The organism is Pseudomonas sp. LBUM1674, assembly GCF_059695635.1.
On the sequence record NZ_CP166779.1, the window covers coordinates 1 to 111780 of the forward strand.

Below are 111780 nucleotides of genomic sequence, written 5' to 3' on the forward strand. Positions count from 1 at the left end.
GTGTCAGTGGAACTATGGCAGCAGTGCGTGGAGCTTTTGCGCGATGAGCTGCCTGCCCAACAATTCAACACTTGGATCCGTCCACTACAGGTCGAAGCCGAAGGCGACGAGTTGCGTGTCTACGCACCGAATCGTTTTGTTCTCGACTGGGTTAACGAAAAGTACCTGGGCCGCGTCCTCGAACTGCTGGATGAGCATGGCAATGGCATGGCGCCTGCGCTTTCCTTATTAATAGGCAGCAAACGCAGTTCGGCTCCACGTGCCGCTCCTAATGCGCCGCTGGCTGCTGCCGCATCCCAGGCACAGGCGGCTCAAGCGCCTGTCAGCCCTCCGGCTCCCGCCCCGGCAACCATGCCGACCAAGCGATCGACGCAGAAAGTTACCGAAGTCAGTGAAGAGCCATCCCGCGACAGTTTCGACCCGATGGCGGGTGCGAGTTCTCAACAGGCCCCGGTGCGCTCCGAACAGCGCACGGTGCAGGTTGAAGGCGCGCTCAAGCACACCAGCTACCTGAACCGCACCTTTACTTTCGAGAACTTCGTCGAAGGTAAGTCCAACCAACTGGCCCGGGCAGCGGCCTGGCAGGTAGCGGACAACCCCAAGCACGGTTACAACCCGCTCTTTCTTTATGGTGGCGTTGGCCTGGGTAAAACCCACTTGATGCACGCTGTGGGTAACCACCTATTAAAGAAGAATCCGAATGCCAAGGTCGTGTACCTGCATTCCGAGCGTTTCGTTGCGGACATGGTCAAGGCGCTGCAATTGAACGCGATCAACGAATTCAAGCGCTTCTACCGTTCGGTGGACGCGCTGTTGATCGATGACATTCAGTTCTTCGCCCGCAAGGAACGTTCCCAGGAAGAGTTTTTTCACACCTTCAATGCCCTGCTTGAAGGTGGGCAGCAGGTCATTCTGACCAGTGACCGCTATCCTAAAGAAATCGAAGGCCTCGAAGAGCGCCTCAAGTCTCGCTTCGGTTGGGGGCTGACGGTTGCCGTCGAGCCGCCGGAGTTGGAAACCCGCGTGGCGATCCTGATGAAAAAGGCCGACCAGGCCAAAGTCGATCTGCCACACGACGCGGCGTTCTTCATTGCCCAGCGCATTCGCTCCAACGTTCGTGAACTGGAAGGCGCGCTTAAACGCGTGATCGCCCACTCGCACTTCATGGGCCGCGACATCACTATCGAGCTGATTCGCGAATCCCTGAAAGACCTGTTGGCGCTGCAAGACAAACTGGTCTCTGTGGATAACATTCAGCGCACCGTCGCCGAGTACTACAAGATCAAGATCTCCGACCTGCTGTCCAAGCGTCGTTCACGCTCGGTCGCTCGTCCGCGTCAGGTTGCCATGGCGTTGTCCAAAGAGTTGACTAACCACAGCCTGCCGGAAATCGGCGACGTGTTTGGTGGCCGCGACCACACGACTGTTTTGCACGCCTGCCGCAAGATCAACGAACTCAAGGAATCCGACGCGGACATCCGCGAGGACTACAAGAACCTGCTGCGTACACTGACCACTTGATGAACACCAGCGCAGCTTATTAAGGCAAGGGACTAGACCATGCATTTCACCATTCAACGCGAAGCCCTGTTGAAACCCCTGCAACTGGTCGCAGGCGTCGTCGAGCGCCGACAGACCTTGCCGGTGCTCTCCAACGTGCTGCTGGTTGTCGAAGGCCAGCAACTGTCGCTGACCGGTACCGACCTGGAAGTCGAGCTGGTCGGTCGGGTACAACTCGAAGAACCTGCAGATCCGGGTTCCATCACGGTGCCTGCGCGCAAGCTGATGGACATCTGCAAAAGCTTGCCGAACGACGCGCTGATCGACATCAAGGTCGACGAGCAGAAGCTCGTGGTGAAGGCCGGCCGTAGCCGCTTTACCCTGTCGACCCTGCCGGCCAACGATTTCCCGACGGTTGAAGAAGGCCCTGGCTCGCTGACCTGCAGCCTGGAGCAAAGCAAACTGCGTCGTTTGATCGAACGCACCAGCTTCGCCATGGCCCAGCAGGACGTGCGTTATTACCTGAACGGCATGCTGCTGGAAGTCTCTGCCGGCATCATCCGCGCCGTGGCAACAGACGGTCACCGCCTGGCCATGTGCTCGATGCAGGCCGATATCGGTCAGCCGGATCGCCACCAGGTCATCGTGCCGCGCAAGGGTATCCTTGAGCTGGCGCGCTTGCTGACCGAGCCGGACGGCATCGTCAGCATCGTCCTGGGTCAACACCATATCCGCGCCACCACCGGCGAGTTCACCTTCACCTCGAAACTGGTCGACGGTAAATTCCCCGATTACGAGCGTGTTCTGCCAAAAGGCGGCGACAAGCTGGTGCTGGGTGATCGTCAGGCCTTGCGTGAAGCCTTCAGCCGTACCGCGATTCTGTCCAACGAGAAATACCGTGGCATTCGCCTGCAACTGGCTAATGGCCAGCTAAAGATCCAGGCCAACAACCCGGAGCAGGAAGAAGCGGAAGAAGAAGTGGGTGTTGAGTACAACGGCGGCCCACTGGAAATCGGCTTCAACGTGAGCTATCTGCTCGACGTGCTGGGCGTTATGACCACTGAGCAAGTTCGACTGATCCTGTCCGACTCCAACAGCAGCGCGCTGGTGCAAGAGTCCGACAACGACGACTCGGCCTACGTTGTCATGCCGATGCGTCTGTAATCATGCTCAGCAGAAGCTAGATGTCCTTAAGTCGCGTCTCGGTCACCGCGGTGCGCAATCTGCACCCGGTGACCTTCTCCCCCTCTCCCCGAATCAATATTCTTTACGGCGCCAACGGCAGCGGCAAAACCAGTGTTCTGGAAGCCATACATCTGCTGGGGCTTGCCCGTTCGTTTCGTAGCACCCGGCTATTGCCCGTGATTCAATACGAGCAGTTGGCGTGCACGGTGTTTGGTCAGGTGGAATTGGCCGAGGGCGGCCACAGTGCATTGGGGATATCTCGCGACCGCCAGGGTGAGTTCCAGATCCGCATCGACGGACAGAACGCCCGCAGCGCGGCGCAACTGGCGGAGATCCTGCCTTTGCAGCTGATCAACCCCGACAGCTTCCGGCTGTTGGAGGGTGCGCCGAAGATTCGGAGACAGTTTCTCGACTGGGGTGTGTTCCACGTGGAACCGCGCTTCATGTCCACCTGGCAGCGCTTGCAGAAGGCCCTGCGCCAGAGAAACTCTTGGCTGCGGCATGGTACACTTGACGCCGTTTCGCAAGCGGTTTGGGACAGGGAATTGTGCCAGGCCAGCGCTGAAATTGATGAATACCGCCGCGCTTACATCAAAGCCTTGAAACCAGTCTTTGAACAGACCTTGAGCGATCTGGTTGAGCTCGAGGGCTTAACGCTCAGCTATTACCGAGGTTGGGATAAAGACCGCGAGCTGAGTGCAGTACTCGCCGGTTCCCTACAGCGGGATCAGCAAATGGGTCATACCCAGGCCGGACCACAACGCGCTGATTTGCGCCTTCGTTTGGGCGCCCATAACGCCGCAGACATCTTGTCCCGCGGTCAGCAGAAGTTGGTGGTATGTGCATTGCGGATTGCCCAAGGGCACTTGGTCAGCCAGGCCCGACGCGGTCAGTGTATTTATCTGGTGGATGACCTGCCGTCCGAATTGGACGAGCACCACCGTCGCGCGCTTTGCCGCTTGCTGGAAGACTTACGCTGCCAGGTCTTTATCACCTGTGTAGATCACGAATTATTGAGGGAAGGCTGGCAGACGGAAACGCCAGTCGCTTTGTTCCACGTGGAACAGGGCCGTATCACCCAGACCCACGACCATCGGGAGTGAAGGCATTGAGCGAAGAAAATACGTACGACTCAACGAGCATTAAGGTGCTGAAAGGCCTGGATGCCGTACGCAAACGTCCCGGTATGTACATTGGTGACACCGACGATGGCAGCGGTCTGCACCACATGGTTTTCGAAGTGGTCGACAACTCGATCGACGAAGCCCTCGCCGGCCACTGCGACGACATCAGCATCATTATTCACCCGGACGAATCCATCACTGTTCGCGATAACGGTCGTGGCATCCCGGTAGATGTGCACAAAGAAGAAGGCGTTTCGGCAGCGGAGGTCATCATGACCGTGCTGCACGCCGGCGGTAAGTTCGACGACAACTCCTATAAAGTATCCGGCGGCCTGCACGGCGTAGGGGTGTCGGTTGTGAACGCCCTGTCCGAAGAGCTGGTGTTGACTGTTCGCCGCAGTGGCAAGATCTGGGAACAGACCTACATCCACGGTGTTCCGAAAGAACCGATGAAAATCGTTGGCGAAAGCGAAACCACCGGTACCCAGATCCACTTCAAACCCTCCGACCTCACCTTCAAGAACATCCACTTCAGCTGGGACATCCTGGCCAAGCGGATTCGTGAGCTGTCCTTCCTCAACTCCGGTGTCGGCATCGTCCTCAAGGACGAGCGCAGCGGCAAGGAAGAGCTGTTCAAATACGAAGGCGGCCTGCGTGCGTTCGTTGAATACCTGAACACCAACAAGACCCCGGTCAACCAGGTATTCCACTTCAACATCCAGCGTGAAGACGGCATCGGCGTGGAAATCGCCCTGCAGTGGAACGACAGCTTCAACGAGAACCTGTTGTGCTTCACCAACAACATTCCGCAGCGCGACGGCGGTACTCACCTGGTGGGTTTCCGTTCGGCCCTGACGCGTAACCTGAACACCTACATCGAAGCGGAAGGTCTGGCGAAGAAGCACAAAGTCGCGACCACCGGCGACGATGCACGTGAAGGTCTGACCGCGATCATTTCGGTAAAAGTGCCGGATCCGAAGTTCAGCTCCCAGACCAAAGACAAGCTGGTTTCTTCCGAAGTGAAGACCGCGGTCGAACAGGAAATGGGCAAGTACTTCTCTGACTTCCTGCTGGAAAACCCGAACGAAGCCAAACTGGTCGTCGGCAAGATGATCGACGCGGCACGGGCTCGTGAAGCGGCGCGTAAAGCCCGTGAGATGACCCGTCGCAAAGGCGCGCTGGATATTGCCGGCCTGCCGGGCAAACTGGCTGACTGCCAGGAAAAAGACCCTGCCCTTTCCGAACTGTACCTCGTGGAAGGTGACTCTGCTGGCGGCTCCGCCAAGCAGGGACGCAACCGTCGGACCCAGGCCATCCTGCCGTTGAAAGGCAAGATCCTGAACGTCGAGAAGGCGCGCTTCGACAAGATGATCTCTTCCCAGGAAGTGGGCACCTTGATCACCGCGCTGGGCTGCGGCATTGGCCGTGACGAGTACAACATCGACAAGCTGCGCTACCACAACATCATCATCATGACCGATGCTGACGTCGACGGTTCGCACATCCGTACACTGTTGCTGACCTTCTTCTTCCGTCAGTTGCCGGAGCTGATCGAACGCGGCTACATCTACATCGCTCAGCCGCCGCTGTACAAGGTCAAGAAAGGCAAGCAAGAGCAATACATCAAAGACGACGACGCCATGGAAGAGTACATGACGCAGTCGGCCCTGGAAGATGCGAGCCTGCACCTGAACGAGGAAGCACCGGGTATTTCCGGTGAAGCGCTCGAGCGTCTGGTGAATGACTTCCGCCTGGTGATGAAGACCCTCAAGCGTTTGTCGCGCCTGTACCCACAGGAACTGACCGAGCACTTTATCTACTTGCCAGCAGTGAGCATGGAGCAACTGTCCGATCACGCCGCCATGCAGGATTGGTTGGCCCAGTACGAAGTTCGCCTGCGCACCGTCGAGAAGTCCGGCCTGGTTTACAAAGCCAGCCTGCGTGAAGACCGTGAACGTAACGTCTGGCTGCCTGAGGTCGAACTGATCTCCCACGGCCTGTCGAACTACGTCACGTTCAACCGCGATTTCTTCGGCAGTAACGATTACAAGACGGTTGTTTCTCTGGGCGCTCAACTGAGCACCTTGTTGGACGACGGCGCGTATATCCAGCGTGGCGAGCGCAAGAAGCCGGTCACCGAGTTCAAGGAAGCGCTTGAATGGCTGATGGCTGAAAGCACCAAGCGTCATACCATTCAGCGATACAAAGGTCTGGGTGAAATGAACCCGGATCAACTGTGGGAAACCACCATGGACCCAAGCCAGCGCCGGATGCTTAAAGTCACCATCGAAGACGCCATTGGCGCGGATCAGATCTTCAACACCCTGATGGGTGATGCGGTCGAGCCACGTCGTGACTTTATCGAAAGCAACGCCCTGGCGGTATCCAACCTGGATTTCTGATCCAGCGTACTTGCCAAAAAAAAGGCCACCGTTAACGCGTTGGCCTTTTTATTTGCCCGTCGAAATGTTTGTCCGATTAAAGATCGTCCGAACGCGGCCCGAGCCTTCGGACGATCTTTTGATCTTTACTCGCTTGCCGCCCCCACACTTTCCAGTCGATACCCGTACCCATAAATCGTCAGCAGTTGCCAACCGCGATCAGCCGTCAGCCCAAGCTTGTTGCGCAGGCGATAAATGTGGGTATCCAGCGGTCGGGAAGACACCATCTCTTCATGGGTCCAGAACCGCTCATAGAGATACTCCCGGGACAGCGGTCGTCCCAGGTTACTGAACAGGCAACGCGCCAGTCGATATTCTCGCTCAGTCATTCCGATAGGTTTGCCGGCGCGGTTTACGGTCAACTCGGCATCATCGAACACCAGGTCATTGAAACTCAGCACTTCGGTCGCTGCCGCACGTTGCTGGCTATGTCGGCGCAACACTGCAGTCACTCTGGCTTTCAGTTCATTGGGTCGAAACGGCTTGCTGACGTAATCGTCGGCGCCCGCATTCAACGCCTGGACGATATCGCTTTCGCCATCGCGGCTGGTCAGCATGATCGCGGCGGGTGGTGCGTCCATGTGCTCGCGGGTCCAGCGCAACAGCGACAGGCCGCTGAAGCCTGGCAACTGCCAGTCGAGGATAAGCAGGTCGAATGTTTCCCGTCGCAGTTGGCGTAACAGGTCTTCTCCCTGCTCGAAGCTGTGCAATGACCACGCAGGCTCACCTGGTTCGGTCATCTGCCGCAAAGTCTGTTCCACCCTGCGCAGTTCTGCCGGTTCGTCATCCAGTATCGCGACACGCATGTACGTTATTCCTTTGGCGGCCAGCATGTTATCTGACAATACACGTTCGGTTGGAGAGTGAAAGTAAGCAGGTCCGCTATGATTCTTCAAGCACCCTCCTCTGGGAACTGTGACCCATGAACGAAATTCCCTACAACCATTACGTCAGTATTGCCTATGAATAATGAGCGACGCCGGGAAAGTCGCGAGCCGACTCAAGTCCAAAGGTTGTTCCTGCAATTGGTCCGCGAATGGCTGTGGATAAGCTTGCTGTTGTTACCCCTGACGGGCCTTCTTTCTTTCAATGCCGAGACCAGCCATCGAAATGGGTCGGGTGCGTGGGGCGCGTTGTTGTCTGTTTGCCTGGTCGCCTGTGTCTTGGGTTTGTTATTGCTACGTCCGAGGCTGGCGCTCTGGTTGACCATAGCAGGCATGAGTTGTGCACTGCTGGTGAGCGCAGGGTTAGCGAGACTGGGCTGGTGGTGGTCCCCTACAGCGAGTTTGTTGGGCATGCTGTTCGGTTACCTGATCTGGAACTGGCGGCGCTTGAGTGTGGTGCTGACCTATTTTGGCTGGGAGCTGGCGCGGCTGGACAGCGAACCAAAGGTCTTTCCGGAACGCCGTCGTGCGCAATTTCCGACTGGCGACCATTTACAGGGTCAGATCATGGCGCTGGAACAAGCGATGGGTCGAACCCGTGACACCCGTCGCTTTATCGCCGATGGCCTGGAGTATTTGCCTGTCGCCACATTGATCAGTGATCCGCATGGCCGGATTTTGCTGGGTAACCGTAATGCCAGGGATCTGTTCGGCGCCGATCTGGTGGGCGATGACGTTCTGGAGCAATTGGCGAAACTTGGCTATCCGGAACTGGTCGAAGGCCCGCGGCCGCTCTTATCGACTTTGCCGCTGGTGGAGTTCAGGGACGTCAAAGAACGCAGTCTGCGTCTGGAGCGCGCTGCCTTGCTGCCGGTGGACGGAGAAACGCCTATCGGCTGGTTATTGAGCCTGACCGACCTCAGCGTTGAGCGTGATGCCGAGGAGCAACGCGGCGTACTGTTGCGTTTCTTGTCCCATGATCTGCGGGCGCCTCACTCGGCGATTCTGGCCCTGCTCGACGTACACCGGCATCAATCCGTCGGGGACACGCAGCTGTTCGATCAGATCGAGTGCCAGGTGCGTCGAGCCCTGGAATTGACTGACGGTTTCGTACAACTGGCCAAGGCCGAGTCAGAGGCCTATCAGTTTCAGCCGAGCCTGTTTGCGATGATGGTGCTGGATGTCTTCGATCAGACATTGCCCATTGCGCAGTTGAAACAGATCGAAATGGTCCATCACCTGGATGATGTAGCGCAGGAAAGCTTGATCATGGCCGATCAGGCGCTGCTGACCCGAGCCTTGTTCAATCTGCTGGAGAACGCCATCAAGTACAGCGGCCCCGGTACTCGAATCATTGTGCAAGTCAACTGCGCCGAAGGCTGGCTGACGTGCGAGATCATTGATCAAGGCAAAGGCATTGCTGCAGAGGAATTGCCCGAACTGTTCAGCCAGTATCGGCGACTTTCTTCAGCCCAGGGCATCGATGGCGTGGGTTTGGGGCTGTCGATGGTGAAGGCGGTGATGGATCGACATGGCGCAAGGATTGAGTGCCAAAGTGTGGTGGGTCAAGGCACACGCTTCCGACTGCATTTTCCCTTGTTCAAGGATTGAAACACTGCTATTTCGGCCATTAAAAAACCGGCTATAACAGCCGGTTTTTTTGCGCCCGAAAAAAACTTATGCACCTTTTCCGGCGTTTTATGTGTTTATGAAATATGTATATAAATCAAAAAGCTACAAACCAAATATGGCACTTGTAAGAAAAACGATACACAGGTTATCCACAGAATCTCAGACAGCCATTTGATCACTGGCAGCCGGGGCTTGCGGGGCAGGTGGGAGCGAGCCCATTTCCCGTTGCATCTGTTCGTTCCAGGCCTGGACCCGATCGTTAAGCTCAGCAATGGCGCGCGGCCCGCTGCCATCGGCGTACATGGGTTCACCGATGATCACGGTGATGACGCCCTGCTTCTTCGCCCAACCGGCTTTCGGCCAGAATTTGCCTGCATTGTGCGCAATCGGGAGCACCGGGAGCGAAGCATTAACCGCCAAAGCGGTGCCACCCCGAGAGAATTTTCCGATGGTGCCGTAAGGAACCCGCGTTCCTTCCGGGAAGATCAGCACCCACACGCCATCTTTGAGCAATTCATCGCCCTTCTTCGCCACGTGTTTGAGCGCAGCTTTAGGATTGTCGCGGTCGATGGCAATCGGTCGCAGCATGGCCATCGCCCAACCGAAGAACGGAACGTAGAGCAGTTCACGCTTGAGCACTTGGCTCAGTGGCTCGAAGTAGGCCGAGAGAAAGAAGGTCTCCCAGGTGCTCTGGTGATTGGATTGAATCACGCAGGGCTGGTCCGGCACGTTCTCTGCGCCTTTGATTTCATAGCTGATGCCCAGAAAGACTTTGCTCAGCCACAAGGCGCAGTGGCACCAGTACACATTGATAAAGCGATAGCGCGCCTTGAACGACAGAAAAGGTGCGATAAAAAAGCTCAGGCTGCACCAGAGCAAAGAGCTGGTGCCCAGCAGCAGGTAAAAGAGGAAGGTTCTGATGGCCTGCAGTATCGACATGGCGACGTTTACCGTGCGGGCATTGCCCGTCTATATAAGCGCACTCCCGATCAATCCTTGGCCAGGAATATCAGAAGCGCTCAATTGTGGATAAGTTCTGCGGCAATCGCCGCCAGATCGTCAAAAATCAAGGTGCCCACCGGCAGGGTCTTGCCCAGAGTCTTTTCGCCTTTGCCGGTCTTTACCAAAACTGGCTGAGAATCGACGGCTCTGGCAGCTTCCAGGTCACCAAGGGTATCGCCAACGAACCAAAGATCAGTCAGCGCTACGTTGTAATGCGCGGCGATGGTTTTCAACATCCCCGGTTTTGGTTTGCGGCAATCGCAACCGTCGTCCGGCCCGTGCGGGCAGTAGACGATCAGCCCGACTTCACCACCCTGCTCCGCCACCAGCAAGCGCAAGCGCTCGTGCATGGCGTCCAGGGTGGCGATGTCGTAATAGCCGCGAGCGATGCCCGACTGGTTGGTAGCCACGGCTACCGTCCAGCCGGCTTTGCTCAACTGCGCGATGGCTTCGATTGAACCGGGGAGTGGAATCCACTCCTCCACCGACTTGATGTAAGCGTCGGAGTCGTAATTGATCACCCCGTCCCGATCGAGAATCAGCAGTTTCAACAGCAATCCCTCAGCCCAGCAGCGAAATGTCGGCGACACCGAGGAACAGTCCACGCAGACGCGCCAGCAATGCATAGCGGTTGGCGCGCACTTTGGCATCTTCGGCATTGACCATCACGGCTTCGAAGAACGCATCCACCGGCTCGCGCAAGGCCGCCAGGCGTGCCAGCGATTCGCTGTACTGACGTGCAGCAGCCATTGGCTGTACAGCCTGGTCCGCCTGCTGGATCGCCGAATACAGAGAGAACTCGTTGGCGTTGTCGAAGTACTTGGCTTCCACGACCGCAGGAACCGAGCCTTCGACCTTGCTCAGCAAGTTCGAAACGCGCTTGTTCACCGCAGCCAGGGCAGCGGCTTCCGGCAATTTGCGGAACGCCTCTACTGCTTGGACGCGCTGATCGAAGTCCAGCGCCGAACCCGGCTTCAGGGCACGCACCGACAGGTAAGTCCCGACATCGACACCTTCGTCTTCGTAACGGGCACGCAGACGGTCGAAGATGAATTCCAGCACCGAGTCATTGAGACCGACAGTCTTGACCTTGGTACCGAATGCATTCACAGCGAAGGCCACGGCGTCGTTCAGGTCGAGCTCGAGCTTCTTGTCGATCAGGATACGCAACACACCCAGGGCGGCACGACGCAAGGCGTACGGGTCTTTGCTGCCGGTTGGCAGCATGCCGATGCCGAAAATGCCCACCAGGGTGTCGAGCTTGTCAGCGATGGCCACGGCCGCACCGGTCAGGGTCGTCGGCAGTTCAGCACCGGCACCGCGCGGCATGTACTGCTCGTTCAGCGCCAAGGCGACTTCTTCCGGCTCGCCGTCGTTGAGGGCGTAGTAGTAACCGGCGACACCTTGCATCTCCGGGAACTCACCGACCATTTCGGTCGACAGGTCGCACTTGGACAGCAGGCCGGCACGGGAAGCCCACGCGGCGTTGCCACCAATGCGCTGAGCGATGAACGCGGCGAGTCTGGAAACGCGCTCTGCCTTGTCATAGACGCTGCCGAGTTTTTCCTGGAACACCACGTTTTGCAGACGCAGGTTGAAGTCTTCGAGTTTCTGCTTCTTGTCTTGCTTGAAGAAGAACTCGGCGTCGGTCAGGCGTGGGCGAACCACTTTCTCGTTACCGGCGATGATTTGTTGCGGGTCTTTGCTTTCGATGTTGGCCACAGTAATGAAGCGTGGCAGCAACTTGCCGTCGGCATCCAGCAGGCAGAAGTACTTCTGGTTATCCTGCATGGTGGTGATCAGCGCTTCTTGCGGTACGTCGAGGAAACGTTCCTCGAACGAGCACACCAGCGGCACCGGCCATTCCACCAGCGCGGTCACTTCGTCGAGCAAGGCTGGCGGAACGATGGCAGTACCTTCCTGCATTGTCGCCAGTTCTTCGGTGCGCTTGCTGATCAGCTCGCGACGCTCGTTGGAGTCGGCCAGTACGTAAGCGGCTCGCAGGTCGCTCAAATAGTTGGCTGGCGAGGTGATGCGCACACTTTCCGGGTGATGGAAGCGATGACCCCGGGAGTCGCGGCCGGCTTTCTGGGCGAGGATCGTGCAATCGATGACCTGGTCACCGAGCAACATCACCAGCCACTGAGTCGGACGAACGAATTCTTCCTTGCGAGCACCCCAGCGCATGCGCTTCGGGATCGGCAGGTCGTTCAGGGAATCTTCGACGATGGTCGGCAGCAGGCTCGCGGTCGGCTTGCCGGCGATGCTTTGGCTGTAACGCAGTTTCGGACCGCTCTGATCGATTTCGCTCAGGTCGACGCCGCACTTCTTGGCGAAACCCAGTGCCGCTTGAGTCGGGTTGCCTTCAGCATCGAACGCAGCCTGACGTGGCGGGCCGTCGAGGTTGATGCTGCGATCAGGTTGCTGAGTAGCCAGCGAAGTGATCAGCACCGCCAGACGACGTGGCGCGGCGTAGACGGTTTTGGTCTCGTAGTTCAGGCCAGCGGCTTGCAGGCCCTTGTCGATACCGGCCAGGAACGCGTCGGCCAGGGTGTTCAGGGCTTTGGGTGGCAGTTCTTCGGTGCCCAGTTCAACCAGAAAATCTTGAGCACTCATTGTGCAGCCTCCAGCTTGGCCAGTACTTCATCACGCAGGTCCGGGGTCGCCATCGGGAAGCCCAGCTTGGCGCGAGCCAGCAGGTAGGCTTGCGCAACGGAACGCGCCAGGGTGCGCACACGCAGAATGTATTGCTGACGTGCGGTTACCGAAATCGCCCGGCGCGCATCCAGCAGGTTGAAGGTGTGGGACGCCTTCAACACCATTTCGTAGCTCGGCAACGGCAGCGGCTGCTCGAGTTCGATCAGGCGCTTGGCTTCGCTTTCGTAGAAATCGAACAGTTCGAACAGCTTCTCGACGTTGGCGTGTTCGAAGTTGTAGGTCGACTGCTCCACTTCGTTCTGGTGGAACACGTCGCCGTAGGTCACTTTACCCATCGGACCGTCAGCCCAGACCAGGTCGTAGACCGAGTCCACGCCTTGCAGGTACATGGCCAGACGCTCGAGACCGTAAGTGATCTCGCCGGTCACCGGGTAGCACTCGATGCCGCCCGCTTGCTGGAAGTACGTGAACTGAGTCACTTCCATGCCGTTGAGCCAGACCTCCCAGCCCAGACCCCAGGCGCCCAGGGTCGGCGATTCCCAGTTGTCTTCGACGAAGCGGATGTCGTGGACCAACGGGTCCAGGCCGACATGCTTGAGGGAGCCCAGGTACAGTTCCTGGAAGTTGTCCGGATTCGGCTTCAACACCACCTGGAACTGGTAGTAGTGCTGCAGACGGTTCGGGTTTTCGCCGTAGCGGCCGTCAGTCGGGCGACGACTGGGCTGCACATAAGCGGCGTTCCAGGTTTCCGGGCCGATGGCGCGCAGGAACGTGGCAGTGTGGAAAGTGCCGGCGCCTACTTCCATATCGTAGGGCTGAAGTACCACACAACCTTGCTCGGCCCAGTATTGCTGGAGGGCGAGGATCAAGTCTTGGAAGGTACGCACGGCTGGCGTAGGCTGGCTCACGAAATTCACCTGTTTCTTGGGCTGCGATTTAAAGAGCGGGAGTATACCCGATTCGGTCCTGCGCACGCCCCCTGGAGCCTTATGCCACGCTGCTTTTGGTGTTCCGAAGATCCGCTGTACATGGCTTATCACGATCAGGAGTGGGGTACGCCGCTACGCGATGCGCAGGGATTATTCGAGTTGCTTTTGCTCGAAGGGTTCCAGGCAGGCCTGTCCTGGATCACCGTACTGCGTAAACGCGAGCGTTATCGCGAGGTATTGTTCGGCTTCGACGTCCAGCGCGTGGCGCAGATGAGCGACGCCGAGATCGATGAATTGATGCTCGATCCGGGGATCATCCGCAATCGCCTCAAACTCAACGCAGCCCGGCGCAATGCCCAGGCCTGGCTGGCGCTGGAGGACCCGGTGGCGTTCCTATGGTCGTTCGTCGGTGGCAAGCCTGTGATCAATCATTTCAAGGATCGAACCGAAGTACCGGCCGTGACGCCGACCGCCATGGAAATGAGCAAAGGCCTGAAAAAGGCCGGCTTCACCTTCGTCGGCCCGACCATTTGCTACGCATTGATGCAGGCCTCGGGCATGGTCATGGACCACACCCGGGATTGCGATCGCTACGCGACTCTGGTGAACGGCGGTTAGAATGGCCGCCTCGCGCACAGCACAAGATCAGGAGTGACCTGTGGAAAAGTTTAAAGGCGCCATGCTGGTAGGCGCTCTGCGGTTGTTTGCCCTGCTCCCGTGGCGGGCAGTGCAAGCCGTCGGCTCGGCCATTGGCTGGGTCATGTGGAAAACCCCCAACCGTTCCCGCGACGTGGTGCGGATCAATCTGTCCAAGTGCTTCCCCGACATGGATCCGGCTGAACGGGAGCGCCTGGTCGGCCAGAGCCTGAGAGATATCGGCAAGTCCCTGACCGAAAGCGCCTGCGCCTGGATCTGGCCGGCGCAGCGCTCGATCGATCTGGTGCGTGAAGTCGAGGGTCTCGACGTATTGAAGGACGCCCTCGCCTCCGGCAAAGGCGTCGTCGGTATCACCAGCCACCTGGGCAACTGGGAAGTGTTGAACCACTTTTATTGCAGCCAATGCAAACCGATCATTTTCTATCGACCGCCCAAGTTGAAGGCGGTGGATGATTTGCTGCGCAAGCAGCGGGTGCAACTGGGCAATCGGGTTGCCGCATCCACCAAGGAAGGCATCCTCAGTGTCATCAAGGAAGTGCGCAAAGGGGGAGCAGTCGGGATTCCCGCTGACCCGGAACCCGCCGAATCCGCCGGGATCTTCGTGCCGTTCTTCGCCACGCAGGCACTGACCAGCAAATTCGTGCCGAACATGCTCGCGGGTGGCAAAGCGGTTGGCGTGTTCCTGCATGCCCTGCGGCTGCCGGACGGTTCGGGTTACAAGGTGATCCTGGAAGCTGCGCCAGAAGCCATGTACAGCACCGACACCGAGACATCCTGTGCGGCCATGAGCCAGGTGGTGGAGCGGTATGTCCGGGCTTATCCAAGCCAGTACATGTGGAGCATGAAGCGCTTCAAGAAGCGTCCACCGGGTGAAGAGCGTTGGTATTGACCTCTGATCAGTGGGCCTGACGTTCGAGTTTCTTCAGAAACACCGTCATTTCCTTTTCCGCCTGCTTGTCGCCATGGACGCGGGCGGCTTCCAGACCTTGTTCCCAGGCTTGGCGCGCAGCCGGATAATCCGCCAGCGCCAGATGGGCCTTGCCCAACAGTTTCCAGGCTGCCGAATACTTCGGATCGAACTCGACACAACGCTGGAAATGCTCGGCGGCCTTGGCGTTCTCCCCGAGATCCAGGTAACCCTTGCCGAGGCCGAAGCGCAGCAATGAGTTATCCACACCCTTGGCGAGCATTTTTTCCAGGGATTCGAGCATCGGTGGATTCCTTGGTGAGGTGAGTCAGAGGTTGATTTGTTTTAGTGAGATCGTCATCGCGAGCAAGCTCGCTCCCACAGTAGATCTTTAGTGAACACAAAATGTGTGTACGGCCGAGAACCACTGTGGGAGCGAGCTTGCTCGCGATGACGCCAGATCGACCACCGCTGTTTCTGGATCAGAAGAAGCTGAGCCCCACATGAAACAGCTTTTCCACATCCCGAATATGCTTTTTATCCACAAGGAACAGAATCACATGATCGCCCGCCGCGATCACGGTGTCGTCGTGGGCAATGATCACCTCTTCATCGCGAATGATCGCACCAATGGTGGTGCCAGGCGGCAGGCCGATGTTCTCGATGGATTTACCGATGACCTTGCTCGACTTCGCATCGCCATGGGCAATGGCCTCGATGGCCTCTGCCGCGCCGCGACGCAATGAATGCACGCTAACGATATCGCCGCGCCGCACATGGGCCAGCAACGTGCCGATGGTCGCCAGTTGCGGGCTGATGGCGATGTCGATGTCGCCGCCCTGGATCAGATCGACATACGCCGGGTTGTTGATGATGGTCATCACCTTCTTCGCGCCCAGGCGCTTGGCCAGCAAGGACGACATGATGTTGGCCTCGTCGTCATTGGTCAGGGCGAGGAAAAGGTCGGCGTCGGCGATGTTCTCTTCCAGCAGCAGATCCCGATCCGAAGCGCTGCCCTGCAGCACCACGGTGCTATCGAGGGTGTCCGAAAGATGACGGCAGCGGGTCGGGTTCATCTCGATGATCTTCACCTGGTAACGGCTTTCAATGGCCTCGGCCAGGCGTTCGCCGATCTGCCCGCCGCCAGCGATGACAATGCGCTTGTAGCTCTCATCGAGGCGGCGCATTTCACTCATCACCGCGCGAATATTCGCCTTGGCCGCGATGAAAAAGACTTCGTCGTCCGCCTCGATCACCGTATCGCCCTGGGGCAGGATCGGTCGGTCCCGGCGGAAAATTGCCGCGACCCGGGTTTCGACATTCGGCATGTGCTCGCGCAATTGCCGCAGTTGCTGGCCCACCAGCGGACCCCCGTAATAGGCCTTGACGGCCACTAGCTGGGCTTTGCCCTCGGCGAAATCGATCACCTGCAACGCACCCGGATGCTGGATCAGGCGCTTGATGTAGTTGGTGACCACTTGCTCCGGGCTGATCAGCACGTCCACCGGAATCGCTTCGTTGTCGAACAAATCGTTGCGCGTCAGGTAGGCCGCTTCGCGGACCCGGGCGATTTTGGTCGGCGTGTGGAACAGGGTGTGGGCGACCTGACAGGCCACCATGTTGGTTTCGTCACTGCTGGTCACGGCCACCAACATGTCAGCGTCGTCCGCGCCAGCCTGGCGCAGCACCGTCGGGAGCGAGCCGCGGCCCTGCACCGTACGGATGTCCAGCCGGTCGCCGAGATCGCGCAGACGATCGCCATCGGTGTCGACTACCGTGATGTCATTGGCCTCGCTGGCCAAGTGTTCCGCCAGCGAACCGCCGACCTGCCCTGCGCCGAGGATGATGATTTTCATCCAGTCACTCCCTTAAATCCGGTTAACCGCGCGCGGCGGCGATCTTGATCAGCTTGGCGTAGTAGAACCCGTCGTGGCCGCCTTCCTGGGCCAGCAACTGGCGACCATGGGGCTGCTTGATGCCGGCCTGACTGGCGATATCCAGTTCACGAGCGCTCGTTGTACGAGCGAGGAAGGCCTCGATGACTTCAGTGTTCTCGGTTGGCAGCGTGGAGCAGGTGGCGTAAAGCAGAATGCCGCCCACTTCCAGCGTTATCCACATGGCGTCCAGCAACTCACCCTGAAGCACCGCCAATGCGGCGATATCATCGGGCTGGCGGGTCAGCTTGATGTCCGGGTGACGACGGATCACACCGGTGGCCGAGCACGGTGCATCCAACAGAATGCGTTGAAACGGTTTGCCGTCCCACCAGGTCGCGGTGTCGCGGCCGTCGGCAGCGATCAGTTCAGCGCTCAGGCCCAGGCGTGCAAGGTTCTCGCGCACCCGCACCAGGCGCTTGGCTTCCAGATCCACGCCCACTACGCCGGCCAGTTCGGGTTCGGCTTCAAGAATGTGGCAGGTCTTGCCGCCCGGTGCGCAGCAGGCGTCCAGTACGCGCTGACCCGGTGCCAGATCGAGCAGATCGGCGGCCAGTTGCGCCGCCTCGTCCTGCACGCTGATCCAGCCTTCGGCGAAGCCCGGCAGGCTGCGCACGTCGGCCGCTGCGTCGAGGATGATGCCATCCTGACTGTAGACGCACGGCGTGGCGGCGATGCCGGCTTCGCTCAGCAACCCAAGGTAGGCGTCGCGCGCGTGATGGCGACGGTTGACCCGCAGAATCATCGGCGGATGCGCATTGTTTGCCGCACAAATGGCTTCCCACTGTTCGGGCCAGAAGGCCTTCAGGGATTTTTGCAACCAGCGCGGGTGAGCGGTGCGCACCACCGGGTCGTGTTCCAGTTCGGCAAGCAACGCTTCGCTTTCCCGCTGCGCGCGGCGTAAAACAGCATTCAGCAGCGCCTTGGCCCAGGGCTTTTTCAGCTTGTCGGCGCAACCGACGGTTTCGCCGATGGCGGCATGAGCCGGGACGCGGGTGTAGAGCAACTGATAGAGGCCGACCAGCAACAGCGCCTCGACATCGGCATCTGCTGCCTTGAATGGTTTCTGCAACAACTTCGCCGCCAGCGCTGACAAACGCGGCTGCCAGCGAGCGGTTCCGAACGCCAGGTCCTGGGTGAAGCCGCGATCACGGTCTTCGACCTTGTCCATTTGTGTCGGCAGAGAACTGTTGAGTGAGGCTTTTCCGTTAAGAACAGCAGCCAGTGCCTTGGCGGCGGCCAGACGTGGGTTCATTGAGCGTCCGCCGTTTGACCGAGGACGGTGCCGACGGCGAACTTCTCACGGCGGCTGTTGAATAAGTCGCTGAAGTTCAGCGCTTTGCCGCCGGGCAATTGCAGACGGGTCAGACATAGCGCCTGTTCGCCGCAGGCGACAATCAGGCCGTCCTTGCTGGCGCCGAGGATTTCACCGGGAGCCCCCTGCCCTTCAGTCAGGCTCGCAGCCAGGACTTTCAGTGCCTCACCAATGAGCGTGCTGTGGCAGATCGGCCACGGATTGAAGGCGCGGACCAGGCGTTCCAGTTCAACCGCCGGACGGCTCCAGTCGATGCGCGCTTCATCTTTGTTCAATTTGTGCGCGTAGGTGGCGAGGCTGTCGTCCTGCACTTCACCTTCCAGCGTGCTGGCAGCGAGCGCCGCAATCGCCTGGATAACGGCGGGTGGACCCATCTCGGCCAGACGGTCGTGCAAGCTGCCGCCAGTGTCTTCACCGGTGATCGGCGTAGTGACTTTAAGCAACATCGGCCCGGTATCGAGGCCGGCTTCCATGCGCATCACGGTCACGCCGCTTTCACTGTCGCCGGCTTCGACGGCGCGCTGGATCGGTGCCGCACCACGCCAGCGTGGCAGCAGGGAGGCGTGGCTGTTGATGCAACCCAGGCGCGGAATATCCAGCACCACTTGCGGCAGGATCAGACCGTAAGCGACCACCACCAGCAAGTCCGGCTTCAACGCGGCCAGTTCGGCCTGGGCGTCTTCGTTGCGCAGGCTTGGCGGTTGTAGCACCGGGATAGTGTTTTCCAGAGCCAGCTGCTTGACCGGGCTTGGCATCAATTTTTGCCCACGGCCCGCCGGACGGTCCGGCTGGGTGTAGACCGCGACAATCTCGTAAGGGCTGTCGAGCAGGGCCTTGAGGTGTTCGGCGGCGAATTCCGGGGTGCCGGCAAAGACAATGCGCAGTGGCTCAGTCATGGGAGCGATCTCTGAAAAGAAAAAGGCTTGCCGCAGCAAGCCTTTGAAAGAAGGGCATCAAGCGTTCTGGCGATGGAGCTTTTCCAGTTTCTTCTTGATTCGGTCGCGTTTGAGACTGGACAGGTAGTCGACGAACAATTTGCCGTTGAGGTGGTCGCATTCATGCTGGATGCACACGGCGAGCAGGCCTTCGGCGATCAGTTCGTAAGGCTGGCCGTCGCGGTCCAGGGCCTTGACCTTGATCTTCTGCGGGCGATCGACGTTTTCGTAGAAGCCCGGCACCGAGAGGCAACCTTCCTGATACTGTTCCATCTCGTCGGTCAGGGTTTCGAACACGGGGTTGATGAGCACCCGCGGTTCGCTGCGGTCTTCGGAGAGGTCCATGACGACGATACGTTTATGCACGTTGACCTGGGTCGCGGCGAGGCCGATGCCTGGCGCTTCATACATTGTTTCAAACATATCGTCGACCAACTGACGCACTTCGTCGTCCACTACGGCCACTGGTTTGGCGATAGTGCGCAGGCGCGAATCGGGGAATTCGAGGATGTCTAAAATGGCCATAAGCTTAATTGCTGCACGTGTGAGGTAAAGTCGGGTCGATGGCCTGGCGGGTCCGAAGATGCCGGCTACCGTTGTGAAACGTAGCTCCCTTTCACAAGCAAGCCGGGAGCGAGCCACGAGGGCTCTGGCGTTTCACGCGAACGCACATAATAAAGGGATTCACCGCATGAGGAAATCACTACTCGCCTTGCTCCTTCTGGCCTCGGCCGGTTTTGCGCACGGGCAAGTGCAACTCAGGGAAGGTTTTCCACAGCAATACACGGTTGTCACGGGGGACACACTTTGGGACATATCGGGAAAATACCTGCGTGAGCCGTGGAAATGGCCCGAGCTCTGGCAGGCCAATCCGCAGATCGAGAACCCCAATCTCATCTATCCCGGCGATACGCTGTCGCTGGTCTACATCAACGGTCAGCCGCGGCTGACCCTCAATCGCGGCGCTTCCAGGGGCACCATCAAGCTCTCGCCACGGATACGCAGCAGTCCGGTGGCCGACGCCATCCCGAGCATTCCACTGCAAGCGATCAACAGTTTTCTGCTGAGCAACCGCATCGTCGACAAGGTCGAGGACTTCGACAAGGCGCCGTATATCGTCGCAGGCGATGCCGAGCGAGTGCTCAGTGGCACCGGTGATCATATCTTCGCCCGCGGGCACTTCGACCCGGATCAGCCGGTCTACGGCATCTTCCGTCAGGGCAAGGTCTATACCGACCCCGAGAGCAAGGAGTTCCTCGGGATCAATGCCGACGATATCGGCGGTGGCGAGATTGTGGCCACCGAAGGCGACGTCGCCACCCTGGCGCTGCAACGCACTACGCAGGAAGTGCGTCTCGGGGATCGCTTGTTCAGCAGCGAGGAACGATCCATCAACTCAACCTTCATGCCCGGTTCGCCAAAAACCGAAATCAACGGCTTGATCATCGACGTGCCGCGCGGGGTTACCCAGATCGGCGCACTGGATGTGGTCACGCTGAACAAGGGCCAACGCGATGGCCTCACCGAAGGCAACGTGCTGGTGGTGATGAAAACCGGCGAAACGGTACGGGACCGGATCACCGGTCAACCGCTGAAGATTCCAGATGAACGTGCGGGTCTGCTGATGGTGTTCCGCACTTATGACAAGCTCAGCTACGGGCTGGTGCTCAACGCTTCGCGCTCGCTGGCGGTGATGGACAAGGTACGAAATCCGTAAGCAGGCTCCACAAGTTACCAACAGAGTTATCCACAGCTTGTTCCCGTTTGAACGGGCCCATAACGATCAAGGATGATCCATGTCGCTACCTGGTGTTTCACCGGTTTCCCCTGCGGAACTGGAAGCTCGATTACGTCTGCACCGTTTGCCTGAACTCGGTCCTGCTCGCTTCAAGAAACTGCTTGAGGCTTTCGGTTCGGCGTCCAAAGCCATCAGCGCGCCAGCGAGTGCCTGGCGTGCGCTTGGCCTGCCCCTCGCGTGCTCGGAGGCCAGGCGCGCCAGTGAAATTCGCGACGGCGCCAGTCACGCATTGGCCTGGCTAGAGCATCCGGGCCAGCATTTGCTGATGTGGGACCAGCCTGACTACCCGGCGTTACTCGCTGAGATCAGCGATGCGCCGCCGCTGATATTCGTCGCGGGCGATCCGGGTATTCTGGAAAAACCGCAGCTGGCGATGGTCGGCAGCCGTCGTGCTTCCCGGCCGGGCATGGACACCGCCGCCGCGTTTTCCCGTAGCCTGGCGAGTGCCGGTTTTGTCATCACCAGCGGCCTGGCGCTCGGAATTGATGCCGTTGCGCATCAGGCGGCAATGGAGGTTGGCGGGCGAACGGTCGGGGTACTTGGCACGGGACTTGAAAAGTTTTATCCACAGCGCAATCGAGGGCTCGCCGAGGCCATGATTGGCTCGGGCAGCGCGGTACTTTCGGAGTTTCCGCTGGACGCCGGCCCTACCGCCAGCAACTTCCCGCGGCGCAATCGGATCATCAGCGGTTTGTCACTCGGGGTACTGGTGGTCGAGGCGAGTGTCGCCAGCGGTTCGTTGATCACCGCGAGGCTGGCGGCAGAGCAAGGTCGAGAGGTTTATGCGATTCCCGGATCGATTCATCATCCCGGTGCCCGCGGTTGTCATCAATTGATCCGCGACGGAGCGGTGCTGGTCGAAACCATCGAACATATCCTCGAAGCCTTGCGTGGCTGGCAACGGCTGCCGTTATCCACCGAGACGCCGTCGACTGCTGCAATCCATCCACTGCTTACCCTGCTCCACGCGGCGCCCCATACCAGTGAGGCGCTGGCAGAGGCCAGCGGCTGGGCCTTGCCGAAAGTACTGGTCGCGCTGACGGAACTGGAAATGGATGGCCGTGCGGTGTGCGAAAGCGGGCGCTGGTTTGCGCGGGTGAGCTAGGTTTTATAAGGAAGAAAGGTAAACTGCGCAGAGCCTTATTCCGGAGAGTTTTTCATGGTCAACAGTTGGCGTGTGCAACAAGCCGCACGAGCCATTCGCGCAGGCGCGGTGATTGCCTATCCAACCGAAGCGGTCTGGGGCCTGGGTTGCGACCCTTGGGACGAAGAAGCGGTGGATCGTCTGCTGCTGATCAAGGGCCGGTCGGTGGAAAAGGGCCTGATTCTGGTCGCCGATAATATCCGTCAGTTCGATTTCCTGTTCGAAGACTTCCCGGAACTGTGGATGGACCGCATGGCCAGCACCTGGCCGGGGCCGAATACCTGGCTGGTGCCGCACCAGAATCTGTTGCCGCAGTGGATCACTGGCGTGCACGAGACTGTGGCGCTGCGGGTCAGCGATCACCCGCAGGTGCGGGATTTGTGCGCGTTGGTGGGGCCGCTGGTGTCGACTTCGGCCAACCCTCAGGGCCGGCCGGCGGCGCGGACGCGGATTCGTGTCGAGCAGTATTTCCGGGGGCAGGTTGATCTGGTGCTGGGTGGGAACCTCGGGGGGCGCAAGAATCCGAGCGTTATCCGAGACCTGGCGACCGGCAACGTTTTGCGCCCGGATTGAGACCGCAGCGCGGCCATTCGCGAGCAGGCTCGCTCCCACATGAGATCTTCAGCGAACACCGATTGTGTGTTCGACACCGATCCACTGTGGGAGCGAGCCTGCTCGCGAAGTGGCCCTGACAAACACCCAATATCTTATGGCAGAAGCACTGTCGAACCGGTCGTGCGTCGCGCCGACAACTCCGCCTGCGCCTTAGCCGCCTCAGCCAATGGATACTTCTGGCTGATATCCACCTTCAGCTTCCCGCTGATGATCATCTCAAACAGTTCATCCGCCATCCGCTGCAGATTTTCCGCATTGTTGGCGTAGGTCGCCAGGGTTGGCCGCGTCACATACAGCGAACCCTTCGCCGACAAGATCCCCAGGTTCACCCCGTCCACCGCGCCTGACGCATTACCGAAACTCACCACCAGGCCACGTGGAGAAACGCTGTCGAGCGAAGTCAGCCAGGTGTCCTTGCCGACGCCGTCGTACACCACCGGGACTTTTTTGCCGTCAGTCAATTCCAGTACGCGTTGTGCGACGTTTTCATGGCTGTAATCGATGGTCGCCCAAGCGCCGTTGGCCTTGGCCAGTGCGGCTTTCTCCGGTGAGCTGACCGTGCCGATCAACTTCACGCCCAAGGCCTTGGCCCATTGGCACGCCAGGGAGCCGACACCGCCGGCCGCCGCGTGGAACAAAATGGTTTCGCCGCCCTTGAGTTCGTAGGTCTGGCGCAGCAGGTACTGCACGGTCAGGCCCTTGAGCATCACGCCTGCGGCCTGTTCAAAGCTGATCGCGTCTGGCAGATGCACCAGATTGGCCTCCGGCAACACATGAACGTCGCTGTAGGCGCCCAACGGACCGCTGCCATACGCCACGCGATCACCGACCTTGAACCGGGTGACTTCACTGCCCACCGCCTCGACCACACCCGCGCCTTCGGAGCCCAGGCCCGATGGCAGGGACGGCGGCGGATAAAGACCGCTGCGATAATAGGTGTCGATGAAATTCAGGCCGATGGCCTTGTTGTTCACGCGGACCTGCTGCGGGCCGGGCTCGGCGGGTGAATACTCGACATACTCGAGGACGTCGGGGCCGCCATGGGCCCGGAACTGGATTCGCTTTGCCATCAGAACTCTCCTTAGGTCTTAGCTTCTAGAATTGTTGCGCCAAGCGCCCTATCGAACTCCCAAGCTTGATCTTCGTCAACTGCGAAGGGTGCACCTGCGATGTTATGCTACGCGCCCATTTGCGCCGGCCCCCGCTCCGATGGAGCGCCGCGTAGCTTTGCCCGATTCAAGGTGATGACATGACGACCCGCACCGAGGCCGTAAAAGCCTACCTGCTCGACCTGCAAGACCGCATTTGCGCTGCTCTGGAAGCTGAAGACGGCGGTGCGCATTTCGTCGAAGATGCCTGGGCCCGGCCTGCAGGCGGCGGCGGTCGCACCCGGGTCATCGAAAACGGCACGGTCATCGAAAAAGGCGGTGTCAACTTTTCCCACGTCTTCGGTAGCGGTCTCCCACCGTCCGCCAGCGCCCATCGACCAGAACTGGCAGGCCGTGGCTTCGAAGCCCTGGGCGTGTCGCTGGTGATTCACCCGCACAACCCGCATGTGCCGACTTCCCACGCCAACGTGCGCTTTTTCATTGCTGAAAAAGAAGGTGAAGAACCGGTCTGGTGGTTCGGTGGCGGCTTCGACCTGACGCCTTATTACGGCAATGAAGACGACTGTGTGCACTGGCACCGCGTCGCCGAGCAGGCTTGCGCGCCGTTCGGTCCAGACGTCTATTCGCGCTACAAGGCCTGGTGTGACAGCTACTTCCATATCAAGCATCGCCACGAGCCACGGGGCATCGGTGGTCTGTTCTTCGATGACTTGAACGAGTGGGACTTCGACACCAGCTTCGCCTTCATGCGCGCCATTGGTAATGCATTCATCGACGCGTACCTGCCGATCGTGCAGCGCCGAAAAAATGAAGCGTTCAGCGCGAAACAGCGCGAATTCCAGGAGTTCCGGCGTGGCCGCTACGTCGAATTCAACCTGGTCTACGACCGCGGTACGCTCTTCGGCCTGCAGTCGGGCGGGCGTACCGAGTCGATCCTGATGTCCCTGCCGCCGCAGGTTCGCTGGGCGTATGACTGGAAAGCCGAGCCGGGCAGCGAAGAAGCGCGCCTGACCGAATACTTTCTGCAAGACCGCGATTGGTTGGCCAAGGCCTGAACGAGGAACCCAGATGGATCGTTACGTCGTATTTGGTAACCCGATCGGCCACAGCAAGTCGCCGCTGATCCACCGCCTGTTTGCCGGGCAAACCGCGCAAATACTCGACTACAGCACCTTGCTGGCGCCGCTCGACGACTTTTCCGGCTGCGCCCGGGCGTTTTTCCGCGAAGGTCGCGGGGCTAATGTGACGGTGCCGTTCAAGGAAGACGCCTATCGCCTGGCGGACAGTCTGACGGAGCGGGCGCAACGGGCCGGTGCGGTGAACACCTTGAGCAAACTTGCCGATGGCAGTCTGTTGGGTGACAACACCGATGGCGCCGGACTGGTGCGGGACCTGACGATCAATGCCGGGTTCAGCCTCAAGGGCAAACGCATCCTGCTGCTGGGTGCGGGTGGCGCGGTACGCGGTGCACTGGAGCCGTTGCTGGCCGAACAGCCCGCGTCGGTGATCATCGCCAACCGCACGGTGGAAAAAGCCGAGTTGCTGGCGAAATTGTTCGCTGACCTCGGACCGGTGTCGGCCAGTGGTTTCGATTGGTTGCAGGAGCCGGTGGACCTGATTATCAATGCGACGTCCGCGAGCCTGTCAGGCGATGTGCCACCGATTGCCAGCAGTTTGATCGAGCCGGGCAAGACGGTTTGCTATGACATGATGTACGGCAAGGATCCGACTTCGTTTTGCCTCTGGGCCAGTGAGCATGGCGCCGCAGCGGCGATGGATGGCTTGGGGATGCTTGCCGAACAGGCGGCGGAAGCCTTCTTCCTGTGGCGCGGTGTGCGTCCGGATACGGCTCCAGTGCTGGCCGAACTTCGCCGCCAACTAGCGCTTTAAAAGCATCGCGGGCAAGTCGGGTCGCCGATGGCGAACGGCACCGACATCGGATCAATCCTCAAACCGGATCGGGCATTTCTCCGCGCCTTCCAGTTTTATCAACTCCTCCACCACCGGTGGTCTCGCCCCGCGCAGGGTCAGGCTGCGATCCTGTTGCAACAGCCGTCGCGCTTCCTGGTGCAGCATTTCCACGCCTGAATAGTCGATGAAGTTGATCTGCTGCGCCTCGATCACCACGCGTGCGCCGTGCATCCGTTGCAGGCGCACTTGCAGGTAATGACTGGCGCCGAAAAAGATCGACCCGCCGACTCGCAGAATGTCTTCCTCCCCGTCGCGCCAATGCTGCACCCGCGGTTGCGAAGTGCGTTTGAGGTAAAAAAACAGCGAAGCCAACACTCCGGCGTAGATCGCCGTCTGCAGTTCCAGCAGCAGCGTGGCGATACAGGTCAGCGCCATGACCAGAAACTCGGCGCGGCTGACCCGCAACAATGCGCGGATCCCGCGATGGTCCACCAGTCCCCAGGCGATCAACAGAATACTGCCAGCCATGGCCGGTATGGGGATGTGCGCAATCAGGCTCGCGCCGAAGATGGCAAACAGCGCCACCCATATCGCCGAAAAAACCCCGGCCATTGGCGAGCAGGCGCCGGCTTCGTAGCTCAGGCCGGAGCGGGTGAAAGAACCGGCTGACAGCGAGCCGGAAAAGAACGCACCCACCATGTTCGATAAACCCTGGGCGCGGACTTCCTGATTGGCATCGAGCAGTTGCTGCGAACGGGCCGACAAGGAACGGGCAATCGACAGGCTCGTCACCAGCCCGAGCATCCCGACCGCTACGGCGCTGGGCAGCAGGCGCAAGATCAGGTCCAGGTCCAGTGGCAACGGACTGAAGGGGGGCAGTCGCCCGACGAATGCGCTGACCAGCTTCACGTGAACGAACATCGAGGGCCAAAGCCCTACCAGCAATCCACTCAGGACCAGGGTGATCAAGAGCGTGGGCCAGCGCGGCAACAGTAATTTCAGGATTACCCCCACGACGACTGTGGCCAAGCCCAGTACGAGAGAAGGCCGATCTACTTCGCCGAGGTGTTTGAACACCATTAAAAAGCTGTCCAGCGCCGTCGCCTGGTTGGGCAAGTCCAGCCCCAGCAGGTTCGGCAGTTGACCGATGGCAATCACCACCGCTGCGCCGAGGGTAAAACCCAGCACCACCGAGTGCGAGACGAAATTCACCAGGGCGCCAAAACGTAGCAATCCCAGCAGCCACTGGAAAATGCCGGCGAGCAGGGTCAGTAACAGGATCAGGGTAACGTAGTCCTCTGACGCGGGAGCGGCCAGAGGGCTGACGCTGGCGTACAGGACGATGGAGATGGCCGCCGTAGGGCCGCAGATCAGATGCCAGGACGAGCCCCACAGACAGGCGATCAGCACCGGGATGATCGCGGCGTACAAGCCATACTCCGGTGGGAGGCCGGCAATCAGGGCGTAGGCGATGGATTGCGGCAAGGCGAGAATGGCACCGCTGAGGCCGACGATCAGGTCACGGCCGACGCTGGCGCGGGTCTGCCGCGGCAGCCAGGAAAGGAAGGGGAAGAGTGAATGGCGGCTGGGGAAGGCCATGGGTCCTCTCGGATGGGGTTTTTGCGTAAGGGTATCAGGGCCAGAAGTGATCGTTCCCACGCTCTGCGTGGGAATGCCGCCATGGACGCTCCGCGTCCGCTTCGGAAAGTGACGCGGAGCGTCACGGGATGCATTCCCACGCGGAGCGTGGGAATGATCAGCACTCAGAGTTTGGCTTTCACGGCCGGCAACGCATCCTTCCCATCCACGGTCTTCACCCCATCCAGCCACTTATCCAGCACCGCCGGATTGGCCTTGATCCAGGCCTTGGCCGCATTGGCATTGCTGATTTTCTTGTTCACCACCTCAGCCATGATGCTGTTCTCCATCTCCTGGGTGAAACTCAGGTTGGTGAGCAATTTGCCAACGTTCGGGCAGGCCTGTGCATAACCTTTGCGGGTCAGGGTATGGACGCTGCCGGTATCGCCGAAATACTTCTCGCCTCCCTTCAGGTAATGCATTTTCAGCTGCACGTTCATCGGGTGCGGGGTCCAGCCAAGGAAGGTCACGAACTTCTGTTTTTTCACCGCCCGGGACACTTCGGCCAGCATCGCCTGCTCGCTGGACTCGACCAGTTTCCATTGACCCATGTCGAAGTCGTTCTTCTTGATCATTTCCTGCAAGGAGATGTTGGCCGGAGCGCCCGAGCCGATGCCATAAATCTTCTTGTCGAACTTGTCGGCGTACTTGTTCAGGTCGGCAAAGTCACGCACACCCGCGTCCCAGACGTAATCCGGAACGGCGAGCGTGAATTCGGTGCCTTCGAGGTTTTTCGCCAGTTGAGTGACATCGCCCGTGGCCACGAACTTGTCGTAAAAGCCTTGTTGCGCTGGCATCCAGTTACCCAAAAACACGTCCACCTGGCCATCCTTGAGCCCGCCAAAGGTGATCGGCACCGCCAGGGTGTCGACCTTGGCCTTGTAGCCCATGCCGTCCAGCAGAAAACCGGTGATGGCGTTGGTCGCGGCAATGTCGCTCCAGCCGGGGTCGGCCATCTTCACGGTGTCGCAGCCTTGCTCGGCGAACGCCGATGCACTGCCCAGCGCCAGTAGCCCTGCCGTCAGTACTGTGGATAACCTTTGCATGGACTTCCCCTTAACATTATTGGTTTTGGCAGGGTTGTGGATAACGGGCTTTGCGCTCCAGATCATCAAGGTCGATGTGGTTGCGCATGTATTGCTGACTGGCGTCCACCAGTGGCTGGTGATCCCAGCTCTTCAGCTTGCCGATGGTCAGCGCTTCGGCGACAAAACGCCGACGTCGCTGGCTCGCGAGCACCTGTTGGTGGATCGCCGGGATGTTCCATTTGGCCCGCGATTCGGCGAGAAAATCCTCGAACAGCTTCAGATATTGGGGCGACCCGCTGAGCTCCTCCTGTTCGCGCGGGTCGTTGTGTACGTCGAAGAGTAGGCAAGGGTCATCTTCGCTGTAGATAAATTTATAAGCACCGCGACGAATCATCATCAGCGGGCTGATGGTGCCCTCAGCCATGTACTCGCCAAAGACTTCGTCGTGACCGCCCTGCCCTTGCAGGTGCGATACCAGCGAGCGACCGTCCAGTGGCAAACCTGGTTCCAGTGAACCGCCAGCCAATTCCACGAAGGTCGGCAGCAGATCGGCAGTGGATACCGCTGCGCTGACCCGGCCAGCGCCGAATTGCCCAGGGGCACTGATCAGTAGCGGTACCCGCGCAGCCATCTCGAACCAGTGCATTTTGTACCAGAGCCCACGCTCGCCGAGCATGTCACCATGGTCGCCGGAGAACACGATGATGGTGTCATCGATAAGGCCTGTATCCTCGAGAGTTTGCAGAAGTTTGCCGACATTGCTGTCGATATAGCTGCACGCACCGAAGTAGGCACGGCGCGCATCGCGGATTTTATCCACAGGCAGCGGCTTGTCCCACAGGTCGTAGACCTTCAGTAAGCGCTGGGAGTGCGGATCCAGTTCGGTTTGAGCCGGGGTTTCAGGCAACGGGATGTCGGCGTCGTCGTACATATCCCAGAACGCCTTGGGAATGGTGTACGGATCATGTGGGTGAGTCATCGAAACGGTGAGGCAGAATGGCTGATGGCCATCCTCACGTATGTGGTCGAACAGGTATTGCTGGGCCTTGAACACAACCTCTTCGTCAAAATCCAGCTGATTGGTGCGTACGCACGGCCCGGCTTGCAGCACCGAAGACATGTTGTGGAACCAGGTCGGACGCACGTCAGGTTCATCCCAGTTCACCGACCAGCCATAGTCGGCTGGGTAAATATCGCTGGTCAGGCGTTCTTCATAACCGTGCAACTGATCGGGGCCGCAGAAGTGCATCTTGCCGGACAATGCAGTGCGGTAACCGAGGCGACGCAAGTAGTGGGCATAAGTCGGTACGTCGGCGGGAAAATCGGCCGCGTTGTCGTAGGCGCCGATCTTGCTCGGTAACTGACCGCTGACCAGAGTAAACCGCGATGGCGCGCACAGCGGGCTGTTGCAATAAGCGGCGTCGAATACCACGCCTTCGGCGGCGAGGCGACTCAGGTTGGGCAATTTGATGGGCGAAGGGCCGTAGAACGGCAACATTGGCGCGGCCATCTGATCGGCCATGATGAAAAGAATATTCTTGCGCTTCATGTGATCGCGGCATTCCATAGTGAATATTTATGCGAGAGTGCTGCGATCGAGCATGGAGTCCATGCACTCTGTGGTAAAGCCCATGCGCGGCAATGACTAGGATAAGCACAGCTTATGTATGACGCCCTTGGTGATTTGTCACTGGATCTGCTACGCGCCTTCGAAGCAGCAGCCCGTCAGCGTAGCTTCACCGCCGCGGCGGTGGAGCTCGGCACCACGCAGCCAGCCATCAGCCAACAGATCAAACGGCTGGAACAACAGCTCGGCACGCGGCTGTTCGATCGAATCTATCGCGGCATTGAATTGACCGAGGCCGGGACGATACTTTTCGAGCAAGTTCAGCTTGGTTTGCAGAATATCGATGCAGGATTGAGTGCGATCAGTGCACAACATCAGCATGAGGTTTTACAAGTAGCCACCGACTTTGCCTTCGCCGCGTATTGGCTGATGCCACGCCTGCATCGATTTCACGCCGCCAACCCTAAGGTCGATGTCAGTCTTGTCACTAGCGAACGCAGCCTTAACATGCTGCGCACCGATATCGATGTTGCGGTGTTGTTCGGTGATGGTCGATTCAAACAGGGCGAGAGTCATTGGCTGTTCAGCGAAGAAGTGTTTCCGGTGTGCAGTCCGCTGCTATTGAAGGACCGTCCCCTGCCCTTGCCAGCCCAGGCTTTGCTTGAGCTCCCCTTGCTGCACCTGCGCGGCGAAAACAGCAGCAACTGGTTCGACTGGAGCGGCGTTTTTCGCGAACTGGGTATCTCGTCGGCACCCGCGCCGGGGCAATTGCGCTTCGACAACTACACCTTGTTGATCCAGGCGGCGATTGGCGGACAGGGCGTGGCGATCGGGTGGCGGCACCTTGTGGATAACTTGCTGGCGCAAGGCTTGTTGTGCCGGCCGATTGCTGAAACGGTGATTTCCAGGCTGGGTTATTACGTGGTCCTGCCACAGCGCAAACGGCGTGGGCCGTTGATTCAACAATTCGTGGACTGGTTGATGGCCGAGCAGGCCAGCAGTGCGCAATCGCTGAATGGGCTGCCTTTACCTTCGATTGCCGTGTGAAAGCGAAAAGATTGCAGCCTGCTGGATTGTGGAAAACACCAATCCCTGTAGGAGCCGGCTTGCTGGCGAAGGCATTTTCATGGGCGTTGCAAGGCTCGAGGCCGCCTTCGCTGCGGTGCGGCGATCCGACAAGCCAGCTCCTACAGGGGGAACGTATTTCAAGGTAGGAGCTGCCGCAGGCTGCGATCTGTTACGGTTCTGATGTCGCAATGAAATTCACATGCTCACCAATATGCAGGTTCAAGTGCAATTCATCGGCGATCCCCACCGCTACACGGTTCAACCGGGCCAACGGTTCGGCCAAACCCGGTTCCAGACTGCTGCTGACGTGGCTGAAATGTTCAATCGTCAACCCCGGCACCCCGCGCGGCGCATTCACCAGCGTCCAGTGCAAGGCACTGCTTTGCAGGGCCTCACGGATTTCTTCGGCGGCGTGGTGTTCCAGTTGATCCTCTATCTCCGGATCATCCAGCACTTCGAAATCGCCGACCAGAAACAGCCGGGCAATGCCCGCAGCCTGCATACCGTCGATCAGTGCATCCACTGCCAGCACCTGTTCGACGGGGCCCGGCACGATGGTTTTTTCCACGTGCTCGCTGTTGAACGGCAGACCCGGTGCATCCAACAGGCAAATGACCGCAGAGCTCCCGGCCACGCTTTGCTTCACGCGCACGGCGTCGAACAAATCACCGGTCTTGGTCCGCAAACCTGGACGCGGTGCGAGCGCCGTCAGGTCATCGAGAATCGCGATCACCTCATGTTGACGCCGTAGCATTTCAGCCATCAGCGCACTGCCCAGGCTACTCATGGCACCATAGAGCACCACTTTCACGACGGGGGTTTCGGCATTTTTCATGGCTGAGATTCCTTGTTTGCGACTTATATGGCGTGTGACCTGTGGAAAACGGTGAGGGTTCGACCGGTTTTAGAGGGATTGCAGATGCAACAGATCAAGGGTTACCACGCCCATGTGTATTTCGATGCCAGCAGCATCGATCAGGCCCGAGCCTTGTGTGAGCAAGCGGCCCGGTTATTTGCGCTAAAGATGGGGCGGGTACACGAACGACCGGTGGGTCCGCACCCGGACTGGAGCTGCCAATTGGCTTTCGAGCCGCAGTACCTGGGCGACGTGTTGCCGTGGTTGGCGCTCAATCGCAAGGGTTTGGTGGTGTTTCTGCACCCGGACACCGGTAACGACCTGCTCGACCATACCGAGCATGCGATCTGGATGGGTGCGATCCGTCCGCTGGACCTGTCTGTTTTTTGATCAGAGTGTTTCTTCTGGCTCAGACGGCAAGTGCTCGTCCAGATGCAGCCACGGTAGACGGCTGTCAGTCCAGATGTGGCGTTCGGCCGGCGCCTGTTCGGGATGATCGAGCGTGGCGATGGTCACGTCGATACTGTCCGCACTGAGCTGTGTCACCAGCGCCAGCTGCGCCCCACAGTTGCGGCAGAAGTATCGGGCGCAGGTAGACGAAGAGTCGTATCGCGCTGGCTCCCCGGTCAGCCATTGAAAGGCCGACGCGGGCACGGTGATCCAGGTGGTTGCAATCCCGCCGCTGACCCGTCGACAGATCGAACAATGACAGTGGGCGATGTCGTGCAACGCTCCGCTGAATTGATAGCGCAGTTGTCCGCAGTGGCAGCCGCCGGTATGAATTTCGGCCATGTTGTTTCCTCCTCATGTATCTGTATCGACTCCTTCGCGAGCAGGCTCGCTCCCACAGTGGATCATCAGTGGCCACAGAGCTGTGGAAGCGAGCCTGCTCACAAAGGCCCTCACTCGGTCTCCCTCCCTGCCCCGGTCCGACGACCGGTTGCACATCCGGTCAATGCTTTCATCCGCGAAAGCTGGGTGAAAGCTTGCGCGATTAGGATCGCCCCACTACCGGCAACAGACCGGTTGGCCAATGCCAGTGTTTTATCGCTCGCACAGCCCATTTAACAACAACAATGGTGATCCTGATGTCTTCTACTACTCGCCGCTTCGCCGCCACTCCACCCGTACGTCTCGTGCTTCCCGTTCTGCGCTGACCCCAACCGGTTCGCCCATTCCCTAGCCGCGCTATGCCTGGAGTATTCCCATGCTGACTTTCCTTGGCTTTGCCATGGTCATCACGTTCATGTTCCTGATCATGACCAAGCGCCTGTCCGCGCTGATCGCGTTGATCATCATCCCGATCCTGTTCGCCCTGTTCGGTGGGTTCGCGCCGAAGATCGGCCCGATGATGCTCGAAGGCATCACCAAGCTGGCGCCGACCGGCGTGATGCTGATGTTCGCCATTCTCTACTTTGCCCTGATGATCGACTCCGGCCTGTTCGACCCGGCCGTGCGCAAGATCCTCAAACTGGTCAAGGGCGACCCGCTGAAAGTGTCGGTCGGCACCGCCGTACTGGCGCTCGTGGTTTCCCTCGATGGTGACGGCGCGACCACTTATATGATCTGCGTGGCCGCCATGCTGCCGCTCTACAGCCGCATCGGCATGAGCCCGCGGATCATGGCCGGTCTGATCATCCTCGCCGGGGGCGTGATGAACATGACCCCATGGGGTGGCCCGACCGCTCGTGCGGCCAGTGCGCTGCACGTCGATCCGTCCGACATCTTTGTGCCGATGGTGCCCGCGATGTTGGCCGGCGTCGTAGCGATCCTGGCGATTGCCTACTTCTACGGTAAACGTGAACGTGCCCGTCTGGGTGAATTGCACCTGGTGGGCGATGAAATCGACCACAGCGAAATCAGCGTTTCCCAGTTTCCGGATGCCCGGCGTCCGAAGCTGATCTGGTTCAACGGCGCCCTGACGCTGGGCCTGATGTGCACCCTGGTCGCCGGCCTGTTGCCGCTGCCCGTGTTGTTCATGGTGGCCTTCAGTATCGCAATGATCGTCAACTACCCGTGCCTGCAACAGCAGAAGGACCGCATCTCGGCCCACGCCGGTAGCGTGTTGGCGGTGGTCGGGTTGATCTTTGCCGCAGGCATTTTCACCGGTATCCTCTCGGGCACCGGCATGGTCGACGCGATGTCGAAAAGCCTGTTGGCGGTTATCCCGGACTTTCTCGGCCCGTACCTGGCCGTCATCACCGCGTTGGTGAGCATGCCGTTCACGTTCTTCATGTCCAACGACGCATTTTATTATGGCGTGTTACCAGTGCTTGCCGAAGCCGCCAGTCACTACGGTATAACCGCGGTGGAAATGGCACGTGCCTCGATCGTCGGTCAGCCCGTCCACTTGCTGAGCCCGCTGGTACCATCGACTTACCTGTTGGTGGCGCTGGCCGGTATCGATTTCGGTGATCATCAGCGGTTCACCTTGAAGTGGGCAGTGCTGGTTTGCCTGTGCATACTGGTCGCCGCATTGCTGATGGGGATTTTTCCGCTGTTCAGCACTCTATAAGCCAAAGACTCACCATGACGGGTCCGGCTTCGTTTTTTGAAGTCCGGGCCCGGCCTGGTTTAACACTCGCTCAAAGGAAAACACATGGAATGGCTGACCAACCCTGAAATCTGGGTTGCCTTCTTTACCCTGACCGCCCTGGAAATCGTCCTGGGTATCGATAACATCATCATGATTTCGATCCTGGTCAGCCGCATGCCCAAGCACATGCAGCAGCGCACCCGGATTTTCGGCCTGGCTCTGGCCATGGTCACGCGGATTCTGTTGCTGCTGTCGATCACCTGGGTCATGCGCCTCACCGCCGACCTGTTCGAAATGTTCGGCCAGGGTATTTCCGGGCGTGACCTGATCCTGTTCTTCGGTGGTCTGTTCCTGCTGTGGAAGAGCTCCCAGGAGATGTACCACGCACTGGAAGGCGAGGACGAAAGCGGCGACGACCCCTCGGGCAAGGGCGGCAACTTCCTCTACACCATCATCCAGATTGCGATCATCGACATCGTGTTCTCGCTGGACTCCGTGATCACCGCGGTGGGCATGGTTTCCCACGTACCGGTCATGGTTGCAGCGATCATCGTTGCGGTACTGGTGATGATGGTTGCCTCGCGCACCATCAGCGAGTTCATCGACAAGCACCCTTCACTGAAAATGCTGGCGCTGTCGTTCCTGTTGCTGGTCGGTACCGTGTTGATTGCCGAGTCTCTGGATGTGCATCTGCCAAAAGGCTATGTCTACTTCGCCATGGCGTTCTCGCTGGCGGTGGAGGCAATCAACATCAAGATGCGCACCGCGATGACGAAAAAGCGTAAACAGCAGGATCCAGTGAAACTGCGCAAGGATGTTCCGGGTCAGTAACCCGAATGCCATGTGATGACAAAGGGGCCTTTCGGGCCCCTTTTTCTTGTCTGCATCAATCTGTTTTTATGACAGTTTTGTTTCAATCACTTCTTTAGCTATGCGATGCTGGCGCCCAGACCGTTAGCCAACTACAGCTTAAGCACAGAACGTAGAAAAACGCGCGGCACCGTCAACTTGCCCCATTGGGGCGCTACCACCACAGGGGGCCTGCATGCTCACCCTGCTCAATTTGTTATCAGCCGTTGCCTTGTTGATCTGGGGCACGCACATCGTCCGAACCGGCATCTTGCGGGTCTACGGTTCCAACTTGCGCCACGTCATCGGTCAGAATATGTCCAAGCGCTTGCTGGCATTCATCTCGGGAATAGTGGTGACGGCCATGGTCCAGAGCAGCAACGCCACCGCCATGCTCGTCACCTCCTTTGTCGGTCAGGGCTTGATGGCGCTGACCCCGGCGCTGGCGACCATGCTCGGGGCCGACGTGGGTACCGCGCTGATGGCGCGAGTGCTGACCCTGGACCTGTCGTGGCTGTCGCCGCTGCTGATCTTCCTCGGAGTGATTTTCTTCCTGTCCCGCAAACAGACCCGATTGGGGCAAATGGGCCGCGTCAGTATCGGCCTGGGGCTGATCATTCTGGCGCTGCAACTGATCGTCGAGTCTGCCGCGCCGATCACCCAGGCCCAGGGTGTGAAAGTGATCTTTGCCTCGCTGACCGGCGACATTCTGCTCGATGCCCTGGTCGGCGCGCTGTTCGCAATGATTTCCTATTCCAGCCTGGCCGCCGTCCTGCTGACGGCGACCCTGGCCGGTGCCGGCGTGATCAGCCTTCCAGTGGCCATCGGCCTGGTGATAGGCGCCAACATTGGCAGCGGCATCCTCGCCTTCCTCAGCACCAGCATGCAGAACGCGGCTGGCCGCCAAGTGGCGCTGGGTAGCCTGCTGTACAAGTTGATCGGCCTGCTGCTGATCATTCCGGTACTCGACCCCTTGGTGCACTGGATCGATAGCCTGGACTTCAGCCCCCAGGAAATGGTCATCGGCTTCCACCTGCTCTACAACACTGCCCGCTGCCTGATCCTGCTGCCCAGTGTCGGGCCGATGGCCAGGTTCTGTGCGTGGGTGCTGCCGGAGCGTCCGCAAGTCAACGGCACCGCCAAACCGCGACATCTTGACCCGACGGCGTTGGTCACTCCCAGCCTGGCGCTGGCCAACGCCGCCCGCGAAACCCTGCGCATCGGCGATCTGATCGACAACATGCTTGAAGCCATGCTCGACGTGCTGCGCGGCAAGCAAACCGCCGTCACCCAGGAAATGCGACGCCTGACCGATGATGTGGAATCGCTCTACGGCGCCATCAAGCTCTATCTGGCGCAAATGCCCCGGGAAGACCTCAGCGACCAGGACAGTCGGCGCTGGGCGGAAATCATCGAGCTGGCGATCAATCTCAAACTCGCCAGCGACCTGATTGAGCGCATGTTGCGCAAGGTCCAGCAGCAGAAAACCTCGCAGCGCCGGTCTTTTTCCGAGGTCGGGCTGGAGGAATTGGCGGGTCTGCACAGCCAGTTGATAGCCAACTTGCGCCTCGGGTTGTCGGTGTTCCTCAGTGCCGATAAGGAAAGTGCCCGCCAGTTGCTGCGTGAGAAACGTCGCTTTCGCGCACAGGAGCGCCGTTTGGCCCATGCTCACGTCAGTCGATTGCAACGTAAGATCGTGCAGAGTATCGAGACCAGTTCGCTGCACCTGGAGCTGATCGCGGACATGAAGCGTCTGAACTCGCTGTTCTGCAGCAGCGCTTATGTGGTGCTGGAGACCTCGGACACCGGCGCGCTGGCCGTCGATGATTTGGCAGACATCACGCATTCGCCTTGAACGTCTGGCAGAGTGGTCAGTCAGTAACATTGATTCAGCCTCAAGACCGTCTTCGCGATAGCGGCCTGAAGGACGAAACGGATCTCCGATTGATTGCCTGGAAGCTAGCTATGCGTTGTCTGCTGTTCGCCTGTCTGTTGCTTGGTTCATTCCCTTCGTTTGCCCTGGATCGCTTCCAGGTTGAAGGCTATACCCTGCCCAACGGCCTGCAATTGCTGCTCAAGCCCGGCACCGAGCGCGGGCATGTGGCGATTCGTCTGGTGGTCGGCGTCGGTATCGATGATTTCAGCTGTGCCGACAAGGAGTTGCCGCACCTGCTCGAGCACTTGCTGTTCAGCGGCATCGATGCCACTGGCGAAGGCGGTCTGGAGGAACGCATGCAGGCCCTGGGCGGCGAGTGGAACGCTTTTACCAGCAATGCCGACACCACATTCGTCATCGAGGCCCCGGCGAAAAACCAGCGTAAGGTCCTTGACCTGCTGTTGGCGCTGCTGACCCAGACCCGAATCGACGACAACGCGATCAACGCCGCCAAACAAGTGGTCGAACGCGAAGACGGGGGCCATTACACGCACTTGCAACGCTGGCTGGATCGCCAGGACCTGGGCCATACGGCGAGTAATCAGCTGGCCGTGGAACTGGGCCTCAAATGCCCCGAGCGGCCCGAGGTCGATTACCTGACCCGTGAACAACTGGAGACGGTGCGCAAGGCCTGGTACGCGCCCAACAACATGAGCCTGATCGTGGTGGGCGACCTCGACCGGTTGCTACCGGCCTATCTGGAACGATCTTGGGGCGCGCTTGAAGCGGTCGAGCCTACCGATCACCCTCCTCTGCCAGAAATCAAGGCCAGTGCTGCCCACGAGCGCACGCTGAGCCACGGTCTCGTCGGCGGTGGTGCCAAGTTGCACTGGCTGGTGCCGGAACCGGTGCAGGAAAATCAGCACGACCAGACCTTCGACCTGCTCAAGGACTATCTGGACTGGGCACTTTATCGTCAATTGCGCCTGGTCCACGGTTTGTCCTACGGCCCCTCGGCCGAGCGCGAGGTGTTTGGCGGAGTGGGCTTCATGAGCCTGAACGCTGATCTTGAGCGTGATGACGTGTCTGAGGCGGAACAGGTGCTGGATGATCTGAGGGTGGGGTTGCTCAAGGATGGTCTCAATGCCGACACGTTCAACCGCCTCAAACAGGCCGCCATCGCCCGCCAGGCCTGGGCCGTGCAAGGCAACAGCGCGCTGGCCGACTACTACTGGAGCGCCCTTGGGGACTACGACGACGGCCGCTTCGCCAACCCGGCCAAAGAGCTGCAGGGGGTAACGCTGGCAGAGGCGAACAAGGCCATGCGCGAATTGCTCATGCAACCGGGCTATCTGCGGATCGAAAAGCCGCTGATGAGTGATGAGCAGCTGATGTGGGCGATTGCCGGAGTGTTTGGCTTGTTGGTATTGGGTCTATTGGCTTTGCGCTTTCATCGCAGAAAGTAACTATTCCGGGTGACGAGCGGGTAACCTGTCGAGGATTTTCCAACGACTATTGCGAACCGCCGAATGCCTACCCTGACCCTTTTCGTACAGCGCATCCTGGAATTGATCAAGCGCTACCCAGGGGTGATTGCGCTCGGCGGTTTCATTTCCGGGGTCGGCAGCTTCATGCTGGTGGATCGTCAGCAGGGTCTGGCGACGTGGATCACCATCATCATGCTGATCAGCTGGATCTGGCTGATGCTGGAAAACAGCCTGACCAAGCTGTTCGCCAGGATCTTCAACCGCGAAATCCCCCGGCCGTTGCTGCGTTACGCCACACAGATGATTCACCAGGAAAGCCTGTTCTTCGTCCTGCCATTCTTTTTTATCACCACCACCTGGAACAGCGGCCAGTTATTCTTTACCGGGATGCTGTGCATTGGCGCACTGATTTCCATCATCGACCCGCTCTACTACAAATGGCTGGCACCGCGACGCTGGGCGTTCCTGGCGCTGCATACGCTGACATTGTTCGCGGCACTGCTGACCGCCCTGCCCGTCATCCTGCACCTGACCACCTCCCAGAGTTTCAAACTGGCCCTGGGCACCGCCGTCGTGCTGTCTTTCCCGAGCCTGGCGTCGATCTTCCCGATCAGAACCGTGCGCAACGCGTTGGCCATTCTGAGTATCACCGTGGGCATCGGCGGCGTTGGCTGGGTGCTGCGGTCGTGGGTGCCGCCGGCAACGCTGTGGATGACCGATGTGGCGATCAGTACGCAAATGCAGGACCGCACCCCCGGCGCCAGCCTCGATGAAGTCAGCGCCGAGCAGATTCGCGGCGGCGGTCTGTACGCCTACACCGCGATCAATGCCCCGCGAGGTCTGGACGAGCGGATTTACCACGTCTGGCAGTTCAACGGCAAAGAGGTCGACCGCATCGCCCTGGATATTCGCGGCGGGCGCAAGGAAGGCTACCGGGCCTGGACCCACAAGCAAAACTTCCCCGGCAATCCCGCGGGCAAGTGGCAGGTTCGGGTGTTGACCGAGGACGGCCAACTGATCGGGGTGCTGCGCTTCAAGATCACGGACAGCACACCGGTCAAAGAAAAGTAATGCGGTTCGCCGCACCGCGGCCCCCACAAGGGGTTAGTGGTTAACCGAAGAACCAGTAACAAACCCCGATGGCGCCAAGCACCCCGGCCAGTTCCGCCAGCAACGCACACCCCACTGCATGCCGCGCCCGTTGAATGCCCACTGCACCGAAGTACACCGCCAGCACATAGAAAGTCGTTTCCGTACTGCCCTGAATCGTCGCCGCCACCAGCGCCGGGAAGCTGTCTACCCCTGAGGTCTTCATGGTTTCGATCAGCATCGCCCGTGCCGCACTGCCCGAAAACGGCTTGACCATGGCAGTCGGCAAGGCATCGACGAAGCGCGTGTCCCAACCGGCCCACTCCACCAGATGCCGAATCCCGTCCAGACCAAAATCCAGCGCCCCGGATGCCCGCAGTACGCCGACGGCGCAGAGCATCGCCACCAGATATGGCAGCAGATTCTTCGCCACATCGAAACCTTCTTTGGCGCCTTCGATGAACGCCTCGTAGACCTTCACCTTGCGCAACGCGCCGATCACCAGAAACAGCATGATCAGCCCGAACAGCGTCAGGTTGCCGAGGATCGATGACAGGCCGGCCAGAGCGGTCGCCGAGAGCGTCGCCAGCAGCGCCATGAAGCCACCCAGTATCAGGGCGCCGGGAATCATGTACGCGAGCACCACCGGGTCCCACAGGCGCAGACGTTGCATGACCGCCACTGACAACAGACCTACCAGCGTCGAGCAACTGGTCGCCAGCAGGATCGGCAGGAACACCAGCGTCGGATCAGGCGCACCTTGCTGGGCGCGGTACATGAAGATCGTCACCGGCAACAGGGTCAGGGAAGAGGCGTTAAGCACCAGGAACAGGATCTGGGCATTGCTGGCGATGGTGGCGCTGGGGTTGAGCTCTTGCAACGCCTTCATGGCCTTGAGGCCGATTGGCGTGGCGGCGTTGTCCAGGCCCAGGCCATTGGCGGCAAAGTTGAGCGTGATCAGGCCGATGGCGGGGTGACCGGCCGGCACTTCCGGCATCAGGCGCAGGAACAATGGACCCAGCGCCTTGGCCAGCCACTCGACGATCCCGGCTTTCTCGGCGATCCGCAGAAAGCCCAGCCAGAGGGTGAGGGTGCCGAACAGCAAGACCATGACCTCGACCGACAGTTTGGCCATGGCGAAAATGCTTTCCACCATCGCCGCGAAGATCCCGGCGTTGCCACCGATCAACCACTGCGCCAGCGCCGATACGGCTGCCACGATGAAGAAGCCGAGCCACAGGCCATTGAGCATCAGTTAAATCCCCCAAAGAATGCGGCGAATGATAGCGGGGTAGCCAGAAACGACAAACCCCGGATTTCTCCGGGGTTTGTTTTGTGGCTGGCGACTCGGATCACTGTGGGAGCGAGCTTGCTCGCGATGACTGACTCACAGGCAACATTGATGTCGACTGATCTACCGCTATCGCGAGCAAGCTCGCTCCCACAGAAAAGCCAATCTCCACAGGTTTGTGCATTAGTTGTTGGAAACTTCGCCAGCTGGCAATTTTTCCTTGCTGCGCCAGTGCGGCAGGGAGTTCCAGTAGCGCTGGCCCTTGGCGTCGTCGTACATGCCTTCCCAACGGGAGATGACCAATACGGCCAAAGCGTTGCCGATCACGTTCAGTGCGGTACGGGCCATGTCCATGATGCGGTCGACACCGGCGATGAACGCCAGGCCTTCCAATGGAATACCCACGCTGCCCAGCGTTGCCAGCAGCACCACGAAGGACACGCCCGGTACGCCGGCGATGCCTTTGGAGGTGACCATCAACGTCAGCACCAGCAGCAATTGCTGGCTGATGGACAGGTCGATGCCATATAGCTGGGCAATGAAAATCGCCGCAATGCTCTGATACAGCGTCGAGCCGTCGAGGTTGAACGAGTAACCGGTCGGTACCACGAAGCTGCAGATGGCTTTCGGTGCGCCGTAGGCTTCCATCTTCTCGATGACACGTGGCAGCACGGTTTCGGAGCTGGCGGTGGAGTAGGCCAGCACCAGCTCATCCTTGAAGATGCGCATCAGCTTGATCACCGAGAAACCGAACAGGCGAGCAATCAAGCCCAGCACCATGAAGGCGAAGAAGGCGATGGCGAAGTAAACCAGGAGCACCAGTTTGGCCAGCGGCAGCAGGGAGGCGAAGCCGAAGTTGGCCACGGTCACCGCGATCAGTGCGAAAACGCCGATCGGGGCGTAGTTCATGATCATGTGGGTGACCTTGAACATGCTTTCCGACACGCCCTGGAACAACTTCACCAGCGGGTCGCGCAAGTCGGGTTTCAGGCTCGACAAGCCCAGACCAAACAACACTGAAAAGAAGATGATCGGCAGCATCTCGCCACGGGCGACAGCCGCGAAGATGTTCGACGGGATCAGGTTGAGGATGGTTTCGATGAACGCGTGTTCATGCTGCACCTCGGCGGCCGTGGCCTGGTACTTGGAAATATCGACGGTACCCAGCGTACTCATGTCGATGCCAGTACCCGGGTGGAACAGGTTGGCCAGGACAAGCCCGACGATGATGGCAATCGTGGTAACGATTTCGAAGTAGATGATGGTCTTCAGGCCGATGCTGCCGAGCTTCTTCGCATCGCCGACACCCGCGATACCGACGATCAACGAGGAGATCACGATCGGGATCACAATCATCTTGATCAGACGGATAAAGATATCGCCTGCCGGTTGCAGAACGTTACTGATCCACCAGGCCTTTTCGGCACTGAAATGGTTGAGCAGCGCACCGATTGCAATCCCCAATACCAGACCGATGAGGATCTGCCAGGCGAGGCTAAGCTTTGCCTTCTTCATATCTTTACCCTTACTTGCGTTTGACTCAGGCCGATGCAGGAACTGGAACGCTTGTGGCGAAAAAGTCTTGTGCATCTGCCCCCGTATAAGGTGCCCCGGAGCGCTTGTTAGTGGCTCTCTGGCAGGCGAAAAAAGGCGCAACTATTCCGATGCAAGGAAGCGACGTCTAATGCCGTAAACGCCTACCCTATGCCGAATCGGCATGAGCTTTTTATAGTGAAACTCGCGTCCCAACCGGTTCGAATACGACATTTCGGCAGGCAAAAGTGCCGTGAACCGGCCATCTCAGGGAAGATAGACTGTTTTTTGATCAGTCAGGCGAGGGGGTTTTTTCAAGAAAATCCGACAATGCACAGACAAAATTAACCGCAAAAGGGCGGTAAAATTTCTCGATGTACGGTCGTGCGTGGACCACCGGAAAAGAATTTCCAGGCCGCGCGGCAACATTTTCAAGGTGAAGCGACGAAATGGGGAGGATCGCTCTAATTCAACGCTTTGCACGTAGAAGCTCTTCGCAAGTCCGTCGAGCATCAGTGATCGGCGAACTTGCGTCGCAGCTTTTTGCCTGACCCGGCCCTTGCGCAGGCACCCCATGTACCCGTAGGTCACTCCGCCCCTGAAACAGGCAGAACATCCCGACCCCTTGGTCATGCGTCTACCTTTATCGGGTAGCGCATTTGGAAAGAAGCCGTGTGGCTTCTTTCATATTTGAAAATCAGTACCAGTTTGGATCTTTCTTCAGCTGTTCCATCAGCAAATCCTGCATACCCTGGTCTGGTTTTCCCAGAAAGCGATAGTTGGCATGGCGCGTCGGCGACTTGTCAGCCGGCAATCCCGCAGGCACTTCAACCAGCATAGCGTAGGCTTGCTTTTTGTCGAAGCTGACGGCGACAATCAATCGATTATTCAGGCATGTGGCCTGCGATTCGCAAAGCGGCCCCACCAGATACTGGTCACCGTCTTCTTCAACCGCATTCATTTGCTCGGCAGCACCGGACAGGTTCAGCACCCATTCCGGCAGGCGTTCTTCTTTCTTCACAACGCCTTGCCAGGTTTCACGGTATTGCGGGTCTGCGCTCAGCAGCTCGTTGACCCGCGTCTGGCCATCATTGGCGGCCATGGCCATGGCACTACCGCCCAGGAGCAGGGCGGCTGCCAGTGTCTTGAACAGTGTCTTGAAGGAAACGCTCATCTTCAGCCTCGACCACGACGGCCAAAGAAGAACGAAGCAATGAACATCACCAGGAACACGACAAAGAGAATCTTGGCGATACCCGTGGCGGTGCCCGCGATACCACCGAAGCCCAATACTGCAGCGATGATGGCAATGATCAAGAATGTGATTGCCCAGCTCAACATGGTGATTCTCCTTACGCTTGTATTTTAGAGGTGATGCTTGTGGTGCTTTCCCCAGCGCAGAGCGCGCCAAGTTCATGTAGTTAGAACACCCAACGTTCCTGACGGGGCATCTCATCCACAGGCTGGGCCTGGTCGACGTCCATCATTCGCATCGGGGCGAGGTCAGCCTGGTTGCTGCTGGCGGCGCTGAAATGAGTCTGGACCGGATGCTGAACCGACACGCGGGACGCTTCCTGCTGCGAGTTCTGCTCCCAACGCTGAAACTGCTGGCCGCCGATCAACGTGATCAACAGCGCCAGAACAGCAAACAGACCTTGCTGGATATGCAGTGGCGAGATACGCAATTGGGCGGCACCTTGGCGACTCATCCTGAAGCTCCTCCCACACTGTGGTGATCTTGTGAGGACAATTATTCGAATGCCCTGATTAACCAAGTCATTGCAGCCTGCATGCCAGCTTTTTGTGAGAAAAAAAATCAATTAAATCAGATAGTTAGCGATGGTGTGAAAATCGGACCGGACGCATCCTGCACGATGGTCCGTCAGCGGTCGTGCGTAATGCACGATCGATACGCAAGTGCTTTCAAGTTTTTTGAATTGCGAGGAGGGCGCGGATGTCACAAAGGGGACCGCTAATCCGTGTGCAGACCGGCTATCTGATAAAAAAACAACAAAATCAGGCGATTAGCCGTAGGGTAAGCAGAGAGCTACCCTGTTGTAGGCGGAATCGACCAGAATCAACCATGCAACTTGCCCGATTTTTCCGGGACTAACTAAGATCATTCATTAAGGAGCGTAGGAAAATGGAATCAGCCACTGAGCACCAAGGCCGCATTCTGCTGGTGGACGATGAATCCGCCATCCTGCGTACTTTTCGTTACTGCCTGGAAGATGAAGGCTACAGCGTCGCTACTGCCAACAGCGCCGCACAGGCCGAAGCGTTGTTGCAACGACAGGTCTTCGACTTGTGTTTCCTCGATTTGCGCCTGGGCGAAGACAATGGTCTCGATGTGTTGGCGCAAATGCGCATTCAAGCGCCGTGGATGCGTGTGGTCATCGTCACCGCGCACTCGGCGGTGGACACAGCAGTGGACGCGATCCAGGCGGGTGCCGCCGATTACCTGGTCAAACCTTGCAGCCCCGACCAACTGCGCCTGGCCACCGCCAAGCAACTGGAAGTGCGACAGCTGTCGGCCCGTCTGGAAGCCCTGGAAGGTGAAGTGCGCAAACCCAAGGATGGCCTGGACTCCCACAGCCCGGCGATGAAAGTGGTACTCGAAACAGCCCGCCAGGTGGCCAGCACCGATGCCAACATTTTGATTCTTGGCGAGTCCGGTACCGGTAAAGGTGAGCTGTCCCAGGCCATACACGGCTGGAGCAAGCGCGCAAAGAAATCCTGTGTCACGATCAACTGCCCATCCCTGACTGCCGAACTCATGGAAAGCGAGCTTTTCGGTCACAGCCGTGGTGCTTTCACCGGGGCCAGCGAAAGTACCTTGGGACGTGTCAATCAGGCCGATGGCGGAACGCTGTTTCTTGACGAGATCGGCGACTTTCCCCTGACATTGCAGCCAAAGTTGCTGCGTTTTATCCAGGATAAGGAATACGAGCGCATCGGCGATCCGGTCACCCGCCGAGCCGATGTGCGAATTCTCGCGGCCACCAACCTTAATCTGGAGGACATGGTGCGCGACGGCCGTTTCCGTGAAGACCTTCTTTATCGCCTGAACGTGATCACCTTGCACCTGCCGCCTTTACGGGAGCGCAGAGAAGACATCCTGAACCTGGCCGATCGTTTTCTGGCTCGTTTCGTCAAGGAATATGCGCGTCCGGCGCGAGGTTTCAGCGACGCGGCTCGAGAAGCACTGCTCAGCTACCGCTGGCCGGGCAACATCCGCGAGCTGCGCAACGTCGTGGAGCGGGCGAGCATTATCTGTCCACAAGAGCGGGTAGAGATCAGCCACCTGGGCATGGCCGAAACCCCGGTCAACAACGCGCCCCGCATCGGTGCCGCGTTGAGTCTGGATGAGTTGGAGAAGGCTCATATCGGCGCCGTTCTTGCCACCGCCGACACGCTGGACCAGGCCGCCAAGACGTTGGGCATCGACGCCTCGACGCTGTACCGAAAACGCAAGCAGTACAACCTGTGAGCCCCGCCCGATGAAACTGGCGATGAAGTTGCGGACGCGGCTGTTTCTGAGCATTTCCGCACTGATCACCGTAGCGCTGCTCGGGCTCTTGCTCGGGCTGGTCAGCGTGATGCAGATGGCGGCAACTCAGGAAGCGCTGATCCGAAACAACTTCGTCACCCTCGACCTGGGGCTGAAATTGCGCCAGGCCCTTGGCGACCAGTTGATCATCATGCTCAGCGAGCAGCCAGATTCTGCTGCACTCGAGCAGTCCAGGCAGCAGTACTATCGGTTGCTTGATGAAGGCATTGCCCTTGCCGATTCCGGCAAGGACGTTCAGTACGGTTTTGCACAGGCCAAGGCTGACTATCAGAGCTTTATGCAGGCGTATGACCAGTCACCTGACACGACGCACGTGTTGAGTGGTAACGGTGAACTCACCGAAAAATTCAATGCGCTACGCAATGGCCTGTTCGCCGAGCACAAGCGTGCGCTGGATAACATCAATGTCATCGAGCGCCAGGCTCGGGAGCGGGCGCTGCTGGTGGCCGGTCTGCTCGGGTTGGTGGGGTTGGCGGTGTTGATCATTGGCTTCGTGACTGCACACGCCATCGCTCGGCGTTTCGGCGCACCGATAGAGGCCTTGGTCCAGGCAGCGGATAACATCGGGCAAGGCAATTTCGAAGTGACCCTGCCTATTTCTTCGGCAGTGGAAATGAACCAGCTGACCAAACGCTTCGGGATCATGGCCGAGGCACTGCGCAAGCATCAAGCGACCAATATCAACGAGCTGCTCGCCGGTCAGCAGCGTTTGCAGGCGGTACTCGACAGCATCGACGACGGGTTGCTGATGATCGACCGCAAAGGGCACCTCGAACACCTCAACCCCGTGGCACAGCGTCAATTGGGTTGGGACACCGATCGACTCGGCCAGGGGCTGGGCACCGCTCTGGAGCGCCCCGAGCTTGATGGACAACTGCAACTGGTGCTGCGCGGCGGGACCCTGGAGCGGGCGCCGGAAGACTTGAGCGTCGAGGTCGATGGTGAGTCGCGATTGTTGACCTATAGCCTGACCCCGGTCAGCCATACTCAGGGTCATATTCTCGGCGCCGTGATGGTATTGCATGACGTCACCGAGCAGCGTGCATTTGAACGGGTGCGCAGCGAGTTCGTGTTGCGCGCCTCTCATGAGTTGCGCACACCGGTCACCGGCATGCATATGGCGTTCGGCCTGTTCCGCGAGCGCGCGCATTTCGCCCAAGACTCCCGTGAAGCCGATCTGCTGGACACCGTGAATGAAGAGATGCAGCGCTTGATGCAGTTGATCAACGACCTGCTGAACTTTTCCCGCTATCAGAACGGATTGCAGAAACTCACGCTGGCACCGTGTTCCATCGACGATTTGCTGGAGCAGGCGCGGGAACGTTATGCCGGCGTGGCGGTGGAGAAGGGCATCAGCCTGTTAGTGGAAGTGCAGGGCCCATTGCCCTGGCTACAGGCCGATCAGCCTCAGCTGGACCGGGTGCTGGATAACCTGATCGACAACGCCTTGCGCCATACCGGCACCGACGGGCAGATACGCTTGCAGGCCCGGCGTCATGGGGAGCGGGTGATCATCAGCGTTGAAGACAATGGCGAAGGCATTGCCTACGGCCAACAGGGGCGGATCTTCGAACCCTTTGTCCAGGTCGGCCGTAAAAAGGGCGGTGCCGGGCTCGGCCTGGCGCTGTGCAAGGAGATCGTGCAATTGCATGGCGGACGGATGGGCGTCTATTCGCGGCCGGGGCAGGGGACTCAGTTCTATATGGCGCTGGCGGTTTAAACGGCTTTCATGCTTCGTCATCCAGACGTCTGCCCGCTAGCCGGCGGCCACGGGTAATCAGTTCAGTGAACTGCACTGCACTCAATGCATGGGCGAACAGCCAGCCCTGACCATATTTCACGCCTTCGCTGCTCAGAAACGCCGCTTGCGCTTCATGTTCGATGCCCTCGGCAATCACTTTCAATTGTAGGGCCTGGGCCATGTGGATGATGTGCGGTGCCACGCCACTGCTGGCGGCGTCATGGCCCAGTGCATCAATGAAGGCCTTGTCGATTTTCAGGCAATCCACCGGCAGGGTTTGCAGGTAGGCGAGGCTGCAATAGCCGGTGCCGAAGTCGTCGATCAGCACCTGATGCCCAACATCGCGCAAGGCCTGCAGGTTTTCCCGGGCCACCACCACATCGATCAATCCCCGCTCGGTGACCTCGAAGGCGATCTGCTTGGCCGCGACCCGATGCAACGTCAGCAAGCGCGCCATCACTTGGCCGATACGCGGCACCATGACGTCGCAGGCTGCGAGGTTGACCGAGATGTACAGCTGCGGATTGGCCCGCAACAAATGACCAAGCTGCTCAAGCAGGCGTTGCAGGACGAAATCGGTCATCTGGCGGATCTGGCCGGTGTTTTCTGCCATCGGGATGAACAGGTCGGGGCTGGTCAGGGTGCCATCCGGTCTGCGCCAGCGGAGCAAGGCTTCTGCCCCGACACAGTTGCGGCTGTCGAGGTCGAAAATCGGTTGATACAAGACCTGCAACTCGCCTCGCCGAATGGCGCCCGTCAGTTCGGCATCCATTGACTGTCGCTGCTTGACCAGCAAAAACACCAGAAAACCCACGCAGATGCCCAGCGCCAGGCTGGCTGGCAACAGCCACCACCAGACCGCAGGCACGTGCATACCGGTACGCGGCGTAATCAGTACCAGCTGGTATTCCGGATTGTTGGTGGGCATACGGTAAATCAACCGTGTGTGCGTGACTTGCAGCGCATCGGGGCTTTTCGGGGGCCAGGGTTCGGTCGGGGGCCAGGCCTGCGACACACCCAGTACCGGAATCGCCCGCGTGCCGTGGTCGAGTACCACCAGCAGGCTGCTTCCGGGTGACAGGTCGACCATATCGGTCAAATGCCCGCGGGAGGTCGCGACGCGGAAATTACCGCGCCCGAGCATCAGCGCGGCACGGTTTTCATCGGGTTCGGTGGTCGTGTTCAGCCAATAGCTATAGGTGGGGCCTTTGATATCCGGCGGCCGTATTAGCGACAGCCCTTCCTGGCGGGGTCGGTTGGAGCAGATCCGCGAATCGTCCCTATAAGCAGCTTCGTAAACGAAACGGTAATTGAAACTGACTTGCTGCAAAGTCGCGATCATTTCGTCATCGCAGCCCCGTAGCGGTTGCGCTTCGAGGTCGTCGAGGCTTTCACGCAATTGGCCAAAAAGCTGCTCCAGGCGGGCCAGGAAGCGTTCGCCCTGGGCGTTCATCTCTTCGCTTTCGCTCTGCTCGACCTGATGCATGGCCACAAACAGACTGCCCGTCATCAACAGGGTTGCGCTCAAGGCAGCAGCAAGCATCGCCAAAAACCAGGGGCGATAGAACCAACTACGTAAAGTCTCTCGAGCAGCAGGCATTGGGTACATCCGAAGGATTACCAATGAGTTATAGCTGCTGATTGAGAAAAAGCCCTTACCGTCGGGCGGGCGTCATTATTTTGTCTGATTCAAAACTTGTAAAAGTGCCGCGGTTTGCGCATCCGGGGTGCCGTCGAAGCGGGTCGGTCGGAAATGCATCTGGAAGGCCGCAATCACATGGCGCGTCGCGACATCCAGTTCGCCTGTTTGCGGCGTGGGGTAACCCAGGCGAGCCAGCTGCGCCTGATACCAACCGATGCTCGGCAACTGGACGTCGAACTGCACTTGCTGGCGCGCCACGGCCTGCTCGTTCGGCCAGACGCCCAAACCTTCGGCTGCCAGGCGTTTCCAGGGGAACAGCGGTCCCGGATCAAGCTTGCGCAACGGTGCGATGTCGCTATGACCGATGATATTGCGCGGGCTGATGGTGTAGCGCTTGCTGATGTCCTTGAGCAACACAATCAGGGACTGGACCTGGGCTTCGCTGTAGGGATACCAGAGACGCTCCCCGTGCGGGGTGTCCTTGAAGCCGGGGTTGACGATTTCGATGCCGAGGGAACTGGAGTTCAACCAGGTTCGGCCTTGCCACTCGCTCTCGCCGGCATGCCATGCCCGCATGTTTTCATCCATCAGCTTATAGATGGTGGCTTTTTTGTCGTCGCCGATCAGGTAATGGCTGCTGACTTCGCCATGGGTCAGCAACTGCAGCGAACGCTCCTGCGATGCGGAGGTGTAATGCAGCACGACGAATTGAATGCGGCTGTCGTGGTTGACTGAAACATGACTGGTGTCGAACCGGGGGCCACTGGCACAACCGGCCAACAGAGCCAGCGAGGCGAGGAGAGCAAAAAATTTCATGGCGGGAGGCAATACACGCAAGACAATAATGCAACAGTGTAACGTACTGCTTTGCGCGCAGACGGACGGCGCCGTGATTTAAACAAATTGGAACAATTGGTTCTAGCCGATTTGCACACGGTTCCGTCCAGCGTGCTTCGCCCTGTATAGCGCCTGATCGGCTCTTTTCAGCACCCCATCGCTGTGTTCGCCGGCTTTGAACTCAGTGAGACCGATGGAAAGGGTGATAGTCACCGGCTCGCCCTTGAAGTGGAAAGGGCAGGCTTCAATGGCGGTTCGCAGATTTTCCAGCAGCTTCGCGCCGACCCCCGCAACGGTTGCGGGCATCAGCAATACAAACTCTTCACCGCCGAACCGCGCAATGAAATCTGTCCCGCGAAGGCGCTTGCGCAGCACGCCGGCGATGATTTTCAGCACTTTGTCGCCCGCCAGATGGCCGTAGTTATCGTTGATGCGTTTGAAATGGTCGAGGTCAAGCATTGCCAGCAACAAGGTGTTGCCCTGTTGCTGCCACAGGCTGATTTCATGGTCGAGCCGTTCGCTCCAGGCCGCCCGGTTGGGCAAGCCGGTCAGCGGGTCGATCAAGGCTTTCTGGCGCTGCTCTTCGAGGTGTTCGCGAAAGCCGAGGGCTTCCTGCTCCATGTGGGCAACCCGTTCGGCCAGGCTGTGCAGGCGGCACGCCATCTCTTGCTCACGCTCGTCACGCTGCTTGCGGTGCTGTTCCATGGTATCGAGCAGACCTTCGAGATGGTTTTCCAGGACGTGCTTGAGATCGCCCAGGTCGGCCGCTTCGTGCATGCTGCTCTGCAAGCCGTCGACCTGTTCGCGAATCTGGGTATCCATTGCCTGCGCGGCAAAACGGCTGTCGGCATGCCCGGTACTGGCGGCTTGCAGGTTGCTCTGGAACGATTCCAGGCGCTCGTTGAGGCGCTGCAAGTACGCTTCGAATTCATGTTGGCCGCTGTCGGAAATCGCCAACATCAAAGTTGCCAGATCGTCGAGGATCGGTAGCAGTTCGTACCAGTTCAGCCCATTTTTCAGACGCTCACGCATCGATTTGGCTTGCGGGCGGTGACGCTCGGGCAGCGTCAGATCGTCGAGCAAGCCCAGCAGCGTGTCTTCGATATGCCTGGCCACCGAGCTGTAGGACGGCTCCGGGGAGTCCGGCAGAGCGTAGAGCATGTTGTGCTCGGAGGGTTGCGGATCGACGACGGCCAGGGCTGAAGGCGGTGGCGGGGTATCGGTAAGTTCCGCAGGAGTCGGCTCGCGGGGATTGCTGGCCGGTTCAGCCTCAATGGCTGGGGCGACTATGGGGGTTGCCGGCCCTTCGGGTGGTTCAGTACTCCCTTGAGTGTGCACCTCGCCTTCTTGCTGCGGCTCAATGATCGGCGGGGCATGAGCCGCCAGCGTATTGGCTGATGCCTGGATCTTTTGCGGTTCGATGACGGTCAGGGGAGCGACTGGTCGCGCCACGACGGCAGACGCGAGACCGACAGTAGCGGTGGCGGACCGTGTCGCGGCGATCGGCGGCGAGACGGCTTCGGCAAGCTGCACGGTAGGTGCTTGCGCTGTGAGAACGACGACTGGCGCCGCTTCATCGGCCTCACGGTGACCGAACAGCCGCTGCAACAGGCCGGGGCGACCGGGTTCTGCCGGACTTTCAAGCTGACTCAAGACTTTTCCTTGCAGGCTGCTCAGTTCGCTGAGCAGCAACGGAATCTCACGCGCCTGACTGACGCGTGCGTCCAACCGTTTGGCGAAATCCTTGAGGGGGCGGCTGACTTCCCGGGGCAGCGGCAATGTTTGCAGTTGCGCAACCAGTGCGGTCAGTGCGGCACTGGTCTGAGTGACCCGGGTTTCGCGGCGTTGTTCAGAGTCGAGCACGGCTTTTTCCAGCCGTGGAAGCAGGGCAGCCAGGCCGGCGTCCATGTCATTGGTACGTATGACTTCGCGCATTTCCTTCATGCACGCGTCAACTGCGCGGTCGGTGCCCTCGGCCGCCAACGTGCTGCGCACCAGTCCACGGCGCAACAAGTCGAGCCGGGCGTCCCATCGGCGCTCGAGCTTTTCCTGTTGTTCGAGGCTTTTGAGGTACTTCTCTTTCCAGCGCTGTGTTTCGTCGCTCATTCATGGGGTCCGCGATGGGCAGAACTCAACGCGGGCAATGCATCGGCCGTGAGCGACCCCGGCAGACGAATCTCTACCGCGACCGGCAGGTGGTCGGAAATGGGTTGTGCCAGCACCTCGACCTTTTCCAGGGTCAGGGTCGGGCTCAGCAAAATATGGTCCAGACAGCGTTGCGGGCGCCAACTGGGAAAGGTCGCTTCCAGCTGTGGTGCGAGCAGACCGAGGTCTCGCAACGGCGAGTTTTGCAGCAAGTCACTGGCATGGGTATTCATGTCGCCCATCAACACCTGGTGTTTATAACCCCCGATCAACTCGCGGATGTAAGCCAGTTGCATGCTGCGGGCGCGGGCACCCAGTGCCAGATGCATCATGACCACCACCAGCGCTTCCGGACCTTCGCCGAAACGTACCAGAATCGCTCCGCGACCTTTGGGTCCCGGCAACGGATGGTCTTCAATCGCCCACGGACGCAGGCGGCTGAGCACGCCATTACTGTGCTGGCCGAGGCGACCGAGGTTGCGATTGAGTTGTTGATACCAGTAAGGGAACGCACCGAGCTGAGCCAAGTGCTCGACCTGATTGACGTAGCCGGATCGCAGGCTGCCGCCATCGACTTCCTGCAGGGCGACCAGATCGAAGTCGCCCAGCAGATTGCCGATTTTTTGCAGATTGTCGGCACGCCCGGTGTGCGGCAACAGATGTTGCCAGCCTCGGGTCAGATAGTGCCGATACCGCTCGGTACTGATGCCGACCTGGATATTGAAACTGAGCAAGCGCAGGCGGCTGTCTGCGGGCAGACCCGTCGACTCCAGGTGATGTTCGTTGACCCGCGGATCATGCAGGCCAACGACGCGTTCAGTACCCCAGCGGCGCATGGCAGGCCCCGCGCTTAGTTGGTGGCAGCCTTGTTAGCCGCTCGCTCTTTGTCGATCAGCTTGTCGGCCAGTTGCAATGCCTGTTCGGCACCGCCGGCAGAGCCTACGTCGAAGCGATACTTGCCGTTGACGATCATGGTTGGAACACCGGTAATTTCATACTTCTTGGCCAGGTCAGTGGCCTTGACGATCTGGCCCTTGATGGCGAAGGAGTCGAAGGTGGCCAGGAACTTGTCCTTGTCTACGCCCTGGGTCGCCAGGAAGTCTGCCATCTCATTCTTGTCGACCAGCTTCTTGTGTTCTTTCTGGATGGCTTCGAAAACCGCCGCGTGAACCTTGCTCTCGACGCCCATGGCTTCAAGGGTCAGGAACATCTGGCCGTGTGCGTTCCACGGGCCACCGAACATCGCTGGAATACGCACGAAGTTCACGTCGGAAGGCAATTTCTCAACCCAGGGATTGATCACTGGCTCGAACGAGTAGCAATGCGGGCAGCCATACCAGAACAGCTCCACGACTTCGATCTTGCCAGGCACGGCGACTGGAACCGGATTAGTCAGTTCGACATAGGGGGCAGCAGGTGCTTCGGCGGCTTGGGCGGTCATGCCGAACAGGCTGGCAGCGACGAATGCGGCGCTGATGATCAGATTACGCATGCTTTACTCCTGGACAAATGGGGTCGCCTCGCGCGACCTGTTTTCAGACAGATCCTGGCGGGCTTGAGTTCTGTAGTGTAACGGCAGCGGCCACAAAAAAGGGCGGCCAAGGCCACCCTTTTTATGCTTGCATCGACAGATTAATCGAGCGTTAACATTGCAAGAGATGTGCATCCCTCGCAACGTCTGCCCGGCGGTCTCAGTGCAGGCCTTGAATATAGCTGGAGACTGCTGCGATATCTTCGTCGCTCAACTTTTTGGCGATGCTTTGCATCGGTTTGGTATCGCCATCGTTGGCCCGACCGCCTTCTTCCTTGCGGAAATCGGTCAGTTGCTTGGCAATATACTGAGCATGTTGACCGCCCAGATGGGGGAAGCCGGCAGCTGCGTTGCCCTTGCCGTCTGGCGAGTGGCAGCCGGTGCAGGATGGCAGGCCCTTGGCCAGATCGCCGCCGCGGAACAAGGCTTCACCGCGAGACACGACTTTCGGGTCGGCGGCGCCAACGCTGCCTTTCTGGCTGGCGAAGTAGGCGGAGATATCGGCCAGGTCCTGATCGCTCAGGTTGGTCAGCAGGCCGGTCATTTCCAGTACCGTGCGTTTGCCGGACTTGATGTCGTGCAACTGCTTGTTCAGATAACGTTCGCCCTGGCCCGCCAGTTTCGGAAAGTTAGGCGCCATGCTGTTGCCATCCGGGCCATGACAGGCGCCACATACTGCGGCTTTCGCCTGACCAGCAGTTGCATCACCTGCAGCATGGGCTACGCCGGAGATCCCCACGGTCAACAGCAGACTCACGATCAATTTGTTCATCAGCTAATCCAACTACGGCTAAGGGTTAAAGAGTTATGGACCGGGATCACTCGCTCATCCACTGGATGATGGCTCGGTAATCCTCGGCACTGCAGTCCATGCACAAACCACGCGGCGGCATCGCCTTGAAACCCTGGGTCACGTGTTGCACCAGCGTCTCCATACCTTTCGCCAACCTCGGCGTCCAAGCTTCCTGATCGCCCTTTTTGGGCGCCATGGGTAGTTGGCCGGAATGACAGGCACCACAAACACGGTTGTACACAGCTTCCGGATCCTGTGTAGCCTGAGCGCTGTAAAGCGGCATCAAGACACCGGCAGCTAGCAGCCATTTCGTCATAAAACGACCTTTCAGGGTTGAGAGCGTTCTGCGTTCTAATGCGCAATCAAGGTCAATCGCTCTCGTGAACTTCATCCTACGCTGGGACAAAGCGCACACAAAATCTGCGGCATTATATACTGGCGTCACTGAAACGGAAACGACACCGCTTGCCGCGTCCATTCCCGGCGCCGCCCACATCGGAAATCCCATGCAATTCAAGAACCCCATCCTCGGCCTGTGCCAACAGTCCACCTTCATGCTCAGCGCCGCCAAAGTCGATCAATGTCCCGACGACGAAGGCTTTGAAGTGGCCTTCGCCGGGCGTTCCAACGCCGGCAAGTCCAGCGCGCTGAACACCCTGACGCACGCCAGCCTGGCGCGAACCTCGAAAACCCCCGGGCGCACGCAGCTGTTGAACTTCTTCAAGCTAGACGATGAACGCCGTCTGGTCGACCTGCCGGGTTACGGTTACGCAAAAGTACCGATCCCGTTGAAGATGCACTGGCAGCGTCACCTGGAAGCCTACCTGGGCGGCCGCGAAAGTTTGAAAGGTCTGATTCTGATGATGGATATCCGTCATCCAATGACCGACTTCGACCTGCTGATGCTCGACTGGGCCGTTGCCGCCGGCATGCCGATGCACATTCTGCTGACCAAAGCGGACAAGCTGACCTATGGCGCAGCAAAAAACACGCTGCTCAAGGTTCAGGCGGAAATTCGTAAAGGTTGGGGCGATGCCGTGTCGATTCAGCTGTTTTCCGCACCGAAACGCATGGGCCTGGAAGACGCCTACACTGTGTTGGCAGGCTGGATGGAACTGGCGGACAAGGGCGCCGAGGTGGCCGAGTAAGGCTGGCAGATTAAATCGCGGGCAAAAAAAACCCCGGACTTCTATGGGGAGGTGGAAGTTCCGGGGTTCAAGCTCCGGACCGTTAGGGCGGGGTCCAGATATCTGCCAACACTTAACACAACATAGGAGCATCGAAGGGCTTCACCAGCCATTCAGTAACTCTGAGTGGCGTTTCACAGGTTTAGTTCCTGAGGGGGTAAAAAACCATTGGAAATAAGCCCAAGTATTTTCCGGACTATAGTCCCCTGTAGGAGCAAGCTTGCTCCTACAGAACGCGGGGCGCTTGAGTCCATCGTCGGAACGCCCCCGGAGCAAGCTCTCTCCTGCATTAACAGGCTCTAGTGCGCCTCATCCCAGTTATTGCCTACACCCACCTCGACCAGAAGCGGCACATCCAGTTGCGCTGCTTCACTCATGTGCACGCGAATCTCCTCACGCACCTGGTCGATCAGGTCTTCACGCACTTCAAGCACCAATTCATCGTGCACCTGCAGGATGACTTTGGCGTCGAGGCCTGACGAGGTCAGCCAGTTATCCACGGCGACCATGGCTTTCTTGATGATGTCCGCCGCGGTGCCTTGCATTGGAGCGTTGATCGCCGTGCGCTCGGCGCCTTTGCGCAGGGCCGGGTTTTTCGCGTTGATTTCCGGCAGGTACAGACGACGACCGAAGATGGTTTCGACGAAACCTTGCTCGGCCGCCTGAGCGCGAGTGCGCTCCATGTACTCCAGCACGCCGGGATAACGGGTGAAGTACCGGTCGATATAAGCCTGGGACTGCTTGCGATCGACGCCGATCTGCTTGGCCAGGCCAAAGGCGCTCATGCCGTAGATCAAACCGAAGTTGATTGCCTTGGCGCTACGCCGCTGGTCGGTGGTGACCGCCTCCAGTTCGACCCCGAAGACTTCCGCCGCCGTAGCTTTGTGCACGTCCAGGTCGTTGCGGAATGCGTACAGTAAGCCTTCGTCCTTGGCCAGGTGAGCCATGATTCGCAGTTCGATTTGCGAATAGTCGGCGGCCAGCAGTTTGTAGCCTTTTGGCGCGACGAACGCCTGACGAATCCGCCGGCCTTCGGCGGTACGGATAGGAATGTTCTGCAGGTTCGGATCGATCGACGACAATCGTCCGGTGGCGGCAACGGCTTGCTGATAAGACGTATGGATGCGGCCGGTGCGAGCGTTGATCTGCTCTGGCAAACGGTCGGTGTAGGTGCTTTTGAGTTTGCTCAGCGAGCGGTACTGCATCAGCACCTTGGGCAACGGGTAGTCCTGTTCGGCCAGCTCGGCCAACACCGCTTCGGCCGTCGAAGCCTGGCCCTTGGCGGTTTTGCTGAGAACCGGCAAACCGAGCTTTTCGTAAAGGATCACGCCCAGTTGTTTCGGTGAGCCGAGGTTGAACTCTTCACCGGCGATGGCAAAGGCCTCCCGCTCCAGGGCGACCAGTTTCTCACCCAGCTCGACGCTCTGGATGCCCAGCAGGTTGGCGTCCACGAGCGCGCCCTGGCGCTCGATACGGGCCAGTACCGGCATCAGCGGCATTTCGATGTCATTGAGCACTTTGCCCAGGCTTGGCGTGGCGGCCAGTTTTTCCTGCAAGGCCAGGTGCAGGCGGAAGGTGACATCGGCATCTTCGGCGGCATAGGGACCCGCCAGCTCAAGAGAGATCTGGTCAAAGGTCAGCTGCTTGACGCCTTTGCCCGCGATCTCGTGAATGTCGGTCTTGCTTTGGCCCAGGTACTTGAGCGCCAGGCTGTCCATGTCATGGCGGGTGGCCGTCGAGTCGAGTATGTAAGACTCGAGCATGGTGTCGTAGGCGATACCCCGGACAACGATCCCGTTGTTCTGATCGCCACCGATGGCGCAATTGGCGAGGATGTTGGTTTCGAACTTGGCGTGCTGGCCGACTTTCAGTTTGTTCGCATTTTCCAGCAGCGGCTTCAACGCCAGCAGCACGCTGTCGCGATCCAGTTGTTCCGGCACGCCCATGTAGGAATGGGTCAACGGGATGTAGGCCGCTTCGTTGGCCGCGACGGAAAACGACAGGCCCACCAGTTGCGAGTGTTGGGCATCGCTGCCATTGGTCTCGGTGACGAAGGCGATCAATGGTGCCTTGTCGAGCTTGTCCAGCCAGGCCTCGAAGCGCTTCTGGTCGAGGATGGTTTCGTACTTCGCTTCGGCGGCGCCAGGCTGTTCTTCGACGACTTCGACAATTTCCTGGCCCGAGCGCTTGGCGTCGCGCTGGTTCTCTTCGAACCAGCTCTTGAATTCCAGCAGGGTGTAGAGCTCGGCGAGCTTGTCGTGGTCCGGCTTGCCCATTTGCAAGTCGTCCAAGCCGATATCCAGCGGCACATCGATCTTGATTGTCGCCAGCCGGTAGGAGAGAAACGCCATCTCCTTGTGCTCTTCAAGCTTCGCCGGCAGGGTCTTGGCCCCGCGAATCGGCAGGGTCGGCACGATATCGAGCTGTGCGTAAAGCTCGGTCAGGCCTCCGTTCACGCCGACCAGCAGCCCGGAAGCGGTCTTCGGGCCGATGCCCGGAACGCCCGGAATGTTGTCGGACGAATCGCCCATCAGGGCCAGATAATCGATGATCTGCTCGGGAGCGACGCCGAATTTCTCCTTCACGCCCTCCACGTCCAGCGCGCTACCGGTCATGGTATTGACCAAGGTAATGTGCCCATCGACCAGTTGCGCCATGTCCTTGTCACCGGTGGAGATCACCACCGGGCGGTTGGCGGCTGCACTGCTGCGGGCCAGGGTGCCGATCACGTCGTCCGCTTCGACGTTGTCCACGCACAGCAATGGAAAGCCCAGGGCCTTGACGCTGGCATGCAGTGGCTCGATTTGTACGCGCATGTCGTCGGGCATGCTCGGACGGTTGGCCTTGTATTCGGCGAACATTTCGTCGCGGAATGTCCCGCCCTTGGCGTCGAACACCACGGCGAACGGACTGTCCGGGTACTGCTTGCGCAGACTCTTGAGCATGTTCAACACGCCTTTGACCGCACCGGTCGGCAGGCCTTTGGACGTGGTGAGCGGTGGCAGGGCGTGAAACGCGCGGTACAGGTAAGAAGAACCGTCCACCAGGACGAGGGGGGCTTGGCTCATGAGCAGGATCAACCTTTTCGGCGGGTCCGGCGCTAGAATAGCGGGACCGTTGACGACAAAGGGACAAGGTTATCATGCGCACACTAAATCGCTTGCTGTTGGCTGGCTTGTTTGCAGTCACCCCATTGGCCGTCATGGCGGCGGACGATGCACCATCGCCGGAACCGGATGTCACCATCCGCACCGAGGGCGACAACACGATCAAGGAGTACCGCCAGAACGGTTTCCTGTATGCCATCCAGGTGACGCCGAGTGTCGGCAAACCTTACTTTCTGGTGCGTGCCGATGGATCGGACGGTAACTTCATCCGCTCGGATCAGCCCGATATGCTGATTCCGTCGTGGAAGATCTTTGAGTGGAAATAGTTTCCTAATTTCAATCGGCGCTGGCTCAAGTGGCAGCGCCCGTACTGGCAGTTTTAACCATGTCTGTGTTTACCCCGCTGGCTCGGCCCGAGCTGGAAACCTTTCTCGCCCCATACGGGCTCGGCCGCCTGCTTGATTTTCAGGGGATTGCCGCCGGTAGCGAAAACACCAATTTCTTCATCAGCCTGGAGCAGGGCGAATTTGTCCTGACCCTGGTGGAGCGTGGTCCGGTTCAGGAAATGCCATTCTTCATCGAACTGCTCGATGTGCTGCACGACGCCGACTTGCCGGTGCCCTACGCCCTGCGCACCACAGACGGCGTGGCCTTGCGCGAGCTGGCCGGCAAACCGGCGCTGTTGCAACCGCGTCTGGCCGGCAAGCACATCAAAGAGGCAAACGCTCAGCATTGCGCTCAGGTCGGCGAGCTGCTGGCTCATCTGCACCTGGCGACCCAGGCCAACATGATCAAGCGCAAGACCGATCGCGGCCTGGACTGGATGCTGGAGGAGGGCATGCAGTTGCTGTCGCATCTGAATGCCGGGCAGAGCGATCTGTTGCAACGGGCGCTGGACGAAATCACCCTGCAGAAGACGAAAATTCTGGCCCTGCCGCGAGCCAACATCCACGCCGACCTGTTCCGCGACAACGCGATGTTTGAAGGCACGCACCTGACCGGGTTGATCGACTTCTACAACGCCTGCTCGGGGCCGATGCTCTACGACGTGGCGATTGCCTTGAATGACTGGTGTTCGGACGAGGACGGGAAGATCGACGGGCCACGGGCGCGGGCTTTGCTGGGCGCTTATGCTGCGTTGCGGCCGTTCACCGCTGCAGAAGCCGAACTGTGGCCGACCATGCTGCGGGTGGCGTGTGTGCGGTTCTGGTTGTCGCGGTTGATCGCTGCGCAGGCGTTTGCCGGGCAGGATGTGCTGATTCACGATCCGATGGAGTTCCAGCAGCGGTTGGCGCAGCGGCAGAAAGTGAGCACACCGTTGCCTTTCGCCCTTTAAAAGCATCGTCGGATCGCCGCCCGGACCAAGCCAAGCTCCCACAGGTTTTGTGTCGTTCACAATATTGGCGAACGACACAAACCCTGTGGGAGCGGGCTTGCCCGCGATTGGGGGCGACACAATTTTCTGAGTTACAACGACTCCAGACACCCCGCCAAATCATTCCCCAACTTCTCCAGCATCTGCTCATACCCCTGAGCGGTCGCTGGCGTGTATCCGCCCAACGCATCCAGCTCCGCCAGTTTCACCGGCAAGCCGGCGACCAGGGTTTCCGCCAGCCGCGGACGTAGCGGCGGCTCGCTGAACACGCAGGTTTTGCCGACTTCCTGCAATCGAGTACGCATTGCCGCCACATGCTGGGCGCCAGGCTGGACTTCGGCAGCGACGCTGAACACGCCGGCATGCTTGAGGCCATAGGCGTCTTCGAAGTAATCGAAGGCTTCGTGGAACACGAAGTACGGTTTGCCGGCGATACCGGCCAGACGTGCTTTCAGGCGAAGATCCAGAGCATCCAGACGTTCATCGAAAACCTTGAGGTTGCTCTGATAACGCGCCGCGTTGGCCGGATCGGCAGCACTCAGGTCGGTAGCCATTTTCGTCGCGATCACGCGAGCATTGACCGGTGATAACCACAGATGCGCATCCAGACTGCCTGGACGGTGATCGTGGTCATGCTCGTCGGCTTCTTCGGCCTGTGAGTGGTTGTCTTCGGCGAAATGGCGCAGTTTCAAGCCGGGCAAATCCTGCACGGCAACGCTGGGCAGCGTACGACCATTGAGTACCCGAGGCAGGAAACCTTCCATGTCCGCACCGATCCAGTACAGCAGGTCCACCGATTGCACCTTCCGTACGTCGGATGGGCGCAAGGCATAGTTATGCGGCGAGGCACCGGGCGGCAACAGCACTTCGGGAATGGCCACGCCGTCCTGCACTGCCGCGGCAATCAGCTGCAGGGGCTTGATGCTGGTCAGGACTTTGACGTCGGCTTGCGCCGAACCGATCAGCAGAAAAGTTGCGATAAATGTGACAAAGATAGAAAAAAGTCGGGACACGATGACCACTCGAAGAGGCGAGAACGGGTAACATAATAACGTCTCTCACAAAACTCGTCGCCGCTCATGCCTATAACACCGATTGCCAGCCGTCCCCACGACCACTCTCACTGCGTTCATAGCGCACTGTCTGAGGCCGATGCCCTGTGCGCACGTCAGGGCCTGCGCCTGACCGCCCTGCGTCGGCGGGTGCTGGAACTGGTCTGGCAAAGCCACAAGCCATTGGGCGCCTACGACATACTCGCGGTGCTCAGCGAGCAGGATGGCCGCCGCGCCGCGCCGCCGACGGTGTACCGCGCGCTGGATTTCCTGCTGGAAAATGGCCTTGTCCACCGCATTTCCTCGTTGAACTCTTTCGTCGGTTGCAACCACCCGGGACATGCTCACCAGGGTCAGTTCCTGATCTGCCGCGCATGCCATGCCGCCATCGAGCTTGAACAGAAATCCATCAGTGACGCGATCATCGGCAGCGCCAAAGAGGTCGGATTCGCCGTCGAAGGCCAGACTGTGGAAGTGGTCGGTCTCTGCTCGGGTTGCCAGGGGGCTTGATGAGCAACGCGCTGATTCGCCTCGAACAGGTTGCCGTCACCTTCGCCGGGCAAAACGTGCTGGATAACATCGAGCTGAGCGTCGAGCCGGGCCAGATCGTGACCCTGATCGGCCCCAATGGCGCTGGCAAGACCACCTTGGTGCGCGCTGTGCTTGGCCTGCTGAAGCCGGACAGCGGCAGCGTCTGGCGCAAGCCGAAACTGCGGGTCGGCTACATGCCGCAAAAACTTCATGTCGATCCGACGCTGCCGCTTTCCGTGCTGCGCTTCTTGCGTCTGGTGCCGGGTGTGGATCGCGCCCGAGCCTTGGCCGCGCTCAAGGAAGTCGGCGCCGAGCAGGTGATCGACAGCCCGGTGCAAAGTGTTTCCGGCGGTGAAATGCAGCGCGTGCTGCTGGCCCGGGCATTGCTGCGCGAGCCGGAGCTGCTGGTACTTGATGAGCCGGTACAAGGCGTGGACGTGGCCGGTCAGGCCGAGCTCTACAGCCTGATTACTCGATTGCGCGACCGTCACGGCTGCGGGGTGTTGATGGTGTCCCATGACTTGCATCTGGTGATGAGCACCACCGACCAGGTGGTCTGCCTGAATCGTCACGTCTGCTGCTCCGGGCATCCCGAGCAGGTCAGCGGCGACCCGGCTTTCGTCGAGCTGTTCGGCAAGAACGCGCAAAGCCTGGCGATTTATCACCACCATCACGACCACGCCCATGACCTGCATGGTTCAGTGGTCAGCGCGGCCCCGACGGCCCCTACCCACGTTCACGGAGATAGCTGCAAGCATGGCTGATTTTCTGCTCTACGCCCTGCTTGCAGGTCTGGCCCTGGCACTGGTCGCAGGCCCATTGGGTTCGTTCGTGGTCTGGCGGCGCATGGCCTATTTCGGCGACACCCTGTCCCATGCCGCACTGCTCGGCGTGGCGCTGGGCTTTTTGCTGGATGTCAGCCCGACTGTTGCGGTCACCGTAGGCTGCCTACTGTTGGCCGTGTTGCTGGTGACCTTGCAACAGCGCCAGCCGCTGGCGTCCGACACGCTTTTGGGAATTCTCGCACCCAGCACCCTCTCTCTGGGCCTGGTGGTACTAAGCTTCATGCATGAAGTGCGGATCGACCTGATGGCCTATCTGTTCGGCGACCTGCTGGCGATCAGTCCAACCGACCTGGCCTGGATACTCGGCGGCAGTGCGGGGGTACTGGCTTTGCTGGTGACGTTGTGGCGGCCAATGCTGGCGATCACGGTCCATGAAGAGCTGGCCAGGGTGGAGGGTTTGCCGGTCGCGGCGTTGCGCCTGGCGCTGATGCTGTTGATCGCGGTAGTGATTGCGGTGGCGATGAAGATCGTCGGTGTATTGCTGATTACTTCGCTGCTGATCATCCCGGCGGCTGCGGCGCAGCGTCACGCCCGGTCACCGGAGCAGATGGCACTGGGCGCGAGCCTGCTGGGCATGCTCGCGGTCTGTGGCGGGTTGGCACTGTCGTGGTTCAAGGACACCCCGGCGGGCCCGTCGATTGTGGTGGCGGCCGCCGCACTGTTTCTGCTGAGTTTTGTCCTGCCCCGTCGAGGGGTGTAGACTTGCTCGTTTTTTGCGCAAATAGAGAGTCGCAGGAATGAAGCCGTTCGCCTCCCGTTATCTGCTCCTTGTCGCATTTTCTCTGCTGCTGGGCGCTTGCCAAAGCACGCCACCGGCGGCCAACGAGCCTACCGATGCGCGGGCTGCGGCCATTGCACAGCTGGAACAAAGCCTCGCCAGCAGCGAATTGGCCACCGCGGAAGGTCAATTGGCCTCCTTGCAGGCCGAGTCGCCGAACGATCAATCCCTCGAGCAATATCAGCGGCAAATGGCCGAAGCTTATCTGCGCCGTAGCCAGATTGTGCTGCAAAAAGGTGATGTGAACGCTGCTGCCACTGCGCTGAGCCGCGCCCGGGCATTGATGCCCAAGGCTCCCGCGCTGACCGGTGGAGTCAACAACGCGATCGTCAATGCCCGTAAAGCCGAGCTGGACAGGGCTGAAGCGGCGCTCATGGCGGCCGAAGCCAAGCCACAGGCCAAAGTCATCGACCCGACGGCCGAAAGCACCACGGTGGCGCTCAATCTTACTGATATGACAAAGCTTCGCCGGCAACTGGATGCGATCGCGGCCGATGTGGTGAATTATCAGTGCGACGTCAGCATTCAGGCGCCGCGCACCCAGGATTATCCTTGGTTGGCCACGTTGCTGACCAAGCGGGTAAAGAAGCTGGATTCGGGGTTTGATCTGAATCTGGAAAAGCAGATTTTGCGCAACATACCAGCGCAGATGGTTTTAAGCCCGCGTAAGCCCTAAAAGCATCGTCGGATCGCCGCCCGGACCAAGCCCGCTCCCACAGGTAAAGAGGTTGACCAAAAATATGTGGTCACCCCCAATCATTGTGGGAGCGGGCTTGCCCGCGATGGCATCCTGTCTGTCGATACAACCTTTAAGCCGGAATCGCCTTGGCCTTAGCCTCCCGATCCCAAACCCGATGCTGCCCGATCGCAGCAAAAAACGGCTTGGTCAGCTTCGCATCCGTCCCCACGATCAACCCCGCATCAACCTCCAACTTCAACACATCCAGCAACTGCTTCGCCTCGCCATGCAGCGCGATTGCCTTCAAGTGTTTGTACGCCTCAAGCAGGTAATGCAGCGCCACACCATCAGTGCTCAACGCCTTGATTGACGCCGCGCCACCGGGCACGAACACCGCGTCGAACGCGATGGATGGCATCCCTTCCATCGACGCATCCACCGGCAGCGCTTTGCCATCGGCCGTTGCCACGGGTGCCGAGGTAGGGCCAAGCAGTTTTGCGTGCGCACCTTCAGCCTTCAGCGCCGCTTTCATCGCATCAATCGCTGCACCGTCGACCCCATTGGCCGCCAGAATCGCAACTTTTCGCGTCTTGATATCGCCCGGCAGCAAGTTGGCCTGGCTCAAGGCCGGCGAGCGATCCAGGGAGATTTTCGGTACATCGACCGTTCCGGCTTTCGGCGCGGGCAGGCCGAGGTTCTGCGCGACGCGCCTGGCCAGTTCCAGATCGATGTTGGCGAGGATCTCATTCACTTCGCGCGCGCGGATGTGCTCACGCTCGACCTTGCCCAGTTCGAAGCTGTAAGCGGCAATGATGTGCTCCTGCTCGTGCTTGCTCATGCTGTGGAAGAACAGCCGCGCCTGGGAGAAGTGATCGCCGAAGGACTCGCTACGCTGGCGAATCTTGTTGGCATCGATGCGCTCCGGATGGGTTTCGAAACCACCGTTTTGTGCCGCGGGCGGGGTTTCTTTCGGCCAGCCGCCGTCAATGGAGTTCGGCTCGTAGGAGGCACGGCCCTTGTCGATGGTGGTGCGATGTTGTGCGTCTCGTTGACCATTGTGGAACGGCGCAACCGGACGGTTGATCGGGATTTCGTGAAAATTCGGTCCGCCGAGTCGGCTGATTTGCGTATCGGTGTAGGAAAACAGTCGCCCTTGCAGCAGTGGATCGTTGGAGAAGTCGATCCCCGGAACGATATGCCCAGGGCAGAACGCGACTTGCTCGGTCTCGGCAAAGAAGTTGTCCGGATTGCGGTTGAGCACCATCTTGCCCAGCGGGGTAATCGGCACGGTTTCTTCGGGAATGATTTTGGTCGGGTCCAGCAGGTCGAAATCGAAGGTGTGTTCGTTTTCCTCCTCAACCACCTGGACGCCCAGTTCCCATTCCGGGTAGTCGCCCATCTCGATCGATTCCCACAGATCGCGACGGTGGTAGTCGGTGTCTTTACCGGCAAGTTTCTGCGCTTCATCCCAGACCAGCGAGCAAGTTCCGGCAGAAGGACGCCAATGGAATTTGACGAAGCGTGATTTACCTTCGGCGTTGATCAGCCGGAAGGTGTGCACGCCAAAGCCCTGCATGCTGCGCAGGCTCTTCGGGATCGCCCGGTCGGACATGGCCCACATCACCATGTGCGCCGATTCCGGCACCAGGGAGACGAAGTCCCAGAAGGTGTCGTGAGCCGAACCGCCGGTAGGAATCTCGTTGTGCGGTTCGGGTTTTACCGCGTGCACGAAATCAGGAAACTTGATGGCGTCCTGGATGAAGAACACCGGCATGTTGTTGCCCACCAGGTCGAAGTTGCCTTCGTCGGTGAAGAACTTCACGGCGAAACCTCGTACGTCACGCACGGTATCGCCCGACCCACGAGGGCCCTGCACCGTGGAAAAGCGCACGAAGACCGGGGTTTGTTTGGCGGGATCTTGCAGGAAACCGGCCTTGGTCAGCACGGAATGGTTTTCGTACGACTGAAAGTAACCGTGGGCACCGGTCCCGCGGGCATGCACGATGCGTTCGGGAATGCGCTCATGGTCAAAATGCGTGATCTTTTCACGCATGATGAAGTCTTCCAGCAACGACGGCCCGCGGGCGCCCACCTTTAACGTGTTCTGGTTGTCCGAAACCTTCACACCCTGATTGGTGCGCAAGGCCTGTTCAGTGGCGTCGGAGCGAAACTTTTCCAGGCTGTCGAGCTTGGCATTGGTGTTGCTGCGGTCCAGGGTATCGGTCCCGGCCAGTGCGCTTTTGGGGGCGGCAGGCTTTTTAGTACTCATCAGTCTTAAACTCCTCGGTGCGATTCCCGCCGTAGCCAGGACGCTTGGGCAATATCCCCAGGCACGGCACCGGGGGCGTTTTCGAGTTGCTTAATTAATGACTGGTGACATTTTTAGCCGTTCCTTTTTTCTGACCTTTGATCGCGTTATTGCCAAATGACAGGTTGAATGCGAAATAAATGCTAAGAACCTCTATACGGACAGGCTAAAATGCGCGCCCGGCTATCCGCTGATCCTTTTCTAACGCGCCCCACAAGGTTCGCTACGTGATCGAGTTTCAAAACGTCCACAAAACCTACCGCGTCGCCGGTAAGGATATTCCCGCCCTGCATCCGACCAGTCTGACGATTGAGAACGGTCAGGTATTCGGCCTGATCGGCCACTCCGGCGCGGGAAAAAGTACCCTGCTGCGTCTGATCAATCGCCTGGAAAACTCCAGCGGCGGCAAGATCTTCGTTGATGGCGAAGAGGTCACCGCGCTTGATGCCAACAGCCTGCGGCGCTTCCGTCAGCAGGTCGGGATGATTTTCCAGCACTTCAACCTGCTGGCGTCCAAGACCGTGGCCGACAACGTCGCGCTGCCGCTGACGCTGGCCGGTGAACTGTCTCGCACTGAGATCGATCGGCGTGTGGCTGAATTGCTGGCGCGGGTGGGTTTGTCCGACCACGCGAAAAAGTACCCGGCGCAGTTGTCCGGTGGCCAGAAGCAGCGAGTCGGCATCGCCCGCGCCCTGGCAACCAAGCCGAAAATCCTGTTGTGCGACGAAGCGACCAGCGCACTTGATCCGCAGACCACCGCGTCGGTCCTGCAATTGCTGGCCGAGATCAATCGCGAGCTGAAGCTGACCATCGTCCTGATCACCCACGAAATGGACGTGATCCGCCGGGTCTGCGATCAGGTGGCGGTGATGGACGCTGGCGTGATCGTCGAGCAAGGTTCGGTGGCCGAGGTGTTCCTGCATCCCAAGCACCCGACTACCAAGCGCTTCGTCCAGGAAGACGAGCAGATCGACGAAAGCGAACAGCGCGACGACTTCGCTCACGTGCCGGGCCGCATCGTGCGTCTGACCTTCCAGGGCGAAGCGACCTACGCACCGTTGCTGGGTACCGTCGCTCGGGAAACCGGTGTCGACTACAGCATCCTGGCCGGTCGCATCGACCGCATCAAAGACGTTCCCTACGGGCAGTTGACCCTGGCCGTGACCGGCGGCGACATGGAAGCGGCGTTCGCCCACTTCACCGCAGCTGAAGTTCACATGGAGGTCCTGCGCTAATGGAAGTCCTGACAAGTTTCTTTGCCAATATCGACTGGTTCGAGATCTGGCTGGCCACCGGCGATACCTTGCTGATGCTCTTCGGTTCGCTGTTGTTCACCGTGCTGCTGGGCCTGCCCTTGGGCGTACTGTTGTTCCTCTGCAGCCCGCGACAATTGCTTGAAGCCAAGGGCGTCTATGCGATGTTGTCGCTGGTGGTGAACATCCTGCGTTCGCTGCCGTTCATCATTCTGTTGATCGTGATGATTCCGTTCACAGTATTGATCACCGGCACTTCGCTGGGGGTCGCCGGTGCGATTCCACCCTTGGTGGTGGGCGCCACGCCATTCTTCGCGCGACTGGTGGAAACCGCTTTGCGTGAAGTGGATCGCGGTATCATCGAGGCGACCCAGGCGATGGGCGCGACGACGCGGCAGATCATCACCAATGCGTTGCTGCCGGAAGCTCGGCCGGGCATCTTCGCAGCGATTACGGTGACCGCCATTACGCTGGTGTCCTACACGGCAATGGCCGGTGTGGTCGGCGCTGGCGGCCTGGGTGACCTGGCGATCCGTTTCGGTTACCAGCGTTTCCAGACCGATGTGATGGTGGTCACCGTGGTGTTGCTGCTGGTGCTGGTGCAAGTGCTGCAAACCGTTGGCGACAAGCTGGTCGTACACTTTTCTCGTAAATGAGCCTTTTTAGTTAAATGCATGAGCCGGCCATTCGCTGGCAGGCGCCGAATCCAGGCGTCGCAAGCGAGTACCCACAAGGAGTTAGCTGAATGAAAAAACTACTCGTCGCGTTCGCTGCCGTTGCAGCCTTTTCCGCTCACGCTGCCGACACCCTGACCGTCGCGGCCACCCCGGTCCCGCACGCGGAAATCCTCGAATTCGTCAAACCGGCCCTGGCCAAAGAAGGCGTGGACCTGAGGGTCAAGGTCTTCACCGACTACATCCAGCCGAACGTGCAGGTCGCTGAGAAACGTCTTGACGCCAACTTCTTCCAGCACCAGCCGTACCTCGATGAGTTCAACAAGGCCAAGACCACCAATCTGGTTGCCGTGACCGGCGTACACCTGGAACCGCTGGGTGCTTACTCCAGCAAGTACAAGGCGCTGACCGAGCTGCCGGGCGGTGCCAACGTAGTGATCCCGAACGATGCCACCAACGGCGGCCGTGCGCTGTTGCTGCTGGCGAAGGCCGGCCTGATCAAGTTGAAGGATTCCAACAATATCCTGTCGACCGTGAAGGACATCACCGAGAACGCCAAGGACCTGAAATTCCGTGAACTGGAAGCCGCAACCATTCCCCGTGTGCTGACCCAGGTCGACCTGGCGCTGATCAACACCAACTACGCGCTGGAAGCCAAGCTCGATCCGGCCAAGGATGCGCTGGTCATCGAAGGCAGCGACTCGCCGTACGTGAACATCCTGGTATCTCGTCCGGACGACAAGGACAGCGAAGCGATGAAGAAACTGGTTGCTGCGCTGCACAGCCCGGAAGTGAAAGCCTTCATTCTCGAGAAGTACAAAGGCGCGGTAGTGCCGGCGTTCTGATCTAACCCGCTACACCTGATCGTTCCCACGCTCTGCGTGGGAATGCCTCACCGGACGCTCCGCGTTCGCTTCGGGGGACGCAGAGCGTCCCTGGCTGCATTCCCACGCAGAGCGTGGGAACGATCAGGTACGAAAAAGGGGCGCATTGAATGCGCCCCTTTTTTACGCCTGAAACACCGTCCCCTGTGGGAGGGCGTGGTGCTTATTTGCGGGTAAGCATCACCGGCAACTGCGCCACCAGTTTCACGTTGTTCAACGGCGCCCGAATGAACCCGCGCTGGGTCCCGTCCGGCCCGATTACCGCCAGGTTGCCACTGTGATCGACGGTGTAATTCGCCTTGCTGGTGTCCGCTGGAATGAACGGAATGCTCACCGCATTGGCCAGCTTCTGAATGTCTTCGACCGAAGACGCGGTCAGCCCTATGAACTGCGGATCGAAGTAGCCCAGATACTGCTTGAGTTGCTTCGGGGTGTCGCGGTTCGGGTCGACGCTGACCAGCACAATCTGCAACTTGTCCACGGCCTCGGGTGGCAGTTCGCTCTTGATCTGGCGCAGCTGGGCGAGGGTGGTCGGGCAGATGTCCGGGCAGAAGGTGTAGCCGAAGAACAGCAGCGACCATTTGCCCTTCAACTCGTTGACCGTGACTGGCTTGCCGTCCTGATCGGTCATCGTCACATCCGGCAGGTTGCGGCTTTGCGGCAGCAGGATGATCCCGGCGTCGATCAGTGCCGTCGGGTCACCCTGGCCTTTGCCGGACAGTACTTTGTTGATAGTCAGGCCCAGGACCAGCGCGATCAGGGCGACGAGGATGAAGATGGTTTTCTGGGTTCGAGTCATAGGTTCAACAGTAAGTAGTGGTCTACGAGCAGCGCGATAAACAGCAGGAACAAGTAGTAGATAGAGTACTTGAAGGTGTTGATCGCCGCGTGCGGCCGAGTGCCACGGTACAGCACCACGGCCCATTGCAGAAACCTCGCGCCCAGGCCCAGTGCGCAAATCAGGTAGAGGATGCCGCTCATGTGGATCACATACGGCATCAGGCTCACGGCCAGCAGCGCAAAGGTGTAAAGCAGGATGTGAACCTTGGTGTAGTGCTCGCCATGGGTCACCGGCAGCATCGGAATGTCGGCCTTGGCGTATTCCTCTTTGCGGTGGATGGCCAGGGCCCAGAAGTGCGGCGGGGTCCAGGCGAAGATGATCAGCACCAGCAACAGGGGTTCGGCGCTGACGTGGCCGGTGGCCGCGGTCCAGCCGAGCAGTGGCGGGGCGGCGCCGGCCAGTCCGCCGATGACAATGTTCTGCGGCGTCGCGCGTTTCAGGAAACCGGTGTAGACCACCGCATAGCCGAGCAGCGAGGCCAGGGTCAGCCACGCCGTCAGTGGATTGGTGAAGGCCAGCAGTATGGCTTGCCCAAGCACCGCCAATACCAAGGCAAACGTCAGCGCGGCCGCCGGTGACACTCGACCCTCGGCCAAGGGACGTTTGTGCGTGCGGGCCATGACCGCATCGATGCGTCGGTCCACCACATGATTGACGGCTGCCGCACCACCGGCACACAAGGCGATCCCCAGATTGCCGAACACCAGCACCGTCCACGGCACCCCGGCGCGGGTCGCGAGGAACATCCCCACCAGCGAGGTGATGAGCATCAGCACCACCACTTTCGGCTTGGTCAGCTCCAGGTAGTCACGCCAGATCGCTTGACTGTGACGTGCGCCGATCAGAGTCGCCATGGCATCTCTCCTTTTATTGTTATGGGCCCGGCTGAGTGTTTGCGCGGGCTGAACCGCCAGCGCGCAGGGGGTTGCTGCTTGACCCGAACCAGACTGGTTCGCGCGTGATAATTGACCAGCACCATCGTCAGCAGGAGTGCTGCGCCGCCAGCGTTGTGAGCAACGGCCACCGGCAGCGGCAAATGAAACAGCACGTTGCTGATGCCCAGAGTGATTTGTGCAGCGAGGGCCATCAGCACCAGCCCCGCCAGGCGCGTCATGCCGACCACCTTCAGTTGCCAGGCCAGCCCCAGCAACACGAGGGTCACCAGCAAAGCGCCGATGCGGTGAGTCAGATGAATCGCGGTACGGGCATCGCTGTCCAGTTGCCCGCCGAGGTAATTCGGGCCGATGTGTTGGGTCAGGTGAAAACCGTTGGCGAAGTCCGCGGGCGGCAGCCATTGCCCATGACAGGTCGGGAAGTCGATACAGGCCACCGCCGCGTAGTTGGAGCTGACCCATCCGCCCAAGGCAATTTGCAGGATCACCAGCAGCAACCCGGCGGTGGCCCAGTATTGCAAACGCCGTGGCACGGTCAGCGCCGGCAACACGCCGGACAATCGCAACGTCAGCAAAAACAGCAGGCTCAACGTCGCAAAACCACCGAGTAAATGCCCGGTGACTACTTGTGGCCAGAGCTTGAGCGTCACCGTCCACATGCCGAATGCCGCTTGGGCAATCACCACTGCCAGCAAAAACAACGGCAACTTCACCGGCTGCCCCGGATGACGACGATGAACCCAGGCGCGGCCGGCCAATACCGAGATCAACAGCCCCAGCGTGCCGGCGAAGTAGCGGTGAACCATCTCGTTCCAGCCCTTATGGGCTTCGACGGGAGCGTCGGGGAAATGCAGTTCGGCATGGGCCAATTGAACTTCGCTTTTCGGCACGCTGATAAAGCCATAGCAACCCGGCCAGTCCGGGCAGCCGAGGCCGGCGTGGGTCAGGCGGGTGTAGGCGCCGAGCAACACCACAATCAGTGCCAGCAAGGTGGCAAACAGCGCGAGGCGAAATCCAGGTTTGGCCATGACGATGCCCTTATCCGATGTTCGACAGTTTCAGCAGATGACGCAGGTCGTTGAGCAGATCCTTACCCTTCACCGTCGGGTCGTAGCGCAGCACCAGATTGCCGTGAGGGTCGATGATCCACAGTTGCGGCACTGACTGGTCGCCGGCGGTTTTATGGAAGTCGGTCAGATTCAGTGGATAACGTTGTAATTGAGGATACTCGCGCGTCAGCTTGGCGTCGTATTCACTGCTCAGCGGTTGTGCCGCGGCCAAGGCATGACTGGCGCGCCCGGCATCACGGCCGAGGCCGATCTGGATCTGCCGTGCCAGGTACACCAGTTGCTGGCAGTCCACCGAACACTCTTTGGGCGCCGTGACCAGTATCTGCCAGCGGTCCTCTTGTGCCTGCACGCCGAGGTCGGCGCGGGTCTGGCCGTTGCCGATGAGTTCGCCGTGATAACTGCGACCTTCCGGCACCCAGAACTGCAATTTGTACATGCCGGTGGCGAGGATCATCGGACCGATCACCCCGAGCAGGATCAGCAGCAACTGCAAGCGACCCTTGCGCCGACTCGCCGGCGTTTTCGCCTCAGACATGCTGGGTGGATTCATGGCCGCTCCCATGGTGTTTCTCCTTTGCGTTGTGCCAGCCGAGATAGAGGTAAAGGCCGAACAGGGCGATCGACATGGCGAACCACTGCACGGCGTAAGCCAGGTGTTTTTCCGGTCCCATGGCGACTACCGGCCAGTCAGCCTGGTAAGTCGCGGGACCGCTTTCTGCGCGTAATTCGTAGGCAAAACCTTCGCGATCCAGCGCCGTCCAGAGTCTGGCTGGTTCAACTGCGGTAACCAGTTGTGGCCACGTGGTGGTATTCGGGTCGGCCTGCAATTGGAAAGTGGCGCCGGGGGAGACGTAGACCCAGGCAACGAGACTCAAGGCCTGAGTCGGTGTAGTGAACTGCGGTGGGGTGCGACGATCCGGCCACGGCAGCCAGCCGCGATTGACCAGCAGCCAGAGCCCGGTCGCCTGATCCTGAAACGGTTGCAGCAGCTCGACGCCAACCTTGCCGTCGCGCTGACGGTTATCCAGCAATAGGCTGTGGGCGGCATCGAACTGGCCGTGCAGGTGAACCCGGCGGAAGGCCGGATCTGCGGTGTGTTGCAGCTCGGTGCTGGCCATCGGTTCAGCTGCGCGGCGCTCGGTGTAGCTTTGCAGCAGCGCGCTTTTCTCTGCGCCCCGGCTCATTTGCCAGAACCCAAGTGACACCAGCATGGGCAACAACACCGCGACCACCAGGGTCGGTACGATGCCCGGCCGGAAGCGCTTCATGGCATCGCCAGAAAGTCGCTAGTCGCGATAGCTATACTTAAGTGCATCGCCTTTCCCCCGGAGTCTCACCATGCTCAAAGCAGCCATCGTCCTGATGCTGATTGCCACGGTTGTCAGCCTGTTCAGCGGCCTGTTTTTTCTGGTCAAGGACGACAGCAGCTCGAACCGCCTCGTCATTGCCTTGAGTGTTCGTGTCGCTCTGGCCGTCATCACCGTCGGCTTGATTGCCTGGGGTTTCTTCAGCGGCCAGCTGGTGTCCCACGCTCCGTGGTAGCTACAAGCCACAAGCCGCAAGCTTCAAGCGCTCCAGACTTGAGGCTTGCAGCTTGAAGCTTGCCGCTGCTTTCAGAGCACATAGACGAATACAAACAGCCCGATCCATACCACGTCCACGAAGTGCCAATACCAACTGGCCGCCTCGAAGGCGAACTGATGTTCATTGTCGAAATGCCCGCGCATGATCCGCATCAGCATCACAAACAGGATGATGGTGCCGATGGTCACATGAGCGCCGTGGAAACCGGTGAGCATGAAGAAGGTCGCGCCGTAGATGCCCGAACCCAGGGTCAGACCCAGTTCGTGGTAGGCGTGGATGTATTCTTCAGCCTGGAAACCGAGAAATGCGCAACCGAGCAATACCGTGATCGCCAGCCAGATTTTCAGCGCGCCGCGATGGCCTTTTTTCAAGGCGTGGTGAGCGATCGTCACGGTGACACTGGAACTCACCAGCAGCACGGTATTGAGCAGCGGCAGGCCCCACGGGCTGATAACGTCCTTGGGCGCAGGGAAAAGTTTCGGGTCCGGGTTGTTCAGCAACGGCCAGGTAAATTCGAACGTCGGCCACAGCATGTGGGCGAGGCCTTTGGCGCCTTCACCGCCCAGTGCCGGCCCCGTGATGTTGCGTACGTAAAACAGCGCACCAAAGAACGCGATGAAAAACATCACCTCCGAGAAGATGAACCAGCTCATGCCCCAACGGAACGAGCGATCCATCTGGGCGCTGTACAACCCCTGACGACTTTCCTTGATCACCGTGCCGAACCAGCCGAACAGCATGTAAGCCAGCAGCAGGCTGCCGACGAAAAAGATCAGCGGGCCGTGGGATTCCGGCCGCGTTGCCTTCAGGTCGTTGAACCAGGTGGCCAGGCCGAACACTGTGACGAACATGCCGACCGTGGCGATAATCGGCCATTTGCTCTGGGCCGGAACGTAATAATGCTCATGAGTTGCCATTTATTGTTCTCCTTATCGGGCACGCTCAGCCGCCAGTATTTACAGCCACCGGTGGATGTCGGGCGGTGATGTCGAACAGCGTGTAGGACAGCGTGAGGTGCTTCACATCCTTGGGCATGTCACGGTCAACAATGAAACGTACCGGCATCTCGATCCGTTGACCGGGCTGCAGCACTTGCTGGGTAAAGCAGAAACATTCGGTCTTGTGGAAGTACGCCGCTGCTGCACTTGGCGCGATGCTCGGCACCGCTTGGGCACTCATCGGGCGATCGGTCGGGTTATGGGCGATGAAAATCATCTCGTTCACCGCCCCCGGGTTGGCGGTCAGCTCGTCGCTCTGGGGGTAGAAATCCCAGGACATGTCGGCGGAGTTGGTCGACAGAAACTGCACGCGCACTTGCCGCGAGGTGTCGACCGTTTGTTCACCCTCATACTGCCCGGCGGTCTTGCCGTTGATGCCGAACGCCTGGCACATCACATCGTAAATTGGCACCAGGGCAAAGCCGAAGACAAACATCGCCACCACCACCAACAGCAGGCGCGTGACCAACTTCTTCAACGAAATCGAATCAGCCATGGTGCAAGCCCTCCACACAAAACCCTGTGGGAGCGAGCTTGCTCGCGATAGCGGTGTATCTGACACACCGCGCCACCTTCATCGCGAGCAAGCTCGCTCCCACAAAGGCAAGGCTGTTCATTTCACTTCCGGCGGCGTGGTGAAGGTGTGATACGGCGCCGGTGACGGAATGCTCCACTCCAGGCCTTCGGCCCCATCCCACGGTTTGGCCGGTGCCGGCGCGCCGCCGCGAATGGTCTTGATCACGATGAACAGGAAGAAGATCTGCGTGGCGCCGAACATGAACGCACCGATCGACGACACCATATTGAAGTCGGCGAATTGCAGGTTGTAGTCCGGAATCCGCCGCGGCATGCCCGCCAGACCCACGAAGTGCATCGGGAAAAAGGCCATGTTCATGCCGATGAACGACAGCCAGAAGTGCAGCTTGCCGAGGGTTTCGTCATACATGTGGCCGGTCCATTTCGGCAGCCAGTAGTAGGCCGAAGCGAAGATCCCGAAGATTGCTCCCGGCACCAGCACATAGTGGAAGTGCGCGACCACAAAGTAGGTGTCCTGGTACTGGAAGTCCGCCGGGGCGATGGCCAGCATCAATCCGGAGAAACCGCCGATGGAGAACAGGATCACGAACGCCACCGCGAACAGCATCGGCGTCTCGAAGGTCAGCGAGCCCTGCCACATGGTGCTGGCCCAATTGAACACCTTCACCCCGGTGGGCACCGCGATCAGCAGCGTGGCGTACATGAAGAACAGCTCACCCACCAGCGGAATGCCGACCACGAACATGTGGTGCGCCCAGACGATGAACGACAGGAACGCGATACTCGCCGTCGCATAGACCATCGAGGTGTAGCCAAACAGCGGCTTGCGTGAGAAGGCCGGAATGATCGAGCTGACGGCACCGAAGGCCGGCAGGATCATGATGTACACCTCGGGGTGACCGAAGAACCAGAACACATGCTGGAACAACACCGGGTCACCGCCACCGGCGGCACTGAAGAAGCTGGTGCCGAAGTGGATGTCCATCAGCATCATCGTCACGCAGCCGGCCAGTACCGGCATCACCGCGATCAGCAGGAACGCGGTGATCAGCCAGGTCCAGACGAACAGCGGCATTTTCATCAGCGTCATGCCGGGGGCGCGCAGATTGAGGATGGTGGCGATCACGTTGATCGCGCCCATGATCGAACTGATCCCCATCAAGTGGATGGCGAAGATGAAGAAGGTCACGCTTTCCGGCGCATAGGTCGTCGACAGCGGGGCGTAGAACGTCCAGCCGAAGTTCGGTCCGCCGCCGGGGGTGAACAGGGTCGATACCAGCAGGATGAACGCCGCCGGCAATAGCCAAAAGCTGAAGTTGTTCATTCGTGGCAGGGCCATGTCCGGCGCGCCGATCATCAACGGAATCATCCAGTTGGCGAGGCCGACGAAGGCCGGCATGACCGCGCCGAAGACCATCACCAGACCGTGCATGGTGGTCATCTGGTTGAAGAACTCCGGCTGGACGATTTGCAGTCCCGGCTGGAACAACTCGGCACGAATCACCATCGCGAACGAGCCGCCGAGCAAGAACATGGAGAACGCGAACCACAGGTACAGCGTGCCGATATCCTTGTGGTTGGTAGTCAGCACCCAGCGCATCAGGCCTTTGGCGGGGCCGTGGGCGTGGGCGGTGCCGGTATGAACATGGTCATCGACTACAGCAGTCATGTCCTGTCTCCTGCAAACAGATGGGCTGGGCAGGCCAGGGCGCGATGCCCCGACTGGTTCCTTACGTGTGCAATAGACCGGGTCATTTGCTTTCCGCCTGTTTCAGCTCCAGCACTTCTTTAGGGGTGACCATGTCGCCCTTGTTGTTGCCCCAGGCGTTACGTTCGTAGGTCACGACCGCTGCGATATCGACTTCCGAGAGCTGCTTGCCGAACGCCGCCATGGAGGTGCCAGGCTTGCCATGGAAGACAATGCTCAGGTGATCCTTGATCGGTCCGGTGGCGATTTTCGAGCCCTTGAGGGCCGGGAACATCGGCGGCAGGCCCTGGCCTTCGGCCTGGTGACAGGCCACGCAAGTGGTGTGATAGACCTTGTCGCCGCGCTCTTTGAGCTCGTCGAGGGTCCATTCCTTGCTGGTCAGCTCTTTGAGTTGCAGGGCTTCAGCCTTGCGCTCGCCCAGCCATTTTTCGTAATCGGCCTTTTCCTTGACCTCGACCACGATCGGCATGAAGCCGTGATCCTTGCCGCACAATTCGGCGCATTGACCGCGGTAGATGCCGGGCTTGTCGACGCGGGTCCAGGCTTCGTTGACGAACCCCGGAATCGCATCGCGCTTGACCGCAAAGGCCGGCACCCACCAAGAGTGGATGACATCGGCGGAAGTCACCAGGAAGCGCACCTTGGCGCCGATCGGCAGCACCAAAGGCTTATCGACCTCAAGCAAGTAGTGCTCGCTCTTGGCTTCCTTGTTGTGGATCTGATCGGCGGGCGTGGTCAGGTTACTGAAGAACTCAACGTCCTGGCCCAGGTATTTGTAGTGCCACTTCCACTGATAGCCGGTGACCTGGATATCGATATCCGGCTCACTGGCGTCGTACATCTTGATCAGGGTTGCAGTCGCGGGAACCGCCATGGCCACCAGGATCAGGAAGGGCACGATGGTCCAGAGGATTTCAACGGTGGTGCTTTCATGAAATTTTGCGGCCACCTGCCCGGTTGAGCGGCGGTGGAGAATCATCGACCAGAACATGGCGCCGAAGACGATGATGCCGATCACTACACAGATCCAGAAAATGGTCATGTGCAGGTCAAATACTGCGTGACTGATTTCAGTCGCTCCAGGCGCCATATTCACAGTCCATGCGGCGTGTGCCGGACTGAAAATCGACCACAACAGGAGGCCCATCCAGACGTGTGGATGTCGCATCATTGCGGGTTCCCCTTATCGTTCTTTTTATCCCGCCGGCTTTCACCTGCGGCAAGGGAGCGGCTTTTTCAGACTACGAACTTGAATCGCCAAGCCTTGCTGCGTGTGCAGTCGGGCGTCATCAGCTAACTCCATTCCAACCCGAGTATAGACAGCGACTGCCACCTCGCAACGTGGCGGCGTAAATCGAGTGAAACAGCTGGGACTTGCGTTCCAAGGCACGAATGGAGAAGGATGCAGACCAGTGGTCACAATCCGTTATAACGGAGGTGTCTCAAGGATGAAACATTTATGACAAATGCGTCTTAGCATTTTTCATATGGCAGCTAAGTTATGTCTTCCCTATTTCATTGTCTTTGTTTCCTGGAGTTTTCATGAACACCGCCGCATTGCGCGAGCAGATCCAAAAAGCCCAACTGCACGAAGCCGAAACCGGCCTGCTGACTCGTCAGCTGGAAACCCAACTGCCACACCTTCACTCCGCCATCCAATTGCCGGAGGTCGACGCCAACGGCGTGATGACGCGTTTTGTGGCCGCGTATATCGAGCAAGTACCGGACCTGCTGGATGCAGCCAATGAAGTCGCCAGGGAAGCGGGCATCGAATCACAGATCAAGCCGGTGCTTAAAATCGCCGAGCAGTTCTTCCTCCAGCCCCCGGCGATCATGGCCGGTCACGTCGGTCTGGACAGCCTGCTGGACGAAGCCTATCTGGCGCACCGTCTGGTCGAAGAGGTCAATGACCTGTACATCAAGCATTTTGGCCAGCCACTGATCCCATTGGACATGACTGTTGCCAACCTGATTGCTCATCATCTGATCGGTGAGGAGTTCGCCAACCAACTGGATGAGGCGGTGCATCACGCCGTCGACGAGATGCTCAACGAAGAGAGTTTCGCGCTGGAGTCGGTGGAAGCCTACCGCGAGAAACTCAACAGCCCGGACACCGGTGCTGCATGGAAACGCTGGCCATGCCTGTCACGCCAGCTGGGCGTAGGGCTGGAGCTGGATCAGCCGGCGGCTTGATCCTTCAGGATCAACATCACCCCCTGTGGGAGCGAGCCTGCTCGCGAAAGCGTTGGATCAGTCGACATCAATGTTGAATGACCCATTGCCTTCGCGAGCAGGCTCGCTCCCACAGTGTTTTCTATACGGTTGAACCCACTCCGGACGTGGTTCTCAACCGTCCTTCAAGCCTGCGCTTCAACCCCCGCGCTTCAATCAACAGTTTTGATCCCTTGGCCGCATTGGCCCGACCCCATTCCTCCAGCAACTCCAGACACGAGTGATCGATGTAGCTCAAGTTATTGAGTGGCACATGCACTGTCGCGCCTGCCGGAATGGTCCCCAGCACTTGGGTCAGCGCCGGCACCTTGAGAAAGGTCGCTGCACCTATTAATCGCAGCTCCATTTCGCCGTCCTTGGGCAGATCGATCAGGCTTATCTTCAGTCGCGAAGCCTTCCAGGCCAGCTTGGCCAGGGTCAGGCCGAAGCCGATCAGCACGCCAGTCAGCAGGTCGGTGAAGATGATTGCCAGAGCGGTCGCCGCGTAGGTGAACATCGGCATCCGGCCATATCGGCCCAGACCGCGGAAAGCCTTGAGATCGACCAGTTTGAAGCCGGTGTAAACCAGAACGCCCGCCAGGCTCGCCACCGGAATGCTTTGCAGCACGCTGGACAGCAGCAACACGAAAGCCAGTAACCACAGGCCATGGAAGATCGCCGACAGTCGCGTGGTGGCGCCGGCCTGGACGTTGGCCGAACTGCGCACGATCACGCCGGTCATCGGTAGCGCGCCGAGTAAACCGCAAAGCATGTTGCCTACGCCTTGAGCCGACAATTCCCGGTCGAAGTCTGAGCGCTGGCCGCTGTGCATGCGGTCCACCGCGGCGGCCGAGAGCAGGGTTTCGGCGCTGGCGATAAACGCCACGGCAAATGCGGCGATCAGCAAGGTCGGGTCAGCCAGATTGAGCAAGTCGGCGGGTTTCAGCCAGTCGATGGCTTCCGCCAGGTTGGCCGGGACTTCTACTCGTTTGACCTGCAATGCGAGCACCAGGCTGGCGACGGTCGCCAGGCCTACCCCAAGCAGTGCGCCGGGAATGAAGCGCAGGGAATGGGGGCGGAATTTCTCCCACAGCCACATCACCGCAATCGTCGACAGTCCGAGCAACCCGGCTTGCCAACCGAAGGACGGCAAGGCCTGCACGACGGCAGCCGGGAAGGCTGCCAGATTATCCAGCCCCGAGGGCTTGGGCACGGAGTCGAGCATCACATGCACCTGTGACAACACGATCAGTACACCAATCCCGGCGAGCATGCCGTAGACCACCGCCGGCGCCGTCACCCGGAACCAGCAGCCGAGTTTTAAACGCCCGGCCACAAGCTGCAGAAAACCGGCCAGCAGCAGGATTGGCCCGAGCATGGCGATACCATGCTGGCGCACCAGTTCGAACACCAGAACAGCCAAACCGGCCGCCGGACCGCTGACTTGCAGTGGCGAACCGGCAATCCAGCCCACCACCAAGCCACCGATGATCCCGGTGATCAAACCCTTGGAGGGCGGCAGCCCCGAGGCGATGGCGATGCCCATGCACAAGGGCAGGGCGACGAGAAACACAACCACGGACGCCAGCAGCTCCCGTGGCAGAACAGCTTTAAGTTGAGCAGCACGCATGGTGACTCTCCCGAAGTTTTCTTCAGGCGTGGCGAAGCCAGGCTGCCTGATCGGCAGCCTTGGCTAAACCACACAATGATTTAGGAGGATTTAGAAGCGCGCTTTGGGCGTCGCCACCGGAATCGGATGGCTGCCATCGAGCGGCAGGAAACAACCCTTGTCCGCGTCGTAAGCTCTGATTTCGCTGGTTTCGATGTTGTAGATCCAACCATGGATAAACAACTGACCATTGGCCATGCGCGAGGCTACCGACGGGTGCGTGCGCAAATGTTGCAGCTGGGCGATCACATTCTCCTCGGTGAGGACGTGCATGCTTTCGTTTTCGTCAGCGCAATGGCAGTTTTCCTGGACCATGGTTTTTGCCACTTCGGCGTGGCGCAACCAGGCTTTGACCGTTGGCATTTTTTCCAGGCTTTGCGGGTTGAGTACCGCACGCATGGCGCCGCAGTCGGAGTGCCCGCAAATGATGATGTGCTGCACGCCGAGGGCCAGTACTGCGTATTCGATCGCAGTGGACACACCGCCGTTCATTTGCCCGTACGGCGGAACCACATTGCCGACGTTACGGGTCACGAACAGATCGCCAGGGGCGCTTTGGGTGATCAGCTCAGGAACGATGCGCGAATCGGCGCAGGCGATGAACATCGCTCTGGGGCTTTGGGCCGTGGCGAGTTTTTTGAAGAGTTCTTCCTGCTGTGGAAAAACCTCGTGATGAAAATGCAAAAAGCCGTCAACGATATGCTGCAGCGCTGCATCGGCGGTTTCCGCCTCCGGGTGGGCTGAAGCCGACGCAGCCAACGGCTGTTTATCCTTGTCACTCATGATTCATCCTCTTTGGCGGAGTCAGTCAGGGAATTTTCCCGTGTTATCCGATGTGAAGCCAGTGGCTGTTTAAAAAACATCCAGGTCGAACATGCCGACCCGTCAGTCACTCGATGAACAAGGTAGCTGCCGAAACTTAATTGAAACTGAATGAAACGCTCTAGTACGTGTGTTCCAAGTCACAAAAAACGTGACCAGGCTGGAGGCGATGCTTGTTTCACCCTACTCAACCATAGGCCAATTGTCCTCAAATCAACGACATCTGGCGCCCTGGCGGACAGAAGGCTGTGCAGTCCAGATTGAATCCTTCCCGACGATTGAGCCCCAGGCGTTTGATGGTTTTGGCAAAGCGTTGCGCCAGCAAATCGGCAAATGGACCTTCGCCGCGCATCCGGCTGCCGAACCGGCTGTCGTAGAGCTCACCGCCACGACTCTGGCGGATCAGGCTCAAAACGTGGGCTGCACGCTGAGGATAATGGGCCGCCAGCCATTCTTCAAACAGCGGCGCCACTTCCAGAGGCAGGCGCAACATCATGTAGGCTGCACTTTGTGCGCCAGCGCCATGGGCCTCGGTGAGCAGGCTTTCGAGTTCGCTGTCGTTGATCATTGGAATCATTGGCGAGCACAGCACCCCCACCGGAATTCCCGCTTCACGCATTACCCTGATGGCTCGCAGTCGGGCCTTGGGCGCAGCGGCGCGGGGTTCGAGGATGCATTTGAGCTCGTCGTCCAGGGTGGTCAGGCTGATCATTACGGCCACCAGTCTTTGCTGAGCGAGCTCGGCCAGCAGGTCCAGATCGCGCAGGATCAGCGAACCTTTGGTGATGATGGTGACCGGGTGGCGGTAACGCAGCAGCACCTCCAGGGTTTTGCGAGTGAGCTTGTGTTCACGCTCGATGGGCTGATAAGGATCCGTGTTGGAGCCCAGGTTGATCGGCGCACATTGATAACCGCGCCTGGAGAGTTGCTCCTCCAACACATCCGCGGCGTTGGTCTTGGCGATCAGCTTAGTTTCGAAATCCAGCCCCGGCGACAGGTCCCAATAGGCATGGCTGGGCCGTGCGTAACAATAAATGCATCCGTGCTCGCACCCGCGATAGGGATTGATCGAGCGATCGAAGGGCAAATCCGGCGAGTTGTTGCGGGTGATGATGGTTTTCGCCGTCTCGATCCGCACCTCCGTGGCTTGGGTCATCGGTGCTTCCTGATACCAGCCGTCATCCTCGGCCACCGAGCGGTTCGGGGCGAAGCGGTTGTGCGGATTGCTGGCGGTGCCGCGACCGCGAGGTGGCAGAGGCATGGTCATCGATGTGCTTCCGTTAGCTGTATGCGCATACAGTATCCGAGCAACCGGTCATAGGCCAGTGCCGTTCGGCAGCTTTATGGCTACTTTTTGAGTGGATGCATTAAAGAACGTAGCAGTGATCGAATCGACGTCTGGTCATCACAGGAAATATATAGCACGTGGAGTTTTTATAGGGCTGGTTAATACTATTCGTGCCACATGAAGTTCTCAGGGTATCTATAATTAAAAGGATTTAATAAATGTCATTTTTCAATCAGCGCGGTATATTTTTGCAACTATTGTCTCCGAGCATTACCCACCCGCGGGAAGCGCAGGTTTCACTGCAACTTGCGCGAAAAGAGTCGACTTGGGACCCGGTCAATCAGGAGGAAACCGATCGACTGGTCGACTCGGTCTACGTAACGGCTGTCTCCAGCGATGGAGGCCGCTCCTTCAGCATCGGCAGAATCCACAGCGATGTAGATGGTGATGGTGCTATCGACGGCGAAGACAAGGCCAGATTACTGGCCTTGGCCACGGCTTATTCGAACATCTTAAACCCGTAAGAACGGCTAATTAAACCCGCATGAACATCATGCAGGTTTAAGTTCGACGTCTGCATTGTCAATGCTTGGTCAGTTGTCCAAGGTCGTCGCTTGAGGTTGTTGTCATGTCGTTTTTGCGTAACTTGGCAACCTCTTCGGAATTTACCGAGACCCCTTTATTTCCCCAGCTCGTGGTAATGAAGTTAACCACGTCTGCCACTTCCTGATCCGACAAGCGCCAGGCGAACCCAGGCATCGTGAAGGTCGAGGGTGCGCTATGGGTTGCAGGCAACGTGCCGCCCTTGAGCACGATGTGAATCAGCGACGTCGCATCGTCCGACTGCAATACCGGGTTACCCGTCAACGCCGGAAACACTCGGGTGTAGCCATGGCCATCGGTACGATGGCAGGCTGCACAGTTGTCGATGTACACCGCCGCGCCAGGCTTGCTGTCGTCACCGTTCCACAGCGCCTGGGCGACCTGTTTGTCGTACTGATGCGGCTTATCGTCAGGATCATTCGCTGGCAAGGACTTGAGATAGCGGGCAATCGCGTTCAGATCGTTATCCGTCATGTACTGCATGCTGTGAGTCACCACATCACTCATGCCACCAAATACCGCGCTGCGATCGCTGCGACCGGTCTTGAGGAACTGCACCAGTTGCTCCTCGCTCCAGCTGCCGAGGCCGTCTTTGTGATCGCCCCGCAGACTTTTCGCGATCCAGCCTTCAAGGGGTGCACTGCCTGACAGAAACGCGCTGCCTTCGCCGGCATCCAGGGCTTTTTCCTGCATGGTCAGGGCACGCGGCGTATGGCACGCGCCGCAATGTCCGAGGCCTTCCACCAGATACGCCCCGCGACTGACCACGGCATCTGCGCCAGGTGTGGTTTTATGGTCCTCGACGGCCGGGGCAAACATCCAGCGCCAGCCCGCAAGCGGCCAGCGCATGCTCAAGGGCCAGGGGATGTCGCTGTCCTTGTTTTCCTGAGCTACGGGCGCCACGCCCTTCATGAAGTAGGCATACAACGCCTGCATGTCGGTTTCGCTGACGCGTGCGTAGGACGGATACGGCATGGCCGGGTACAACGTACTGCCGTTTTTGACGACGCCATGCCGGACCGCTTTGTCGAAGTCCTCGAAACTGTAGTCCCCCAGTCCGGTTTTATCCGGGGTGATGTTGGTGGAGTAGATCGTCCCGATCGGTGTCTCCATCGGCAGGCCACCGGCGAAGGGCTTGCCGTCCTTGGCGGTGTGGCAGGCCACGCAGTCGCCGGCACGGGCAAGGTACTCACCTTGCTTGATCAGGTTTTGATCAGCTTCTGCAGCGTTGATCGAGCCACAACCGAGCAGCGCCAGAGTGGCGATAACTAATGATTTCATGGTCATCGCTCCTTAAGCCTGAACCAGCGGGCCGGGGTTTTTAAGGTACTGCTCGCGGATCGCCCGGGCCGACCAGTAGGTCAATGCTGCTACCAGGCCAGTAGGGTTGTAGCCCAGGCCTTGTGGGAAAGCTGACGCGCCAGGCACGAATACGTTGTGCACGTCCCAACTCTGCAAGTAACGGTTCAGGGCGCTGGTTTTCGGGTCGGTACCCATGATCGCGCCGCCGTTGAGGTGGGTGGTCTGGTAAGACGCGGTGTTGAAATGATCGCCGACTTTTTTACCGATCACGGCAATGGCCTTGGGGCCCATCGCTTCGGCGATCTTGCCCATTTTCTCGACCATGAAGCGGTTCATCCTGATGTCGTTTTCCTGCCAGTCGAAGGTCATCCGCAGCAGCGGCAAGCCGTAGGCGTCGCGGTATACCGGGTCCAGATCGAGGTAGTTGCCACGATAAGACTGATGCGCACCATGGGCGTCCATCGACACTTGGTGGGTGTAGTAATCGGCGGTGGCACGTTTCCAGGCACTGCCCCAGGCCGGGGTGCCCGGCGGGTTGGAGGTCCCGGCGATCGGTCGGCTGCCTGCCTGGTTGACCCACATCGGTGAGCCGCCGACGAAGCCGTGAGGCCCGTGATCGAAGTTGTCGGCGTTAAAATCGTCCACCGCCACGCCATTACCACCGGCGCCGATAAAGTTGTTGGTGTGGGTGTCCTTGTCGAAGAACGCCTTGATCGTGGCCATGTTCTGGTAGGCGAAGTTCTTGCCGACTACCCCTTCGCCGCTGATGGGGTCGTAGGGCTTGCCGATGCCGGAGAGCAGCATCAGCCGCACGTTGTGGAACTGGAAGGCGCCGAGGATCACCAGATCCGCCGGCTGTTCGATCTCCCGACCCTGTCCGTCGACATAGGTCACACCGGTGGCCTTGGTCTTGGTGCTGTCGAGGTTGACTCGCAGCACGTGGGAATTGGGCCGCAACTCGAAATTCGGCAACGGTTTGAGCGCCGGCAAAATGTTCACGTTAGGCGATGCCTTGGAGTACATGTAGCAAACGTAACCGCTGCAAAAACCGCAGAAGTTGCAGGGTCCCATCTGCGCGCCATAAGGGTTGGTGTACGGGCCCGAAGTATTCGCCGACGGCAGGTTGTAGGGTTTGTAACCCACGGCGGTGGCCGCTTTCCCAAACAGCTGTGCGGAAACAGTGTTCTTCTGCGATTCCAGCGGGAAATGATTAGAGCGATCCGGGGCATACGGATTACCCCCCTTGCCTTCACCGACCCGTTGACCGTTCACCGTCCAGGCCTGACCCGAGGTGCCGAAGACTTTCTCGGCGTAATCGAAAAATGGCTCCAGCTCTTCATAGCTGACGCCAAAGTCCTGGATGGTCATGTCCTTGGGAATGAAGTTTTTGCCGTAGCGTTCTTCATAGTGGCTGCGCATACGCAACTCGATCGGGTCGACCCGAAAGTGCACGCCGGACCAGTGCAGACCGGCACCACCCACACCGTTACCGGGCAGGAACGCGCCCAATTGGCGGTTCGGCAGTGCGATGTCATTCACGCTATGACGAATGGTGACGGTTTCTTTGGAAATGTCCTGGAATAGTTTTTTACGCACGCTGTAGGTGAGTTCGTCGATCACCTGCGGATAGTTGCCGTCGGGGTAGGTGTCCTGCATGGGGCCGCGCTCCAGTGCGAGCACATTGAGGCCGGCTTCCGTCAGCTCCTTGGCCATGATCGCGCCTGTCCAGCCAAAACCGACGATCACTGCATCGACCTTCTTCATTACCGTTGCCATGCTCACGCCCTCTCGCCGCGAATTGAAACTGCCGGGAAGGGGTATTGCTCGTTGCGTTCCACCCAATCCATGAAATCGGCGCGGGCGCCGGGGAAGCCGATCATGGTCCAGCCGACCATGCCTTTATTGCCGCCGTGGATCGGGTCGCAGAAGAACCCTTCCTTGGTGTTTTGCAGCAGCAGGTTGAAAAAAATCTTTGCCGGGACACTGTCGAACTGAGGTTTACCTGCCTCCAATTGCTTGAGCAAATCGTCTCGGGTAGCGCTGTCTTGCTCAGCAAATACTTTACCGTTGAGCGCTTTCGACCAGGCATCCGTCGCAGCGATGCCCAAGCGATAGATGTCTTTGGGCACCAGTTTGCTCTGCCAGCCCATTTCCGGAACGGCGTCGGCGTTGAACGGCCCTTGCATGAACCACAATGCGCCTGCGGCGTATGGAGTGTTCATCTGGCGGTCGATGTATTCAGGCACACCGGCTTCCAGCGCACCTGGGCCTTGGGCATCGTTCGGGATCAATTGGGCGACGGCAGACTTGATGAATGTCCACTCTTCGGCGGTGAAGTAGCTGGGTTCATACGCAGTGGTGCTGGCGGATGGCTTGTCGGGGCTGACTGGAGCCGCTTCAGGCGCAGCCATCAGGACCGTGCTGCCCAAACCGGTGCTGGCGACGGTGACCACCGGGATCAAGGTCAGGGATTTGCGCAAAAACTCACGCCGCGGGTTGTCTCGATCTTGATCAGACATGGGGGGGCACCTCATCAGGCAATAATGGTTGTCAGCCGTTTCGTCGAACGACTTTTCGTTTTGACAGCAAATGCGGGTCGTGGAAGACCGGGGGAAATGCAGCGCTTCTGCAAACTTTGGAAACAAATGATAGCAGGCTAAGTATCAAGTTGAATCGATTCAGCTAAAAACTTAGGGATTGCAGGCAGGGAGGGGGGTCATCGATACCACCTTCCACCCCGTCAAAGGGTGGAAGGTGGGTTTAACTCAGTGCTGTTCGTCCGGCTTTTTCTTCAGCTTCGGGTTCGGGAAGAACTGCACGGCCTGAACCTTGACATCAGGCGCTTTCAGCGCCGAAGTGTTGACTCGTGTGCCCAACTCCTTGGGCACCGACAGACCTTGTTCATTCAGCGTGTCCGAATAACCGCAGGCCACGCACTCGCGATGCGGGACTTGGTCTTCGTTCCACATCATCAACTTGTCCGGCTCGCTGCAAGCCGGGCAGACCGCCCCGGCGATAAAGCGTCTTTTGGTAATCACAGGATCCTCGCTCATGCGGCCGCGACCTCACTCAGGCCGCTGTGGCGCAAGAGTGCGTCAATCGACGGTGGCCGTCCCCGGAAGTCGACGAACAGCACCATCGGTTCTTGGGAACCGCCCCGCGCCAGGATCGCCTCGCGGAACGCGCGACCGGTGTCGGCATTGAGCACGCCGTCTTCTTCGAATTTCGAGAAAGCATCCGCCGACAGCACTTCCGCCCATTTGTAGCTGTAGTAGCCCGCCGCGTAACCGCCGGCGAAGATGTGGGCGAAGCTGTTCGGGAAACGGTTGTAGGCCGGCGGGCGCATGACCGAGACCTCGTCGCGCACACCTTCGAGCACTTGCAACACACTGCGTCCGTCGCCGTGGGTGGCATGCAGTTCGAAGTCGAACAGCGAGAATTCCAGCTGGCGAACCATCATCAGGCCGGACTGGAAGTTCTTCGCCGCGAGCATTTTTTCCAGCAGGTCCTGAGGCAGCGGCTCGCCGGTTTCGTAATGACCGGAGATCAGCGCCAGGCCTTCCGGCTCCCAGCACCAGTTTTCCATGAACTGGCTTGGCAGCTCGACCGCATCCCAGGCTACGCCGTTGATGCCGGATACGCCGGCATGCTCGACGCGGGTCAGCAGGTGATGCAAGCCGTGACCGAATTCGTGGAACAGCGTAGTCACTTCATCATGGGTCAGCAGCGCAGGCTTGCCGCTGTCGGCCGGGGTGAAGTTGCACACCAGATTGGCCACCGGACTCTGCAGTACACCTTCGGCGGTGCGGCGACGATCACGGGCGCCGTCCATCCAGGCACCACCGCGCTTGTTGGCGCGGGCGTAGAGGTCAAAAAAGAAACGACCGACGTGCTGGCCGTTTTCCTTGATTTCGAACAGGCGAACATCCGGGTGCCAGGTGTCGAAGCCTTTCTGCTCGGCGATTTCAATGCCGTACAGACGCTGGACGATGGCGAACAGGCCGCCCAGCACTTTGTCGATCGGGAAGTAGGCGCGAAGGGCTTCCTGGGCAACGCTGTAGCGCTGCTCGCGGAGTTTTTCACCGTAGAAACCGCTGTCCCAGCTTTGCAGGTCCGGGCAGCCTTGTTCGGCGGCATAGGCTTTGAGCTGTTCCAGATCCTGGGCGGCGAACGGCTTGCTGCGCTTGGCCAGATCGCGCAGGAAACTGATGACCTGGTCGCTGGATTCGGCCATTTTGGTGGCCAGGCTCAGCTCCGAAAAACTGGCGAAACCCAGGAGTCTGGCCAGTTCCTGACGCAGGTCGAGGATTTCTTCCATGACCGGGCCGTTATCGTTCTGACCGGCATTCGGGCCTTGGTCCGACGCACGGGTGCAGTAGGCAGCGTAGACTTCTTCGCGCAGGCTGCGGTCCTGGGCGTAGGTCATTACCGCGTAGTAGCTCGGGAATTCCAGGGTGATCAGCCAGCCATCCAGGTCTTTCGCCTGGGCCGCGGCAGCCATTTGGGCCTTGGCCGAATTGGTCAGGCCAGCGAGGGTGGCTTCATCGGTGACGTGCTTGGTCCAGGCCTGGGTCGCGTCGAGCAACTGGTTGGAGAAGCGGCTGCCCAGCTCCGACAATTTGCTCTGCACTTCGGCATAACGCTTTTGTTCGGCTTCAGGCAGGTCGATACCCGACAGGCGGAAGTCACGCAGAGAGTGTTCCAGAATGGTTTTCTGCGCCACATCGAAACCGGCCGCTTCCGGGCTGTTGGCCAGCGCTTCGAAGGCCTCGAACAGCTCGCGATTCTGGCCCAGCTCGGTGGAGTAGGCGCTCAAGGCGGGCAGGCAGGACTCATAGGCTTCACGCAATTCGGCGCTGTTGCACACAGCATTCAGGTGGCTGACCGGGCTCCAGGCCGCGCCGAGGCGATCGTTGAGTTCATCCATTGCCAGCACCAGGCCGGCCCAGGTCGGTTGTTTACCCTCGGTTTTGAGGATCTCGATAATGGCGGCGCGGTTGTCAGCCAGGATCTGTTCAATGGCCGGTTGCACGTGCTCGGCACGGATCGCCGAGAACGGCGGCAGGTCGTAGGACTGCAAAAGAGGGTTGTTCACGCTCACGGTTGGCACCTTGGCTGGAAGAAACATGCTGGAAGAAACATAGCCCCATCTTAATTACAATCGACGTCGACCGCAGCTATCAGCAATAGAGAGAGAGCCTATCGTGACCCTTCGCAAGTATCAGAACCACACGCCGCTGCTCGGTAAAGGCGCTTTTGTCGACCGCTCGGCGGTGGTGATCGGCGACGTTGAAATCGGCGACGACAGCTCGATCTGGCCGCTGACAGTGATCCGTGGCGACATGCATCGCATCCGTGTAGGTGCGCGCACCAGTGTCCAGGACGGCTGCGTGCTGCACATCACCCATGCCGGCCCGTTCAATCCTGATGGCTTCCCGTTGCTGATCGGCGATGACGTGACCATCGCGCATAAAGTCATGCTTCATGGTTGCACCGTGGGTAGCCGGGTCCTGATTGGCATGGGCAGCATCGTGATGGATGGCGCGGTGGTGGAAGATGACGTGATCATCGGCGCCGGCAGCCTGGTACCGCCTGGCAAGCGCCTGGAAAGCGGTTTCCTCTACGTGGGCAGCCCGGTGAAACAGATCCGTACGCTGACCGACAAGGAAAAAGCCTTTTTCACCTACAGCGCGGCGAATTACGTAAAGCTCAAGGACCTGCATCTGGCCGAAGGCTACGACCAGATCTAGGCTCCTGTTAACGGAAAGCGTCCCGCTATTGCTCAGGAATTTTCATGCATTACCAAACCGTTTTATTCGACCTTGATGGCACCCTGACCGATCCGCGGGAGGGCATTACCCGTTCGATCCAGTTTGCCCTGAGCAAATTGGGGGTCGATGAACCTGATCTGACCAAACTCGAACACTTTATCGGCCCGCCGTTGTTGCAGGCGTTCATGCAGTTCTACGATTTCGACGAGCCCAAGGCCTGGGAAGCGGTCAACTTCTATCGCGAACGCTTCAAGGTCACCGGCCTTTACGAGAACCGCGTATTCGACGGCGTCACGCCGTTGCTGGAAACCCTCGGCGGGCAAGGGCGACAGCTGTACATCGCGACCTCCAAACCCTGGATCTTCGCCCGGGAAATCGCCAGGCACTTCGACTTTGCGAAACACTTCAAGGTGATCTACGGCAGCGAACTGGACGGGACCCGTACCAATAAAGTCGAGCTGATCGCCCATCTGCTGGCCGAAGAAGACCTGGACCCAAGCAACACCTTGATGATCGGCGATCGTAAACACGACCTGATCGGCGCGCGGAGCAATGGGCTGGATGCCGCGGCGGTGGGCTACGGATTTGGTAGCCGTGAAGAGCTGAGCGCAGAAGCGCCGGCCTATCACTTTGAAACGCTGGATGAGTTGCATCAGGCGTTTTTGCAGCGTTAGTTAAATTGCCTGCGCGAGCAAGCCCGCTCCCACAGGTCCGAGTCGAATACAAATTATGTGAACGACCGAACTCCTGTGGGAGCGAGCCTGCTCGCGAAGAGGCCCGTTCAGCCACTGAAGCTTTATGATTTAGCCAAAACCTCCAACGCCGCCTTACGCTTTTCAACCGGCAGAGTCCCCAGCTTCTCGGCCGCCGCATAAAATTTCACCCAATCCCCGCCCACCTGCCGGAACAACACCGCAAACGCCGGCACCCGTTCGTCATACAACCCAAACGGTAACAGCCGGGCATTGTTCATCGGCGCATTGATCCAGGCATCGTAGCGATTGTCCCCCGCCCATTGGCTGTCTCGCAGCAGTCGATAATTACCTCGCAAGCGCTCGAACGTTGCCGCCTTGCGTTGACGCATCTGGTAGGCAGGTAGCGGCAGGGCGTACAGCCATTCGAGCTGCCTGCGGGTGTCCAGAATCAATTGAAGGAATTGCTCGCGTCGCTGCACCTGTACGCCGTCGTCCGGCGCCAGGCCTCGGAATGCGCGCCATTGGCGAGTGCCTTCCTGTTCGACGAAAGAGGCGAAAGACTCGTTGAACTCGGTGTCGTCCTTCACATACAAGCGCTGATGCGCCAGTTCGTGAAAGATCAATGTCGCCAGCCGCTCGTCGCCCCAACCCATCATCGAACTGATGATCGGATCGTTGAACCAGCCGAGCGTCGAATAGGCCTCGACACCGCCGATCGACACGTCCATACCTTGCAGTCGTTGCAAGGCCGCTTCACCGCGGGCTGCGCCCTGGCTGTAGTAACCGCGATAGGCGACGCAACCGGCAATGGGGAAACAATGGTTCTGCGGCGTCAGGGAAAACTCTGGCGTGGCAAACACATTCCAGACGACGAATGGCCGGCCAATGTCGGCGTATAGACGATAGCTCTGATTGTCCGGCAGGTGCAGATGTTGGCTGGCGAACGTCCGGGCCTTTTGTGATTGCGTCAGGTGCGCACGCAATTGCTGATCGCGACCGGGATCGGCAATCACGCTGGAAACCGGCTCCCGTGCCCGCAGCAGTTGCAGCTGACCACTGGCCAATTGACCGTAATAGCTGACGCTCGCGCAACCGTTGAGCAACAAAAACAACACGCCCGGAAACAAAATGCGTAAAACGCGATCAAGTAACCCAAGGCTTGGAAGCGGCCTGATCAAAATGAATCATCCCTGGAAAGTCTGCCCACAAGACTATCCCGCCTGACTGGAGCTCCGCTATGCGCACGTTGATGCTGACAGGAAGCCTGTTGTTGCTGACAGGTTGTGCCGGATTCGGATTACCTCGCCATGATCCGGCCCAAGCGTGGATCGACCTGGATTCGCAGCAAGAAGATACAGCGCTGCAAGCGCTGGAAGTCGATGACAAGGCCGCCGCCGACAAGCGCTACTTCGAGGTTCATCCCGGTAGCCATGAGTTGACGGTGCGCTACCAGTTCCCTGTCGCGCCAACCAATATCGGTCCCGATGCCGAGCCGCTATGGCGTGATTGTCAGTTGAACGTGAAATTCAAGGAATTCAACGCTGGCGAGCGGTATCAGCTGCAAGCCGGGAATATCGGTTTCCGGCCGTGGGCAAAGCTCTATGATCAACAGCGAAAAGTGATTGGCCAAGGGACACCGGCTGGCTGCCAACGCACCTGATCGGCGTTATCCTGAAGGACCCCATCCTTGGGAATTCATCATGCGCAGGTCCATGCTATTACTGGCTGCAAGTGTCGTTGCCGGCTGCCAGAGCCCCTTGCCGGCGGTTAATCCGCAGATGGCCTGGGTCGAGTTTTCTATACCGTTCCCCAACGACAAATTGTTGATGGCCGAACGATTGGACAAGCAGCGATTGCGCGACGGGCGTTTTTTCCAGGTCACCCCCGGTAGCCATGAGCTGATCGTTCGATTCGACTTCGAAGTGCCCGGAGGGGGCGGGGGCTTGAGTATGATGAGCGGTCCCACGGAACGGTTGTGTTACCTGACCATCCACTATGATCATTTCGAAGCCGGCCAGCGTTATGTGCTGGAAGGCCGTTCAATCGCCTTCACTCCCGGTGCTCGCCTGTACAACGCCAAGCGTGAAATCGTCGCTGAAGACCGAGAGTCCTATTGCCTCCTGTGAGGTGAATCAGCGGTCATTCTTCTGGTAGATGATTTTCCTGGTGCCGCCTTCACACGTACCAACGACCATGTTCTGATCGTGCACTTCATCGTTGGTGACAATTTCCAGGGTGTAGGAGGAGACGTTATTGGCCTGGATTTTGGCCTCGATCTCGGCCTTGAGTTCTTCACACGATTTCGGTGCCGCCAGGGCCGATGTGGCCAGCGCGCTACAGATGATCGCCAAGGCAAAACGTTTCATGGTTGAAGCTCCTTTGAGGCAGCGCGCACGTAGATGCGTTTTTGCTGCTGTCATTTATTCGACCACAGTTTTATCAGTCAATTTTGTTGTAGCCCAAAAAAGATCGCAGTCTTCAGCAGCGCCTACGGGGTCACTCGATCCCTGTAGGAGCTGCCGAAGGCTGCGATCTTTATCGTGCAACAGAGATCTAGCTGACCAGCGTCGCATCCAGGCTGATCTTCGCATTCAGCACCTTGGACACCGGGCAGCCTTCTTTGGCCTTGTTGCTCAATTCCTCGAACTGCGCCTGACTCGCCCCGGGAATTTTAGCCTTAAGGATCAATTTCACTGCCGTGATCGCAAAACCGCCCTCCACCTGGTCCAGAGTGACCTCGGCATTGGTATCGATGCTGTCAGCCTTGAGACCGGCATCGCCGAGTATCATTGAAAACGCCATGGAAAAGCAGCCCGCATGTGCTGCACCGATCAGCTCTTCCGGATTGGTGCCCTTGCCGCCTTCGAAACGCGCCTTGAAGCCATAGGGTGCTTCTTTGAGTACACCGGTTTCCGTGGAAATCGAGCCGATGCCGGTTTTCAGATCACCTTCCCAATGAGCCGATGCTTTCTTCGTGATAGCCATGTCTGCCTCCTCAAGATCCGGCGCGAATCGTCGCGCCTTCGTGGTTTTCGGTTGCTAGGGTTCTGAGGATAGACGGTGGTGCAAAGTTCACCGATTTCTAATTGATGCCTCATTTTGCAGGAATTTTGTCTGCGCTATTGAAACTCGGGTATATGCCCTCATTGCATGAAGCACGCTTATGGATTCGGCAGGTTTTCGTTTGTAAGAAAAAACCTGCGCCCTCAATTGGAGAAGCAGGCTTATGAAACGACTGTCCGACATCAAATTCTCGACCCTCGATCTGGTGCCCGTGCGAGAGAACGGCAGTGCGGCCCAATCGCTGCGCAATTCCCTGGACCTGGCGCAGCACGTCGAGAAGTTCGGCTACAACCGCTTCTGGGTCGCCGAGCACCACAATATGGATGGCATTGCCAGCTCGGCGACCTCGGTGCTGCTGGGTTATCTGGCCGGCGGCACATCGACCATTCGTGTCGGCTCGGGCGGTGTGATGTTGCCCAACCACGCCCCGCTGGTCATCGCGGAGCAGTTCGGCACGCTTGAAAGTCTGTACCCGGGCCGAATCGATCTGGGCTTGGGCCGTGCTCCCGGTTCCGATCAAATGACTGCTCGCGCGTTGCGCCGTGAACGCTCCGGTAGCGCTGACGAATTCCCGGAAGACGTGACCGAACTGATGCGCTACCTCGGCCCACGCACCCCGGACCAGCGAATTATCGCTATGCCGGGCACCGGCACCAATGTCCCGGTCTGGTTGCTGGGTTCGAGCCTGTTCAGTGCCCAACTGGCCGGTGAGCGCGGTTTGCCCTACGCCTTCGCTTCCCATTTCGCACCGCGTTTCATGCATGAGGCGATTCGCGTCTACCGCAACCACTTCAAGCCTTCCGCAGTATTGGACAAGCCCTACGTGATGCTTGGCGTACCCTTGGTAGCCGCCGACACCGACGAGCAGGCCGACTATCTGGCGACTTCGGTCTACCAGCGGATTCTCGCGTTGATGCGTGGCCAGAGCCTGGTGCAACGGCCGCCAGTGAAAACCATGGACGGCCTGTGGCTGCCTCATGAGAAGGAAGCGGTCGGAGATTTCCTCGGCCTGGCTATGGTCGGCAGCCCGCAGAAGATCCGCGCCAAACTGGAAGTGCTGATCGAGCAGACCCAGGCGGACGAGCTGATATTCACTTGTGACCTGTACGAACATGCCGATCGGGTGCATTCCTATGAACTGTTGGCGCAGGTCATGAAGGGCTGACGCTTGAGCCGCGCCCACAAAAAGCCGACGTCAATGCGTCGGCTTTTTTATATTTCGTGGGCATCAGCCTATCTCTTGTAGACAATTACCTTGGAGCCCTTTTCGCACGTGCCGACGACTTTTCCCCCGGCAGCATCGTCTTTATCGACGATTTCCAGCGAATAACCAGCAACACCCTTGGCATCAAGTTTTGCGGCAATCTCAGCTTTCAGCTCTTCGCACGACTTGACCTCGGCAAAGGCCGTACTCGCAAGGCTCAGCAAACCCACCGCTAAAATAAACTTCTTCATAGATCGCATTCTCTGGTCGGATCAATAGGGGGCATCCGGCTATCAGCCGGATGTTCTTGTGTAGCGCATAGCCAATCCCTATGGCACTCGGCCAGCAAGCTTGTTCCGAAGGCTAGCTCAAACTCAGCTGCTCGCAATCCGGAACCCGACCTTGAGCGTCACCTGGAAATGGGCGGCCTTGCCGTCCTGGATGTGCCCGCGGGTTTCGGTCACCTCGAACCATTCCATGTACTTGAGACTTTTATTGGCTTCGGCCAAGGCGTTGTTGATGGCGTCTTCAATGCTGCTGGCGGATGAGCCGACCAGCTCGACTTTTTTGTAGGTGTGATGATCTGTCATGGCGTTCTCCTCAGGGTTTGAATACAGCCTAGCAGTGATTTTCTTATTACTTCTGTCGGCTAATCCGACGTTGAAGTTCAGATTTACTGCACTTTCTCGAACCCCTGAAGTCCCAACCAACACACGCAACTCAACCAATGCAGGAGAGCCACCATGGCCACCACTTCTTTACGTAAAGCCTCATTGCAAAGCATGGAAGCCGAGATCGAGAGTTTGCTCAAGTCTCTGGAAAGCCTTAAGGACGACGCCTCGGACGAGTCGCGTAAAACCCTTAAAGTGTTGAAAACAAACGCCGAAAACGCGCTGAAGCATTCTCGCCATCTGCTCAGCGATGCGTACGAAGAAGTCAAAGTCAAAACCCGCGAAACCGGGATTGCCACACGGGACTACGCCCAGGAACACCCTTGGACTACAGCGGGTGTCGCTGTTGGTGCGCTGGGTTTGCTCGCTGCTTATCTGCTGTTCAAGCGCGGCGAATGATCTGTTTGGCGCAGTTCGTTCTTGAGCCACTGCGCCAACTGCCGGGCGCGCCCGTCCGCGGCGCGCTTGGGTAGCCACAACGCCAGTTGCGCCGGGGTTTCGCTGAAGCCCCAGGGCGCGACCAGGCGGCCGGCCTTCAAGTCCTCGGCCACCAGCGGTTCAGGGGCAATCGCCACGCCCAGCCCCGCCACTGCCGCTTCCAGCAAGTAATACAAATGCTCGAACCCCTGACCTAATTTCAACGCTTTGGCGTCGATTCCACTTTGTTGCGCCCAACTGGGCCAAGCTTGTGGGCGAGAGGTGGTGTGCAGCAATGGCTCCTCCAGCAGCGCTGTGGCCGGTGCTTCCTGCAATCGTTCATAGCCGGCAAATCGCGGGCTCATGACCGGGCCAATCCGCTCGCTCGCCAATTCATAGACCTGCATGTCCGCCGGCCAAGGTGGCTCGGCAAACACCAGCAGGGCATCCAGCCCCGGCCGGCGAGGATCGAGATCGCCTTCACCGGCCGATAGATGCAGGCGCAAGTCCGGCAGGTCTGAATTCAGCCTTCCCAAGCGCGGAATGAACCAGCGGGCCAGCAAGCTGCCTGAGCAGCCGAGTACAAACGGCGCGTCGGCGGTGCTTTGGGTCAGCTCTGCGCACACCGTACGCAAACGCTCGAACGCTTCAGCGCTGGCGTCTCGCAATCGAACCCCGGCATCTGTGAGTTTAAGGCCGCGTCCATCCTTGATGAAAAGACTCACCCCAAGGTGTTCTTCGAGCAGCTTGAGTTGACGGCTGACTGCGCCATGGGTGACGTGCAGTTGTTCGGCGGCCTGACTGACGCTGTTCAGGCGGGCGGTGGCTTCAAAGGCACGCAATGCGTTCAGCGGGGGAAGGTCATGGCTCATGGGATCTGTGAGTTTTCCTGACAGGTTATGGCAATCTTATCGGTTTTCAGCTTCAGGCGTGAGGGGTAGAGTTAAGCCCATTGTCATCTCACGCATTCAACTGGAGCGACCCATGACCCAGACTAATCTGCGTAACGGCCCCGACGCCAACGGCCTGTTTGGCGCGTTCGGCGGCCGCTACGTCGCCGAAACCCTGATGCCGTTGATCCTCGATCTGGCCCGCGAATACGAAGCGGCCAAGGAAGATCCGGCATTCAAAGAGGAATTGGCCTACTTCCAGCGCGATTACGTCGGACGTCCCAGTCCGCTCTACTTCGCTGAGCGTCTTACAGAGTTCTGTGGCGGCGCGAAGATTTACCTGAAGCGCGAAGAGCTGAACCACACCGGCGCGCACAAGATCAACAACTGCATCGGCCAGATCCTGCTGGCGCGGCGCATGGGCAAAAAACGCATCATCGCCGAAACCGGCGCTGGCATGCACGGCGTGGCGACGGCCACCGTCGCCGCGCGTTTCGGCCTCGATTGCGTGATCTACATGGGCACCACCGACATCGAACGCCAGCAGGCCAACGTGTTCCGCATGAAGCTGCTGGGCGCCGAAGTGATCCCGGTGGTGGCCGGGACTGGCACCTTGAAGGATGCGATGAACGAAGCGCTGCGTGACTGGGTCACCAACGTCGACAGCACTTTCTACTTGATCGGCACCGTGGCCGGTCCGCATCCTTACCCGGCCATGGTTCGCGACTTCCAGGCCGTCATCGGCAAGGAAACCCGTGACCAGCTGCAAGCCCAGGAAGGTCGCCTGCCGGACAGCCTGGTGGCCTGCATCGGCGGTGGGTCCAATGCCATGGGCCTGTTCCATCCGTTCCTCGACGACGACAGCGTCGAAATCATCGGTGTTGAAGCCGCCGGTCACGGCATCGAAACCGGCAAGCACGCCGCCAGCCTGAACGGCGGCGTGCCGGGTGTACTCCACGGTAACCGGACGTTCCTGCTGCAGGACGACGATGGTCAGATCATCGACGCCCACTCGATTTCCGCCGGCCTCGACTATCCAGGCATCGGCCCGGAACACGCCTGGTTGCATGATATCGGCCGCGTCCAGTACACCTCGGTGACCGACGACGAAGCCCTCGACGCGTTCCACAAATGCTGCCGCCTGGAAGGGATTATTCCTGCACTGGAAAGCGCCCATGCCCTGGCCGAAGTGTTCAAACGCGCACCGACCCTGCCCAAAGATCACCTGATGGTGGTCAACCTGTCCGGTCGTGGCGACAAAGACATGCAAACCGTGATGCACCACATGGAACAATCAAAGCAGGAGAAACACTGATGAGCCGCCTGCAAACGCGTTTTGCCGAACTCAAGGAACAGAACCGTGCCGCCCTGGTGACTTTCGTGACCGCTGGCGACCCGAGCTACGACACTTCCCTGGCGATCCTCAAAGGCTTGCCCGGTGCTGGCGCCGACGTGATCGAGTTGGGCATGCCTTTCACCGATCCGATGGCAGATGGCCCGGCGATCCAGCTGGCGAACATCCGTGCGCTGGGGGCCAGGCAGAACCTGACGAAAACCCTGCAAATGGTTCGCGAGTTCCGTGCAGGCAATACCGACACGCCGCTGGTGTTGATGGGCTATTTCAACCCGATTCACATGTATGGCGTGCCACGTTTCATTGCCGACGCCAAAGAGGCCGGTGTTGACGGCCTGATCGTGGTCGATCTGCCACCTGAGCATAACGGCGAGTTGTGCGATCCGGCTCAGGCTGCGGGTATCGACTTCATTCGTCTGACTACGCCGACCACCGATGACGTGCGCTTGCCAACCGTTTTGAACGGCAGTTCCGGTTTCGTTTACTACGTGTCTGTTGCCGGTGTGACCGGTGCGGGCGCGGCAACGCTGGAACACGTTGAAGAAGCGGTTGCCCGTCTGCGTCGCCATACTGATCTGCCGATCAGCATCGGCTTCGGCATCCGTACACCGGAGCAAGCCGCGTCCATCGCGCGTCTGGCGGACGGTGTGGTGGTGGGTTCGGCGTTGATCGATCACATCGCGAACGCGTCGACACCGGATCAGGCGATTGATGGCGTGTTGAGTCTTTGCGCGGCGCTGGCGGACGGCGTGCGTCAAGCCCGCGTCAGCTAGAGATAATGTTGCAGGTTTTCGGAACAGATGATTGTGGCGAGGGAGCTTGCTCCCGCTGGGGCGCGAAGCGGCCCTGATATCGACCGGGGGCCGCGGACGACGGCTTCGCCGCCGAACGGGAGCAAGCTCCCTCGCCACAGAAGAGCCCTGCACAGAGGAACACTCCACAGGGGCGCTTCCTCTCGCATGGATAACCCCTATCTCAAGGCAACTCCAACCCACCCGCTGCCTTGTGTAATTTGCGTAAATGCTCGCCAACCTGCTTCAGGTTGGCTTCATTAGCGGCCATCTCGGTCGCCCGGCTCGGTTCGAGCAGCGCCCTCACTTCCTTGTCCAGATCCCCCGTCAATGCCTGAAGTTGTTTCTGCCGCAAGCTGCTTTCCGATTCCAGACGCTGCCATTCATTCGGCTGCGGCAAGCCATACCCGCCAGTGCCGAGTAGCTCCGCCGGACGACTGAGGAAGCCACTGTTGGCGAGAATCTGCTGCAAGGTCGCGTTAGCCTTATCCATGCCGCCGTTTTTCAGTTCTCGGGCGCCCAGGTAGCGCTGTTTTACTTCGTCCTGGGCCAACACCAATTGCTGGCGGAAGGCGGCCTGTTCCAATAACAGCAATGCAGCACTGGTGCGCAGATCGGCCTGGTTGATCCATTGCCGACGTTCTTCAGCCTTCAATGCCAGCCAGTCTTCGACCTTTTCCTGCTTGATCGGCAGGTGCTTCTTCAGCACTTCGAACATCGCTTGATAACGATCGCGGAAGGAGTCGAAGCGATAGCCCAGGCGCAGCGCTTCGCGGGGATCGTCCAGCACGGTGGTATCCGCCAGTCCGCGACCCTTGAGTACTTCCAGCAAACCGTTGGGCATGATGCTGTCCAGCCCGACCAGCTGCGAATTGTTAGTGCCGCTGCGCAACAGTTTCAGTCCTTCTACCGCGCAGTTATTGGACAGGAAGAAATAGTTTCCGTCGTAGCTCCAGTGCATCTCGGCGGCATGTTCAACCACGTTTTCGATTTCGTTGCGCGACAGGTTTAGCGGCACCGAGGCCAGGCTGCGCAGTTCGGTCTTGGTGTACTCGTCGATCACCTGAGCCAGCGGCAGGACAAACAGGCGCGACGGGTATTTACCCACCAGGCCGTCCCAGCTCGACAGCTGCACATCACCGACGAAGGCGCGGTAGGACAGCACCAGATGCTGATCCAGATCCAGCCGGCAATCCGGTCCGCGTGGCCGGCCGGGTGCGCAGATCACCAGGCGCAACATGCTGTGGCCCCAGCGGCTGACCCAATTCTGATTGGCTTCGGCCAGCAGATAGTCGACGGCGTACACCCGTTCCGGGTCGACCTGGCCCAGAGGTTGTTTGGCGAAGTCGTTGCCGGCGTTGAGAAACGCAAAGGATTTGCCGCAGGTGTCTTTGGCGGCGGGCGCCCAGCCGAAATGTTCCTGGTAGTAGCGGTACAGCGCAGGACGGCGACAAGCGTAGCTCGGGTCGAGCAGGAAATATTCCATGTTGACCGCGACGAACTCCTTGGGGCTGCTCGTCTCATAGATGTCCGGGCTGCGGGCAATTTGTCGATTGTACTGTTCGCGCTCGCCACGGCGGCCGACGTACTGCGGCCAGCCGGCGAGGTCGAGCAGACGCGGGTCGTCGCTGAGGGTAAAGCGTCGATCGGCCTGACCGCGACATTGATCGGGCATGCCGATCAGCCCCGAGCTGCTGTTACGCCGGGTGCAGCGCTGAATCAGCGTGCGCTCCGCGTCCGGCCACAGGCGTGAGCGGTCATAGATGTGGGTGAGTTCGTGCAGCACCGTGGCGAGCATTTCCCTGCGCACAGTGCCATGGGGGCGATAAGTTTTCTTTGTCGCAGCGCTGCCGTCGGTGAGGCTGGCGAGCAGGTTGCGATTCAAGTCGAGTTCGGACACTAGCGACGCCTGACCGTAGGCATCGCCTGGCATCTCATTGGTCCAGCCGACGTCGATTCTGCGGTCGAGTTGCTCGATGAAGCGCGGCGGCAATGCCTGCATGGCCTCATCGAGCAGCGCCTGACTGGCCTGCTGCTGTGCGGGGCTCAGCCCCTGGGGCTTGAGCTGTAATTGCAGGCCAGCCTGGGCCGTGTTGCCCAGCAGCAACAGGACCCCGGCCAACAGCCAGGCGACAGGCGACATCACAGTGCGAGGATGGCTTCGGCGAGCACCTGATCACTGGCGTCCCGGGCTTCTGGCACGCGGGTGCGCAATGTGTCGAAGGCAGCTTCCAGGTGTGCACCGCGAATTTCACCTTCGCTGGCAACGAAGCTGGCGGCATCGTCGTGGGCTTCGCGGATGATTTTCGAATCGCGAATGGACGTGGTGGTGTCGGATGTGAAATCAATGGTGCGCCGGGAGGCATCGATAATGATGTTACTGGTGGCGACCAGGGTGTGCGCCTGGGTCACGTCGGCCAACAACAACAGGCCAAGGGCAGCAGCAATCAGGGGGCTACGCATGGAACGACTCCGCAGATAAGGATAACTATTGGACGAGAATTGCCTGCGCCAGTTCAAGGTCGCTTGCATGAAGTTTTGGTTGGGCGCCGCGCAGATAGACCAGGGCAGCCTCCAGTTGCGCGCCCCGCAGTTCGCCGTCACTGGCAACGAACGCCGCAGCGTCATCCTGTGCGGCGAGTAGCAACTTACGATCGAAGGGGGCGGCGGACACCATGGTTGTGGCGTAGCCGGTGGCGACGATGCCTTGTGTCGACAGGTTGAAGGCGTCGTAGGCATGGGCCGAGCCCACCCAGCAAGCTGTCGCGAAAAACGGAGTGATCAACAGATTTGAAAGAAAACGCATGAGACTCGATAGCTGTAAACGAGTCCCAAGGCTAGCGCAACGCCCGGTCTAGAGCCAGCGTTGAAACATTGGGACACGACGCGCGTGTCCCGGGTGAACGGCGACACTTAGATCGTCAGGATGGCCTGGGCCAGTTGCGCATCCGTGGCGCTCAGTTGAGGAGCCTGTTGGCGAATGTGGTCGAGGGCGCTTTCCAGTTTCACGCCACGGATGGCGCCTTCACTGGCGACGAAGCTGGCGGCGTCGTCACGGGCAGCACGCACGATTTTGTCATCGCGGAAGGAAGAAGTGACATCGGAGGTCGCATCGGACGTGGCCTTGAGTGCGCCGACGACGGCATCGGTGGTCACGATGAAGCTGGTGGCGTGGGCATTGGCTGCCACGGCAAGCAGGGCTGCAGCGCTGAGCAAACGAAGACGGGACATGATGTAACTCCTTTGGTGAACCGATTGGGGATGGCGCAGTGTCTGGAGATCAGACGCCTGTGGGATAGCGATCGCCACGTTCTGGTTGAATATTAGGCTGGTGAGTAGGGATTCGAACAGCCCATATAGAAGAAACCAGAAGTGTACTGGTAAAAATTAATAACAGCTAAACTGTACTGGTATGGGTTTTCAGGGCCCTGAAACGACAAAACCCGTCGCGGTTTCCCACGACGGGTCTTGTTTGTTCAATTCGGGTTGCTGGCGGTGGACCCTACAGGTCAGAGCCAGCGACGCTACTTAGCGCCAGAACGGCTTGCTCAGCTCTTCGTAGCGTTGGGCTTCGCTGATCCCGGCGTCAGCCAGCAGACGCGAATCCAGACGAGCCAGTTGATGGCGGCTGGAGATGCGGCGCTGCCACAACATCAGGTTGGCGAGAACGCGCAGAGGCATGGAAGCCTGGGTTTTTGCAGTGGTGTCTTCGAAGAACAGTTCGGAACTGAGTGTACGTTCCATGGTTAGCATCCTTCCGCTTGTGGCGGGATTAGGTAGTGGTTTAACTGATGCCAATGATCCTCTTGTTTGGCCAGTCCCTGTAGATACAGTTCACCTGTATTGTGAGGGACCAGTTAACTGTTAATAGGCGGTGTACTGGTCAAAATTGAGGCAACTGTACCTATCCGCACTGACATGGTGCGTATTTGAAGCTTTTGTTCGGAAAGGTGGGGAAATCTTGTAGGAAAAGACCGGTACAGCAGTACAGTTTTAATCATATTTCTGCTTGGCAATAGCAGGCTGACGAAACTGTGTTTGCGTCAGCCGCTATCTGTATCCCCTCACACGGCAAGCATGCGCCCGGTTTCTTCGAGGTTCATGTGCCAGCTCAGTGCGTCGCGCAGGATATGCGGGGTATGGCCGCCGATTGCGCACGCGGCGGTGAAGTAGTCATCCAGCGCCTGGCGATAGTCGGGGTGCACGCAATTGTCGATGATGACGCGAGCCCGCTCCCGCGGAGCCAGACCACGCAGGTCGGCCAGTCCGACCTCGGTGACGAGGATGTCGACGTCATGCTCGGTGTGGTCGACGTGGCTGACCATGGGCACCACGCTGGAGATCGCGCCGCCCTTGGCGATCGACTTGGTGACAAAGATTGCCAGGTGCGCGTTGCGCGCGAAGTCACCCGAGCCGCCGATCCCGTTCATCATCCGCGTGCCGCAGACATGGGTGGAGTTGACGTTGCCGTACAAGTCGAATTCCAGCGCGGTGTTGATGCCGATGATGCCGAGCCTGCGCACCACCTCAGGGTGGTTGGAGATTTCCTGCGGGCGCAGGACCAGCTTGTCCTTGTAGCGCTCCAGGTTGCCGAAAACGTCGGTATTGCGACGCGCCGACAACGTGATCGAACTGCCCGACGCAAAGCTCAGCTTGCCGGCATCGATCAGGTCGAAGGTCGAGTCCTGCAGCACTTCGGAGTACATGGTGAGGTCTTCGAAGGGTGAATCGATCAAACCGCACATCACCGAATTGGCGATGGTGCCGATCCCGGCTTGCAGCGGGCCAAGCTTGTTGGTCATGCGTCCGGCCGCCACTTCCTGCTTGAAGAAGTCGATCAGGTGATCGGCAATGGCCTGGGTATCAACATCCGGCGGCAACACGGTGGAAGGCGAGTCGGACTGGTTGGTGATGACGATTGCGACGATTTTTTCCGCCGGGATCGGGATGGCAGTGCTGCCAATCCGGTCGTCAACTTTCACCAGCGGGATCGGCGTGCGAGTCGGGCGATAAGTCGGAATATAGATGTCGTGCAGACCTTCCAGGTTCGGGTTGTGCGCCAGGTTGATCTCAACGATGACCTGTTTGGCAAAAATCGCAAAGCTGGCCGAGTTGCCGACCGAAGTGGTCGGTACGATATGGCCCTGCTCGGTGATCGCCACGGCCTCGATCACCGCGATGTCCGGCAGCTTGAGCTGCTGGTTGCGCAGCTGCTCCACGGTTTCCGAAAGGTGCTGGTCGATGAACATCACTTCGCCGGCGTTAATCGCCTTGCGCAGCGTGCTATCGACCTGGAATGGCATGCGTCGTGATAATACGCCGGCTTCGGTGAGCTGTTTGTCGAGGTCGTTGCCCAGGCTCGCGCCGGTCATCAGGGTGATTTTCAGCGGGGCCAGCTTGGCGCGTTCGGCCAATGCGTGGGGCACGGCCTTGGCTTCGCCGGCGCGAGTGAAACCACTCATGCCGACGGTCATGCCGTCCTCAATCAGAGCGGCAGCGTCAGCGGCGCTCATCACTTTATCCAACAACGAAGGCAAGCGAATACGATCACGGTACATGGATGGTTATCTCGGGCAACGAAAGCAAGGTGTGCAGTCTAGTGATTTGAAAAAAATCCGTCCCGCTACCATGGTCGAATGCCGAGCCCTGATTTAGAGCCTTTGGTCGGGTTCGCAGGTCTTCAAGGGCAATAAAAAACCCCAGCCTGCTAAAGGCTGAGGTTTTGGGTATTGCGTTGGAGCAGGGTTTACTCGACGGCTTTAACCATGTCTTCGATGACTTTCTTGGCGTCGCCGAACACCATCATGGTTTTGTCGAGGTAGAACAGTTCGTTGTCCAGGCCGGCATAGCCGCTGGCCATCGAGCGCTTGTTGACGATGATGGTCTTGGCCTTGAACGCCTCGAGAATCGGCATGCCGGCAATCGGCGACTTCGGATCGTTCTTCGCGGCCGGGTTGACCACGTCGTTGGCACCCAACACCAGCACCACGTCGGCCTGGCCGAACTCGGAGTTGATGTCTTCCATCTCGAACACCTGGTCATAAGGCACTTCGGCCTCGGCCAGCAATACGTTCATGTGGCCAGGCATACGGCCGGCAACCGGGTGGATCGCGTACTTCACGGTCACGCCGCGATGGGTCAGCTTCTCGGTCAGCTCTTTCAGCGCGTGCTGCGCCCGTGCTACGGCCAGGCCGTAGCCCGGAACGATGATCACGGTATCGGCGTTGGTCAGCAGGAAGGTCGCGTCGTCAGCCGAGCCGGATTTCACCGGGCGGGCTTCTTTCGAACCGGCCGGGCCAGCCGCATCTGCGGTGTTGCCGAAGCCGCCGAGCAGTACGTTGAAGAACGAGCGGTTCATCGCCTTGCACATGATGTACGACAGGATCGCACCGGACGAACCCACGAGGGAGCCGGCAATGATCAGCATCGAGTTGTTCAGCGAGAAACCAATCCCCGCCGCAGCCCAGCCCGAATAGCTGTTGAGCATCGACACCACCACCGGCATATCCGCGCCGCCGATCGGAATGATGATCAGCACGCCCAGCACGAAGGCCAGGGCCAGCATCAGGGCGAAAGCGCCGAGACTGCCGGTCAGCATAAAGGTGATCCCGAGTGCCAGCGTCGCCAGGCCCAGCACCAGGTTGAGCTTGTGCTGGCCGCTGAATTGCACCGGCGCGCCCTGGAACAGGCGGAACTTGTACTTGCCCGAGAGCTTGCCGAAGGCGATCACCGAACCGGAGAAGGTGATGGCACCGATGGCCGCGCCGAGGAACAGCTCCAGACGGTTACCCGCCGGAATCGAATCACCCAGCTGTTTAACGATGCCCAGCGATTGCGGTTCAACAACAGCAGCGATGGCAATGAACACGGCAGCCATACCGATCATGCTGTGCATGAAGGCGACCAGTTCCGGCATCTTGGTCATCTCGACGCGTTTGGCCATGATCGAACCGGCGGTGCCACCGACCAACAGACCGACGATGACATAACCGATGCCCGCGGTAGCCAGCTCCGCACCCAGCTTATAGATGAGACCGACGGTAGTGAGGATCGCCAGCGCCATGCCGAGCATGCCGTACACGTTGCCGCGTCGGGAGGTAGTCGGGTGCGACAAGCCTTTCAGGGCCTGGATGAAGCAGATCGACGCGATCAAGTAGAGCGTCGTGACGAGGTTCATGCTCATTACTTGGACGCCTCTTCTTTTACCGCTTTCGGGGCTTTTTTCTTGAACATCTCAAGCATCCTGCGGGTGACCAGGAAGCCACCAAACACGTTCACCGCCGCCAGAGCCACCGCCAGGGTGCCCATGGTCTTGCCCAGTGGCGTCACGGTCAGCGCCGCCGCCAGCATGGCGCCGACAATCACGATCGCCGAAATGGCGTTGGTCACCGCCATCAGTGGCGTGTGCAGTGCAGGCGTAACGTTCCAGACCACGTGATAACCGACATAAATCGCCAGCACGAAGATGATCAGGTTGTAGATACCGGGGGAGATAAGCTCTTCCATCGTCTGAATCCCTGCTTAGGCGTTTTTGCGGATGACTTGGCCGTCGCGGCACATCAGGCACGCGGCGACGATGTCGTCTTCGAGGTTGATCTCGAACTGGCCTTCTTTGTTGAAGACCAGCTTCAGGAAGTCCAGCAGGTTGCGCGCGTACAGTGCCGAAGCGTCTGCCGCGACTGCGCCAGCCAGGTTGGTCGGGCCGCAAATGATCACGCCATTCTCGACGACGACCTGGTCAGCCACGGTCAGCGGGCAGTTACCACCCTGGGCTGCCGCGAGGTCGATGACTACCGAACCTGGCTTCATTTGCGCCACGGTTTCCGCGCTCAACAGTGTCGGTGCCTTGCGGCCCGGGATCAGCGCGGTGGTGATGACGATGTCTGCCAGCTTGGCGCGTTCGTGCACGGCCAGCGCCTGACGCTGCATCCAGCTGGTGGGCATGGGGCGCGCGTAACCGCCGACACCGACGGCGCATTCGCGCTCTTCATCGGTCTCGTAAGGCACGTCGACGAACTTGGCGCCGAGGGATTCGATCTGCTCTTTTACCGCAGGACGCACGTCAGACGCTTCGATCACTGCACCCAGACGTTTCGCCGTAGCGATCGCCTGCAAACCGGCTACACCTGCCCCGAGAATCAGCACGCGCGCCGCTTTCACGGTACCCGCAGCGGTCATCAGCATCGGCATGAAGCGTGGATAGTGGTGAGCGGCCAGCAACACGGCTTTATAGCCGGCGATGTTGGCTTGGGAGGACAGCACATCAAGGCTCTGAGCCCGGGAGGTGCGCGGCGCGGCCTCCAGTGCGAAAGCGGTAATGCCGCACTCAGCCAGCTTGGCAATGGTTTCATTGCTGAACGGGTTGAGCATGCCGACCACAACGGTGCCGCTCTTTATCAGCGTCAGTTCGCTGTCGCTGGGAGCGACCACCTTGAGAATCAGCTCGGCACCAAACGCATCGTTGGCGCTGCCAATAATTGCGCCTGCCGCTTCATAGGCACTGTCGACAACGCTGGCGTTAATGCCGGCGCCGCTTTGCACAGTGACCTTATGACCCTGGCCGATCAGCTTCTTGATGGTTTCCGGGGTTGCAGCAACCCGTGTTTCACCCGTCTGGGTTTCGAGAGGAACACCAATGTGCACGTCAAATCTCCTGCGTGATCTTATTGAGTAAACCCAGGCACTTCGGATGGTGCGGCTGGGGCGGCCGATCAGCACGATCCCACCAAATCGGGGCGGGGCGCGGCATTTTGCAGGCGAACTTAGTGCCCTTCAAGCGGTTATGACGGGTGACGGAAAATTAACTACAAGTCACCCCGTGACCGAATGTCGCAACCAGCCGGGTCAATCCCTTGCAGGCCGTGCCTTACAAGGATCTAGCTGAAAAATAAGTTATTTTCACATCGGTAAGGTGAATGGGGCGTTATTGCCGCGAAATGGAGGCTCAAGGCCAGGTTTTCAGGCGGTTATGGGACGTTTGTACCCCTTCGCTATAAAGTCTGCGAATATGCGACAAATACTTATATCTGTAGGGTTTTCATTTTGCTGACTACGAGGTCAACTAATCGAGCTGGTCCTTTATCCTTCTAGGCTGTAGCTGTGTGCCTGATTAACCAGCCAGTCTCGAAAAGCCCTTAATGAGGCTGATTCGACCTTTCGCTCGGGAATCATGAGGTAATAAGCCTTGATGCTCGACAGTGCCTGAGGGTTGGCAATCACCAGGCGTTTCTCCGCCAGCTCGCGCTGAATCAGGAACGGCGGGATCAGCGCAATCCCCATATCGTGCATGGCCGCTTGAGCAAGCATGGAGAATAGCTCGTATCGCGGTCCTGTCATGTCTCGCGGGATATTAAGGTTTTGGGAGTTGAACCACTGGCGCCAGGCATAGGGACGAGTGGTCTGTTGCAGCAGGGGCAGGTCGGCGATTGCACTGGGCATCAGATGAGTCTTTTTCCCCAGCAGATCAGGGCTGCATACGGGCATCGGATTTTCGCCCATCAGCCGGTGGGATTCGGTACCCGACCAGTCAGCGTCGCCAAAATAGATCGCAGCATCGAAGTCGGTGTCGGCAAACAGGAAGGGTCGCGTTCGATTGGTGAGATTGACCGTCACTTCCGGGTGTTGATGCTGGAAGTCCTTGAGCCTTGGCAGCAGCCATTGAGTACCGAAGGTCGGTACTACGGCCAGTTCGATCACATTGGTGCCCTGCTGACCCATCACTGACAAGGTGTCCCGTTCAACCGCATCGAGCTGGGTGGCTACCCGACGGCTATAGGACAGTCCGGCTTCCGTCAGCTTGACCCCACGGCGCGAGCGGCGGAACAGTTCGACGCTCAGGAACTCTTCCAGGCTGGCGATCTGCCGGCAAATCGCGCCTTGAGTCAGCGAAAGCTCCTGGGCGGCCTTGGTAAAGCTTTCGTGGCGCGCTGCTGCCTCGAAGCTGATCAGGGCAGTCGTGCTGGGTATCTTCCTTCGCATGTACGGCAACCTCACTAATACATCGTATAAAAGCTGTTTCGCGACCTTTCGGAGTGAGAAATTAGCACAACAGTATGCAAAATCCTCGTTTGCCGTGACGCCGAACCCGGCCTAGGATCAATCCACGTTATTTGACCCGATTCGAGAGGACACACTCATGGGCGGTAAAGCTAGCTTCAACTGGATCGATCCCCTGCTGCTGGATCAACAGCTCACCGAAGAAGAGCGCATGATCCGCGATACCGCCGAGCAATTCGCTCAGCAGAAACTCGCGCCGCGCGTTCTCGAAGCTTTCCGCCATGAAAAGACCGACCCGGCGATCTTTCGCGAGATGGGCGAAGTGGGCCTTTTGGGGGCGACCATCCCTGAGCAGTACGGTGGCAGCGGCCTGAGCTATGTCAGCTACGGCCTGATCGCCCGTGAAGTCGAGCGTGTCGACTCCGGTTATCGCTCGATGATGAGCGTGCAGTCCTCCTTGGTGATGGTGCCGATCAATGAGTTCGGTACTGAAGCCCAAAAGCAGAAGTACTTGCCGAAACTGGCCACGGGCGAATGGATCGGCTGCTTCGGTCTGACCGAGCCTGACCATGGTTCCGATCCGGGCTCGATGATTACTCGTGCGCGCAAAGTGGAAGGTGGCTACAGCCTGACAGGCAGCAAGATGTGGATTACCAACAGCCCGATCGCCGATGTATTCGTGGTCTGGGGCAAGGACGACGCAGGCGATATTCGTGGCTTCGTGCTGGAGAAGGGCTGGAAAGGTTTGAGCGCCCCGGCGATTCACGGCAAGGTCGGCCTGCGTGCATCCATCACCGGCGAGATCGTCATGGATAACGTGTTTGTCCCTGAAGAGAACATCTTTCCGGATGTCCGTGGTTTGAAAGGTCCTTTTACCTGCCTCAACTCGGCGCGTTACGGTATTTCCTGGGGCGCACTCGGCGCCGCCGAGTTCTGCTGGCACACCGCTCGCCAGTACACGCTGGATCGCCAGCAGTTCGGTCGTCCATTGGCCGCCACTCAGCTGATCCAGAAGAAACTGGCCGACATGCAGACGGAAATCACCCTGGCGCTGCAAGGTTGCTTGCGTCTGGGTCGCATGAAGGATGAAGGCACGGCTGCGGTCGAGATCACCTCGATGATGAAGCGCAACTCCTGCGGCAAGTCGTTGGATATTGCGCGCATGGCGCGCGACATGTTGGGCGGCAATGGCATTTCCGATGAATTCGGAGTCGCTCGTCACCTGGTCAACCTGGAAGTGGTGAATACCTATGAAGGTACGCACGACGTCCACGCGCTGATCCTCGGTCGTGCGCAGACCGGCCTCCAGGCGTTCTATTAACAGGAGAACGTCCATGGGCGCGCTATCGCATCTACGGGTACTGGATTTATCGCGGGTGCTGGCCGGGCCGTGGGCCGGGCAGATCCTTGCTGACCTTGGTGCCGAAGTGATCAAGGTCGAGCGACCGGGCAATGGCGATGATACGCGCGCCTGGGGCCCTCCCTTTCTGAAAGACGCCTATGGCGAGAACACCAGCGAAGCCGCCTATTACCTGTCGGCGAATCGCAACAAGCAGTCGGTCACCATCGACTTCACGCGCCCGGAGGGACAGGAGTTGGTGCGTGAGCTGGCGGCCAGGTCGGACATCCTGATCGAGAACTTCAAGGTGGGAGGTCTGGCGGCTTATGGGCTGGACTATGAATCGCTCAAGGCAATCAATCCGAACCTGATCTATTGCTCGATTACCGGGTTTGGTCAGACGGGGCCTTACGCCAAGCGCGCGGGTTATGACTTCATGATCCAGGGGTTGGGCGGACTGATGAGTCTGACCGGGCGACCTGAAGGCGAGGAAGGGGCGGGGCCGGTGAAAGTCGGCGTGGCGCTGACTGACATCTTGACCGGACTCTACTCGACAGTGGCGATCCTGGCGGCACTGGCTCATCGCGATCATGACGGCGGCGGTCAGCATATCGATATGGCGCTGCTGGATG

108 protein-coding genes (1 of these 108 only partly in view) are annotated in these 111780 nt (G+C 59.2%); 44 read left to right on the top strand and 64 right to left on the bottom strand.

Annotated elements, in window-relative coordinates; translation table 11 throughout:
• Genes dnaA through gyrB form a run of 4 tightly spaced genes read left to right on the top strand, consistent with a single transcriptional unit; the run spans nt 1 to nt 6211 of the window.
• Entirely contained in the window at nt 1–1521 is a 1521-nt protein-coding gene (gene dnaA, locus ACA067_RS00005; RefSeq protein WP_497460089.1) for a chromosomal replication initiator protein DnaA, read from the top strand.
• A 39-nt stretch (nt 1522–1560) separates the two neighbouring features.
• Complete coding sequence (gene dnaN / locus ACA067_RS00010) at nt 1561–2664, top strand: DNA polymerase III subunit beta (RefSeq protein WP_064680536.1); 1104 nt, start codon at nt 1561–1563, stop codon at nt 2662–2664.
• A 20-nt stretch (nt 2665–2684) separates the two neighbouring features.
• Nucleotides 2685–3788 carry a DNA replication/repair protein RecF gene (gene recF, locus ACA067_RS00015; protein WP_007985068.1) on the top strand — a complete coding sequence of 368 codons (1104 nt, stop codon included), beginning with the start codon at nt 2685–2687 and terminating at the stop codon, nt 3786–3788.
• Between the two features lie 5 nt (nt 3789–3793).
• Nucleotides 3794–6211: a DNA topoisomerase (ATP-hydrolyzing) subunit B gene (gyrB, locus tag ACA067_RS00020; protein ID WP_064680829.1), complete on the top strand. Its 2418-nt coding sequence runs from the start codon at nt 3794–3796 to the stop codon at nt 6209–6211.
• A 125-nt stretch (nt 6212–6336) separates the two neighbouring features.
• Here gyrB and ACA067_RS00025 read toward each other — a convergent pair whose 3' ends face one another.
• Complete coding sequence (locus ACA067_RS00025) at nt 6337–7056, bottom strand: response regulator transcription factor (protein ID WP_497460090.1); 720 nt, start codon at nt 7054–7056, stop codon at nt 6337–6339.
• 156 nt (nt 7057–7212) lie between these two features.
• Here ACA067_RS00025 and ACA067_RS00030 point away from each other — a divergent pair, with 156 nt between their 5' ends.
• The gene (locus ACA067_RS00030; protein ID WP_497460091.1) at nt 7213–8745 is read left to right on the top strand and encodes a PAS domain-containing sensor histidine kinase; all 1533 of its coding nucleotides are present in this window, start codon (nt 7213–7215) and stop codon (nt 8743–8745) included.
• A 180-nt stretch (nt 8746–8925) separates the two neighbouring features.
• Here the strand turns inward: ACA067_RS00030 and ACA067_RS00035 are convergent, their stop codons facing one another.
• From ACA067_RS00035 to glyQ, 4 genes are all read right to left on the bottom strand, one after another.
• A complete protein-coding gene (locus tag ACA067_RS00035; protein WP_497460092.1) occupies nt 8926–9705 on the bottom strand; it encodes a lysophospholipid acyltransferase family protein in 780 nt (259 codons plus the stop codon).
• Between the two features lie 80 nt (nt 9706–9785).
• Entirely contained in the window at nt 9786–10325 is a 540-nt protein-coding gene (gene gmhB, locus ACA067_RS00040; protein ID WP_497462885.1) for a D-glycero-beta-D-manno-heptose 1,7-bisphosphate 7-phosphatase, read from the bottom strand.
• A gap of 4 nt (nt 10326–10329) precedes the next feature.
• Entirely contained in the window at nt 10330–12384 is a 2055-nt protein-coding gene (gene glyS / locus ACA067_RS00045; protein ID WP_497460093.1) for a glycine--tRNA ligase subunit beta, read from the bottom strand.
• Nucleotides 12381–13334: a glycine--tRNA ligase subunit alpha gene (gene glyQ / locus ACA067_RS00050; protein WP_064680830.1), complete on the bottom strand. Its 954-nt coding sequence runs from the start codon at nt 13332–13334 to the stop codon at nt 12381–12383. The genes glyS and glyQ overlap by 4 nt, the downstream gene beginning before the upstream one ends.
• A gap of 81 nt (nt 13335–13415) precedes the next feature.
• Between glyQ and tag the strand changes: the two genes are divergently transcribed.
• Both tag and ACA067_RS00060 read left to right on the top strand, forming a co-directional pair.
• Nucleotides 13416–13973, top strand: a complete 558-nt coding sequence (gene tag, locus ACA067_RS00055) for a DNA-3-methyladenine glycosylase I (RefSeq protein WP_497460094.1) — start codon at nt 13416–13418, stop codon at nt 13971–13973.
• 40 nt (nt 13974–14013) lie between these two features.
• Nucleotides 14014–14901: a lysophospholipid acyltransferase gene (locus tag ACA067_RS00060; protein WP_497460095.1), complete on the top strand. Its 888-nt coding sequence runs from the start codon at nt 14014–14016 to the stop codon at nt 14899–14901.
• A 7-nt stretch (nt 14902–14908) separates the two neighbouring features.
• On the opposite strand, the gene ACA067_RS00065 is transcribed toward ACA067_RS00060, so the two are convergent.
• The 5 genes from ACA067_RS00065 to def form a co-directional block, all read right to left on the bottom strand.
• A complete protein-coding gene (locus ACA067_RS00065; protein ID WP_128874616.1) occupies nt 14909–15223 on the bottom strand; it encodes a tetratricopeptide repeat protein in 315 nt (104 codons plus the stop codon).
• A 178-nt stretch (nt 15224–15401) separates the two neighbouring features.
• Nucleotides 15402–16775, bottom strand: coding sequence for a Trk system potassium transporter TrkA (gene trkA / locus ACA067_RS00070; protein WP_150765402.1), 1374 nt, complete (start codon nt 16773–16775; stop codon nt 15402–15404).
• A 22-nt stretch (nt 16776–16797) separates the two neighbouring features.
• A complete protein-coding gene (gene rsmB, locus ACA067_RS00075) occupies nt 16798–18108 on the bottom strand; it encodes a 16S rRNA (cytosine(967)-C(5))-methyltransferase RsmB (protein ID WP_497460096.1) in 1311 nt (436 codons plus the stop codon).
• Nucleotides 18105–19064: a methionyl-tRNA formyltransferase gene (fmt, locus tag ACA067_RS00080; RefSeq protein WP_497460097.1), complete on the bottom strand. Its 960-nt coding sequence runs from the start codon at nt 19062–19064 to the stop codon at nt 18105–18107. The genes rsmB and fmt overlap by 4 nt, the downstream gene beginning before the upstream one ends.
• A gap of 57 nt (nt 19065–19121) precedes the next feature.
• Nucleotides 19122–19628: a peptide deformylase gene (def, locus tag ACA067_RS00085; RefSeq protein WP_497460098.1), complete on the bottom strand. Its 507-nt coding sequence runs from the start codon at nt 19626–19628 to the stop codon at nt 19122–19124.
• Between the two features lie 166 nt (nt 19629–19794).
• On the opposite strand from def, the gene ACA067_RS00090 reads away from it, so the two are divergent.
• From ACA067_RS00090 to tsaC, 3 genes are all read left to right on the top strand, one after another.
• Nucleotides 19795–20820 (top strand): LysM peptidoglycan-binding domain-containing protein, encoded by a 1026-nt coding sequence (locus ACA067_RS00090; RefSeq protein ID WP_497460099.1) that lies wholly within the window; start codon nt 19795–19797, stop codon nt 20818–20820.
• Between the two features lie 79 nt (nt 20821–20899).
• A complete protein-coding gene (gene dprA / locus ACA067_RS00095) occupies nt 20900–22006 on the top strand; it encodes a DNA-processing protein DprA (RefSeq protein WP_497460100.1) in 1107 nt (368 codons plus the stop codon).
• A gap of 54 nt (nt 22007–22060) precedes the next feature.
• Nucleotides 22061–22618 carry an L-threonylcarbamoyladenylate synthase type 1 TsaC gene (gene tsaC, locus ACA067_RS00100; protein WP_497460101.1) on the top strand — a complete coding sequence of 186 codons (558 nt, stop codon included), beginning with the start codon at nt 22061–22063 and terminating at the stop codon, nt 22616–22618.
• 134 nt (nt 22619–22752) lie between these two features.
• On the opposite strand, the gene ACA067_RS00105 is transcribed toward tsaC, so the two are convergent.
• The gene (locus tag ACA067_RS00105) at nt 22753–23730 is read right to left on the bottom strand and encodes an NADPH:quinone reductase (RefSeq protein WP_497460102.1); all 978 of its coding nucleotides are present in this window, start codon (nt 23728–23730) and stop codon (nt 22753–22755) included.
• A 179-nt stretch (nt 23731–23909) separates the two neighbouring features.
• On the opposite strand from ACA067_RS00105, the gene hemF reads away from it, so the two are divergent.
• Both hemF and aroE read left to right on the top strand, forming a co-directional pair.
• Nucleotides 23910–24824, top strand: a complete 915-nt coding sequence (gene hemF / locus ACA067_RS00110) for an oxygen-dependent coproporphyrinogen oxidase (RefSeq protein WP_497460103.1) — start codon at nt 23910–23912, stop codon at nt 24822–24824.
• Nucleotides 24825–24837: 13 nt separating this feature from the next.
• Nucleotides 24838–25659 carry a shikimate dehydrogenase gene (gene aroE / locus ACA067_RS00115; protein ID WP_497460104.1) on the top strand — a complete coding sequence of 274 codons (822 nt, stop codon included), beginning with the start codon at nt 24838–24840 and terminating at the stop codon, nt 25657–25659.
• Between the two features lie 51 nt (nt 25660–25710).
• Here the strand turns inward: aroE and ACA067_RS00120 are convergent, their stop codons facing one another.
• The 3 genes from ACA067_RS00120 to betC all read right to left on the bottom strand — a co-directional run bounded on the left by ACA067_RS00120 (nt 25711) and on the right by betC (nt 29895).
• A complete protein-coding gene (locus ACA067_RS00120) occupies nt 25711–27279 on the bottom strand; it encodes a SulP family inorganic anion transporter (RefSeq protein ID WP_497460105.1) in 1569 nt (522 codons plus the stop codon).
• 164 nt (nt 27280–27443) lie between these two features.
• A complete protein-coding gene (choX, locus tag ACA067_RS00125; RefSeq protein WP_497460106.1) occupies nt 27444–28364 on the bottom strand; it encodes a choline ABC transporter substrate-binding protein in 921 nt (306 codons plus the stop codon).
• Nucleotides 28365–28380: 16 nt separating this feature from the next.
• Nucleotides 28381–29895 carry a choline-sulfatase gene (gene betC / locus ACA067_RS00130; RefSeq protein WP_497460107.1) on the bottom strand — a complete coding sequence of 505 codons (1515 nt, stop codon included), beginning with the start codon at nt 29893–29895 and terminating at the stop codon, nt 28381–28383.
• 114 nt (nt 29896–30009) lie between these two features.
• On the opposite strand from betC, the gene ACA067_RS00135 reads away from it, so the two are divergent.
• A complete protein-coding gene (locus ACA067_RS00135) occupies nt 30010–30960 on the top strand; it encodes a choline sulfate utilization transcriptional regulator (protein ID WP_497460108.1) in 951 nt (316 codons plus the stop codon).
• Nucleotides 30961–31150: 190 nt separating this feature from the next.
• On the opposite strand, the gene ACA067_RS00140 is transcribed toward ACA067_RS00135, so the two are convergent.
• Complete coding sequence (locus ACA067_RS00140) at nt 31151–31816, bottom strand: NAD(P)-dependent oxidoreductase (RefSeq protein ID WP_497460109.1); 666 nt, start codon at nt 31814–31816, stop codon at nt 31151–31153.
• Nucleotides 31817–31900: 84 nt separating this feature from the next.
• On the opposite strand from ACA067_RS00140, the gene ACA067_RS00145 reads away from it, so the two are divergent.
• Nucleotides 31901–32227, top strand: a complete 327-nt coding sequence (locus tag ACA067_RS00145; RefSeq protein ID WP_497460110.1) for a DOPA 4,5-dioxygenase family protein — start codon at nt 31901–31903, stop codon at nt 32225–32227.
• Here the strand turns inward: ACA067_RS00145 and ACA067_RS00150 are convergent, their stop codons facing one another.
• On the bottom strand, nt 32228–32629 hold the full coding sequence (locus ACA067_RS00150) for a GFA family protein (protein WP_497460111.1): 402 nt from the start codon (nt 32627–32629) through the stop codon (nt 32228–32230).
• Between the two features lie 415 nt (nt 32630–33044).
• Between ACA067_RS00150 and ACA067_RS00155 the strand changes: the two genes are divergently transcribed.
• From ACA067_RS00155 to ACA067_RS00175, 5 genes are all read left to right on the top strand, one after another.
• Nucleotides 33045–34352 carry a CitMHS family transporter gene (locus tag ACA067_RS00155; protein ID WP_150799934.1) on the top strand — a complete coding sequence of 436 codons (1308 nt, stop codon included), beginning with the start codon at nt 33045–33047 and terminating at the stop codon, nt 34350–34352.
• Between the two features lie 84 nt (nt 34353–34436).
• Nucleotides 34437–35204: a TerC family protein gene (locus ACA067_RS00160; protein ID WP_497460112.1), complete on the top strand. Its 768-nt coding sequence runs from the start codon at nt 34437–34439 to the stop codon at nt 35202–35204.
• Nucleotides 35205–35418: 214 nt separating this feature from the next.
• On the top strand, nt 35419–37077 hold the full coding sequence (locus tag ACA067_RS00165; RefSeq protein ID WP_497460113.1) for a Na/Pi cotransporter family protein: 1659 nt from the start codon (nt 35419–35421) through the stop codon (nt 37075–37077).
• 110 nt (nt 37078–37187) lie between these two features.
• Nucleotides 37188–38564 carry a M16 family metallopeptidase gene (locus ACA067_RS00170; protein ID WP_497460114.1) on the top strand — a complete coding sequence of 459 codons (1377 nt, stop codon included), beginning with the start codon at nt 37188–37190 and terminating at the stop codon, nt 38562–38564.
• Between the two features lie 63 nt (nt 38565–38627).
• Nucleotides 38628–39656, top strand: coding sequence for a DUF5924 family protein (locus tag ACA067_RS00175; RefSeq protein ID WP_497460115.1), 1029 nt, complete (start codon nt 38628–38630; stop codon nt 39654–39656).
• A 40-nt stretch (nt 39657–39696) separates the two neighbouring features.
• On the opposite strand, the gene ACA067_RS00180 is transcribed toward ACA067_RS00175, so the two are convergent.
• The 5 genes from ACA067_RS00180 to ACA067_RS00200 all read right to left on the bottom strand — a co-directional run bounded on the left by ACA067_RS00180 (nt 39697) and on the right by ACA067_RS00200 (nt 44207).
• Complete coding sequence (locus ACA067_RS00180; RefSeq protein WP_150746279.1) at nt 39697–40926, bottom strand: nucleoside recognition domain-containing protein; 1230 nt, start codon at nt 40924–40926, stop codon at nt 39697–39699.
• A gap of 222 nt (nt 40927–41148) precedes the next feature.
• Nucleotides 41149–42480, bottom strand: coding sequence for a glutamate/aspartate:proton symporter GltP (gene gltP / locus ACA067_RS00185; RefSeq protein ID WP_497460116.1), 1332 nt, complete (start codon nt 42478–42480; stop codon nt 41149–41151).
• Nucleotides 42481–43195: 715 nt separating this feature from the next.
• Complete coding sequence (locus tag ACA067_RS00190; protein WP_497460117.1) at nt 43196–43672, bottom strand: inhibitor of vertebrate lysozyme family protein; 477 nt, start codon at nt 43670–43672, stop codon at nt 43196–43198.
• Between the two features lie 2 nt (nt 43673–43674).
• The gene (locus ACA067_RS00195) at nt 43675–43839 is read right to left on the bottom strand and encodes a DUF1328 domain-containing protein (RefSeq protein WP_003177151.1); all 165 of its coding nucleotides are present in this window, start codon (nt 43837–43839) and stop codon (nt 43675–43677) included.
• Between the two features lie 80 nt (nt 43840–43919).
• Nucleotides 43920–44207: a hypothetical protein gene (locus tag ACA067_RS00200; protein WP_497460118.1), complete on the bottom strand. Its 288-nt coding sequence runs from the start codon at nt 44205–44207 to the stop codon at nt 43920–43922.
• 434 nt (nt 44208–44641) lie between these two features.
• Between ACA067_RS00200 and algB the strand changes: the two genes are divergently transcribed.
• Nucleotides 44642–45988: a sigma-54-dependent response regulator transcription factor AlgB gene (gene algB / locus ACA067_RS00205; RefSeq protein ID WP_497460119.1), complete on the top strand. Its 1347-nt coding sequence runs from the start codon at nt 44642–44644 to the stop codon at nt 45986–45988.
• A gap of 10 nt (nt 45989–45998) precedes the next feature.
• A complete protein-coding gene (locus ACA067_RS00210; RefSeq protein WP_497460120.1) occupies nt 45999–47789 on the top strand; it encodes a KinB sensor domain-containing domain in 1791 nt (596 codons plus the stop codon).
• A gap of 7 nt (nt 47790–47796) precedes the next feature.
• Here ACA067_RS00210 and ACA067_RS00215 read toward each other — a convergent pair whose 3' ends face one another.
• The 7 genes from ACA067_RS00215 to ACA067_RS00245 form a co-directional block, all read right to left on the bottom strand.
• Nucleotides 47797–49410: an EAL domain-containing protein gene (locus tag ACA067_RS00215; protein WP_497460121.1), complete on the bottom strand. Its 1614-nt coding sequence runs from the start codon at nt 49408–49410 to the stop codon at nt 47797–47799.
• Between the two features lie 75 nt (nt 49411–49485).
• A complete protein-coding gene (locus ACA067_RS00220) occupies nt 49486–50268 on the bottom strand; it encodes an N-acetylmuramoyl-L-alanine amidase (RefSeq protein ID WP_497460122.1) in 783 nt (260 codons plus the stop codon).
• Nucleotides 50269–50370: 102 nt separating this feature from the next.
• A complete protein-coding gene (locus ACA067_RS00225; RefSeq protein ID WP_497460123.1) occupies nt 50371–52395 on the bottom strand; it encodes a GGDEF domain-containing protein in 2025 nt (674 codons plus the stop codon).
• Nucleotides 52392–53270 (bottom strand): endonuclease/exonuclease/phosphatase family protein, encoded by an 879-nt coding sequence (locus ACA067_RS00230; protein ID WP_497460124.1) that lies wholly within the window; start codon nt 53268–53270, stop codon nt 52392–52394. Before ACA067_RS00230 ends, ACA067_RS00225 begins: the two co-directional genes overlap by 4 nt.
• A 14-nt stretch (nt 53271–53284) precedes the next feature.
• Nucleotides 53285–53926 (bottom strand): thiol:disulfide interchange protein DsbA/DsbL, encoded by a 642-nt coding sequence (locus tag ACA067_RS00235; RefSeq protein ID WP_497460125.1) that lies wholly within the window; start codon nt 53924–53926, stop codon nt 53285–53287.
• 199 nt (nt 53927–54125) lie between these two features.
• A complete protein-coding gene (locus tag ACA067_RS00240) occupies nt 54126–54737 on the bottom strand; it encodes a c-type cytochrome (RefSeq protein ID WP_128874649.1) in 612 nt (203 codons plus the stop codon).
• A gap of 46 nt (nt 54738–54783) precedes the next feature.
• Nucleotides 54784–55074 carry a c-type cytochrome gene (locus ACA067_RS00245; protein ID WP_128874650.1) on the bottom strand — a complete coding sequence of 97 codons (291 nt, stop codon included), beginning with the start codon at nt 55072–55074 and terminating at the stop codon, nt 54784–54786.
• A 190-nt stretch (nt 55075–55264) separates the two neighbouring features.
• Between ACA067_RS00245 and yihA the strand changes: the two genes are divergently transcribed.
• Nucleotides 55265–55906 (top strand): ribosome biogenesis GTP-binding protein YihA/YsxC, encoded by a 642-nt coding sequence (yihA, locus tag ACA067_RS00250; protein WP_497460126.1) that lies wholly within the window; start codon nt 55265–55267, stop codon nt 55904–55906.
• Between the two features lie 338 nt (nt 55907–56244).
• On the opposite strand, the gene polA is transcribed toward yihA, so the two are convergent.
• Entirely contained in the window at nt 56245–59013 is a 2769-nt protein-coding gene (gene polA / locus ACA067_RS00255; protein WP_497460127.1) for a DNA polymerase I, read from the bottom strand.
• A gap of 74 nt (nt 59014–59087) precedes the next feature.
• On the opposite strand from polA, the gene ACA067_RS00260 reads away from it, so the two are divergent.
• On the top strand, nt 59088–59378 hold the full coding sequence (locus tag ACA067_RS00260) for a DUF2782 domain-containing protein (protein WP_150765438.1): 291 nt from the start codon (nt 59088–59090) through the stop codon (nt 59376–59378).
• A gap of 59 nt (nt 59379–59437) precedes the next feature.
• Complete coding sequence (locus ACA067_RS00265; RefSeq protein WP_497460128.1) at nt 59438–60388, top strand: homoserine kinase; 951 nt, start codon at nt 59438–59440, stop codon at nt 60386–60388.
• Between the two features lie 131 nt (nt 60389–60519).
• On the opposite strand, the gene ACA067_RS00270 is transcribed toward ACA067_RS00265, so the two are convergent.
• Entirely contained in the window at nt 60520–61440 is a 921-nt protein-coding gene (locus ACA067_RS00270; protein WP_497460129.1) for a zinc ABC transporter substrate-binding protein, read from the bottom strand.
• Between the two features lie 66 nt (nt 61441–61506).
• Between ACA067_RS00270 and zur the strand changes: the two genes are divergently transcribed.
• Genes zur through ACA067_RS00290 form a run of 4 tightly spaced genes read left to right on the top strand, consistent with a single transcriptional unit; the run spans nt 61507 to nt 64309 of the window.
• Complete coding sequence (gene zur, locus ACA067_RS00275; RefSeq protein WP_497460130.1) at nt 61507–61989, top strand: zinc uptake transcriptional repressor Zur; 483 nt, start codon at nt 61507–61509, stop codon at nt 61987–61989.
• The gene (znuC, locus tag ACA067_RS00280) at nt 61989–62774 is read left to right on the top strand and encodes a zinc ABC transporter ATP-binding protein ZnuC (RefSeq protein WP_497460131.1); all 786 of its coding nucleotides are present in this window, start codon (nt 61989–61991) and stop codon (nt 62772–62774) included. Before zur ends, znuC begins: the two co-directional genes overlap by 1 nt.
• Nucleotides 62767–63555 (top strand): zinc ABC transporter permease subunit ZnuB, encoded by a 789-nt coding sequence (znuB, locus tag ACA067_RS00285; protein ID WP_150746568.1) that lies wholly within the window; start codon nt 62767–62769, stop codon nt 63553–63555. Before znuC ends, znuB begins: the two co-directional genes overlap by 8 nt.
• Nucleotides 63556–63592: 37 nt before the next feature.
• Nucleotides 63593–64309 (top strand): PA5502 family lipoprotein, encoded by a 717-nt coding sequence (locus tag ACA067_RS00290; RefSeq protein ID WP_497460132.1) that lies wholly within the window; start codon nt 63593–63595, stop codon nt 64307–64309.
• A 133-nt stretch (nt 64310–64442) separates the two neighbouring features.
• Here the strand turns inward: ACA067_RS00290 and katE are convergent, their stop codons facing one another.
• On the bottom strand, nt 64443–66605 hold the full coding sequence (katE, locus tag ACA067_RS00295; protein WP_497462886.1) for a catalase HPII: 2163 nt from the start codon (nt 66603–66605) through the stop codon (nt 64443–64445).
• Between the two features lie 242 nt (nt 66606–66847).
• On the opposite strand from katE, the gene ACA067_RS00300 reads away from it, so the two are divergent.
• The 3 genes from ACA067_RS00300 to ACA067_RS00310 all read left to right on the top strand — a co-directional run bounded on the left by ACA067_RS00300 (nt 66848) and on the right by ACA067_RS00310 (nt 69392).
• Nucleotides 66848–67855 (top strand): methionine ABC transporter ATP-binding protein, encoded by a 1008-nt coding sequence (locus ACA067_RS00300; protein WP_497460133.1) that lies wholly within the window; start codon nt 66848–66850, stop codon nt 67853–67855.
• Complete coding sequence (locus ACA067_RS00305) at nt 67855–68529, top strand: methionine ABC transporter permease (protein WP_307334238.1); 675 nt, start codon at nt 67855–67857, stop codon at nt 68527–68529. Before ACA067_RS00300 ends, ACA067_RS00305 begins: the two co-directional genes overlap by 1 nt.
• Nucleotides 68530–68618: 89 nt before the next feature.
• Entirely contained in the window at nt 68619–69392 is a 774-nt protein-coding gene (locus tag ACA067_RS00310; protein WP_497460134.1) for a MetQ/NlpA family ABC transporter substrate-binding protein, read from the top strand.
• Between the two features lie 202 nt (nt 69393–69594).
• Here ACA067_RS00310 and ACA067_RS00315 read toward each other — a convergent pair whose 3' ends face one another.
• Genes ACA067_RS00315 through ACA067_RS00335 form a run of 5 tightly spaced genes read right to left on the bottom strand, consistent with a single transcriptional unit; the run spans nt 69595 to nt 73503 of the window.
• Nucleotides 69595–70230 carry an SCO family protein gene (locus tag ACA067_RS00315; RefSeq protein WP_497460135.1) on the bottom strand — a complete coding sequence of 212 codons (636 nt, stop codon included), beginning with the start codon at nt 70228–70230 and terminating at the stop codon, nt 69595–69597.
• Nucleotides 70227–71126: a heme o synthase gene (gene cyoE / locus ACA067_RS00320; protein WP_150799906.1), complete on the bottom strand. Its 900-nt coding sequence runs from the start codon at nt 71124–71126 to the stop codon at nt 70227–70229. Before cyoE ends, ACA067_RS00315 begins: the two co-directional genes overlap by 4 nt.
• Entirely contained in the window at nt 71114–72193 is a 1080-nt protein-coding gene (locus tag ACA067_RS00325) for a COX15/CtaA family protein (protein WP_497460136.1), read from the bottom strand. Before ACA067_RS00325 ends, cyoE begins: the two co-directional genes overlap by 13 nt.
• A 10-nt stretch (nt 72194–72203) precedes the next feature.
• The gene (locus tag ACA067_RS00330) at nt 72204–72797 is read right to left on the bottom strand and encodes a PA_0111/PP_0108 family redox-active disulfide protein (RefSeq protein WP_497460137.1); all 594 of its coding nucleotides are present in this window, start codon (nt 72795–72797) and stop codon (nt 72204–72206) included.
• Nucleotides 72763–73503 (bottom strand): SURF1 family protein, encoded by a 741-nt coding sequence (locus ACA067_RS00335; protein ID WP_497460138.1) that lies wholly within the window; start codon nt 73501–73503, stop codon nt 72763–72765. Before ACA067_RS00335 ends, ACA067_RS00330 begins: the two co-directional genes overlap by 35 nt.
• Nucleotides 73504–73573: 70 nt before the next feature.
• Between ACA067_RS00335 and ACA067_RS00340 the strand changes: the two genes are divergently transcribed.
• Nucleotides 73574–73777: a twin transmembrane helix small protein gene (locus ACA067_RS00340; RefSeq protein WP_497460139.1), complete on the top strand. Its 204-nt coding sequence runs from the start codon at nt 73574–73576 to the stop codon at nt 73775–73777.
• A gap of 71 nt (nt 73778–73848) precedes the next feature.
• On the opposite strand, the gene ACA067_RS00345 is transcribed toward ACA067_RS00340, so the two are convergent.
• The 4 genes from ACA067_RS00345 to coxB form a co-directional block, all read right to left on the bottom strand.
• On the bottom strand, nt 73849–74736 hold the full coding sequence (locus ACA067_RS00345) for a cytochrome c oxidase subunit 3 (RefSeq protein WP_497460140.1): 888 nt from the start codon (nt 74734–74736) through the stop codon (nt 73849–73851).
• Between the two features lie 25 nt (nt 74737–74761).
• A complete protein-coding gene (locus tag ACA067_RS00350; protein ID WP_497460141.1) occupies nt 74762–75313 on the bottom strand; it encodes a cytochrome c oxidase assembly protein in 552 nt (183 codons plus the stop codon).
• Nucleotides 75314–75430: 117 nt separating this feature from the next.
• Nucleotides 75431–77023 carry a cytochrome c oxidase subunit I gene (gene ctaD, locus ACA067_RS00355; RefSeq protein WP_150746554.1) on the bottom strand — a complete coding sequence of 531 codons (1593 nt, stop codon included), beginning with the start codon at nt 77021–77023 and terminating at the stop codon, nt 75431–75433.
• A gap of 82 nt (nt 77024–77105) precedes the next feature.
• Complete coding sequence (gene coxB, locus ACA067_RS00360; protein ID WP_497460142.1) at nt 77106–78233, bottom strand: cytochrome c oxidase subunit II; 1128 nt, start codon at nt 78231–78233, stop codon at nt 77106–77108.
• 371 nt (nt 78234–78604) lie between these two features.
• Here coxB and ACA067_RS00365 point away from each other — a divergent pair, with 371 nt between their 5' ends.
• Nucleotides 78605–79255: a hypothetical protein gene (locus tag ACA067_RS00365; protein ID WP_497460143.1), complete on the top strand. Its 651-nt coding sequence runs from the start codon at nt 78605–78607 to the stop codon at nt 79253–79255.
• 121 nt (nt 79256–79376) lie between these two features.
• Here ACA067_RS00365 and ACA067_RS00370 read toward each other — a convergent pair whose 3' ends face one another.
• The 3 genes from ACA067_RS00370 to ACA067_RS00380 form a co-directional block, all read right to left on the bottom strand.
• Nucleotides 79377–80903, bottom strand: coding sequence for a SulP family inorganic anion transporter (locus tag ACA067_RS00370; RefSeq protein ID WP_497460144.1), 1527 nt, complete (start codon nt 80901–80903; stop codon nt 79377–79379).
• Between the two features lie 90 nt (nt 80904–80993).
• Nucleotides 80994–81725 (bottom strand): carbonic anhydrase, encoded by a 732-nt coding sequence (locus tag ACA067_RS00375; protein ID WP_008152483.1) that lies wholly within the window; start codon nt 81723–81725, stop codon nt 80994–80996.
• A gap of 247 nt (nt 81726–81972) precedes the next feature.
• Nucleotides 81973–83031 (bottom strand): PA0069 family radical SAM protein, encoded by a 1059-nt coding sequence (locus ACA067_RS00380; RefSeq protein WP_497460145.1) that lies wholly within the window; start codon nt 83029–83031, stop codon nt 81973–81975.
• Nucleotides 83032–83270: 239 nt separating this feature from the next.
• Here ACA067_RS00380 and ACA067_RS00385 point away from each other — a divergent pair, with 239 nt between their 5' ends.
• Complete coding sequence (locus ACA067_RS00385; protein WP_497460146.1) at nt 83271–83576, top strand: hypothetical protein; 306 nt, start codon at nt 83271–83273, stop codon at nt 83574–83576.
• Between the two features lie 58 nt (nt 83577–83634).
• Here the strand turns inward: ACA067_RS00385 and ACA067_RS00390 are convergent, their stop codons facing one another.
• The 5 genes from ACA067_RS00390 to prlC form a co-directional block, all read right to left on the bottom strand.
• Nucleotides 83635–84936 carry a c-type cytochrome gene (locus tag ACA067_RS00390; protein WP_497460147.1) on the bottom strand — a complete coding sequence of 434 codons (1302 nt, stop codon included), beginning with the start codon at nt 84934–84936 and terminating at the stop codon, nt 83635–83637.
• A gap of 12 nt (nt 84937–84948) precedes the next feature.
• The gene (locus ACA067_RS00395; protein ID WP_497460148.1) at nt 84949–86733 is read right to left on the bottom strand and encodes a GMC family oxidoreductase; all 1785 of its coding nucleotides are present in this window, start codon (nt 86731–86733) and stop codon (nt 84949–84951) included.
• Between the two features lie 2 nt (nt 86734–86735).
• Nucleotides 86736–87476, bottom strand: coding sequence for a gluconate 2-dehydrogenase subunit 3 family protein (locus tag ACA067_RS00400; RefSeq protein ID WP_497460149.1), 741 nt, complete (start codon nt 87474–87476; stop codon nt 86736–86738).
• A gap of 246 nt (nt 87477–87722) precedes the next feature.
• Nucleotides 87723–88010 (bottom strand): YheV family putative zinc ribbon protein, encoded by a 288-nt coding sequence (locus tag ACA067_RS00405; RefSeq protein WP_497460150.1) that lies wholly within the window; start codon nt 88008–88010, stop codon nt 87723–87725.
• Nucleotides 88007–90058 (bottom strand): oligopeptidase A, encoded by a 2052-nt coding sequence (gene prlC, locus ACA067_RS00410; protein ID WP_497460151.1) that lies wholly within the window; start codon nt 90056–90058, stop codon nt 88007–88009. Before prlC ends, ACA067_RS00405 begins: the two co-directional genes overlap by 4 nt.
• Nucleotides 90059–90161: 103 nt before the next feature.
• On the opposite strand from prlC, the gene ACA067_RS00415 reads away from it, so the two are divergent.
• Complete coding sequence (locus ACA067_RS00415; protein ID WP_497460152.1) at nt 90162–90707, top strand: gamma carbonic anhydrase family protein; 546 nt, start codon at nt 90162–90164, stop codon at nt 90705–90707.
• 44 nt (nt 90708–90751) lie between these two features.
• Nucleotides 90752–91402: an HAD family hydrolase gene (locus ACA067_RS00420; RefSeq protein ID WP_497460153.1), complete on the top strand. Its 651-nt coding sequence runs from the start codon at nt 90752–90754 to the stop codon at nt 91400–91402.
• Between the two features lie 122 nt (nt 91403–91524).
• Here ACA067_RS00420 and ACA067_RS00425 read toward each other — a convergent pair whose 3' ends face one another.
• The gene (locus ACA067_RS00425) at nt 91525–92601 is read right to left on the bottom strand and encodes an aminopeptidase (RefSeq protein ID WP_497460154.1); all 1077 of its coding nucleotides are present in this window, start codon (nt 92599–92601) and stop codon (nt 91525–91527) included.
• Nucleotides 92602–92660: 59 nt separating this feature from the next.
• On the opposite strand from ACA067_RS00425, the gene ACA067_RS00430 reads away from it, so the two are divergent.
• Together ACA067_RS00430 and ACA067_RS00435 are read left to right on the top strand one after the other, a co-directional pair.
• Nucleotides 92661–93083 carry a PA0061/PA0062 family lipoprotein gene (locus tag ACA067_RS00430; protein ID WP_497460155.1) on the top strand — a complete coding sequence of 141 codons (423 nt, stop codon included), beginning with the start codon at nt 92661–92663 and terminating at the stop codon, nt 93081–93083.
• A 40-nt stretch (nt 93084–93123) separates the two neighbouring features.
• Complete coding sequence (locus ACA067_RS00435) at nt 93124–93549, top strand: PA0061/PA0062 family lipoprotein (protein WP_497460156.1); 426 nt, start codon at nt 93124–93126, stop codon at nt 93547–93549.
• A gap of 6 nt (nt 93550–93555) precedes the next feature.
• Here the strand turns inward: ACA067_RS00435 and ACA067_RS00440 are convergent, their stop codons facing one another.
• Entirely contained in the window at nt 93556–93789 is a 234-nt protein-coding gene (locus ACA067_RS00440; RefSeq protein WP_497460157.1) for a DUF1161 domain-containing protein, read from the bottom strand.
• Nucleotides 93790–93976: 187 nt separating this feature from the next.
• Nucleotides 93977–94408: an OsmC family protein gene (locus ACA067_RS00445; protein WP_497460158.1), complete on the bottom strand. Its 432-nt coding sequence runs from the start codon at nt 94406–94408 to the stop codon at nt 93977–93979.
• Between the two features lie 241 nt (nt 94409–94649).
• Here ACA067_RS00445 and ACA067_RS00450 point away from each other — a divergent pair, with 241 nt between their 5' ends.
• A complete protein-coding gene (locus ACA067_RS00450; RefSeq protein ID WP_154978426.1) occupies nt 94650–95651 on the top strand; it encodes an LLM class flavin-dependent oxidoreductase in 1002 nt (333 codons plus the stop codon).
• A gap of 68 nt (nt 95652–95719) precedes the next feature.
• On the opposite strand, the gene ACA067_RS00455 is transcribed toward ACA067_RS00450, so the two are convergent.
• The gene (locus tag ACA067_RS00455; protein WP_497460159.1) at nt 95720–95941 is read right to left on the bottom strand and encodes a DUF1161 domain-containing protein; all 222 of its coding nucleotides are present in this window, start codon (nt 95939–95941) and stop codon (nt 95720–95722) included.
• 123 nt (nt 95942–96064) lie between these two features.
• Nucleotides 96065–96280, bottom strand: coding sequence for a dodecin (locus ACA067_RS00460; protein WP_497460160.1), 216 nt, complete (start codon nt 96278–96280; stop codon nt 96065–96067).
• A gap of 153 nt (nt 96281–96433) precedes the next feature.
• On the opposite strand from ACA067_RS00460, the gene ACA067_RS00465 reads away from it, so the two are divergent.
• Nucleotides 96434–96760, top strand: coding sequence for an ElaB/YgaM/YqjD family protein (locus tag ACA067_RS00465; RefSeq protein WP_064675282.1), 327 nt, complete (start codon nt 96434–96436; stop codon nt 96758–96760).
• On the opposite strand, the gene ACA067_RS00470 is transcribed toward ACA067_RS00465, so the two are convergent.
• Nucleotides 96733–97650: a LysR family transcriptional regulator gene (locus tag ACA067_RS00470; RefSeq protein ID WP_497460161.1), complete on the bottom strand. Its 918-nt coding sequence runs from the start codon at nt 97648–97650 to the stop codon at nt 96733–96735. The two genes, ACA067_RS00465 and ACA067_RS00470, sit on opposite strands and share 28 nt — an antisense overlap.
• Nucleotides 97651–97762: 112 nt before the next feature.
• Here ACA067_RS00470 and trpB point away from each other — a divergent pair, with 112 nt between their 5' ends.
• Together trpB and trpA are read left to right on the top strand one after the other, a co-directional pair.
• Entirely contained in the window at nt 97763–98983 is a 1221-nt protein-coding gene (trpB, locus tag ACA067_RS00475; protein WP_497460162.1) for a tryptophan synthase subunit beta, read from the top strand.
• On the top strand, nt 98983–99795 hold the full coding sequence (gene trpA / locus ACA067_RS00480) for a tryptophan synthase subunit alpha (RefSeq protein WP_497460163.1): 813 nt from the start codon (nt 98983–98985) through the stop codon (nt 99793–99795). Before trpB ends, trpA begins: the two co-directional genes overlap by 1 nt.
• A 202-nt stretch (nt 99796–99997) precedes the next feature.
• Here trpA and ACA067_RS00485 read toward each other — a convergent pair whose 3' ends face one another.
• From ACA067_RS00485 to ACA067_RS00530, 10 genes are all read right to left on the bottom strand, one after another.
• Nucleotides 99998–101956: a DUF7844 domain-containing protein gene (locus ACA067_RS00485; protein WP_497460164.1), complete on the bottom strand. Its 1959-nt coding sequence runs from the start codon at nt 101954–101956 to the stop codon at nt 99998–100000.
• Entirely contained in the window at nt 101956–102276 is a 321-nt protein-coding gene (locus ACA067_RS00490) for a DUF2388 domain-containing protein (protein ID WP_064675287.1), read from the bottom strand. The genes ACA067_RS00485 and ACA067_RS00490 overlap by 1 nt, the downstream gene beginning before the upstream one ends.
• A 25-nt stretch (nt 102277–102301) precedes the next feature.
• Nucleotides 102302–102619 (bottom strand): DUF2388 domain-containing protein, encoded by a 318-nt coding sequence (locus ACA067_RS00495; protein ID WP_497460165.1) that lies wholly within the window; start codon nt 102617–102619, stop codon nt 102302–102304.
• A 107-nt stretch (nt 102620–102726) separates the two neighbouring features.
• Nucleotides 102727–103044, bottom strand: a complete 318-nt coding sequence (locus tag ACA067_RS00500) for a DUF2388 domain-containing protein (protein WP_064675289.1) — start codon at nt 103042–103044, stop codon at nt 102727–102729.
• A gap of 297 nt (nt 103045–103341) precedes the next feature.
• Complete coding sequence (locus tag ACA067_RS00505; RefSeq protein ID WP_128874705.1) at nt 103342–103557, bottom strand: DUF1127 domain-containing protein; 216 nt, start codon at nt 103555–103557, stop codon at nt 103342–103344.
• A 320-nt stretch (nt 103558–103877) separates the two neighbouring features.
• Complete coding sequence (gene scpC, locus ACA067_RS00510; protein WP_497460166.1) at nt 103878–105371, bottom strand: succinyl-CoA:acetate CoA-transferase ScpC; 1494 nt, start codon at nt 105369–105371, stop codon at nt 103878–103880.
• 188 nt (nt 105372–105559) lie between these two features.
• Nucleotides 105560–106996 carry an NAD(P)(+) transhydrogenase (Re/Si-specific) subunit beta gene (locus ACA067_RS00515; protein WP_497460167.1) on the bottom strand — a complete coding sequence of 479 codons (1437 nt, stop codon included), beginning with the start codon at nt 106994–106996 and terminating at the stop codon, nt 105560–105562.
• Complete coding sequence (locus tag ACA067_RS00520; RefSeq protein WP_017335806.1) at nt 106996–107319, bottom strand: NAD(P) transhydrogenase subunit alpha part 2; 324 nt, start codon at nt 107317–107319, stop codon at nt 106996–106998. The genes ACA067_RS00515 and ACA067_RS00520 overlap by 1 nt, the downstream gene beginning before the upstream one ends.
• A 15-nt stretch (nt 107320–107334) precedes the next feature.
• A complete protein-coding gene (locus ACA067_RS00525; protein WP_497460168.1) occupies nt 107335–108456 on the bottom strand; it encodes a Re/Si-specific NAD(P)(+) transhydrogenase subunit alpha in 1122 nt (373 codons plus the stop codon).
• A gap of 435 nt (nt 108457–108891) precedes the next feature.
• The gene (locus tag ACA067_RS00530; RefSeq protein ID WP_497460169.1) at nt 108892–109791 is read right to left on the bottom strand and encodes a LysR family transcriptional regulator; all 900 of its coding nucleotides are present in this window, start codon (nt 109789–109791) and stop codon (nt 108892–108894) included.
• A 157-nt stretch (nt 109792–109948) separates the two neighbouring features.
• Between ACA067_RS00530 and ACA067_RS00535 the strand changes: the two genes are divergently transcribed.
• Nucleotides 109949–111130 (top strand): acyl-CoA dehydrogenase, encoded by a 1182-nt coding sequence (locus tag ACA067_RS00535; RefSeq protein ID WP_497460170.1) that lies wholly within the window; start codon nt 109949–109951, stop codon nt 111128–111130.
• Nucleotides 111131–111143: 13 nt separating this feature from the next.
• A protein-coding gene (locus ACA067_RS00540; RefSeq protein WP_497460171.1) for a CaiB/BaiF CoA transferase family protein crosses the window boundary here: on the top strand, nt 111144–111780 show its 5' portion. 584 nt of this gene lie beyond the right edge of the window; the window shows 637 of its 1221 coding nt (coding positions 1–637); it begins with the start codon at nt 111144–111146; the stop codon falls past the right edge of the window.

Excerpts from the sequence above, each read along its gene's own strand:
- ACA067_RS00520 (WP_017335806.1), bottom strand. The coding sequence starts at position 107,319 with ATGGAAGAGCTTATCTCCCCCGGTATCTACAACCTGATCATCTTCGTG.
- ACA067_RS00445 (WP_497460158.1), bottom strand. The coding sequence starts at position 94,408 with ATGGCTATCACGAAGAAAGCATCGGCTCATTGGGAAGGTGATCTGAAA.
- ACA067_RS00430 (WP_497460155.1), top strand. The coding sequence starts at position 92,661 with ATGCGCACGTTGATGCTGACAGGAAGCCTGTTGTTGCTGACAGGTTGT.
- ACA067_RS00500 (WP_064675289.1), bottom strand. The coding sequence starts at position 103,044 with ATGTCCCGTCTTCGTTTGCTCAGCGCTGCAGCCCTGCTTGCCGTGGCA.
- ACA067_RS00485 (WP_497460164.1), bottom strand. The coding sequence starts at position 101,956 with ATGTCGCCTGTCGCCTGGCTGTTGGCCGGGGTCCTGTTGCTGCTGGGC.
- ACA067_RS00375 (WP_008152483.1), bottom strand. The coding sequence starts at position 81,725 with ATGAGTGACAAGGATAAACAGCCGTTGGCTGCGTCGGCTTCAGCCCAC.
- choX (WP_497460106.1), bottom strand. The coding sequence starts at position 28,364 with ATGCAAAGGTTATCCACAGTACTGACGGCAGGGCTACTGGCGCTGGGC.
- polA (WP_497460127.1), bottom strand. The coding sequence starts at position 59,013 with ATGAGCCAAGCCCCCCTCGTCCTGGTGGACGGTTCTTCTTACCTGTAC.
- tag (WP_497460094.1), top strand. The coding sequence starts at position 13,416 with ATGCCACGCTGCTTTTGGTGTTCCGAAGATCCGCTGTACATGGCTTAT.
- ACA067_RS00385 (WP_497460146.1), top strand. The coding sequence starts at position 83,271 with ATGTCATTTTTCAATCAGCGCGGTATATTTTTGCAACTATTGTCTCCG.
- ACA067_RS00535 (WP_497460170.1), top strand. The coding sequence starts at position 109,949 with ATGGGCGGTAAAGCTAGCTTCAACTGGATCGATCCCCTGCTGCTGGAT.
- ACA067_RS00190 (WP_497460117.1), bottom strand. The coding sequence starts at position 43,672 with ATGAGCGTTTCCTTCAAGACACTGTTCAAGACACTGGCAGCCGCCCTG.
- ACA067_RS00365 (WP_497460143.1), top strand. The coding sequence starts at position 78,605 with ATGAACACCGCCGCATTGCGCGAGCAGATCCAAAAAGCCCAACTGCAC.
- ACA067_RS00310 (WP_497460134.1), top strand. The coding sequence starts at position 68,619 with ATGAAAAAACTACTCGTCGCGTTCGCTGCCGTTGCAGCCTTTTCCGCT.
- trpB (WP_497460162.1), top strand. The coding sequence starts at position 97,763 with ATGACCCAGACTAATCTGCGTAACGGCCCCGACGCCAACGGCCTGTTT.
- ACA067_RS00335 (WP_497460138.1), bottom strand. The coding sequence starts at position 73,503 with ATGAAGCGCTTCCGGCCGGGCATCGTACCGACCCTGGTGGTCGCGGTG.
- tsaC (WP_497460101.1), top strand. The coding sequence starts at position 22,061 with ATGGTCAACAGTTGGCGTGTGCAACAAGCCGCACGAGCCATTCGCGCA.
- ACA067_RS00345 (WP_497460140.1), bottom strand. The coding sequence starts at position 74,736 with ATGGCAACTCATGAGCATTATTACGTTCCGGCCCAGAGCAAATGGCCG.
- dprA (WP_497460100.1), top strand. The coding sequence starts at position 20,900 with ATGTCGCTACCTGGTGTTTCACCGGTTTCCCCTGCGGAACTGGAAGCT.
- ACA067_RS00395 (WP_497460148.1), bottom strand. The coding sequence starts at position 86,733 with ATGGCAACGGTAATGAAGAAGGTCGATGCAGTGATCGTCGGTTTTGGC.
- ACA067_RS00495 (WP_497460165.1), bottom strand. The coding sequence starts at position 102,619 with ATGCGTTTTCTTTCAAATCTGTTGATCACTCCGTTTTTCGCGACAGCT.
- trkA (WP_150765402.1), bottom strand. The coding sequence starts at position 16,775 with ATGAAAATCATCATCCTCGGCGCAGGGCAGGTCGGCGGTTCGCTGGCG.
- ACA067_RS00435 (WP_497460156.1), top strand. The coding sequence starts at position 93,124 with ATGCGCAGGTCCATGCTATTACTGGCTGCAAGTGTCGTTGCCGGCTGC.
- ACA067_RS00090 (WP_497460099.1), top strand. The coding sequence starts at position 19,795 with ATGAGGAAATCACTACTCGCCTTGCTCCTTCTGGCCTCGGCCGGTTTT.
- ACA067_RS00515 (WP_497460167.1), bottom strand. The coding sequence starts at position 106,996 with ATGAGCATGAACCTCGTCACGACGCTCTACTTGATCGCGTCGATCTGC.
- algB (WP_497460119.1), top strand. The coding sequence starts at position 44,642 with ATGGAATCAGCCACTGAGCACCAAGGCCGCATTCTGCTGGTGGACGAT.
- ACA067_RS00220 (WP_497460122.1), bottom strand. The coding sequence starts at position 50,268 with ATGAAATTTTTTGCTCTCCTCGCCTCGCTGGCTCTGTTGGCCGGTTGT.
- ACA067_RS00170 (WP_497460114.1), top strand. The coding sequence starts at position 37,188 with ATGCGTTGTCTGCTGTTCGCCTGTCTGTTGCTTGGTTCATTCCCTTCG.
- betC (WP_497460107.1), bottom strand. The coding sequence starts at position 29,895 with ATGAAGCGCAAGAATATTCTTTTCATCATGGCCGATCAGATGGCCGCG.
- ACA067_RS00145 (WP_497460110.1), top strand. The coding sequence starts at position 31,901 with ATGCAACAGATCAAGGGTTACCACGCCCATGTGTATTTCGATGCCAGC.
- ACA067_RS00305 (WP_307334238.1), top strand. The coding sequence starts at position 67,855 with ATGGAAGTCCTGACAAGTTTCTTTGCCAATATCGACTGGTTCGAGATC.
- ctaD (WP_150746554.1), bottom strand. The coding sequence starts at position 77,023 with ATGACTGCTGTAGTCGATGACCATGTTCATACCGGCACCGCCCACGCC.
- ACA067_RS00200 (WP_497460118.1), bottom strand. The coding sequence starts at position 44,207 with ATGAGTCGCCAAGGTGCCGCCCAATTGCGTATCTCGCCACTGCATATC.
- ACA067_RS00140 (WP_497460109.1), bottom strand. The coding sequence starts at position 31,816 with ATGAAAAATGCCGAAACCCCCGTCGTGAAAGTGGTGCTCTATGGTGCC.
- ACA067_RS00165 (WP_497460113.1), top strand. The coding sequence starts at position 35,419 with ATGCTCACCCTGCTCAATTTGTTATCAGCCGTTGCCTTGTTGATCTGG.
- hemF (WP_497460103.1), top strand. The coding sequence starts at position 23,910 with ATGACGACCCGCACCGAGGCCGTAAAAGCCTACCTGCTCGACCTGCAA.
- fmt (WP_497460097.1), bottom strand. The coding sequence starts at position 19,064 with ATGACTGAGCCACTGCGCATTGTCTTTGCCGGCACCCCGGAATTCGCC.
- rsmB (WP_497460096.1), bottom strand. The coding sequence starts at position 18,108 with ATGAACCCACGTCTGGCCGCCGCCAAGGCACTGGCTGCTGTTCTTAAC.
- ACA067_RS00180 (WP_150746279.1), bottom strand. The coding sequence starts at position 40,926 with ATGCTCAATGGCCTGTGGCTCGGCTTCTTCATCGTGGCAGCCGTATCG.
- ACA067_RS00025 (WP_497460090.1), bottom strand. The coding sequence starts at position 7,056 with ATGCGTGTCGCGATACTGGATGACGAACCGGCAGAACTGCGCAGGGTG.
- ACA067_RS00030 (WP_497460091.1), top strand. The coding sequence starts at position 7,213 with ATGAATAATGAGCGACGCCGGGAAAGTCGCGAGCCGACTCAAGTCCAA.
- def (WP_497460098.1), bottom strand. The coding sequence starts at position 19,628 with ATGGCCATTTTAGACATCCTCGAATTCCCCGATTCGCGCCTGCGCACT.
- ACA067_RS00195 (WP_003177151.1), bottom strand. The coding sequence starts at position 43,839 with ATGTTGAGCTGGGCAATCACATTCTTGATCATTGCCATCATCGCTGCA.
- ACA067_RS00420 (WP_497460153.1), top strand. The coding sequence starts at position 90,752 with ATGCATTACCAAACCGTTTTATTCGACCTTGATGGCACCCTGACCGAT.
- recF (WP_007985068.1), top strand. The coding sequence starts at position 2,685 with ATGTCCTTAAGTCGCGTCTCGGTCACCGCGGTGCGCAATCTGCACCCG.
- ACA067_RS00120 (WP_497460105.1), bottom strand. The coding sequence starts at position 27,279 with ATGGCCTTCCCCAGCCGCCATTCACTCTTCCCCTTCCTTTCCTGGCTG.
- scpC (WP_497460166.1), bottom strand. The coding sequence starts at position 105,371 with ATGTACCGTGATCGTATTCGCTTGCCTTCGTTGTTGGATAAAGTGATG.
- ACA067_RS00450 (WP_154978426.1), top strand. The coding sequence starts at position 94,650 with ATGAAACGACTGTCCGACATCAAATTCTCGACCCTCGATCTGGTGCCC.
- ACA067_RS00460 (WP_497460160.1), bottom strand. The coding sequence starts at position 96,280 with ATGACAGATCATCACACCTACAAAAAAGTCGAGCTGGTCGGCTCATCC.
- ACA067_RS00105 (WP_497460102.1), bottom strand. The coding sequence starts at position 23,730 with ATGGCAAAGCGAATCCAGTTCCGGGCCCATGGCGGCCCCGACGTCCTC.
- ACA067_RS00245 (WP_128874650.1), bottom strand. The coding sequence starts at position 55,074 with ATGACGAAATGGCTGCTAGCTGCCGGTGTCTTGATGCCGCTTTACAGC.
- coxB (WP_497460142.1), bottom strand. The coding sequence starts at position 78,233 with ATGATGCGACATCCACACGTCTGGATGGGCCTCCTGTTGTGGTCGATT.
- dnaN (WP_064680536.1), top strand. The coding sequence starts at position 1,561 with ATGCATTTCACCATTCAACGCGAAGCCCTGTTGAAACCCCTGCAACTG.
- znuB (WP_150746568.1), top strand. The coding sequence starts at position 62,767 with ATGGCTGATTTTCTGCTCTACGCCCTGCTTGCAGGTCTGGCCCTGGCA.
- ACA067_RS00465 (WP_064675282.1), top strand. The coding sequence starts at position 96,434 with ATGGCCACCACTTCTTTACGTAAAGCCTCATTGCAAAGCATGGAAGCC.
- ACA067_RS00215 (WP_497460121.1), bottom strand. The coding sequence starts at position 49,410 with ATGCCTGCTGCTCGAGAGACTTTACGTAGTTGGTTCTATCGCCCCTGG.
- ACA067_RS00325 (WP_497460136.1), bottom strand. The coding sequence starts at position 72,193 with ATGGCCAAACCTGGATTTCGCCTCGCGCTGTTTGCCACCTTGCTGGCA.
- trpA (WP_497460163.1), top strand. The coding sequence starts at position 98,983 with ATGAGCCGCCTGCAAACGCGTTTTGCCGAACTCAAGGAACAGAACCGT.
- ACA067_RS00240 (WP_128874649.1), bottom strand. The coding sequence starts at position 54,737 with ATGAACAAATTGATCGTGAGTCTGCTGTTGACCGTGGGGATCTCCGGC.
- ACA067_RS00175 (WP_497460115.1), top strand. The coding sequence starts at position 38,628 with ATGCCTACCCTGACCCTTTTCGTACAGCGCATCCTGGAATTGATCAAG.
- ACA067_RS00340 (WP_497460139.1), top strand. The coding sequence starts at position 73,574 with ATGCTCAAAGCAGCCATCGTCCTGATGCTGATTGCCACGGTTGTCAGC.
- ACA067_RS00265 (WP_497460128.1), top strand. The coding sequence starts at position 59,438 with ATGTCTGTGTTTACCCCGCTGGCTCGGCCCGAGCTGGAAACCTTTCTC.
- zur (WP_497460130.1), top strand. The coding sequence starts at position 61,507 with ATGCCTATAACACCGATTGCCAGCCGTCCCCACGACCACTCTCACTGC.
- ACA067_RS00400 (WP_497460149.1), bottom strand. The coding sequence starts at position 87,476 with ATGTCTGATCAAGATCGAGACAACCCGCGGCGTGAGTTTTTGCGCAAA.
- ACA067_RS00035 (WP_497460092.1), bottom strand. The coding sequence starts at position 9,705 with ATGTCGATACTGCAGGCCATCAGAACCTTCCTCTTTTACCTGCTGCTG.
- ACA067_RS00505 (WP_128874705.1), bottom strand. The coding sequence starts at position 103,557 with ATGGAACGTACACTCAGTTCCGAACTGTTCTTCGAAGACACCACTGCA.
- ACA067_RS00160 (WP_497460112.1), top strand. The coding sequence starts at position 34,437 with ATGGAATGGCTGACCAACCCTGAAATCTGGGTTGCCTTCTTTACCCTG.
- ACA067_RS00330 (WP_497460137.1), bottom strand. The coding sequence starts at position 72,797 with ATGGGAGCGGCCATGAATCCACCCAGCATGTCTGAGGCGAAAACGCCG.
- ACA067_RS00440 (WP_497460157.1), bottom strand. The coding sequence starts at position 93,789 with ATGAAACGTTTTGCCTTGGCGATCATCTGTAGCGCGCTGGCCACATCG.
- ACA067_RS00370 (WP_497460144.1), bottom strand. The coding sequence starts at position 80,903 with ATGCGTGCTGCTCAACTTAAAGCTGTTCTGCCACGGGAGCTGCTGGCG.
- ACA067_RS00290 (WP_497460132.1), top strand. The coding sequence starts at position 63,593 with ATGAAGCCGTTCGCCTCCCGTTATCTGCTCCTTGTCGCATTTTCTCTG.
- glyS (WP_497460093.1), bottom strand. The coding sequence starts at position 12,384 with ATGAGTGCTCAAGATTTTCTGGTTGAACTGGGCACCGAAGAACTGCCA.
- cyoE (WP_150799906.1), bottom strand. The coding sequence starts at position 71,126 with ATGGCGACTCTGATCGGCGCACGTCACAGTCAAGCGATCTGGCGTGAC.
- ACA067_RS00530 (WP_497460169.1), bottom strand. The coding sequence starts at position 109,791 with ATGCGAAGGAAGATACCCAGCACGACTGCCCTGATCAGCTTCGAGGCA.
- ACA067_RS00470 (WP_497460161.1), bottom strand. The coding sequence starts at position 97,650 with ATGAGCCATGACCTTCCCCCGCTGAACGCATTGCGTGCCTTTGAAGCC.
- ACA067_RS00065 (WP_128874616.1), bottom strand. The coding sequence starts at position 15,223 with ATGCTCGAATCCCTGGAAAAAATGCTCGCCAAGGGTGTGGATAACTCA.
- ACA067_RS00230 (WP_497460124.1), bottom strand. The coding sequence starts at position 53,270 with ATGCGCCGCTGGGGTACTGAACGCGTCGTTGGCCTGCATGATCCGCGG.
- gltP (WP_497460116.1), bottom strand. The coding sequence starts at position 42,480 with ATGAAGAAGGCAAAGCTTAGCCTCGCCTGGCAGATCCTCATCGGTCTG.
- ACA067_RS00490 (WP_064675287.1), bottom strand. The coding sequence starts at position 102,276 with ATGCGTAGCCCCCTGATTGCTGCTGCCCTTGGCCTGTTGTTGTTGGCC.
- yihA (WP_497460126.1), top strand. The coding sequence starts at position 55,265 with ATGCAATTCAAGAACCCCATCCTCGGCCTGTGCCAACAGTCCACCTTC.
- ACA067_RS00350 (WP_497460141.1), bottom strand. The coding sequence starts at position 75,313 with ATGGCTGATTCGATTTCGTTGAAGAAGTTGGTCACGCGCCTGCTGTTG.
- ACA067_RS00225 (WP_497460123.1), bottom strand. The coding sequence starts at position 52,395 with ATGAGCGACGAAACACAGCGCTGGAAAGAGAAGTACCTCAAAAGCCTC.
- ACA067_RS00210 (WP_497460120.1), top strand. The coding sequence starts at position 45,999 with ATGAAACTGGCGATGAAGTTGCGGACGCGGCTGTTTCTGAGCATTTCC.
- znuC (WP_497460131.1), top strand. The coding sequence starts at position 61,989 with ATGAGCAACGCGCTGATTCGCCTCGAACAGGTTGCCGTCACCTTCGCC.
- ACA067_RS00155 (WP_150799934.1), top strand. The coding sequence starts at position 33,045 with ATGCTGACTTTCCTTGGCTTTGCCATGGTCATCACGTTCATGTTCCTG.
- ACA067_RS00135 (WP_497460108.1), top strand. The coding sequence starts at position 30,010 with ATGTATGACGCCCTTGGTGATTTGTCACTGGATCTGCTACGCGCCTTC.
- aroE (WP_497460104.1), top strand. The coding sequence starts at position 24,838 with ATGGATCGTTACGTCGTATTTGGTAACCCGATCGGCCACAGCAAGTCG.
- ACA067_RS00315 (WP_497460135.1), bottom strand. The coding sequence starts at position 70,230 with ATGACTCGAACCCAGAAAACCATCTTCATCCTCGTCGCCCTGATCGCG.
- ACA067_RS00380 (WP_497460145.1), bottom strand. The coding sequence starts at position 83,031 with ATGACCATGCCTCTGCCACCTCGCGGTCGCGGCACCGCCAGCAATCCG.
- ACA067_RS00260 (WP_150765438.1), top strand. The coding sequence starts at position 59,088 with ATGCGCACACTAAATCGCTTGCTGTTGGCTGGCTTGTTTGCAGTCACC.
- ACA067_RS00390 (WP_497460147.1), bottom strand. The coding sequence starts at position 84,936 with ATGAAATCATTAGTTATCGCCACTCTGGCGCTGCTCGGTTGTGGCTCG.
- ACA067_RS00150 (WP_497460111.1), bottom strand. The coding sequence starts at position 32,629 with ATGGCCGAAATTCATACCGGCGGCTGCCACTGCGGACAACTGCGCTAT.
- ACA067_RS00455 (WP_497460159.1), bottom strand. The coding sequence starts at position 95,941 with ATGAAGAAGTTTATTTTAGCGGTGGGTTTGCTGAGCCTTGCGAGTACG.
- ACA067_RS00405 (WP_497460150.1), bottom strand. The coding sequence starts at position 88,010 with ATGAGCGAGGATCCTGTGATTACCAAAAGACGCTTTATCGCCGGGGCG.
- ACA067_RS00235 (WP_497460125.1), bottom strand. The coding sequence starts at position 53,926 with ATGCGTAATCTGATCATCAGCGCCGCATTCGTCGCTGCCAGCCTGTTC.